Annotated in this window: 109 protein-coding genes (1 of these 109 running past the window's edge); 58 read left to right on the top strand and 51 right to left on the bottom strand. The window is 70.9% G+C overall.

Annotated features, from left to right (window positions below):
* The 4 genes from ACE3QY_RS18540 to ACE3QY_RS18525 all read left to right on the top strand — a co-directional run.
* Positions 1 to 294 carry the 3' portion of a Fur family transcriptional regulator gene (locus ACE3QY_RS18540; protein ID WP_374457534.1) on the top strand. 120 nt of this gene lie to the left of the window's left edge, so 294 of the gene's 414 nt are visible here — the last part of the coding sequence; the start codon falls outside the window, past its left edge; it ends in the stop codon at positions 292 to 294.
* 102 nt (positions 295 to 396) lie between these two features.
* Positions 397 to 951, top strand: a complete 555-nt coding sequence (locus tag ACE3QY_RS18535) for a helix-turn-helix domain-containing protein (RefSeq protein ID WP_374457533.1) — start codon at positions 397 to 399, stop codon at positions 949 to 951.
* Positions 948 to 2,216: an MFS transporter gene (locus ACE3QY_RS18530; protein WP_374457532.1), complete on the top strand. Its 1,269-nt coding sequence runs from the start codon at positions 948 to 950 to the stop codon at positions 2,214 to 2,216. Before ACE3QY_RS18535 ends, ACE3QY_RS18530 begins: the two co-directional genes overlap by 4 nt.
* Positions 2,217 to 2,226: 10 nt before the next feature.
* Positions 2,227 to 3,162, top strand: coding sequence for a folate-binding protein YgfZ (locus ACE3QY_RS18525; RefSeq protein WP_374457531.1), 936 nt, complete (start codon positions 2,227 to 2,229; stop codon positions 3,160 to 3,162).
* 88 nt (positions 3,163 to 3,250) lie between these two features.
* Here ACE3QY_RS18525 and mshD read toward each other — a convergent pair whose 3' ends face one another.
* The gene (gene mshD / locus ACE3QY_RS18520) at positions 3,251 to 4,069 is read right to left on the bottom strand and encodes a mycothiol synthase (protein WP_374457530.1); all 819 of its coding nucleotides are present in this window, start codon (positions 4,067 to 4,069) and stop codon (positions 3,251 to 3,253) included.
* A 10-nt stretch (positions 4,070 to 4,079) separates the two neighbouring features.
* Positions 4,080 to 4,811, bottom strand: a complete 732-nt coding sequence (locus ACE3QY_RS18515; protein ID WP_374457529.1) for a winged-helix domain-containing protein — start codon at positions 4,809 to 4,811, stop codon at positions 4,080 to 4,082.
* A gap of 44 nt (positions 4,812 to 4,855) precedes the next feature.
* Between ACE3QY_RS18515 and ACE3QY_RS18510 the strand changes: the two genes are divergently transcribed.
* Entirely contained in the window at positions 4,856 to 5,152 is a 297-nt protein-coding gene (locus tag ACE3QY_RS18510) for a MoaD/ThiS family protein (protein ID WP_374457528.1), read from the top strand.
* Between the two features lie 79 nt (positions 5,153 to 5,231).
* Here ACE3QY_RS18510 and ACE3QY_RS18505 read toward each other — a convergent pair whose 3' ends face one another.
* The gene (locus ACE3QY_RS18505) at positions 5,232 to 5,657 is read right to left on the bottom strand and encodes an Hsp20/alpha crystallin family protein (RefSeq protein WP_374457527.1); all 426 of its coding nucleotides are present in this window, start codon (positions 5,655 to 5,657) and stop codon (positions 5,232 to 5,234) included.
* Positions 5,658 to 5,796: 139 nt separating this feature from the next.
* Here ACE3QY_RS18505 and ACE3QY_RS18500 point away from each other — a divergent pair, with 139 nt between their 5' ends.
* From ACE3QY_RS18500 to ACE3QY_RS18475, 6 genes are all read left to right on the top strand, one after another.
* Positions 5,797 to 6,078 (top strand): MerR family transcriptional regulator, encoded by a 282-nt coding sequence (locus tag ACE3QY_RS18500; protein WP_374457526.1) that lies wholly within the window; start codon positions 5,797 to 5,799, stop codon positions 6,076 to 6,078.
* 49 nt (positions 6,079 to 6,127) lie between these two features.
* The gene (locus ACE3QY_RS18495) at positions 6,128 to 6,589 is read left to right on the top strand and encodes a TlpA family protein disulfide reductase (RefSeq protein WP_374457525.1); all 462 of its coding nucleotides are present in this window, start codon (positions 6,128 to 6,130) and stop codon (positions 6,587 to 6,589) included.
* A 281-nt stretch (positions 6,590 to 6,870) separates the two neighbouring features.
* Positions 6,871 to 7,362, top strand: coding sequence for a DUF4395 domain-containing protein (locus ACE3QY_RS18490; RefSeq protein WP_374457524.1), 492 nt, complete (start codon positions 6,871 to 6,873; stop codon positions 7,360 to 7,362).
* Between the two features lie 39 nt (positions 7,363 to 7,401).
* Positions 7,402 to 8,256 carry a sulfurtransferase gene (locus ACE3QY_RS18485; RefSeq protein ID WP_374457523.1) on the top strand — a complete coding sequence of 285 codons (855 nt, stop codon included), beginning with the start codon at positions 7,402 to 7,404 and terminating at the stop codon, positions 8,254 to 8,256.
* On the top strand, positions 8,256 to 8,558 hold the full coding sequence (locus tag ACE3QY_RS18480; protein WP_374457522.1) for a DUF1416 domain-containing protein: 303 nt from the start codon (positions 8,256 to 8,258) through the stop codon (positions 8,556 to 8,558). Before ACE3QY_RS18485 ends, ACE3QY_RS18480 begins: the two co-directional genes overlap by 1 nt.
* Before the next feature lie 147 nt (positions 8,559 to 8,705).
* Positions 8,706 to 10,187, top strand: a complete 1,482-nt coding sequence (locus tag ACE3QY_RS18475) for an ATP-binding protein (RefSeq protein WP_374457521.1) — start codon at positions 8,706 to 8,708, stop codon at positions 10,185 to 10,187.
* A 7-nt stretch (positions 10,188 to 10,194) separates the two neighbouring features.
* Here ACE3QY_RS18475 and ACE3QY_RS18470 read toward each other — a convergent pair whose 3' ends face one another.
* A complete protein-coding gene (locus ACE3QY_RS18470; RefSeq protein WP_374457520.1) occupies positions 10,195 to 11,595 on the bottom strand; it encodes a polysaccharide biosynthesis tyrosine autokinase in 1,401 nt (466 codons plus the stop codon).
* Positions 11,596 to 11,808: 213 nt separating this feature from the next.
* Between ACE3QY_RS18470 and ACE3QY_RS18465 the strand changes: the two genes are divergently transcribed.
* The 13 genes from ACE3QY_RS18465 to ACE3QY_RS18405 all read left to right on the top strand — a co-directional run bounded on the left by ACE3QY_RS18465 (position 11,809) and on the right by ACE3QY_RS18405 (position 26,100).
* The gene (locus ACE3QY_RS18465; protein ID WP_374457519.1) at positions 11,809 to 12,228 is read left to right on the top strand and encodes a hypothetical protein; all 420 of its coding nucleotides are present in this window, start codon (positions 11,809 to 11,811) and stop codon (positions 12,226 to 12,228) included.
* Positions 12,229 to 12,318: 90 nt separating this feature from the next.
* Positions 12,319 to 14,103, top strand: coding sequence for a DUF4012 domain-containing protein (locus tag ACE3QY_RS18460; protein WP_374457518.1), 1,785 nt, complete (start codon positions 12,319 to 12,321; stop codon positions 14,101 to 14,103).
* Positions 14,104 to 14,261: 158 nt separating this feature from the next.
* Positions 14,262 to 16,109, top strand: coding sequence for a polysaccharide biosynthesis protein (locus tag ACE3QY_RS18455; RefSeq protein ID WP_374457517.1), 1,848 nt, complete (start codon positions 14,262 to 14,264; stop codon positions 16,107 to 16,109).
* Positions 16,106 to 17,239 carry a DegT/DnrJ/EryC1/StrS family aminotransferase gene (locus tag ACE3QY_RS18450; RefSeq protein ID WP_374457516.1) on the top strand — a complete coding sequence of 378 codons (1,134 nt, stop codon included), beginning with the start codon at positions 16,106 to 16,108 and terminating at the stop codon, positions 17,237 to 17,239. The genes ACE3QY_RS18455 and ACE3QY_RS18450 overlap by 4 nt, the downstream gene beginning before the upstream one ends.
* Positions 17,236 to 17,847, top strand: a complete 612-nt coding sequence (locus tag ACE3QY_RS18445) for a sugar transferase (protein WP_374457515.1) — start codon at positions 17,236 to 17,238, stop codon at positions 17,845 to 17,847. The genes ACE3QY_RS18450 and ACE3QY_RS18445 overlap by 4 nt, the downstream gene beginning before the upstream one ends.
* Positions 17,819 to 18,496: an acetyltransferase gene (locus ACE3QY_RS18440; RefSeq protein ID WP_374457514.1), complete on the top strand. Its 678-nt coding sequence runs from the start codon at positions 17,819 to 17,821 to the stop codon at positions 18,494 to 18,496. Before ACE3QY_RS18445 ends, ACE3QY_RS18440 begins: the two co-directional genes overlap by 29 nt.
* Complete coding sequence (locus tag ACE3QY_RS18435) at positions 18,493 to 19,671, top strand: glycosyltransferase family 4 protein (RefSeq protein ID WP_374457513.1); 1,179 nt, start codon at positions 18,493 to 18,495, stop codon at positions 19,669 to 19,671. The genes ACE3QY_RS18440 and ACE3QY_RS18435 overlap by 4 nt, the downstream gene beginning before the upstream one ends.
* Positions 19,668 to 20,465 (top strand): glycosyltransferase, encoded by a 798-nt coding sequence (locus tag ACE3QY_RS18430; protein ID WP_374457512.1) that lies wholly within the window; start codon positions 19,668 to 19,670, stop codon positions 20,463 to 20,465. The genes ACE3QY_RS18435 and ACE3QY_RS18430 overlap by 4 nt, the downstream gene beginning before the upstream one ends.
* Before the next feature lie 59 nt (positions 20,466 to 20,524).
* The gene (locus ACE3QY_RS18425) at positions 20,525 to 21,310 is read left to right on the top strand and encodes a LicD family protein (RefSeq protein WP_374457511.1); all 786 of its coding nucleotides are present in this window, start codon (positions 20,525 to 20,527) and stop codon (positions 21,308 to 21,310) included.
* Positions 21,307 to 22,596 (top strand): oligosaccharide flippase family protein, encoded by a 1,290-nt coding sequence (locus ACE3QY_RS18420; protein WP_374457510.1) that lies wholly within the window; start codon positions 21,307 to 21,309, stop codon positions 22,594 to 22,596. Before ACE3QY_RS18425 ends, ACE3QY_RS18420 begins: the two co-directional genes overlap by 4 nt.
* Positions 22,593 to 23,591, top strand: a complete 999-nt coding sequence (locus ACE3QY_RS18415) for a glycosyltransferase family 4 protein (RefSeq protein WP_374457509.1) — start codon at positions 22,593 to 22,595, stop codon at positions 23,589 to 23,591. Before ACE3QY_RS18420 ends, ACE3QY_RS18415 begins: the two co-directional genes overlap by 4 nt.
* The gene (locus ACE3QY_RS18410; protein WP_374457508.1) at positions 23,588 to 24,724 is read left to right on the top strand and encodes a glycosyltransferase family 4 protein; all 1,137 of its coding nucleotides are present in this window, start codon (positions 23,588 to 23,590) and stop codon (positions 24,722 to 24,724) included. Before ACE3QY_RS18415 ends, ACE3QY_RS18410 begins: the two co-directional genes overlap by 4 nt.
* Positions 24,724 to 26,100 (top strand): hypothetical protein, encoded by a 1,377-nt coding sequence (locus ACE3QY_RS18405; protein WP_374457507.1) that lies wholly within the window; start codon positions 24,724 to 24,726, stop codon positions 26,098 to 26,100. The genes ACE3QY_RS18410 and ACE3QY_RS18405 overlap by 1 nt, the downstream gene beginning before the upstream one ends.
* On the opposite strand, the gene ACE3QY_RS18400 is transcribed toward ACE3QY_RS18405, so the two are convergent.
* The 4 genes from ACE3QY_RS18400 to cysD all read right to left on the bottom strand — a co-directional run bounded on the left by ACE3QY_RS18400 (position 26,081) and on the right by cysD (position 31,110).
* Positions 26,081 to 26,869, bottom strand: a complete 789-nt coding sequence (locus tag ACE3QY_RS18400; RefSeq protein WP_374457506.1) for an FkbM family methyltransferase — start codon at positions 26,867 to 26,869, stop codon at positions 26,081 to 26,083. The two genes, ACE3QY_RS18405 and ACE3QY_RS18400, sit on opposite strands and share 20 nt — an antisense overlap.
* Positions 26,870 to 27,025: 156 nt before the next feature.
* Positions 27,026 to 28,801 carry an NUDIX hydrolase gene (locus ACE3QY_RS18395; protein ID WP_374457505.1) on the bottom strand — a complete coding sequence of 592 codons (1,776 nt, stop codon included), beginning with the start codon at positions 28,799 to 28,801 and terminating at the stop codon, positions 27,026 to 27,028.
* A 123-nt stretch (positions 28,802 to 28,924) separates the two neighbouring features.
* Entirely contained in the window at positions 28,925 to 30,196 is a 1,272-nt protein-coding gene (locus ACE3QY_RS18390; protein ID WP_374457504.1) for a sulfate adenylyltransferase subunit 1, read from the bottom strand.
* Positions 30,196 to 31,110, bottom strand: coding sequence for a sulfate adenylyltransferase subunit CysD (gene cysD, locus ACE3QY_RS18385; protein WP_374457503.1), 915 nt, complete (start codon positions 31,108 to 31,110; stop codon positions 30,196 to 30,198). Before cysD ends, ACE3QY_RS18390 begins: the two co-directional genes overlap by 1 nt.
* 102 nt (positions 31,111 to 31,212) lie before the next feature.
* On the opposite strand from cysD, the gene ACE3QY_RS18380 reads away from it, so the two are divergent.
* Positions 31,213 to 32,388, top strand: a complete 1,176-nt coding sequence (locus ACE3QY_RS18380; protein WP_374457502.1) for a family 16 glycosylhydrolase — start codon at positions 31,213 to 31,215, stop codon at positions 32,386 to 32,388.
* 55 nt (positions 32,389 to 32,443) lie between these two features.
* Here the strand turns inward: ACE3QY_RS18380 and dtd are convergent, their stop codons facing one another.
* Complete coding sequence (gene dtd, locus ACE3QY_RS18375; RefSeq protein ID WP_374457501.1) at positions 32,444 to 32,887, bottom strand: D-aminoacyl-tRNA deacylase; 444 nt, start codon at positions 32,885 to 32,887, stop codon at positions 32,444 to 32,446.
* A 17-nt stretch (positions 32,888 to 32,904) separates the two neighbouring features.
* Here dtd and ACE3QY_RS18370 point away from each other — a divergent pair, with 17 nt between their 5' ends.
* Positions 32,905 to 33,729 carry a 3-keto-5-aminohexanoate cleavage protein gene (locus tag ACE3QY_RS18370; RefSeq protein ID WP_374457500.1) on the top strand — a complete coding sequence of 275 codons (825 nt, stop codon included), beginning with the start codon at positions 32,905 to 32,907 and terminating at the stop codon, positions 33,727 to 33,729.
* A 93-nt stretch (positions 33,730 to 33,822) separates the two neighbouring features.
* On the opposite strand, the gene ACE3QY_RS18365 is transcribed toward ACE3QY_RS18370, so the two are convergent.
* From ACE3QY_RS18365 to cysC, 4 genes are all read right to left on the bottom strand, one after another.
* Positions 33,823 to 34,662 (bottom strand): hypothetical protein, encoded by an 840-nt coding sequence (locus ACE3QY_RS18365; RefSeq protein WP_374457499.1) that lies wholly within the window; start codon positions 34,660 to 34,662, stop codon positions 33,823 to 33,825.
* A gap of 140 nt (positions 34,663 to 34,802) precedes the next feature.
* Complete coding sequence (locus ACE3QY_RS18360; RefSeq protein WP_374457498.1) at positions 34,803 to 35,810, bottom strand: sulfite exporter TauE/SafE family protein; 1,008 nt, start codon at positions 35,808 to 35,810, stop codon at positions 34,803 to 34,805.
* The gene (locus ACE3QY_RS18355; protein ID WP_374457497.1) at positions 35,810 to 36,355 is read right to left on the bottom strand and encodes a hypothetical protein; all 546 of its coding nucleotides are present in this window, start codon (positions 36,353 to 36,355) and stop codon (positions 35,810 to 35,812) included. The genes ACE3QY_RS18360 and ACE3QY_RS18355 overlap by 1 nt, the downstream gene beginning before the upstream one ends.
* Positions 36,352 to 37,530: an adenylyl-sulfate kinase gene (cysC, locus tag ACE3QY_RS18350; RefSeq protein ID WP_374457496.1), complete on the bottom strand. Its 1,179-nt coding sequence runs from the start codon at positions 37,528 to 37,530 to the stop codon at positions 36,352 to 36,354. Before cysC ends, ACE3QY_RS18355 begins: the two co-directional genes overlap by 4 nt.
* 40 nt (positions 37,531 to 37,570) lie before the next feature.
* Between cysC and ACE3QY_RS18345 the strand changes: the two genes are divergently transcribed.
* Entirely contained in the window at positions 37,571 to 38,536 is a 966-nt protein-coding gene (locus ACE3QY_RS18345; protein WP_374457495.1) for an asparaginase, read from the top strand.
* Here ACE3QY_RS18345 and ACE3QY_RS18340 read toward each other — a convergent pair.
* Entirely contained in the window at positions 38,533 to 38,976 is a 444-nt protein-coding gene (locus ACE3QY_RS18340) for a VanZ family protein (protein WP_374457494.1), read from the bottom strand. The genes ACE3QY_RS18345 and ACE3QY_RS18340 overlap by 4 nt on opposite strands.
* Positions 38,977 to 39,104: 128 nt before the next feature.
* Between ACE3QY_RS18340 and ACE3QY_RS18335 the strand changes: the two genes are divergently transcribed.
* From ACE3QY_RS18335 to ACE3QY_RS18325, 3 genes are all read left to right on the top strand, one after another.
* Positions 39,105 to 39,503: a helix-turn-helix domain-containing protein gene (locus ACE3QY_RS18335; RefSeq protein ID WP_374457493.1), complete on the top strand. Its 399-nt coding sequence runs from the start codon at positions 39,105 to 39,107 to the stop codon at positions 39,501 to 39,503.
* 39 nt (positions 39,504 to 39,542) lie between these two features.
* Positions 39,543 to 40,331 carry a hypothetical protein gene (locus tag ACE3QY_RS18330; RefSeq protein WP_374457492.1) on the top strand — a complete coding sequence of 263 codons (789 nt, stop codon included), beginning with the start codon at positions 39,543 to 39,545 and terminating at the stop codon, positions 40,329 to 40,331.
* Positions 40,332 to 40,531: 200 nt separating this feature from the next.
* Complete coding sequence (locus ACE3QY_RS18325) at positions 40,532 to 40,828, top strand: DUF2516 family protein (RefSeq protein ID WP_374457491.1); 297 nt, start codon at positions 40,532 to 40,534, stop codon at positions 40,826 to 40,828.
* Between the two features lie 134 nt (positions 40,829 to 40,962).
* Here the strand turns inward: ACE3QY_RS18325 and ACE3QY_RS18320 are convergent, their stop codons facing one another.
* From ACE3QY_RS18320 to ACE3QY_RS18310, 3 genes are read right to left on the bottom strand one after another with little or no spacing between them, the layout of a single operon-like run.
* Positions 40,963 to 42,381: a sugar nucleotide-binding protein gene (locus ACE3QY_RS18320; protein ID WP_374457490.1), complete on the bottom strand. Its 1,419-nt coding sequence runs from the start codon at positions 42,379 to 42,381 to the stop codon at positions 40,963 to 40,965.
* Positions 42,381 to 43,379, bottom strand: coding sequence for a dTDP-glucose 4,6-dehydratase (gene rfbB, locus ACE3QY_RS18315; protein WP_374457489.1), 999 nt, complete (start codon positions 43,377 to 43,379; stop codon positions 42,381 to 42,383). The genes ACE3QY_RS18320 and rfbB overlap by 1 nt, the downstream gene beginning before the upstream one ends.
* A gap of 26 nt (positions 43,380 to 43,405) precedes the next feature.
* Entirely contained in the window at positions 43,406 to 45,295 is a 1,890-nt protein-coding gene (locus ACE3QY_RS18310; protein WP_374457488.1) for a DUF4012 domain-containing protein, read from the bottom strand.
* A 64-nt stretch (positions 45,296 to 45,359) separates the two neighbouring features.
* On the opposite strand from ACE3QY_RS18310, the gene rfbA reads away from it, so the two are divergent.
* Positions 45,360 to 46,226: a glucose-1-phosphate thymidylyltransferase RfbA gene (gene rfbA / locus ACE3QY_RS18305; protein WP_374457487.1), complete on the top strand. Its 867-nt coding sequence runs from the start codon at positions 45,360 to 45,362 to the stop codon at positions 46,224 to 46,226.
* A gap of 176 nt (positions 46,227 to 46,402) precedes the next feature.
* Here rfbA and ACE3QY_RS18300 read toward each other — a convergent pair whose 3' ends face one another.
* Positions 46,403 to 47,338: a GDP-mannose 4,6-dehydratase gene (locus tag ACE3QY_RS18300; protein ID WP_374457486.1), complete on the bottom strand. Its 936-nt coding sequence runs from the start codon at positions 47,336 to 47,338 to the stop codon at positions 46,403 to 46,405.
* A complete protein-coding gene (gmd, locus tag ACE3QY_RS18295; RefSeq protein WP_374457485.1) occupies positions 47,335 to 48,315 on the bottom strand; it encodes a GDP-mannose 4,6-dehydratase in 981 nt (326 codons plus the stop codon). The genes ACE3QY_RS18300 and gmd overlap by 4 nt, the downstream gene beginning before the upstream one ends.
* Positions 48,316 to 48,357: 42 nt before the next feature.
* Here gmd and galE point away from each other — a divergent pair, with 42 nt between their 5' ends.
* From galE to ACE3QY_RS18280, 3 genes are all read left to right on the top strand, one after another.
* Positions 48,358 to 49,371, top strand: a complete 1,014-nt coding sequence (galE, locus tag ACE3QY_RS18290; RefSeq protein ID WP_374457484.1) for a UDP-glucose 4-epimerase GalE — start codon at positions 48,358 to 48,360, stop codon at positions 49,369 to 49,371.
* Positions 49,371 to 50,159, top strand: a complete 789-nt coding sequence (locus ACE3QY_RS18285; RefSeq protein ID WP_374457483.1) for an N-acetylmuramoyl-L-alanine amidase — start codon at positions 49,371 to 49,373, stop codon at positions 50,157 to 50,159. Before galE ends, ACE3QY_RS18285 begins: the two co-directional genes overlap by 1 nt.
* Before the next feature lie 167 nt (positions 50,160 to 50,326).
* On the top strand, positions 50,327 to 51,163 hold the full coding sequence (locus ACE3QY_RS18280) for a hypothetical protein (RefSeq protein WP_374457482.1): 837 nt from the start codon (positions 50,327 to 50,329) through the stop codon (positions 51,161 to 51,163).
* Positions 51,164 to 51,210: 47 nt separating this feature from the next.
* On the opposite strand, the gene ACE3QY_RS18275 is transcribed toward ACE3QY_RS18280, so the two are convergent.
* Positions 51,211 to 52,113: a dihydropteroate synthase gene (locus ACE3QY_RS18275; RefSeq protein WP_374457481.1), complete on the bottom strand. Its 903-nt coding sequence runs from the start codon at positions 52,111 to 52,113 to the stop codon at positions 51,211 to 51,213.
* A gap of 17 nt (positions 52,114 to 52,130) precedes the next feature.
* Between ACE3QY_RS18275 and ACE3QY_RS18270 the strand changes: the two genes are divergently transcribed.
* Entirely contained in the window at positions 52,131 to 52,838 is a 708-nt protein-coding gene (locus ACE3QY_RS18270) for a dihydrofolate reductase family protein (protein WP_374457480.1), read from the top strand.
* Here the strand turns inward: ACE3QY_RS18270 and ACE3QY_RS18265 are convergent.
* A complete protein-coding gene (locus ACE3QY_RS18265) occupies positions 52,823 to 54,754 on the bottom strand; it encodes a hypothetical protein (RefSeq protein ID WP_374457479.1) in 1,932 nt (643 codons plus the stop codon). The genes ACE3QY_RS18270 and ACE3QY_RS18265 overlap by 16 nt on opposite strands.
* Positions 54,755 to 55,122: 368 nt before the next feature.
* Positions 55,123 to 55,653 (bottom strand): type 1 glutamine amidotransferase domain-containing protein, encoded by a 531-nt coding sequence (locus ACE3QY_RS18260; protein WP_374457478.1) that lies wholly within the window; start codon positions 55,651 to 55,653, stop codon positions 55,123 to 55,125.
* Positions 55,654 to 55,746: 93 nt separating this feature from the next.
* On the opposite strand from ACE3QY_RS18260, the gene npdG reads away from it, so the two are divergent.
* Positions 55,747 to 56,412 carry an NADPH-dependent F420 reductase gene (gene npdG / locus ACE3QY_RS18255; protein WP_374457477.1) on the top strand — a complete coding sequence of 222 codons (666 nt, stop codon included), beginning with the start codon at positions 55,747 to 55,749 and terminating at the stop codon, positions 56,410 to 56,412.
* Positions 56,413 to 56,427: 15 nt separating this feature from the next.
* On the opposite strand, the gene ACE3QY_RS18250 is transcribed toward npdG, so the two are convergent.
* Positions 56,428 to 57,588, bottom strand: coding sequence for an acyl-CoA dehydrogenase family protein (locus ACE3QY_RS18250; RefSeq protein WP_374457476.1), 1,161 nt, complete (start codon positions 57,586 to 57,588; stop codon positions 56,428 to 56,430).
* Positions 57,589 to 57,689: 101 nt separating this feature from the next.
* Between ACE3QY_RS18250 and ACE3QY_RS18245 the strand changes: the two genes are divergently transcribed.
* Complete coding sequence (locus ACE3QY_RS18245) at positions 57,690 to 58,328, top strand: hypothetical protein (protein ID WP_374457475.1); 639 nt, start codon at positions 57,690 to 57,692, stop codon at positions 58,326 to 58,328.
* Positions 58,329 to 58,353: 25 nt separating this feature from the next.
* Here ACE3QY_RS18245 and ACE3QY_RS18240 read toward each other — a convergent pair whose 3' ends face one another.
* The gene (locus tag ACE3QY_RS18240) at positions 58,354 to 59,415 is read right to left on the bottom strand and encodes a hypothetical protein (RefSeq protein WP_374457474.1); all 1,062 of its coding nucleotides are present in this window, start codon (positions 59,413 to 59,415) and stop codon (positions 58,354 to 58,356) included.
* A gap of 23 nt (positions 59,416 to 59,438) precedes the next feature.
* Between ACE3QY_RS18240 and ACE3QY_RS18235 the strand changes: the two genes are divergently transcribed.
* The gene (locus ACE3QY_RS18235) at positions 59,439 to 59,858 is read left to right on the top strand and encodes a VanZ family protein (protein ID WP_374457473.1); all 420 of its coding nucleotides are present in this window, start codon (positions 59,439 to 59,441) and stop codon (positions 59,856 to 59,858) included.
* Here the strand turns inward: ACE3QY_RS18235 and ACE3QY_RS18230 are convergent.
* Together ACE3QY_RS18230 and ACE3QY_RS18225 are read right to left on the bottom strand one after the other, a co-directional pair.
* Positions 59,833 to 60,120 carry a PqqD family peptide modification chaperone gene (locus ACE3QY_RS18230; protein WP_374457472.1) on the bottom strand — a complete coding sequence of 96 codons (288 nt, stop codon included), beginning with the start codon at positions 60,118 to 60,120 and terminating at the stop codon, positions 59,833 to 59,835. The two genes, ACE3QY_RS18235 and ACE3QY_RS18230, sit on opposite strands and share 26 nt — an antisense overlap.
* Positions 60,117 to 60,974, bottom strand: a complete 858-nt coding sequence (locus ACE3QY_RS18225) for a nucleotidyltransferase family protein (protein WP_374457471.1) — start codon at positions 60,972 to 60,974, stop codon at positions 60,117 to 60,119. The genes ACE3QY_RS18230 and ACE3QY_RS18225 overlap by 4 nt, the downstream gene beginning before the upstream one ends.
* Before the next feature lie 80 nt (positions 60,975 to 61,054).
* On the opposite strand from ACE3QY_RS18225, the gene ACE3QY_RS18220 reads away from it, so the two are divergent.
* A complete protein-coding gene (locus ACE3QY_RS18220; RefSeq protein WP_374457470.1) occupies positions 61,055 to 62,509 on the top strand; it encodes a polysaccharide biosynthesis tyrosine autokinase in 1,455 nt (484 codons plus the stop codon).
* A 3-nt stretch (positions 62,510 to 62,512) separates the two neighbouring features.
* Here the strand turns inward: ACE3QY_RS18220 and ACE3QY_RS18215 are convergent, their stop codons facing one another.
* The 11 genes from ACE3QY_RS18215 to ACE3QY_RS18165 all read right to left on the bottom strand — a co-directional run bounded on the left by ACE3QY_RS18215 (position 62,513) and on the right by ACE3QY_RS18165 (position 76,024).
* Positions 62,513 to 63,928, bottom strand: a complete 1,416-nt coding sequence (locus tag ACE3QY_RS18215; RefSeq protein ID WP_374457469.1) for a sugar transferase — start codon at positions 63,926 to 63,928, stop codon at positions 62,513 to 62,515.
* Positions 63,929 to 65,038, bottom strand: coding sequence for a glycosyltransferase (locus tag ACE3QY_RS18210; protein ID WP_374457468.1), 1,110 nt, complete (start codon positions 65,036 to 65,038; stop codon positions 63,929 to 63,931).
* Positions 65,035 to 66,057 (bottom strand): glycosyltransferase family 4 protein, encoded by a 1,023-nt coding sequence (locus ACE3QY_RS18205; protein ID WP_374457467.1) that lies wholly within the window; start codon positions 66,055 to 66,057, stop codon positions 65,035 to 65,037. Before ACE3QY_RS18205 ends, ACE3QY_RS18210 begins: the two co-directional genes overlap by 4 nt.
* Positions 66,050 to 67,204, bottom strand: coding sequence for an O-antigen ligase family protein (locus tag ACE3QY_RS18200; RefSeq protein WP_374457466.1), 1,155 nt, complete (start codon positions 67,202 to 67,204; stop codon positions 66,050 to 66,052). Before ACE3QY_RS18200 ends, ACE3QY_RS18205 begins: the two co-directional genes overlap by 8 nt.
* Positions 67,201 to 68,259, bottom strand: a complete 1,059-nt coding sequence (locus ACE3QY_RS18195; RefSeq protein WP_374457465.1) for a glycosyltransferase — start codon at positions 68,257 to 68,259, stop codon at positions 67,201 to 67,203. Before ACE3QY_RS18195 ends, ACE3QY_RS18200 begins: the two co-directional genes overlap by 4 nt.
* Positions 68,250 to 70,523 carry an N-acetylneuraminate synthase family protein gene (locus tag ACE3QY_RS18190; protein WP_374457464.1) on the bottom strand — a complete coding sequence of 758 codons (2,274 nt, stop codon included), beginning with the start codon at positions 70,521 to 70,523 and terminating at the stop codon, positions 68,250 to 68,252. Before ACE3QY_RS18190 ends, ACE3QY_RS18195 begins: the two co-directional genes overlap by 10 nt.
* Positions 70,524 to 70,595: 72 nt before the next feature.
* The gene (locus ACE3QY_RS18185; RefSeq protein ID WP_374457463.1) at positions 70,596 to 71,267 is read right to left on the bottom strand and encodes an acylneuraminate cytidylyltransferase family protein; all 672 of its coding nucleotides are present in this window, start codon (positions 71,265 to 71,267) and stop codon (positions 70,596 to 70,598) included.
* A complete protein-coding gene (locus ACE3QY_RS18180) occupies positions 71,264 to 72,307 on the bottom strand; it encodes a prephenate dehydrogenase (RefSeq protein WP_374457462.1) in 1,044 nt (347 codons plus the stop codon). The genes ACE3QY_RS18185 and ACE3QY_RS18180 overlap by 4 nt, the downstream gene beginning before the upstream one ends.
* The gene (locus tag ACE3QY_RS18175; protein WP_374457461.1) at positions 72,292 to 73,296 is read right to left on the bottom strand and encodes a glycosyltransferase; all 1,005 of its coding nucleotides are present in this window, start codon (positions 73,294 to 73,296) and stop codon (positions 72,292 to 72,294) included. The genes ACE3QY_RS18180 and ACE3QY_RS18175 overlap by 16 nt, the downstream gene beginning before the upstream one ends.
* A 2-nt stretch (positions 73,297 to 73,298) precedes the next feature.
* Positions 73,299 to 74,210, bottom strand: a complete 912-nt coding sequence (locus ACE3QY_RS18170; RefSeq protein ID WP_374457460.1) for a glycosyltransferase family 2 protein — start codon at positions 74,208 to 74,210, stop codon at positions 73,299 to 73,301.
* Positions 74,211 to 74,245: 35 nt separating this feature from the next.
* A complete protein-coding gene (locus tag ACE3QY_RS18165; RefSeq protein WP_374457459.1) occupies positions 74,246 to 76,024 on the bottom strand; it encodes an ABC transporter ATP-binding protein in 1,779 nt (592 codons plus the stop codon).
* Positions 76,025 to 76,077: 53 nt separating this feature from the next.
* Here ACE3QY_RS18165 and ACE3QY_RS18160 point away from each other — a divergent pair, with 53 nt between their 5' ends.
* The gene (locus tag ACE3QY_RS18160) at positions 76,078 to 76,923 is read left to right on the top strand and encodes a hypothetical protein (RefSeq protein WP_374457458.1); all 846 of its coding nucleotides are present in this window, start codon (positions 76,078 to 76,080) and stop codon (positions 76,921 to 76,923) included.
* Here ACE3QY_RS18160 and ACE3QY_RS18155 read toward each other — a convergent pair.
* The 4 genes from ACE3QY_RS18155 to ACE3QY_RS18140 form a co-directional block, all read right to left on the bottom strand.
* Entirely contained in the window at positions 76,914 to 77,729 is an 816-nt protein-coding gene (locus ACE3QY_RS18155) for a glycosyltransferase family 2 protein (protein ID WP_374457457.1), read from the bottom strand. The genes ACE3QY_RS18160 and ACE3QY_RS18155 overlap by 10 nt on opposite strands.
* Complete coding sequence (locus ACE3QY_RS18150; RefSeq protein ID WP_374457456.1) at positions 77,726 to 78,547, bottom strand: glycosyltransferase family 2 protein; 822 nt, start codon at positions 78,545 to 78,547, stop codon at positions 77,726 to 77,728. The genes ACE3QY_RS18155 and ACE3QY_RS18150 overlap by 4 nt, the downstream gene beginning before the upstream one ends.
* Positions 78,548 to 78,611: 64 nt before the next feature.
* Entirely contained in the window at positions 78,612 to 79,481 is an 870-nt protein-coding gene (locus tag ACE3QY_RS18145) for a beta-1,6-N-acetylglucosaminyltransferase (RefSeq protein WP_374457455.1), read from the bottom strand.
* 8 nt (positions 79,482 to 79,489) lie between these two features.
* Entirely contained in the window at positions 79,490 to 80,365 is an 876-nt protein-coding gene (locus ACE3QY_RS18140; protein WP_374457454.1) for a hypothetical protein, read from the bottom strand.
* Between the two features lie 88 nt (positions 80,366 to 80,453).
* Between ACE3QY_RS18140 and ACE3QY_RS18135 the strand changes: the two genes are divergently transcribed.
* Positions 80,454 to 81,374 carry a glycosyltransferase family 2 protein gene (locus ACE3QY_RS18135; RefSeq protein WP_374457453.1) on the top strand — a complete coding sequence of 307 codons (921 nt, stop codon included), beginning with the start codon at positions 80,454 to 80,456 and terminating at the stop codon, positions 81,372 to 81,374.
* Here ACE3QY_RS18135 and ACE3QY_RS18130 read toward each other — a convergent pair.
* The gene (locus ACE3QY_RS18130; RefSeq protein WP_374457452.1) at positions 81,353 to 82,120 is read right to left on the bottom strand and encodes a class I SAM-dependent methyltransferase; all 768 of its coding nucleotides are present in this window, start codon (positions 82,118 to 82,120) and stop codon (positions 81,353 to 81,355) included. The genes ACE3QY_RS18135 and ACE3QY_RS18130 overlap by 22 nt on opposite strands.
* Positions 82,121 to 82,231: 111 nt before the next feature.
* Here ACE3QY_RS18130 and ACE3QY_RS18125 point away from each other — a divergent pair, with 111 nt between their 5' ends.
* A complete protein-coding gene (locus ACE3QY_RS18125) occupies positions 82,232 to 82,852 on the top strand; it encodes a PIG-L deacetylase family protein (protein WP_374457451.1) in 621 nt (206 codons plus the stop codon).
* The gene (locus ACE3QY_RS18120; RefSeq protein ID WP_374457450.1) at positions 82,849 to 83,490 is read left to right on the top strand and encodes a WbqC family protein; all 642 of its coding nucleotides are present in this window, start codon (positions 82,849 to 82,851) and stop codon (positions 83,488 to 83,490) included. The genes ACE3QY_RS18125 and ACE3QY_RS18120 overlap by 4 nt, the downstream gene beginning before the upstream one ends.
* On the opposite strand, the gene ACE3QY_RS18115 is transcribed toward ACE3QY_RS18120, so the two are convergent.
* On the bottom strand, positions 83,474 to 84,445 hold the full coding sequence (locus ACE3QY_RS18115) for a MauE/DoxX family redox-associated membrane protein (RefSeq protein ID WP_374457449.1): 972 nt from the start codon (positions 84,443 to 84,445) through the stop codon (positions 83,474 to 83,476). The genes ACE3QY_RS18120 and ACE3QY_RS18115 overlap by 17 nt on opposite strands.
* Positions 84,446 to 84,577: 132 nt before the next feature.
* On the opposite strand from ACE3QY_RS18115, the gene ACE3QY_RS18110 reads away from it, so the two are divergent.
* The 3 genes from ACE3QY_RS18110 (at position 84,578) to ACE3QY_RS18100 (ending at position 87,142) form a co-directional block, all read left to right on the top strand.
* Positions 84,578 to 85,432, top strand: coding sequence for a hypothetical protein (locus ACE3QY_RS18110; RefSeq protein WP_374457448.1), 855 nt, complete (start codon positions 84,578 to 84,580; stop codon positions 85,430 to 85,432).
* A 99-nt stretch (positions 85,433 to 85,531) separates the two neighbouring features.
* Positions 85,532 to 86,254, top strand: coding sequence for a hypothetical protein (locus ACE3QY_RS18105; protein WP_374457447.1), 723 nt, complete (start codon positions 85,532 to 85,534; stop codon positions 86,252 to 86,254).
* Positions 86,255 to 86,353: 99 nt separating this feature from the next.
* Positions 86,354 to 87,142, top strand: coding sequence for a hypothetical protein (locus tag ACE3QY_RS18100; protein WP_374457446.1), 789 nt, complete (start codon positions 86,354 to 86,356; stop codon positions 87,140 to 87,142).
* On the opposite strand, the gene ACE3QY_RS18095 is transcribed toward ACE3QY_RS18100, so the two are convergent.
* The gene (locus ACE3QY_RS18095) at positions 87,123 to 87,776 is read right to left on the bottom strand and encodes a hypothetical protein (RefSeq protein WP_374457445.1); all 654 of its coding nucleotides are present in this window, start codon (positions 87,774 to 87,776) and stop codon (positions 87,123 to 87,125) included. The genes ACE3QY_RS18100 and ACE3QY_RS18095 overlap by 20 nt on opposite strands.
* A 4-nt stretch (positions 87,777 to 87,780) precedes the next feature.
* Positions 87,781 to 89,670 carry a translational GTPase TypA gene (typA, locus tag ACE3QY_RS18090; protein ID WP_374457444.1) on the bottom strand — a complete coding sequence of 630 codons (1,890 nt, stop codon included), beginning with the start codon at positions 89,668 to 89,670 and terminating at the stop codon, positions 87,781 to 87,783.
* Positions 89,671 to 89,843: 173 nt separating this feature from the next.
* Between typA and ACE3QY_RS18085 the strand changes: the two genes are divergently transcribed.
* The 3 genes from ACE3QY_RS18085 to ACE3QY_RS18075 are packed head-to-tail and all read left to right on the top strand — an operon-like array spanning position 89,844 to position 92,715.
* Complete coding sequence (locus tag ACE3QY_RS18085) at positions 89,844 to 91,157, top strand: protealysin inhibitor emfourin (RefSeq protein ID WP_374457443.1); 1,314 nt, start codon at positions 89,844 to 89,846, stop codon at positions 91,155 to 91,157.
* 10 nt (positions 91,158 to 91,167) lie between these two features.
* On the top strand, positions 91,168 to 91,665 hold the full coding sequence (locus ACE3QY_RS18080; RefSeq protein WP_374457442.1) for an O-acetyl-ADP-ribose deacetylase: 498 nt from the start codon (positions 91,168 to 91,170) through the stop codon (positions 91,663 to 91,665).
* A 51-nt stretch (positions 91,666 to 91,716) separates the two neighbouring features.
* Positions 91,717 to 92,715, top strand: coding sequence for a DNA topoisomerase IB (locus ACE3QY_RS18075; RefSeq protein ID WP_374457441.1), 999 nt, complete (start codon positions 91,717 to 91,719; stop codon positions 92,713 to 92,715).
* Between the two features lie 12 nt (positions 92,716 to 92,727).
* On the opposite strand, the gene serC is transcribed toward ACE3QY_RS18075, so the two are convergent.
* Positions 92,728 to 93,849, bottom strand: a complete 1,122-nt coding sequence (gene serC / locus ACE3QY_RS18070) for a phosphoserine transaminase (RefSeq protein ID WP_374457440.1) — start codon at positions 93,847 to 93,849, stop codon at positions 92,728 to 92,730.
* 104 nt (positions 93,850 to 93,953) lie between these two features.
* On the opposite strand from serC, the gene ACE3QY_RS18065 reads away from it, so the two are divergent.
* Both ACE3QY_RS18065 and ACE3QY_RS18060 read left to right on the top strand, forming a co-directional pair.
* Positions 93,954 to 94,460, top strand: coding sequence for a GNAT family N-acetyltransferase (locus ACE3QY_RS18065; protein ID WP_374457439.1), 507 nt, complete (start codon positions 93,954 to 93,956; stop codon positions 94,458 to 94,460).
* 87 nt (positions 94,461 to 94,547) lie between these two features.
* The gene (locus ACE3QY_RS18060) at positions 94,548 to 95,168 is read left to right on the top strand and encodes a hypothetical protein (RefSeq protein ID WP_374457438.1); all 621 of its coding nucleotides are present in this window, start codon (positions 94,548 to 94,550) and stop codon (positions 95,166 to 95,168) included.
* A gap of 8 nt (positions 95,169 to 95,176) precedes the next feature.
* Here ACE3QY_RS18060 and ACE3QY_RS18055 read toward each other — a convergent pair whose 3' ends face one another.
* Positions 95,177 to 96,283, bottom strand: coding sequence for a citrate synthase 2 (locus tag ACE3QY_RS18055; protein ID WP_374457437.1), 1,107 nt, complete (start codon positions 96,281 to 96,283; stop codon positions 95,177 to 95,179).
* Between the two features lie 88 nt (positions 96,284 to 96,371).
* On the opposite strand from ACE3QY_RS18055, the gene pdxH reads away from it, so the two are divergent.
* Positions 96,372 to 97,010 (top strand): pyridoxamine 5'-phosphate oxidase, encoded by a 639-nt coding sequence (pdxH, locus tag ACE3QY_RS18050; protein ID WP_374457436.1) that lies wholly within the window; start codon positions 96,372 to 96,374, stop codon positions 97,008 to 97,010.
* 9 nt (positions 97,011 to 97,019) lie between these two features.
* Here the strand turns inward: pdxH and ACE3QY_RS18045 are convergent, their stop codons facing one another.
* Both ACE3QY_RS18045 and ACE3QY_RS18040 read right to left on the bottom strand, forming a co-directional pair.
* Entirely contained in the window at positions 97,020 to 97,457 is a 438-nt protein-coding gene (locus ACE3QY_RS18045) for an ANTAR domain-containing protein (RefSeq protein WP_374457435.1), read from the bottom strand.
* 7 nt (positions 97,458 to 97,464) lie between these two features.
* Complete coding sequence (locus ACE3QY_RS18040) at positions 97,465 to 100,404, bottom strand: hypothetical protein (RefSeq protein WP_374457434.1); 2,940 nt, start codon at positions 100,402 to 100,404, stop codon at positions 97,465 to 97,467.
* An 81-nt stretch (positions 100,405 to 100,485) separates the two neighbouring features.
* Here ACE3QY_RS18040 and ACE3QY_RS18035 point away from each other — a divergent pair, with 81 nt between their 5' ends.
* The 5 genes from ACE3QY_RS18035 to ACE3QY_RS18015 all read left to right on the top strand — a co-directional run bounded on the left by ACE3QY_RS18035 (position 100,486) and on the right by ACE3QY_RS18015 (position 107,386).
* Positions 100,486 to 101,061, top strand: coding sequence for a TetR/AcrR family transcriptional regulator (locus tag ACE3QY_RS18035; RefSeq protein ID WP_374457433.1), 576 nt, complete (start codon positions 100,486 to 100,488; stop codon positions 101,059 to 101,061).
* A gap of 10 nt (positions 101,062 to 101,071) precedes the next feature.
* Positions 101,072 to 102,805: an ABC transporter ATP-binding protein gene (locus ACE3QY_RS18030; protein ID WP_374457432.1), complete on the top strand. Its 1,734-nt coding sequence runs from the start codon at positions 101,072 to 101,074 to the stop codon at positions 102,803 to 102,805.
* Positions 102,802 to 104,793, top strand: coding sequence for an ABC transporter ATP-binding protein (locus ACE3QY_RS18025; protein WP_374457431.1), 1,992 nt, complete (start codon positions 102,802 to 102,804; stop codon positions 104,791 to 104,793). The genes ACE3QY_RS18030 and ACE3QY_RS18025 overlap by 4 nt, the downstream gene beginning before the upstream one ends.
* Positions 104,794 to 105,317: 524 nt before the next feature.
* A complete protein-coding gene (locus ACE3QY_RS18020; RefSeq protein ID WP_374457430.1) occupies positions 105,318 to 106,904 on the top strand; it encodes an MDR family MFS transporter in 1,587 nt (528 codons plus the stop codon).
* Complete coding sequence (locus ACE3QY_RS18015) at positions 106,901 to 107,386, top strand: MarR family winged helix-turn-helix transcriptional regulator (protein WP_374457429.1); 486 nt, start codon at positions 106,901 to 106,903, stop codon at positions 107,384 to 107,386. Before ACE3QY_RS18020 ends, ACE3QY_RS18015 begins: the two co-directional genes overlap by 4 nt.
* Before the next feature lie 100 nt (positions 107,387 to 107,486).
* Here ACE3QY_RS18015 and ACE3QY_RS18010 read toward each other — a convergent pair whose 3' ends face one another.
* A complete protein-coding gene (locus tag ACE3QY_RS18010; RefSeq protein ID WP_374457428.1) occupies positions 107,487 to 109,097 on the bottom strand; it encodes a glycoside hydrolase family 13 protein in 1,611 nt (536 codons plus the stop codon).
* Between the two features lie 34 nt (positions 109,098 to 109,131).
* Positions 109,132 to 109,917 (bottom strand): hypothetical protein, encoded by a 786-nt coding sequence (locus ACE3QY_RS18005; protein ID WP_374457427.1) that lies wholly within the window; start codon positions 109,915 to 109,917, stop codon positions 109,132 to 109,134.
* Between the two features lie 63 nt (positions 109,918 to 109,980).
* On the opposite strand from ACE3QY_RS18005, the gene ACE3QY_RS18000 reads away from it, so the two are divergent.
* On the top strand, positions 109,981 to 110,661 hold the full coding sequence (locus ACE3QY_RS18000; RefSeq protein ID WP_374457426.1) for a metal-dependent transcriptional regulator: 681 nt from the start codon (positions 109,981 to 109,983) through the stop codon (positions 110,659 to 110,661).
* The last annotated feature ends 65 nt before the right edge of the window (positions 110,662 to 110,726 follow it).

Genomic DNA, 110,726 nt, shown 5'->3' with positions numbered 1-110,726 from the left:
CACGTGCGCGGCCAGGTCAGCTCGGTCAACGCCTCCACCGTCTACCGCACGCTCGAGGTGCTCGAGGAGCTCGGGCTGGTACGCCACACGCACCTCAGCGACCGCGCGCCGACGTACCACTCCGTGCTCGAGCACGAGCACGTCCACGTGGTGTGCCGGCGCTGCCACCAGGTGTCGTCCTACGACCCCGGGCTCGTCGCGCCCGTCGTCGATGCCCTCGCGGCAGACGGGTTCGTCGTCGACGTGGGCCACCTCGCGATCTTCGGGACGTGCGCCGACTGCTCGGGTAGTTAGGGACGTTTCGGTAGGTCGGAGGGCGTTCGGACCTACGGAATCGTCCCTAACTACCCGGAGAAATCTATTGCAAGGACTCTTTCGAAAGAGTAGTTTCGATACATGTCCCGCGAGCTCCGCGACCCCCGCGCACTGACGGCCGTCGCCCACCCCGTCCGCCTCGGCATCCTCGAGCTGCTCACGCTGGAGGGCGCGATGACCGCGACCCAGCTGGCCGACCGGCTCGACGAGACCCCGGCCAACTGCTCGTGGCACCTGCGCAAGCTCGCCGAGCACGACCTCATCGAGGAGGCCGAGGGTGGTCGCGGCCGCCAGCGGCCGTGGCAGATGCGCAGGATCGGCCTGACCTGGGGAGCCGAGGACGCGGGTCCCGAGGAGCGCCGCGCGGGTGACGCCCTGAGCCGCGTGATGCTGCAGCGCTGGACCGACCGCTTCCTCGACGCCGCCGAGCGCGCTGAGGGTGAATGGCGCGAGGCGGCGACCGTCACCCAGACCATGGGCTACCTCACGGCCGCCGAGCTCGAGGAGGTCAACCGCCGGGTCCAGGAGGTCATCCGGGGCTTCGAGGAACGCATCGAGGATCCAGGTCGACGCCCGGAGGGGTCACGGCTGGTGGAGCTGGTCGCCTTCGCCGCCCCGATCGAGGTGGCTCCGTGAAGGCGGCGTTCGCCCAGCCGGGCTTCACGCGGCTGTTCGCCGGCCTGTCGACGTCGATGCTCGGCGACTCGATCATGCTGCTGGTCCTCAGCATCTGGGTGAAGACGCTGACCGGCTCGAGCGCGATGGCCGGCTTCACCTTCTTCTTCATGTGCATCCCGGCGATCTTCGCGCCGCTGGTCGGGGTCTGGATCGACCGGATCCGCCGCAAGCCGATGCTGGTGTGGGGCAACGTGCTGTCCGCGGTCGCGGTCCTGCCGCTCCTCCTCGTCCGCGACGCGGGCGACGTCTGGATCATCTGGACGGTCGCGGGGCTCTACGGCGTGAGCTTCGTGGTGCTGCCCGCCGGGCTCAACGGCCTGCTCAAGGAGCTGATGCCCGAGGAGCTGCTCGTCGACGCCAACTCGAGCATCCAGACCATCAAGGAGTCCTACCGGCTCTTCGGCCCGCTGCTGGGCGCCGCACTGTTCGCCTGGCTCGGCGGCTGGGCGGTCGCGCTCGTCGACGCCGCGTCGTTCCTCCTCGCCGCCGCGGTCATCGCGAGCATCCGGGTCGAGGAGGAGACGCCCGAGCACGAGGAGTCGGCGTACTGGAGCCAGCTCACCGAGGGGCTGCGGCACCTCGTCCACGACCGGGTGCTCGGCAACCTGCTGATCGGCTTCGGCCTGTCGATGCTGGTCCTCGGCTTCACCGAGTCGGCGATCTTCGCCCTCACCGACCACTTCGGGAAGGCGGCGACGTACGTCAGCGTGATCGTGTCCGTGCAGGGCATCGGCGCGGTCGCCGGCGGCGTCGCCTCCGCCCGGTGCGTACGCCGCTTCGGCGAGGTCGCCACGAGCACGCTCGGCCTGGTCCTCCTCGGGGCGAGCGCGATCGGCATCGCCGCATCGCCGGTGATGGCGGGGGTGCTGGTGAGCATCGTGCTCTTCGGCGCCTCGCTGCCACTGCTGGTCGTCGCCTACATGACGATCCTCCAGCGCCGCACTCCGCAGCGCCTGATGGGCCGCGTCTCGACCGCCGCCGAGGTGGTGATGACCGTGCCCAGCGCGATCTCGCTCGCCTTCGGCGCCGTGCTGGTGACGCTGCTCGACTGGCGCTGGATCTTCCTCGTCATCGGCCTCGCCACGCTGGCGGGCGCCGCGCACGTCGCCTTCTGGCTGCGCGACGAGCTGCGCGGGCGTACGTCCGAGCCCGAGCTGGTCGACGAGCCGCCGGCCGCGCTCGACCCCTCGTCCCCGCTGGGGCCGGGCGTGGGCGCGGCCTAGACTCGAACCCATGGCCAGCCCCCTCCTCGCCCTGCCCGGAGCCGTCGCCGGAGACGGCATCGACGCCCCGGTGGCCGCGCACTACGGCTCGTTCAACACCGAGCAGCGCAGCCTGGCCGGCGGGGACGGGTTCGTGGACCTGTCGCACCGCGACGTGCTGCGGATCTCCGGACCCGAGCGGCTGGGCTGGCTGCACAACCTCACCACGCAGTACTTCACCGGCCTCGAGCCCGGCGTCTGGACCCAGGCGCTCGTGCTGAGCCCGCAGGGCCACGTCGAGCACGCCTTCACCGGCGTCGACGACGGCGAGGCCTTCACCGCACACACCGAGCCCGGCGCCGGCGCGGCGCTGGTCGAGTGGCTCGAGCAGATGAAGTTCATGACGCGCGTCGAGGTCGCGCTCGTCGACGACCTCGCCGTGATGTGGCGCCCGGGCGAGGGGATCGGACGCTACGACCTCGTGCCCCGCGACCGCCTCGAGGCGTACGCCGACGCGGCGGGCCCCGCCGCCGGCCTCTGGGCCTTCGAGGCTTTGCGGATCGAGCGCGGCGAGCCCCGCTTCGGGATCGACACCGACCACCGCACCATCCCCAACGAGGTCGGCTGGATCGGTCCGGCCGTCCACCTCGACAAGGGCTGCTACCGCGGCCAGGAGACGGTCGCCCGCGTGCACACCCTCGGCCGGCCCCCGCGCCGCCTCGTGCTGCTGCACCTCGACGGCTCGGAGAACCGCCTCCCCGCCGCCGGATCCCCGGTGTCGTACGACGGTCGCGACGTCGGCTTCGTCGGCTCCAGCGCCCGCCACCACGAGCTCGGCCCGATCGCGCTCGCGCTGGTCAAGCGCAACGTCCCCGTGGACGCGGGGCTGACGGTCGACGACATGCCCGCCGCCCAGGAGGTCGTCGTCGACCCCGAGGTCGGGCTCCACGTGCGCCCCCTCCGCTGATCCTTGGGTAGTTAGGGACGTTCTCGTAGGAGATCGGGCCGATCGACCTACCAGAACGTCCCTAACTACCCCGGGGAGGTCAGAAAGGTCAGGGCGTACGCCGGCGGTACTGGACGTGCGTGTCGGCGTCGGCGTGCGCGAACCCGAGGCCGGAGTAGACGGCGACGGCCGGGGCGTTGTCCGACTCGACGTAGAGCAGCACCTCGTCGACGCCGAGCCCGGCGAGGTGGTGCAGCCCGGCGAGGGTGAGCAGCTTGCCGAGCCCGCGGCCCTGGGCGGCCGGTGCGATGCCGACGACGTACACCTCGCCGTGGCGGGCGTCGTGCTGCTTGGTCCAGTGGAAGCCCAGCAGGCCGGAAGCGTCCTCGGCGACGAGCAGCCCGGCGGGGTCGAACCACGGCTCGGCCATCCGTCGCGAGAGGTTGTCGAGGTCCATCGCACCCTGCTCGGGGTGGTGCGCGAAGGCGGCCGCGTTGACAGCGACCACGGAGGCGGCGTCGCTGTCGCGGTAGCCGCGGACCGTCACCTCGGACGGAACGGAAAGGGAAGGGAGGGGGAGCGAGGTCGGGCGCCGCATCACCCAGAGGTCGCGCACCCGGTCCCACCCGTGGCTCGCGGCGAGCCGCGCCGCGGCCGGGTGGTTGCCGTGCGACCACGCCGTGAGCGGACCGTCGTACGACGCCTCGGTGCGGGTCAGCAGCGCCGAGCCGATCCCGCGACCGCGCGACTCGGGGGCGACCGCGAGCGAGAGGTCGCCGTCGTGCACCAACGCGAAGCCGCCCGGCTCCGTGAGCACGGAGGCGGTGCCGTCGACCAGCGCCATCTGCGCGGCCTCGTCGAGCGGGGCGGCGCCGTCGGTCGCCTCGGCGGCCCGGGCGACCTCCTCGACCAGGTCGCGGGAGTCCATGCGGGCGAGACTAGCCAGTGACGGTGTCGCGGCTCGGGGAGTCCTGGGCCTCGGAGTCCTTGTCGCGCGTCGGGAGCACGAAGCGGTAGCCGACGTTGCGGACGGTGCCGATGTGGTGCTCGTGCTCGGTGCCGAGCTTGGCGCGCAGGCGCCGGACGTGGACGTCGACGGTGCGGGTGCCGCCGAAGTAGTCGTAGCCCCAGACCTCCTGCAGCAGCTGCTCGCGGCTGAAGACACGGCCGGGGTGCTGGGCGAGGTACTTCAGGAGCTCGAACTCCTTGTAGGTCAGGTCGAGCGGGCGGCCGCCGATGCGGGCGGTGTAGGTGGCGTCGTCGACCACGACCTCGCCGCGGTGGATCACGTGGGCCGCCGGGTCGTCGGGCGAGGCGGCGCCGGCGCGGCCGATGGCCAGCCGGATCCGGGCGTCGAGCTCGGCCGGGCCGCAGGTGTGCAGCACCACGTCGTCCATGCCCCAGTCGTGGGCGACGACGGCGAGGCCGCCCTCGGTGACGACCAGCAGGACCGGCGCGTCGGCCCCAGTGGTGCGGATGAGGCGGCACAGGTCGCGCGCGGCGGCGAGGTCCTGGCGACCGTCGACGAGGACGAGGTCGGACTCCGGCGCGTCGAGCAGCGCGCTGCCCTGGGCGGGCAGGATCTTCACCGTGTGCGAGAGGAGCGCGAGCCCGGGGAGCACCTCCGCGGAGGGCTGTAGCGCACCCGTGAGCAGCAGCAGGGCGCTCATGGGCGGACCCTCCTCTCAGCCGGGGATGAGGAAGGATATCCCGCATGAGTACGTCATCCGGGCGTGATCTCGGTCCTGAGACGGTGACCGTCCGCTACTGGGCCGGCGCCCGCGCGGCAGCCGGCACGGCCGAGGACACCTTCGCGGTGGCCGGCGTCCTGCCGCTCTCGGAGGTCGTCGCGCTCGTCCTCGAGCGCCACCCCGACGACCGGATGGCGCGCACGGTCGCGGTGTGCTCGGTGCTCCTCGGCGACCAGCCGGTGCGTTCGCAGGACCCGGCTTCCGTGCTGGTCGCACCGGGCACCGTGGTCGAGCTGCTGCCGCCGTTCGCCGGCGGCTGACACGGGCAGGCCCCGCGGAGCTGGTGCTCCGCGGGGCCCGTTTCCGCGTACGCGCGAGCCTTGTGTCCGACCGCTGGGGTCAGGCTTCGATCGCCGCGGGCTCGTCGGCGCCGGTGCGCACCTCGATCTTGCGCGGCTTGGCCTTCTCGGCCACCGGCACGACCAGGCGGAGCACGCCGTCGCGGTAGGCCGCCTCGATGCGTTCGAGGTCGAGGTTGTCGCCGAGCACGAGCTGGCGGCTGAAGGCGCCGCGCGGACGCTCGGACGCCAGCATCTGCCAGTCGCCGTTGCTGGCCACCCGCTCGGCGCGGATGGTGAGCACGTTGCGCTCGACGTCGAGGTCGACCGACTCCGGGCTCACCCCAGGCAGGTCGAACTCGAGGACGAAGCGGTCGCCCTCGCGCCAGGCGTCCATCGGCATGGCGACGGGACGGTTCGTGGTGCCCATGAGCTGCTGGGTGATGCGGTCGATCTCACGGAACGGGTCTGCGCTGCGGATCAGCATGGTGTCTTCCTCCTGGTTCTCCGGATCGGGCGAGGCCCTGCGTGAGTGCCTCTGAGATGTGTAACAGCGGATACAGGTTTCTTATAGTCCACGAGTCAGGCAGAATTCAAGTCCCGACGCGGAGGAGGTGGAGATCGCGATGGCTGGACGTGCGGTGGGGGTGTTCGCGATCTCGGTCGCGGCCGAGATGACCTCCCTGCAGATCCAGAACCTCCGCGTCTACGAGCGGCGCGGCCTCGTCGACCCCGACCGCACCGCCGGCGGCACCCGGCTCTACAGCGAGGACGACATCGACCGCCTGCACCGCATCCGCGAGCTGCTCACCGCCGGGCTCAACCTCGCCGGCATCGCCGCCGTGCTGGAGCTCGAGGTCGAGAACGCCCGCCTGCGCGAGCAGGTCGCCCGGCTGCGCGCACGGTGAGCCGCGCGGGGAGGGAACATCCCGGAGCCGCCCGCGCGTTGACCGCAGCGTGACCCCCGGAGCCTGGATCGCCGTCGCCGCCGTCGTACTCGCGCTCGGCGTCGGGTTGTGGCGCCTCGGCACGGACGGACGCTTCCGCGGCACCCACGTCGTACGCCAGGGGCGACCGCAGGCCGCGGCTGACCTGCCGCCCACGACCCGGCTGCCCGGCGCCGACCTGGTCGCCGCCGTCGGCGCGACGCTGGGGGAGCGGGCCACGCTCGTGCAGTTCTCCAGCGCGTTCTGTGCGCCGTGCCGTGCCACTCGTCGTGTGCTCGGCGAGGTCGCCGGACTGGTCGACGGCGTGACCCACGTCGAGATCGACGCCGAGCACCACCTCGACGCCACGCGCGACTTCGGCATCCTCCGCACGCCGACCACGGTGGTGCTCGACGCCTCCGGCGCAGAGGTCACCCGCGCGACGGGAGCGCCGACTCGCGACCAGGTGCTGAGCGCGCTGGCGACCCTGTGATCTCACGATATGGATGCATGGCCCACATCGTGAGACATCCCGGTCCTGACGTCGCGACACGGCCTACTGTCGTCCGCATGTCCTCGACCATGCTCACCCGACGCCGCGCAGTGGACCACTGCCGCGTGCGCTCGGCGCTGTGTCGAATGTCCTGACGAGTCCGCCAGATCTGACGTCTTAAGTCCATCACATTACTGGACTAATCTGGTCGGGACCCGTGCGCTGCGCACGTCCCCAGCGCGCCCGGACCGAGCCGGGCCACGACCATCCCCAGGAGCGACATGTCCACCACGCACACCGCCGGCGCCGACGCCGCCACACGTCGTACGTCGCCGGGCGTCCGCACGCCCGCCGACGGCGGCATCGACCCGCGCGGCCCGCAGCTCGCGGCCGGCCTGACCGCCGTCGTGCTGGTGGCCGTGCTGCTCGTGCCCGAGCCGTGGAGCATCGGCCTGCTCGCCGTGCAGGTCGCGCTGTTCGCCGTGGGGGCCGTGCGTGGCGTCCAGGCCACGCCCCACGCCTGGCTGTTCCGCACGCTCGTCCGGCCGCGCCTGGCGCCGCCGACCGAGTGGGAGCCGCCGGAGCCGCCGCGGTTCGCGCAGGCCGTGGGCCTGGCGTTCGCCCTCGTCGGGCTGGTCGCCCTCCTGGCGGGCGCGACGCTGCTCGGCCAGGTCGCGGTCGGCTTCGCCCTGGTCGCCGCCCTGCTCAACGCGGTCTTCGCCTTCTGCCTGGGCTGCGAGGTCTACCTCCTCGCGCGCCGCGCCCTCTCGTAGACACACAACTGTTCACCACCACCAAGGAGCACAACCACCATGAGCCGTGAGAACTCGCTCGTCACCGCCCAGTGGGTCGAGGACAACCTCGACACCGACGGCATCGTCCTCGTCGAGGTCGACGAGGACACGACCGCCTACGACAAGGGCCACATCCGGGGAGCCATCAAGCTCGACTGGACCACCGACCTCCAGGACCAGGTCCGTCGTGACTTCGTCAACAAGCAGCAGTTCGAGGCGCTGCTCTCCGAGCGCGGCGTCTCCAACGACGACACCGTGATCCTCTACGGCGGCAACAACAACTGGTTCGCGGCCTACGCCTACTGGTACTTCAAGCTCTACGGCCACCAGGACGTCAAGCTCCTCGACGGCGGCCGCAAGAAGTGGGAGCTGGACTCCCGCGAGCTGACCGACGAGCTGCCGACGCGGGAGAAGACGTCGTACACCGCGAGCGAGCAGGACACCTCGATCCGCGCCTTCCGCGACGAGGTCGTCGCTGCCATCGGCACCCAGAACCTCGTCGACGTGCGCAGCCCCGACGAGTACGCCGGCCGGCTGCTCGCCCCGGCCCACCTCCCGCAGGAGCAGGCCCAGCGCGCCGGTCACATCCCGACGTCGGTCAACGTCCCGTGGAGCAAGAACGCCAACGACGACGGCACCTTCAAGTCCGAGGACGAGCTCAACGCGCTCTACGACGAGGTCGGCTTCGACACCGACAAGGACACCATCGCCCTGTGCCGCATCGGCGAGCGCTCGTCGCTGACGTGGTTCGTGCTGACCGAGCTGCTGGGCCGCAAGAACGTGAAGAACTACGACGGCTCCTGGACCGAGTACGGCTCCCTCGTGGGCGTGCCCGTGGCCCTCGGCGACGAGCCCGGCAAGGCGGACGCCTGATGTGCGGCGCGACTGAGGGTGGCCTGTCCCTCGACGGCGTCAACGTCGCCAAGGAGGCCGTGATCCAGGGCCAGGTCCTGCGTGGCCAGGAGCCGGTGCCCAACGCGTACGTCCGGCTGCTCGACCGCAGCGGCGAGTTCACCGCCGAGGTGCCCACCTCCGCGACCGGGCACTTCCGGTTCTTCGCCGGCGACGGTGAGTGGACGCTGCGCACGCTCGCGCCGAAGTCCGAGCCGGTGGACACGCCCGTCGTGGCTGCCACCGGGTCCGTGGCCGAGGTCCAGGTGCTCGTCACCGCCTGAGCACCCCCGTTCCACCGAGGAACCGCCCCGCGTCACGACGCGGGGCGGTTTCCTCATTTTCCCCGCAGTTATGCCGAAGCCGCCCCACGCGCAGCGCTGGACCTCCTACCGTGGTCACCTCAGGCCCGGTGTGTGAAGGGGGGTCTAGTGATCCAGGAGACGCGTCTGCCCGAGACGGACGACCTGTGGCGGCTCACCGTGGAGCACTCACCGGTCGGGATGGCGCTCGTGTCGCCGGGCGGTGACTTCCTCACCGCCAACGTCGCGCTGTGCGAGATGCTGGGCTACGACGCCGCCACGATGGCCACCTTGTCGTTCCAGGACATCACCCACCCCGACGACCTCGCCAGCGACATGCGCCTGGTCAACCAGGCCCTCGCCGGCAAGATCAGCTCCTACCGCATCACCAAGCGCTACCTCAGGTCCGACGGGACGATCGTGATCGGCGACCTGTCGGTGGCCCTGCTGCGCGCGCCCGACGGCACGCCCATCCACTTCATCTCCCAGATCGCCGACCTCACCGAGCGGCACGCGTTCGTGGAGCGCCTCGACGCGGCCGAGGCCGCGGTGGAGTCCGAGCAACGCAAGGCCGAGGCCGTCTTCGACACGGTGGCGGTGGGCCTGCTGCTGCTCGACGCCGACGGCGCCTACCGGGGCCACAACTCGCGCCACCAGGACTTCATGGACCTCGCCTTCCCCGACGGGCACCGCGGCCGCGTGGGGCAGACGGGCTACCTCTACGACGCCGAGCACGGCCGGCCGCTCACCGCCGAGGAGATGCCGACGACCCGGGCGGTGGCGGGGGAGGAGTTCGACGACTTCCGCCTCTGGGTCGGCAAGGACCCCGACAACCGCCGCGCCCTGTCCGTCTCCGCCCGCTCGATCCGCGACCGCTACGGCACCCTCACCGGCGCCGCGCTGTCCTACCAGGACGTCACCGACCTGATGCGCGCCATCAAGGTCAAGGACGAGTTCGTCTCCTCGGTCTCCCACGAGCTGCGTACGCCACTCACCTCCGCGATGGCCTACCTCGAGCTGGTCGAGGACTCGACCGACATCGGGCCTGAGGTGCAGCAGCAGATCGCCGCCGCCCGCCGCAACATCCTGCGCCTCTCGCACCTGGTCGCCGACCTGTTGTTCTCCACGCGGGTGACGTCGGGCTCGACGATCATCGACCCCTATCGCGTCGACGTCGTCACCCTGCTGTCCGAGGCCCTCGACTCCGCCGCCGTCGACGCCGCCGCCGCCGATGTGACGCTCGAGTCCGACCTCCCCGACTCCCTCGTCGCGGTCGCCGACGGGATGCGGCTGCGCCAGGTCGTCGACAACCTGCTCGCCAACGCGATCACCTACACCCCCCGCGGCGGCAGGATCTCCGTGACGCTCGGCGCCACCAAGCGCCACGTCGAGATCACGGTCGCCGACGACGGCGAGGGCATGGACGAGGAGGACCTGCGCGACATCTTCGTCCGCTTCCACCGCGGCGAGAACGCCCGCCGCCGGCAGGTGCCCGGCACCGGCCTGGGCCTGACCATCGTGCGCCACATCGTCGAGGCGCACGGCGGCGAGATCACCGTGGACAGCACGCTCGACGTCGGCACGACCGTCAAGGTCGTGCTGCCCCGCTGAGCCGAGCTCAGGCCTTCTGCGACTCGGGCTCGGCGACCGGGACCTCGTCGGGCGCGTAGCCGTAGCCGTAGCCGTACCCGTAGCCGGAGCCGTAGTTGCCGCGACCCTTGCGCGGCACCATGTTGAACACCGCGCCGAGGGTGTTCGCACCGACGGCCGCGAGGCGCTCGCGGGCGCCGGCGAGCTGCTCGCGCGTGGTGCGCCCGTGGCGTACGACGAGGACGGCGCCGTCGACCTGCGAGGCGATCAGGGCCGCGTCGGTCACCGGGAGCAGCGGCGGGGCGTCGATCACGATCACGTCGTACGCCGCGCGCAGCTCCGCGAGGATGCCCGCCATCGCCTGCGACTGCAGGAGCTCGGCCGGGTTGGGCGGCACGGTGCCGGAGGCCAGGACGTGCAGGCCGGAGGCGTGGGTGAGGATCACGTCGCTGACGGTCACCTTGCCGACGAGGGCGGTGGTGAGACCGATGGACGGGTCGAGGTTGAGCAGCGCCGCGGCCTGCGGGCGCCGCAGGTCGCCGTCGATGAGGAGCGTCCGCTCACCGGCCGCGTGGAGCGCCAGCGCGATGTTGACCGACGTCGTCGACTTGCCCTCGCCGGGCAGCGAGCTGGTGATCACGATCGCCTTGGACTCGGCGTCGATGTCGACGAACGAGAGGTTCGTGCGCAGCACCCGATAGGCCTCGGCGCGCGGTTCGTGGGAGCTCAGGTCGGTGAGCAGCGGACGCTTGCCGACCTCGGGGTCGAAGGCGAAGGTGCCGAGGATCGGGGCCTCGAGCGTCGAGGTGACGTCGTCGGCCGACTTGGTGCTGGTGTCGAGCAGCTCGCGGACGACGGCGAGGCCGACGCCGAGCAGCAGGCCGAGGATCGTGGCCAGCGCGAGGTTGCGCAGCACGTTGGGGGAGACCGGGCCGCCGGGCAGCGACGCCGCGTCGACGATCGTGCCCTTGAGGACCGGCTTGTTCTGACCGGGCGGGGTCTCCAGCTCGGCGACCAGCGCGACCAGCTCGTCGCCGTAGGCCTGGGTCAGCTGCTGGGCGACCTCGGGGTCGGGGTCGGTCACGGAGATGGTCAGCAGCACGGTGTCGGGGGACGCCTGCGCGGTCACCTTGGCGGCGAGGTCGCCGGGAGAGAGCTCGCTGCCGGTGGTCGACACGACGCGGGTGGCCAGCTCGGTGCCGGTCGCCAGGTCGGCGTACGACGCGAGGCGCTGGCTGCTGAAGAGGTTGCCCTGGTAGGCCTCGGCGGACGACGAGGCGCTCGTGGAGATAAAGAGCTGGGTGCTCGACTGGTACTGCGGGGTGGTGCGCCACGTGATCAGTGCGGCTGCGACCACCACGAGGAGGACCGTGGTGACGATCAGGCGCCAGCGGCGTCGCAGGATCCGCAGGTAGTCGGCTAGTTCCACGATGTTCCGTTCCGAGGGCGACGATGCGGCGGCCAGTGTCAGCCACGTGCCCCGGCCGGGGCAAGTTGACCGGATGTTGCCCAGATTCAATGTCTTGTGGATTTGTGGGTTACGGTTCTCGCGATTGAAGCGTCAAGGACGTCTTGGCGGCTCGATCTGGGGTCGATCACAGGGGACGACCCCACAACTACAGACTTGGAAGGCTCTTCCCGGATGAAGAAGATGGCCGTCGCCACCGCGACCACCACCCTCGTTGCCCTCGGTTCGCTGGTCATGGCACCGGCTGCCCAGGCCGACCCGTACCCCCGCTCGATCGACACCTCGTGCGTCGCCGTCGCCGACGACACCCAGGTCGCCCCGGGTGAGGCGGTGAAGGTCAAGTTCAAGTGGACTGCCGAGGGCAACGTCACGCCCAAGGGCACCGTGAAGTGGACCGTCCGCAACACCAAGACGGGCACCGTCGAGACGGGCTCCTTCTGGAGCGGCGCGGCCAAGAAGGCCGTGACCAAGACCTTCACGTTCGCGAGCAAGGGCAACTACTACGTCGAGTTCGACACCAAGGCGCAGAAGACCTCGGTGTTCAAGAACTGCTCGACCAGCACCTCCAAGATCAAGGTGCGCAAGCGCTTCTGATCGAGGCTCCGCTTCACGATTCAAGACGATTGACCTGCTGCCCACCGGTCTCGCCGGTGGGCAGCAGGCATGTTTGGGGTGTTCTTCCACGTGTCTCTGACAGCACGTGACCGCCAGGAGCGCACGACCTGGCGTCGTTTCCGCTGGCCTGTCCTCGGTGTGGCCGGTGTGCTGGCCATCGCCGCCCTCTGGGCCGGCTGGACGGTCTGGCAGGTGCAGCGCGACCTGGGCGCGGCGCGGGAGTCCGCCGCCGCGTTGCCGGCGACGCTCGGCACGGATCCCGCCGAGACCGAGCTCCTGGTCGACGACTTGTCCGCGAGCGCGGAGTCGGCGGTCGACCGGACGTCCGGAGCCACGTGGCAGGTCCTGCAGGCCCTGCCCGCGGTGGGGGATGACTTCGACGCCGCCGCGCGGGCCTCGCGCGCCGTCGACATCCTGGCCCGCGAGGGCGCCGCGCCGCTCGTGGACGGCGACCTGAGCGCCGCGACCTTCGCGCCACGCGACGGAGCCCTCCCGGTCCGCGCGATCGCCGGCGCCGCCGCGCCGCTGGCCGAGGCGCGCGACGGCTTCGAGCAGGCCCAGGCCGAGCTCGCGCCGATCGACGTCGAAGGCCTGATGCGTGAGCTCCGCCCCGAGTTCACCGCGCTGATCGACCAGGTCGACGACGGCGTGTCCACGCTCGACGGCGCTTCGCGTGCGGCGGAGGTGCTCCCGGCGATGCTGGGCGCCAAGGGGCCGCGCGACTACCTGCTGGTCTTCCAGAACAACGCCGAGCCCCGCTCGCTGGGTGGCATGCCGGGGCTGATGGCGCCGCTGCACGCCGAGAAGGGCGAGGTCTCGCTCGGCGAGACCGTGGCCACGAGCTCCTTCGGGCAGCTGGACCGGCCGGTGCTGCCGATGACCCCCGACGAGCGGGCGATCTGGGACGAGCAGCCGGCCACCTGGTTCCAGGACGCCGTCTTCATCCCCGACTTCCCGCGCGCCGGCGAGCTGATGGCTGCGCGGTGGAAGGTCGAGACCGGCCGTGACGTCGACGGTGTGCTCTCGTTGGACCCGGTGGCAATGTCGTACCTGCTCGAGGCAACGGGTCCGATCACCGTGGACGGGCGCGAGCTCACGAGCGACAACTTCGTGGACGAGATCCTGCACCAGCCCTACCTGCGCTACCGCGACGACCCGGCCGCCGAGGACGCGTTCTTCGGCGGAGTGATGGACACGCTCTTCGACCAGCTGCTCGGCGCAGGCACCGATCCCTCTGCCCTCGTCTCCGGCCTCTCCCGGGGTGCGTCGGAAGGCCGGCTGCTGGTGCACTCGCTCGACCCGGTCGAGCAGGAGCGTCTGGCCGGGACCCGGCTGGCAGGCGAGTTCCCGAGCGGCAACGGCGGGCCGGCCCAGGCCGCGGTGTACGTCAACGACGCCACCGGCTCGAAGATGGGCTACTACCTCGACTACCAGGCGCGCATCGGCAGCGTCTCGTGTGCCGGCGGCGTCATCGGCTTCAGCGGCACCCTGCGGGTGCACTCGACGGCGCCGGCCGACGCGGCCAGCCTGCCCGAGGCGATCACCGGCTCCGGTGCGTACGGCGTGGCGCAGGGCGACCACCTCAACGTCTTCGACCTCGTCGCTCCTGCGGGCGGCAAGATCACGGACGTCGTGGTCAACGGCGTGAAGTCGCGCGGCACCAATCGCACCTTCGACGGCCGTGCCGTGGTCTCCGTGCCGATCCTGGTCAGCCCCGGCGACGTCGTGACCGTGACCTGGCGCGCAACCTCCGGGCCGGGCCACACGGGTGGAGTCGAGTTCGTCAGCACGCCGGGGGTCCACCACGGCGGCGAGAAGGAGCTCGTCCCGGCGCCCTGCGCGGAGGCGCAGTGATGCCGCATTTCACATCCCGGGCAGCTGGTCGTGGTTTCAACTGTCAACCCCTCCTTGACGTACGATCCTCTCTGGCTGCCCAGGGGAAACGGCAGCGTCTCGGAGTCGCGCTCGGCGTCGGGGCATCTCATGCATGTGGGGACATGTAGATGACTACGTTGGAGATCCAGTCCGCCGTGCGTGGACGTCGTACGGCCGTGCTGATGGCGTTCGACGCGCTGGCGCTCGTGCTGGCCTACGTCGTGAGCGTCCTGGTGCGCTACGACGAGCTCGGCGAGACGGTCTGGCGCGGTGCCGCGCTGGCGCTCGTCGCCGCCATCGCACTGCAGTGGAGCGTCGGCTTCGTGGGCCGGGTCTACCAGGGCCGCGTCGGCGTCGCCACCAACGAGGAGACCATCCTCCTCGGCGCTTCGACAGCCGCTGCTGGCTTCGTCGTGTTCGTGGTCAACGCCCTGATCGACCCGTTCTGGATCGCGCGCAGCGTGCCCGTGACGGGCACGTTCTTCGGCCTCTTCCTGATGCTCACCACCCGTGCCCTGTGGCGCCAGCTCACCATGCCGCTCACGCCACTGCACTCCGGCGAGGGGCAGCGCGCCCTGGTCGTCGGGGCCGGCGCGAGCGGTGCCCGGCTCGTCCACTCGATGCGGTCCCACCGCGAGTCGGGCCTGGTGCCCGTCGGATTCCTCGACGACGACCCGTGGAAGCGGCAGCGGCGGCACTTCGGTGTCCCCGTCCTCGGTGCCATCCCCGACCTGGAGCGTGCCGTGCTCAGCACCGGTGCCACCACCGTCGTGGTCGCGATCCCGAGTGCCGGCAAGGAGCTGATCAAGAGCGTCGTCGACCGCTGCACGGAGATCGGCATCACCGTCAAGGTGCTGCCTCCCTTCGCCGAGTCCTTCGCCACTCGCGCCGACGTGCGCGACGTGCGTGACGTCGACATGCGCGACATCCTCGGCCGTGCGGCCGTCGAGACCGACCTGGCGGCCATCGCCGGCTACGTCACCGGCAAGCGGGTGCTCGTCACCGGCGCCGGCGGCTCCATCGGCTCCGAGCTCTGCCGCCAGCTGCACCGCTACGGTCCGGAGGAGCTGATCATGCTCGACCGTGACGAGTCGGCGCTCCACGCGGTCCAGCTCTCGATCCACGGCCGGGCGCTGCTCGACAGCCCCGACGTGGTGCTCAACGACATCCGCGACGACGTCGCCCTCCGCGCGATCTTCGAGGACCGCCGGCCCGAGGTGGTCTTCCACGCCGCTGCCCTCAAGCACCTGCCGATGCTCGAGCAGTACCCCCACGAGGCGATGAAGACCAATGTGCTCGGCACCGCCAACGTGCTCGAGGCGTCCGCCGCGGTCGGCGTCGAGACCTTCGTCAACATCTCCACCGACAAGGCCGCCGAGCCGACGAGCGTGCTGGGCTACTCCAAGCGCGTCGCCGAGCGCCTCACCGCCGACATGGCTCGTCGCGCCGAGGGCGCCTACATCAGCGTGCGCTTCGGCAACGTGCTCGGCTCCCGCGGCTCGGTGCTGCACACCTTCACCGCGCAGATCGCGGCCGGCGGTCCCGTCACCGTCGTCCACCCCGAGGTCACCCGCTTCTTCATGACCGTCGAGGAGGCCGTGCAGCTCGTCATCCAGGCCGGCGCGCTCGGTGAGGACGGCGAGGTGATGATCCTCGACATGGGCGAGCCGGTGAAGATCGCCGACGTCGCGCAGCAGCTCATCGAGCTGTCCGGCAAGAGCATCGAGATCGTCTACACCGGCCTGCGCGAGGGGGAGAAGCTGCACGAGCAGCTCTTCGCCAGCGCCGAGGACGACGAGCGGTCGAAGCACCCGCTCGTCTCCCACGCCGACGTCGACCCACTGGCCATCGACGAGGTGCGCGCCCTCGACCCCGACGTCCAGCACCTCGGCCTGCTCCAGGCCTTCGAGGACTGGGTCCGCCTGCCGGACGGGCTCCTCCCGGTGGGGGCCGCCGACGAGCGATCGGGCAGGATCGCTGGATGACCGCTTCCCGCATCCTGCTGTCACCCCCCGACGTGGGTGAGGTCGAGCAGGAGTACGTCATGCGCGCCATGCGCTCGGGGTGGGTCGCGCCCGCCGGGCCGGACCTCAATGCCTTCGAGCGCGAGGTGGCCGACCGCGTCGGCGCGCCCCACGCAGTCGGGCTCGCCTCCGGCACGGCCGCGCTGCACCTGGCTCTCGTCTCCTGGGGCGTGGGCCCGGGCGACGTGGTCCCCGTTTCGACCTTCACCTTCGCCGCCACCGTCAACGCGATCCGCTACGTCGGCGCCGAGCCGTTCTTCATCGACAGCGACGCCGAGTCGGGCAACATGAGCGCCGCGCTGCTGGCGCAGGCGGTCGACCGCCTGCGCGCCGAGGGACGGCGAGTTCCGGCGGTGATCCCGGTCGACCTCTTCGGCAAGTGCGTGGACTACGACGCCATCGCCGAGGTGACGACGAACGCCGGCGCGCGGCTGCTGAGCGATGCCGCCGAGTCGCTCGGCGCGACATACGCCGGCCGGGCGGCCGGGTCCTTCGGTGACGCCTCCGTGGTGTCGTTCAACGGCAACAAGATCATGACGACCTCCGGTGGCGGCATGCTGCTCACGCGCGACCAGGCGCTGGCCGACCACGTCCGCAAGCTGTCGACCCAGGCGCGCGAGCCGGTGGCGCACTACGAGCACACGGAGATCGGCTACAACTACCGCCTCTCCAACATCCTCGCCGCTCTCGGGCGCGCCCAGCTCTCGCGTCTCGACGACATGCTCAAGCGGCGCCGCGAGTGGCGCGAGCGCTATCGCGCGCTCTTCGCGGACCAGCCCGGAGTGCGGATCCTCGGAGGTCAGGACGACTCCGGCGACAACTGCTGGCTCACGCCGATCGTGGTCGACCCGGAGCGCTCCGCCTGGACCGCGGGCGACCTCGCCGCTGCGATGGACAAGGCCGACGTGGAGACCCGACCCGTCTGGAAGCCTATGCACCTGCAGCCCGTCTCGCAGGGCCTCGACGGCCTCCTCGACGGGACGTCCGAGCAGATCTTCGCCCACGGCCTGACGCTGCCGGCCGGATCGGCGATGACCGACGACGAGTTCACTCGCATCGAGGACACCATCCGCGAGGTGGCGTCGCGATGAAGCAGTACGACGTCGTGAAGCGCGGGATCGACGTGCTCGTCGGTGGGCTCGCCCTCATCATCTCTGCGCCGGTCCAGGCAGCGATCGCGGTCCTGATCAGGCGCGAGCTGGGATCGCCTGTCCTCTTCCGCCAGCCCCGTCCGGGCAAGGACGGCGAGGTCTTCGAGCTCGCGAAGTTCCGCACGATGCACGCACCCGACCCCGACCGCGGTCTCGTGACCGACGAGCAGCGGATGACGCGTCTCGGGTCGCTCCTTCGGTCAACGAGCCTCGACGAGCTCCCCACCCTGTGGAGCGTCGTGAAGGGCGACATGAGCTTGGTAGGCCCCCGGCCCCTCCTCGTGCAGTATCTCGATCGCTACACGCCCGAGCAGGCGCGCCGGCACGAGGTGCGTCCCGGGGTCACGGGCCTTGCCCAGGTGTCAGGCCGCAACGCGATCTCGTGGTCGGAGAAGTTCGCCAAGGACGTGGAGTACGTCGACCGCCGCAGCCTTCGTCTGGACGTGTGGATCGCCTGGCGGACGATCTCCCAGGTGGTGCGCCGGGACGGGATCTCTGCCGACGGCGAAGCGACCATGCATGAGTTCATTGGAGAAGGTCGTGGCTAAGCCAATCGTTGTCGTCGGGATCGGCGGGTTCGGCCGCGAGGTGATCGACATCATCGACGCGGTGAACGCGGCGAGCCCGGAGCCGGTCTGGGATCTGGTCGGCGTCGTCGATGACGCGCCGAACGACCTGAACCTCGAACGACTGTCGCTGCGCGGCGTCGACTTCCTCGGGGACACTGGGGTCCCACTGAGCTGGCCCAACCCTGTGTCCTACGTTGTCGGCATTGGTAGCCCGCGCGTGCGTCGGCTGATGGCCGAGCGCTACGACGCAGAGAACTTCCGGGCCGCGACGCTCGTCCACCCCAGCGTCACCCACGGCTTCGGCGTGAGCATCGGGCCGGGCGCGGTTGTCTGCGCAGGAGCACGACTGACCACGAACATCACGGTCGGCCAGCACGTCCACATCAACCTCAATGTGACGGTCGGTCACGACAGCTCGATCGGTGACTTCGTGAGTGTGAACCCACTGGCCTCGATCTCGGGGGACTGCGTCATCGAGGATGGCGTGCTCATCGGCGTTGCTGGCGTCGTCCTGAACGGGCTCACCATCGGCGCTGGCGCCGTCCTTGGTGGATCCGCCTGCGCAGTTCGCGACCTCGCCCCAGGAGTAGTGGCGGTCGGCGTTCCGGCCAAGCCCATGGGCGCATGACCTCTCACGAACAAGCTGCCGGGCACGCGTCGGCGCAGGCACCCAGGTGCGCTGTCGCCACCGCCGCCCCCATCACGATCGACGCCTTCCTGGTGCCTCATGTCGACCAGCTGCTGGCGCGCGGTGCGACCGTGAGCCTCCTGGCCGGACCCGGTGAGTTCCCCGACCTCACCGGACGGGTTGGCGCCACTATTCGGGTGATTCGTCACCTTCGTCGCGAGCCCTCACCCGCGGCCGACTTGCGAGCGCTCGGCGCGACGTGGCGCGTCCTTCGTCGTGATCGCATCGACGCGATCCACATCGGTACCCCCAAGGCTGGACTCATCGTCGGGCTGGCGGCCCTCCTGGCGTCCGTGCGCCGTCGCGTCTACACGATCCACGGCCTGAGGTACGAGACGATGCGCGGAACAGGGCGGACGGTGTTCCGGCTCCTGGAGAAGCTGTCCTGCGCCGTGGCGACCGACGTCCTGGCCGTCAGCCAGTCCGTCGCCGACACCGCCGTCGGTGATGGGGTCGTCTCCCTGTCGAAGGTGCGCGTGCTGGGACGCGGCAGTATCTCCGGGGTCGATGCCGCGCGGTTCCAGTCCACCCCCGAGAAGCGCAGTGAGTCGCGCCGCCGTTGGGGTGTCTCGGATGCCGAAGTGGTGGTGCTGTTCGTGGGCAGGCTGAGCGTCGACAAGGGAGTCGACGACCTGCCGGCCATCTGGAGCGAGGTCCGAGCGCACGTGGATCGTGCGCGCCTCGTCGTCATCGGGGAAGTAGACGAGTCGCAGCCGCCGTCTCCGGCGACGCTCGAGGCGCTCGCGAGCGACTCCTCTGTCGCGATGGCGGGACACGTGGTGGATCCCTCGGCCGCCTACTCTGCGGCGGACCTCTTGCTCCTGCCGACGCGACGCGAGGGCTTCGGCTCGGTCGTCCTCGAGGCGGCGGCCGCGGGCGTCCCGACCGTGGGAAGCGACGTGACCGGCATGAGGGATGCGATCGAGGCGGGCGTGACGGGCGTGCTGGTCGCGCCGGAGAAGCCGCGAGAGTTCGCCCACGCAGTTGCGGGTCTGCTCAACGACCACGAAGCGCGGCAGCTGCTCGGTGAGAACGCTCGACGCCGTGTGTTGACGGACTTCGTCGAGGAGGACGTGGTTGCGCGCTACGTCGACGTGCTCATGGGTGAACGATGACCGCTGTATCTGTCCTGATGCCCGTCGCCGCACCGGCGCCACACCTGCGTGAGGCTCTTGAGAGTGTCCTCGCTCAGAGCCACGAGGATTGGACCTTGGTGCTCATCAACGACGGTGATGACCCTGTCGTCCGAGACCTAGCGACCGCGTTGATCCCCCGTGATCGACTCACCCTCGTTCCCATCATGGATCGGCGCGGGTTGTCGTACGCCCTCAACTGCGGCCTCGACGCCGCGCGCACGGAGCTGGTGGCTCGCCTAGATGCCGATGACATCGCCGATCCCGATCGCCTAGCCAACCAGTCGGACTTCATGGATCGCGCGCCCACGGTGGTGTTGACCGGAATGGCCGCGCGTTTGATCGACGAGTCGGGAGCGGTGATCGGTAGACGCGACGTCGTCGTCGAAGACGAAGCAGTGCAGCTGCTGGCACGCAACCAGTTCATCCATCCGGCCGTGATGTACCGGAGGTCCGCGGTGCGCGCTATCGGCGGTTACGACGTGTCGTGCAGCCTCCGTGAGGACTATGACCTCTGGTTGCGCCTGGCGGCGATGGGCGAGGTGCGCAACCTCGACACTGTCGGCATCGACTACAGGATCTCTTCGGCTCAAGTGAGTCGCCGGCCGGTCGAGTGGAAGTCGGTTCGAATCGTTGGCCGGTCCCAGGCAGCGTTGGGGCGCACCTTGGGGAGATCGCGGTTCGCCACGCTCGCCCAGCACCTGAAGTGGGCAGTCGCTCAGCACCCTGTCGTCCAGCGCCTGCGCAGGACCGCGACCAGCGGAGCGTCGTCATGAGCGAGGGAGGTCGTACCCACGGACACTGGCGCCTGGCTTCTGCGGACGATGTTCGGCGCGTGCTGGTGACGGGCTTGGAGGTGCTCGACAAGCATGCGAGAGACGTCGGCAGCTCGTACGTCCTGATTGCTGGATCAGCTCTAGGAGCTCGTCGTCATGGAGGTCCGATCCCGTGGGACGACGACATCGACGTGTGCATGGAACGCGAGGACTTCCTGCGCTTCTGTCGCGCGCCGTTGCCGGACCACCCGATCGACACTCGAATGACTGACCCGGTCATCGGTAGCGACGCCAAGTTCTACCTGCCTGCGACGCGCCTCGAGCGACCGTTCGGAGAAGCTCACAACTTCGTCCCGCCGTCCAACGGCGGAGCGTTCATCGACATCTTCTGCTTCTACCGTGCCTCCACCAACCGTTGGGTGCGGCAGCTCGAGCGGGCCCTGGGGTGGGTGGTCTACGTACGGCCGTGGGGTTGGGCCCTCGCGACGTCCCGCCAGCCTGTAGGCCTCGTTCGTCGTATTCGTCATCTCGCCGCTGCGACCGTTCCCCGCCGGGTTCTCGGGCGTGTCGAGCGACACCTGTGGGACCGCAGCACGCGGCGGACATCCAGCCTGCGCGGGATCGGCATCGGGGGTGTCAACGGTCGGGTCTTCTATCCGGTGGACCACATCTGGCCAGCGAAGAGCTCGGAGTTCCACGGCATGGCGGCGCGGGTGCCGAACAGGCTCAACGACTTCCTGGCCCTGACCTTCGGCCAGGACTTCATGACGCCGCCCGCCGACGTGTCGGACTCGGGTCACGGTGACTTCTTGGTCTGGGCCGACGAGTCGGGGGGTGCGCGATGACGAGCTCGTCCGGCACCCTCACCGCTCGCGTGCGCGGCATCAGCTCTGGCGTGGGTTCAGTGGCGCTGGGCTCGCTCGGGGCGCGGGCCGCCGGCCTGGTGAGCTCGCTCGCCGCGGCATCGTTGCTGGGGGCCACGGACTTCGGACGCTATGCACTCCTGCTCGCAGCGACGACCGTGATCGCCAGTCTGGGCGGGATGGGCTTCGCCGCGCCCCTGACGCGTAGCGTGGCCAAGGCCTCGGGTTCGGCAGATCCCGGGACAGTGCCGACCGGCGCCGTGCACGTCGCCGCAGCGACTCTGTCGACGTTGGGTGTGGCGACCGTTCTGCTGTGCTGGCCCGGCTGGGGACTCGTGGAGCTGCCGGGCGGTGGCGATCGTCTGTCCGTCCTCGCGGTCGGGATCTGGGTCGTCGGCATGGGGTGCAACCCCCTGTTCGTCGCCGTGCTCGTGGGGCTGCAGGAGTACCGAGGCTCTGCCCTGCTGACCTCAGCACGAGGTGTGCTGGTGGCGGTCGCCGTCACTCTTGCCTGCTTGACTGTCCCGACTGCCGAGGCCGCTGCCGCAGCCACCGCATCGGCAGAGGTGGTGTCCGCTGGGCTCGCCTACATCTGGTTGCGTCGACGGTCGGTCCTCGTGCCCTTCTCACGCAGGTCGTGGGCTGCTGGCGCCCGGTTGCTGAAGGTCGGCTTCGCGGCAGGTGCTGTCGGATTGGCGATCCAGACGAGCATGTGGATCGGGCAGGTCCTGCTCAGCCGGACCCCTGACGGGCTCGCGGCGGCGGGACTGTTCCTGCTGGCGACGCGACTGATGCTCGCGGTCACGTTCGTCCCCAACGCACTGGCGACGGTGGTGCTGCCTCGGCTCACCCGGATGCGGGGCTCTTCTCGCGAAGATCCTCGTGCCTTGTCGTTCTCCTACGTCGCGCTCACCGCGGGCATCGCGACGGTGGCCGCCCTTGCTGTCACGACCGCCAGCATCTGGTTCGCGCCCCGCCTCGACGAGGACTACGCGGGCAATGCCCTGGCACTTGCCCTCATGGGCGTGCTGGCGGTCCTCATCTCGCTCAACAACGTGTACGGCAGCGTGGTCATCGCCCGAGGGTTCATGGGTGTGTGGATCGGGAGTGACGTCATGCTCGCAATGGCCCTCGTCGTGTCCGCCGCGGCGCTGGTGGGTGGACTCGGTGTTGCTGGTCTCGCTCTTGCCCACGTCGTTGCGTATGCCCTGTCCATCGGAGTCCTGGTCATCGGAAGTCGGCCGAACACAGAAGGGGCACTGCGATGAAGGTCTTGATCGCGGGAGGGGTGTTCCGGCTGCCGCCGGACGTGCGGAAGATGCGTCAGCCGGCCCCGGAGATGGTGCTCGCGGACGGGCTACGGAAGCGGGGCGTGGAGGTGGCGACGGTGCCGCTGGAAGACCTTTCCGCCGTCGCGCGGTCGTCTGACAGCGACATCGTGCACGTCCACCACCTCTCCAAGGCTGCGGTGGCGTCCGCGCTGTCTCCTGTCTCGGCTCCGATGGTCTTCACCGCACACGCGACGGCGCGCCCGGTCCGACGGCTGGAGGTCCTCGGCGAGAAGGTCGTGATGAGCCGGATGCGTGCGGGCGTCTGCCTGAGCGAAGGTGAGCGTCTCCAACGCGTGCACGCCAGGCCCGAGCTCGACGGACGTCTCGTGGTGATTCCCAACGGCATCGACCTGCCTGACGCGGAGCCTCGCCTCCGAGAGCTGGCGCCTGATGACGTCCTGCGTGGCCTGTTCGTCGGGCAGCTCATCGCCGTCAAGCAGATCGACCGCATCATCGCTGCCATGCGCGACGAGCCGCGCCTGCACGTGGAGCTTGCGTACCACAACGACCACCTCCTGGCCGGCGTGCGAGATTCTGCCGCCCAGAGCGGGGTGCTGCACCGCATGACGTTCCTCGGGCAGCTGCGAGGACCAGAGCTGTTCGATGCCTATCGCCGGTCCCACGTCCTCCTCCTGCCCTCTCGTTCCGAAGCGCTGCCGAGCGTGGTGACCGAAGGATTGTCGACAGGTCTCCCCGTCATCGCGAGCAACGTCGGTGGCATCCCTTCCCAGGTCAAGGACGCCGGGATACTCGTGTCGCCAGACGGTCTCGACGAGGTGTCCCGGGTGATCCCACAGCTGATGGAGCAGTACTCCGACCTTGCGGCCCGAGCTTCGCGACGAGCGATCGAGGTGGCAGCCGAGTACTCCGTCTCGGCCATGATCGACCGGCACCTCGCCCTCTACCACCGCATCCTGGAAGGCACCCAGTGAAGATCCTGCACATCGGACCGTCCGAGGTCTCTGTCCTCTCCACCCGCGGAGGAGCAGTTCAACGGCGCATTGTCGGGCTGGCGCGGATCCAGGCCGACGAGGGGCATGACGTGACCGTCCTGTCGCCATCGGCACACGAGGAGCCAATGGCCGGGACTCACGACGACTGGAGGCGGGTCGACGTTCCGCTCCGGACCGAGCGCCCCCTGCGTGACTACGAGTTCCTCATGAAGTCACGCCGCGCCCTTGCTGAACAGAGCTTCGACGTCCTTCATGCCCATGGAGTGCCTGACGCACATCGCTGGCTGGGTGGGTTGGCGGCGACGTCGGTGCAGACAGTGGATTTCTACCGCTATCGCCTGACCAACAGACGTCTGGGTCACCGCTACTACACGAAGTCTCTGAACCGCTACGCCAGCATCATGCCCGTCTCCGATTTCTGCCGATCGGGTCTCAGCGCCTACTACCCGGAGCTCACGACCCGCCTGGACGTGGTGCCGAACGGTGTCGATCCCACGCAGTTCGTCAGCAATACGGCCGCCGCCGATGCCGCACGTGTCGCGCTGGGATTGCCAGGTGACCGACGTCTGGTGGTCTACCTGGGCCGTGTGTGTCACCAGAAGGGATCGGACCTCTTAGGACCGCTGGCAGAGAGGCTGGGCACCTCCCACCCCGACGTGACTGTCGTTGCGGCCGGCCCACCCGAACAGTTCAGCGCTCGAACGGGCGCTCGATCCACGCTCATGGACGACTTGGTCGCAGCAGGCGTCGTCGTCACCGGTGCCGTGCACGAGGATCACCTGTCTGGGCTGTTGGGCGCAGCGGACGTCGTCGTGCTGCCGACGCGGGCAGACGAGATGTTCGGCATGGCCGCACTCGAAGCACTGTCGTGCGGAACTCCGGTCGTCGCGAGCGACCTGGGTGGCATTCCGGAGGCAGTGGGGTCGGCCGGCGTGGTCTTCCCTGTCGGTGACGTGCACGCGTTCCACAGCTCGGTCGCTGAGGTCATGGACGGCCTGGCGTCGGGCGATGACTGGGCCGAGAAGGCCCGAGCGCACGCGCTGGGATTCACCTGGGCGGAGGTCACGAGAATGACGCACGCGGTGTACTCGGTTGCCCTCGGTTCATCATGATGTCCACGCACCCCGCGAGCGAAGTCGGCGCGAGCATCGGCACCGCCTCCCTTCTGGGCATTCGACGAGGGTTACGTGCCGTGCTCGTTGTGGTCGCAGCCGTGGTCCTGACGGCGAGCCTGCTCACGTCTCGCCAGGACGCTCCTCTTCTCGCTGTAGCGAGCGGCTTCATGCTCTTGATCGGTTTGGCGGTGGTGCCGCTTCGTAGTCGGGCACCCGGGATCAATGCCCTTGATCCGTTCTTGGCCGTTGGGCTGCTCTTCGGTGCCGTCATCCCCATCATGAACGTCATAGCCGGCCCGCCCCGGGTCGGCATCCGGTCTGCTGCGTCCGCACAGGCCGCCATCCAGGTTCAGACGATCGCTCTCGTCTTTTTCGCGGCCGTGCTGGTGGGATGGTCACTGTGGCGCTCATCCGAGAAGGAGCGTCAGTCCATCGCTTGGCCCAGGCGCCGCTACGCGCTCTTGCTGGTCTTGCTCGGAACTGCTGGCCTCCTGATTCGGGCTGTCGTGGGTGCTGAGCGCGTCGGCTCACTTGTCGGATTGACCAGCACCTTGGTCACCCCGCTGCTTGCCATCGGGACTTTCCTCGTGCTGGCTCAGACGCGCGTGGGCCCTCGACTGCTCCTTGCTGTCCTCCTCGTGCCCGCATCATTCATGGGTCTGGCCACCTACTCCCTGAATCGCGCGATCTTCGTCGTGCCCGTGGCCGCAATGGTGATTGTGCTGGTTCGCGCAGGACGGATCCGCCGCGTGGTTCGAGTCGGCGTGCTGCTATTGGGCGTGGCTGTCGCGTTCTTCGTGTTGATCGGGCTGGTACGCGTCGAGAACCTACGCGAGGAGTTCGGCGACAACGTGCAACGGCAGTCCGCGACGGAGTTGGCCTCCACCAGTCTCCAGGTCTACGGACAGTCCCCGTACATGACTGGAAGCAGTCTCGACAGTCCGTACGAAGCGTCCTTCGGTGGTGATTCGTTTGTGGCCTCGGCGCTGGCGCCCATCCCGGCCTTGGGGGACGGCTACCGGTCGTACACCGGAACCCGGCTGTTCAACCAGCAGCTCGGCCGAGGCGATGCGAGCGACCAGATCGTGCCCTTGTGGCTCGAGGCGTTCTTGTCTGGTGGACTGTGGCTGACTCTTGCAGTCGCACTGGTTGCCGGCGTCCTTCTCAAATGGTGCGACGAGGTGATGCGCACGAGCGGGCACGTCATGGCCGTCTACCTTGCGGCGTTCGTCTCGCTCTGGCTTGCACAGTCGATGATCGTCTCGCTCTTGGTGCTCGCGCAGGTGACCTACTACTTCGTGCTGCCGGTGTTGGCTGTGTCGCGGTTCGGTCGAGCCGGTGCACCGCCTGAGGTCAAGTGCGCTTCGGGGTGAACAGGAAGTTGTTGACGTAGCTCTGCTCGTGCCCTGCCAGGATCGCGGCGCCGTCGGCAGTCAGGTGGTTCGACTGGTTCGCGTCGACATTGAAGTCCTCCCACCGCATGGTCCCGAACCCGCTCAGCGGCGTGCACGTGTAGCCCAGGTCGATGAGATCCTCGACCGTCCGGACGACCGTCTCGGGTGAGGTGTGTCGAGCCTCGATCTCGACGACCAGCGCCGGGGCGTGCCGCTCGATCGTCTCGCGCGCGCCAGCCATCACGGCACGCTCGTGTCCCTCGACGTCGATCTTGATGAGCGACACCGGCCGGTGCTGCTCCACCAGGTGGTCCAGCGGGACGCAGCGGACGGCGTACGTCGCCGCCTCGCCGGTCAGGGGTTGCAGCGTCCCGAGCGGCGCATGGTGGTCCGCGCCTGAGGTGGGGACCGCCAGCGTGGCGACTCCTGCCTCCACTGATGCGGCGAGATTGAGCGCTACTACGTTCGTGCCCCAAGTGCTGCGCACAAGCTCGGCATACACCTCGGGGTTGGGCTCGAGCGCGAGCACCTGGCCCGTAGGCCCGACCCGTCGAGAGATCGCTGCCGCATAGTTGCCGACGCTGGCGCCCACGTCGATCGCGACCGAGCCCCTGGTGGCGTACTGCAAGCATGCCCTCAGGTCGGCGTTGGCTTCGATCTGGGGCAGCTTGCGTCCCCAGTACTCCGTAAGCAGCCGCGCCGTCGGTCGACGCGATCGCAGTCGGCGGCCGAGCCCACCGTTCGTCATGTTTCCCCGCTTCTACGAATTGTCCAGCCGCAGTGAGCTGCCGCTGTTGTCATGCTTCTGCCGACGGATGGTGCCAGCGCCTCCTCATTCAGGATGAGCGAAGCCCGGCTGCGGTTCTTAGAGTAGAGGTCGCACAGCAACGCCAACGGATGGCACTCAGACGGATACCCGGTTGGCGGCAAGATGGTCTGGGAGAGACGCCCAGATCGTGAGGCGCTCAGGTCGGTGACGTACCGATTGGGGGTCTCGGCACAGGCGGGGAAACCCTTCCTCGCCGGACCACGGGTCCAGCCACCACGGCTTCTTCTTGAACGCGTGGCTGAAAGCCTCCATCGTCTTGTCCGCTCCGTGCGCCCGCACTGAGGCGTAGAAGCACGACAGCAGTCCGTGTTGATCGAGCTCGCCACTCAGGCGCGCCACGGTGTCGGCGAACTCCCGACAGCCGACCTTGCCCGGGTACATCGCCACGCCGATCAGCTGGTCGACCTCGAACCCGCCAACGGCATGGTCGGCGCGAGCTCGTGCGGCTTGTAGCTCGGCCAGGCTCATGGGCACCGAGGCCAGGGACAGGACGACCGAGACGAGCTGGCCCTTCCTGCGCTTCGTCATGTCGGGTTCGGACGCGTCGCGGCCCTGGATGGTGCACGTGAAGATGCAGACCGGGTTCACGGAGCGTCGGTCGACCTCGAGGCCGATCTCCTCCCGGCACTCCCTGATCGCTGCGGCGACGGGATCCGGAGCACCGGAGGTGTTGACGTCCAGCGAACCGTCCGCCCCGAGTTCCACCAGACCACCGGCGGTCGCACTCAGGGTGCCCTGCCCATTCTCGGTCGCCATGCTCCGACGGCACAGGACCAGCACGTCGTGCGGGTCCTGGGAATCGGCCCGCCGCCCCACGACGCCCTCGGGGTCAGTCGACCCGCGGGCGATGAGGGAGACGTAGCTCGTCAGGATGCTGACTCGCTGGTTCGCTCCGAAGCCTCGTGAAGCCCAACCTGACACGTCCGGTACGAATCGCGGGGTCAGCGGGTCGTCGGCGGAGGAGGGCAGCTTCTTGCAGCCGAGATGGTCGGCCTTCTCCGATGCGCTGTAGCACGTCTCGGCCGTGTCGAGGACGAACGTGACCGCCCCGTCGATGAGGCTCTTCGCGACGCCGACGCCGCGGAGGTCGGGTAGCCGGCCGTCGTAGTCGCCGAGCTTCTCTCCGGCCCGGCGGCAGGTTCCGCCGCGAGGCGTGTGGCTGTCGGCGTACCGTCGCCAGGTGTCCTCCGCCGTCGGCGACGAGAGCGGGAGCGCATCCACGTCGCCGCCGTACCTGGTGCTGTGGCGCACCAGCACGTGACTGGCGAGACCCGATCGCGAACGCGCAGCGTCCGTGAGCACCGCGGCACCGGAGAGCTCACTCACGAAGGCCGCAGTCTGTCGGCTGGCATCGTCCTCGGAGACGAGCGACAGGCGCGCGAAGTCGTCGAGGTAGGCCACCACGGACGACACGAAGGTGCGCACCAGGGCGACCTGGTCGGGGGCGACCAGCCTGCCGAACAACGACTCGCGGCCGGGGCGGGACACGAACTCACACCAGGCGAGCAGCGAGAGGGTGCCGTCAGCCGACCACGGGTCCTTGGCCAGCATGTGCGGGACTGCGCGCTCCACTCCGTCCGCCGCGGTGACGGGCTCGCCGGACGCCACCAGCCTGGCGACCTGCCGGAACCTCCGCGCTGCGTCTCGCGGCAGGGCGCCGGAGGCGTCGCGACCCTCGCCGAAGCGCGCCTTCCGCAGGTGTCCGGTCACGAGCCGCGTGCGGACCCGTGGGGAGACCCGCAGGAGCCAGATGAGCGCCGCAAATGCCGTCCCGATGAGGGCGAGGATGCCGCTCACCAGCGAGCTCAGCTGGTCGAGGGACGACAGTGCAGAGCCCAGCGATGTCACCACGGCCGACATCCTTCCCTCTCCGCATGACTCAGTCAGGCGAGCTCAAGAATTCGACGCGCGCAAATGTCAGCGGCGGCCCCCGCAGAGCGAGGGCCGCCGCTGTCTGGGCGCAAGACGAGTCCGTCAGCTCCCGCTGTTGATCATGCCCGCGCCGACGGTGACGCCGGTGGCCTCGTCGATCAGGATGAACGAGCCCGTGGTGCGGTTCTTCGAGTACGGGTCGCAGAGCAGCGGCACGGTGGTGCGCAGCTGGACGCGGCCGATCTCGTTGAGCCCGAGCTCGCCGGCCTCCTGGTCGCGGTGCAGCGAGTTCACGTCGAGGCGGTACTGGATGTCCTTGACCATCGTGCGGCCCGTGCGGGTCGTGTGCTTGATGGCGAGCTTCTGGCGCGGGCGCAGCGGCTCGTTGGTCATCCAGCAGACCATCGCGTCGATGTCCTGGCTGGGCTTCGGGGCGTTCTTCACGCGGGCGATCATGTCGCCGCGCGAGACGTCGACGTCGTCCTCGAGGCGGACCGTGACCGACATCGGCGGGAACGCCTCGTCGACCTCGCGGTCGAAGAGGTCGATGGCCTCGATCTTGGAGGTCATGCCGCTGGGCAGCACGATGACCTCGTCGCCCTTCTTCAGCACGCCACCGGCGATCTGGCCGGCGTAGCCGCGGTAGTCGTGGTGCTCGTCCGACTTGGGACGTACGACGTACTGCACCGGGAAGCGCGTGTCGACGAGGTCGCGGTCGGAGGCGACGTGCACGTGCTCGAGGTGGTGCATGAGGGTCGGGCCGTGGTACCACGGCGTGTTCTCCGAGCGGTCCACGACGTTGTCGCCCTTGAGCGCCGAGATCGGGATGACCTCGAGGTCGGGGATGTTGAGCTTGGTCGCGAACTGGGTGAACTCCGCGTGGATCTTCTCGTAGGTCTCCTCGGACCAGTCGACGAGATCCATCTTGTTGATGCAGAGCACCAGGTGCGGGACGCGCAGCAGCGAGAGCAGCACCGCGTGGCGGCGCGACTGCTCGGTGAGGCCCTGGCGGGCGTCGACGAGCACCAGGCCGAGGTCGGCGGTCGAGGCGCCGGTGACCATGTTGCGGGTGTACTGCACGTGGCCCGGGGTGTCCGCGATGATGAACTTGCGGGTGGGCGTGGCGAAGTAGCGGTAGGCGACGTCGATCGTGATGCCCTGCTCGCGCTCGGAGCGCAGGCCGTCGGTCAGCAGCGAGAGGTCGACGTACTCGTGCCCCTTGTCGGTGGAGGTCTTCTCCACGGCCTCGAGCTGGTCGGCGAAGATCGACTTGCTGTCGTAGAGCAGGCGCCCGATCAGGGTCGACTTGCCGTCGTCGACGGAGCCTGCGGTCGCGAATCGGAGCAGGTCCATCTGGCCATCGGTGGCGCCCATCAGAAGTAGCCTTCCTTCTTGCGGTCTTCCATGGCCGCCTCGGAGAATCGGTCGTCACCTCGGGTCGCGCCGCGCTCGGTGACCCGGGCGGCCGCGACCTCGTCGATGATCTCGTCAATGGTGCTGGCGGTGGACTCCACGCACCCGGTCAGCGTGATGTCGCCACAGGTGCGGAAGCGCACGGTGCGCTCGCTGGCGGTCTCACCGTCGCGCATCGGGTTGAGCGGGGTCTCGGTCATCAGCATGCCGTCGCGCTCGAAGACGCGGCGCTGGTGGCTGAAGTAGATCGAGGGGATCTCGATGCCCTCGCGGCCGATGTAGTCCCAGATGTCGAGCTCGGTCCAGTTCGAGATCGGGAAGATGCGCATGTGCTCGCCGGCGTGCAGGCGGCCGTTGTAGAGGCTCCACAGCTCGGGGCGCTGCATCTTCGGGTCCCACTGGCCGAACTCGTCGCGGTGGGAGTAGACGCGCTCCTTGGCGCGGGCCTTCTCCTCGTCGCGGCGGCCGCCACCGAAGGCGGCGGTGAAGCCGTTCTCCTCGATCGCGTTGAGCAGCGTGGCGGTCTGCATGCGGTTGCGGCTGGTCTTGCCGTCGTCGACGAGCACGCCGTTGGCGATGGCCTCGTCGATCGAGGCGACGACCAGGCGCACGCCGAGCCGGCTGACCCAGCGGTCGCGGGTCTCCATGACCTCGGGGAAGTCCAGGCCCGTGTCGACCTGCATGATCGGGAACGGGATCTTCGCCGGGTAGAACGCCTTCTCCGCGAGGCGGAGCATCACGATCGAGTCCTTGCCACCGGAGAACATCAGGACCGGCTTCTCGAACTCTGCGGCGACCTCACGGAAGATGTGGATCGACTCCGCCTCGAGCTGGTCGAGCTGACTCAGCTGGTAGTCGACATGGGTGTTGGTCATGGCGTAGCAAGGACCTCTCTAGGGACAGCAGCCATCATCGTAGCGACGCGCGTCGCCTCGGTGAATTCGCGTCGCTGGGTGTGGTCGGCCAGACTCGGGCGAATGAGCCGCAACCTCCGACTCGCCACCCGCTCCGCACGGTCCCGCCGCGTGCTGTCCGGCCTGCTGGCCGTGGCCTTCGTCACGACGGCCTGCTCCTCCGGCGACGACGGCCCGCCGTCGTACTCCGCGAGCGACGACCTGGAGGTGCGGGTCCTGCCGCAGCTGGCCGCGACGGGCGAGGACACGGAGTCGGCCGACGACGCCGCCTGGGTCGTCGACGCCACGGTCGACGGCGTGGATGAAGGCACCACCGTCACCCTGTACGCCACGACCGACGATGGCGGCTGGGAGTCGGTCTCGGAGGACGAGACCGACGACGAGGGCCGGGTCGCGCTGACCACCCGCACCCCGGGCGACCTGCAGGTCGTGGTGGGCGACGACGACGACGCCATCGGGGCCAAGGTCTCCACCGACGACGCGCCCGAGGCGACCTTCACCGACGACTTCGACAAGGACTCCGTCGACGAGAAGAAGCACGGCCTCTGGACCACCCGCGCGGTGGGTGTCACCAGCGTCCGCACCTGCTCGCGCGCCGACGCGGACGGCGCCGCGGTCGACGACGGCGTGCTCGTGCTGAGCGTGCTGGAGGACCCGACGAAGGACGACGAGGAGTGCCGGCTCCCCGGCCGCCGCAAGCAGTTCCCCTACCGGATCAACGGCCACGTCGGCACCGAGGGCACCTACGGCTTCACCTACGGCTACGCCGCCGCGCGGATCAAGACGCAGTCGGCCCGCGGCCAGCACTCGGCCTTCTGGATGCAGCCGATCGGCGGCCAGACCAAGGGCGGCGCCAAGAAGGGCGGCGCGGAGATCGACATCATGGAGTACTTCGGCGACGACCACCCCGAGGGCGGCCTCACCAGCTTCACCTACTTCCTCGACAAGGCCGGCAAGAAGCAGACCGTCGGCGGCTGGGTGCCCGACCTCGACCAGTACGGCGAGGGCTGGGCCGACCAGTACCACGTCTTCTCCGTCGAGTGGACGCCCCAGGAGTACGTCTTCCGCATCGACGGCAAGGTCACCCACCGCCTCGAGGGCGAGACCTCGGGCAAGCCGGAGTTCCTGATCCTCAGCCTGCTGTCCTCGGACTACGAGCTGCCGCGCTTCAACGGCGAGCTGCCCGAGCACATGGAGGTCGACTGGGCGCGGGTCTGGGAGACCGGGCCGAAGTCGTAGGTCTCGATACGCTCGCTGCGCTCGCTACTCGACCACCTATGAGAAGCGGCGCTCGCTACTCGACCACCTGTGCGGGGGAGTCGAGGACGAGGGTGATCGGGCCGTCGTTCACGCTCTCCACGCGCATGTCCGCGCCGAAGCGGCCGCGCGCCACCTCGGCGCCCAGCCGCTCGAGCTCGTCGCAGACCGCCTCGTAGAGCGGCTCGCTGACCGCGCCCGGGGCGGCCGCCTGCCAGGTGGGGCGGCGGCCCTTGCGCGCGTCGCCGTACAGCGTGAACTGGCTGACCACCAGCACGGGCGCACCCACGTCGCTGGCGCTCTGCTCCTCGCGCAGCAGCCGCAGGTCCCACACCTTGCGGGCGGTCCACGCGACCTCGGCGGCGCCGTCGTCGTGCGTGACGCCGAGGTAGACCAGGAGGCCCGGGCGGGCGAGCTCGCCGACCACCTCGCCGTCGACCCGGACGCTGGCGGAGAGGACCCGCTGGATCACCGAACGCATGGTGCAAGGATGCCGCCATGCCTGACGCGTTGCTGATCACGGTCGCTCCCACCGGAGCCGAGACCGCAAAGGACGACTGCCCGCAGCTCCCCACCACCCCGGAGGAGATCGCCCGCACCGCGGCCGAGTGCGAGGCTGCCGGCGCCGCGATGATCCACATCCACGTCCGCGACGGCGAGCACGCCCCGACCCTCGAGCAGTCGCTGCTGCGCGAGTGGGTCGCGGCGGTGCGCGAGTCGTCCTCGCTCGTGGTGCAGCTCTCCACCGGCGGCTCGGTGCACGACCCGCTCGACAAGCGCCTCGAGGTGCTCGACGCCGAGCCCGACTCGTGCTCGCTGACCATGGGCACCACGAACTTCGGCGACGACGTCTTCCTCAACCCCTGGCCGTTCGTGAAGGACCTCTACCAGCTGGCTCTCGAGCGTGGGGTCGCGCCGGAGTTCGAGCTGTTCGACCTCGGCCAGGTGCACGCCCTGGGCCGGCTGATCCGGGAGTACGGCACCCCGGCCGGCGGCAAGGTCCACGTCGACTTCGTGATGGGCGTCCCAGGCGGCATGCCGGGCACGGCTCCCGCCCTCGTCGCCGGCGTCAACGCCCTCCCGCCCGAGGTGACCTCGTGGTCCGCGACGGGCATCGGCCGCTCGACGCTCTCCGTCGCGATGGCCTCGCTCTCGATGGGCGGTCACCTGCGCGTCGGGATGGAGGACGTGCTCACCATCAGCCGCGGCGTACCGGTCGGGTCCAACGCCCAGCTCGTCGCCCGGGCCGCCGACCTCGGCCGGATCGCGCAGCGCGAGCCGATGACGCCCGCCGGCTGCCGGGACCTGCTCGGCCTGGCCTGAGGGCCGCTTCTCGGCGTCGGCCTCGGCGACACGCCGTACGCCTTGTGCGACACGCTGCGGCTGCGGCCGTACGTCGCGGGGAAGCGGCCCCGGTCAGGCCGCGACGGGCAACGCCATCGCGGCCCGCACCGTCGCCACCACCACGTCGGGCGCGAACATCACCTGCTCCCACGTGAACCGCAGCACGGTCCAGCCGGCGACGACGAGCGCGTTGTAGCGCAGGCAGTCGGCGTCGTGCTCCGGCTTGCCCGCGTGGAAGGCCCAGGAGTTGGCCTCGATCGCGAGCGCGCGGAAAGGGTCGGCGAGGTCGGGGTGGTAGGTCACGCCGTCGACCGTGGTCGCCCACTGAGGCACGACGTCAATGCCCGCCTCGATGAGGACGGCGCGGAGCACGGACTCGAACGGGTTGGCCGCGAGCGGCGTGGCGTGCTCGAGGACGCGCCTGACGCGCGGGGGAGTGTCCGGTCGCAGGGTGCCCAGCAGGTCGTCGCGGGTCACGTCGCCGTGCCGGAGCGCGGAGTCGGCCACGGCGAGCGCCTCGCGGAAGGGAAGCTCGGCCGCGCAGTCGAGCACGGTGCGCAGCCGTGAGGTCGCCCAGCCGTCGAGGTCGGCACGGGGCAAGGTGTCGCAGACCAGCTCGCCGTCCACCGGGACCTCGGGCTTCTCCCGAGCGACGACCTGGGGGAAGCGTGCCGGCCACTGGGTCTCCCAGCCCCAGTGCGCGGCAGCCGAGAGCAGTCGCAGGTGGCCGCCCACCTGGACGGCCACGGCGCGTGCCTGGTCGGCCGTCGGAAGGGCGTACCGGCCGCGCGACACCCGCACGACCGCTCGCGCCTCGACGGCGCGACGCAGGCGCTTGCGGGTGGTCAGCCGCAGGATGTCGGCAGTCGACCCGATCCCGCCGAGGCGGGTCAGTGCGGCGACGGCGTCCATGGCCGGGAAGTCTGGTGCTCCGGCCCCACCCGCGCGAACGGCTCTCCACAGGGGCCGCTCCGCAGCGGCAACCCCAGCGACACGCCGTACGCCGTCTCCGACACGCCGGCGTCCCACACCCCGCCACTCCGGGAAGGGCCCTAGGAGTCGTCGACCTTCTTCATCCCGACGAGTCCTGGTCGATAGCTCGGATCCTCGAGCTGGGCGATCGTCGGGGAGCCGAACATCGGCAGCCCTTGGCCCTTGCGGAGGAAGCCCCACACGATCGGGAGGACGATCAGCACGAAGAGGCCGACGCCCGCGATGAGCATCGGGTGGGTCTCGTCCTCGCCGGCACCGAGCGGCGCCCAGCCGGCCTTGTCGAGCAGCGCGACGCCGCTCATGGTCAGCACCACGACGATGCCGCGGCGGATGAACGACTGCGGCACGCGGGGGGCGATCGCGGAGCCGATCAGGGTGCCCGGGACCGAGCCGAGCACCAGCGGGACCAGGATGCCCCAGTCGAGGCCGTGCAGGACGATGTTGGAGATCGCCGCGGCCAGCACCAGCGGCACGGCCTGGACGAGGTCGGTGCCGACCAGCTTCACCGCGGACAGGCCGGGGTAGAGCATCAGCAGCGCGATCATGATGACCGAGCCGGAGCCGACGCTGGTGATGCCGACCAGCAGGCCGCCGAGGGCGCCGACGAGCAGCGTCGGGACCGGCCGGATCGTGGGGTTGTCGTCGGGGTGGTCGCCACCGCGGACCCGCAGCAGGTTGAGGTAGAGGCGCAGGGCGTACGTCGCTGCCGCGAGGAGCAGCGCGAAGCCGATGCAGAGCTTGAGCGTGTCGTCGATGTCCTCGGGTGCGACGACCCACGAGACCAGGTGGGGCCCGAGCAGCGCCATGGGTATCGACCCGATCATCAGCCACTTGGCCAGCTGCATGTTGGGCGAGCCCTCGCGCTTGTGCACGATCGCGCCGCCGGTCTTGTAGACCGCGGCGGCGGTGAGGTCGGCGGTGACGACCGTGGCCGCCTCGCCGACGCCCAGGAAGATCAGGGCGGGCGTCATCAGCGCGCCGCCGCCCATGCCCGTCAGCCCGACCACGATGCCGACGAGGAAGCCGGCGGCGAGGATCGAGAAGAAGGTGGCGGTGATCCAGTCCATCAGCTCTCCTGCTCAGGTGCGGCCCGGTCGGCCAGCCGGGGCACGATCTCGCCCAGCATGGCAGTGATTGTGCCGGTCGCCTGCTCGGACGCGGCCGCTCCGCGCCGGTAGGGGTCGGCCACGTCGTCCTGCGGCCGCGGCGGGGTGCGCCGCGCGCCGGCCTCGGCGATGAGCTCGCGGCCGGTCAGGTCCGGGATCTGCGCGGCGGTCGCGGCGAACTGGCCGAGCGTGAACACCTTCCGGTGCAGCTGCGGCTGCTCCTCGAGGATGTGCGTGCGGTGGGTGTTCTCGGCCGTCAGGACCAGGTCGGCCTCGGCCAGGATCTCGCGGGTGAGCCGCCGGCTGCGGAAGTCGCTGCCGATGCCCGGGGTCAGCGTGACGGCCATGTCGTCGTTGAGGGGGTGGTCGTCGTAGCCGTGGGTGCCGGCGCTGGCGAACACCACGGTCGCGCCCTCACCGGCCATGTCGCGGGCGAGCAGCTCCATCACGGGCGAGCGGCAGATGTTGGCGGTGCACACGAAGAGCACCGAGATCGGCTCGCTCATGCGGTCGCACCCGTCAGGTGGAGGAAGCCGGCCTCGTCGAGCGCGACGAGCACGTCGTCGAGCGCGTCCTCGATGGAGCGGCCGGTCGTGTCGACGCGCACCGCGGGGTCGTCGGGCTCCTCGTAGGGGGAGGAGATGCCGGTGAACTCGGGGATCTCGCCGGCCCGCGCCTTGGCGTACAGGCCCTTGCGGTCGCGCCGCTCGCACTCCTCGAGCGGGGTGGCGACGTGCACGAGGAAGAACGCGCCGCCGGCGGCCTCGACCATCTGCTGCACCTGGTCGCGCGTCTCCGCGAACGGGGCGATCGGCGAGCACACCGCGACCCCGCCGTGGCGGGCGATCTCGGCGGCGACCCACCCGATGCGGCGGATGTTGGTCTCCCGGTCGGCCTTGGAGAAGGTGAGGCCCGCGGACAGGTGACGGCGTACGACGTCGCCGTCGAGGCTGGTGACCGTGCGACCGCCCTGCTCGAGGAGCAGGTCCATCAGTGCGCGGGCCAGGGTGGACTTGCCGCTGCCGGACAGGCCGGTGAAGAACAGCACGAGGCCCTGCTCCTCGGGCTCGGGCTGGTCCTCCTCGACGATGGCGGCGATGGCCTCGGGGTGGGGGGCGTCGGAGGCGGCCAGCGCGTGGACGGGGTCGGGGCCGGCGTAGGTGGCGACGACCTGGGCGCCGAGCTCGTGGTCGGTCTCCGCGTCGCCGTGCGACGGCAGGGGCACGGCGACGACCGCGGCGTCGTCGAGCAGGTCGGCCGCCGCGAGGGTCGCCCGCACGAGCGCGACCGGGGACAGGGAGGGGGTGCCGGTGCCCATCAGCGCGACGAGGACGATGCGGCCGAGGCCGCGGAGGTCGTCGAGGTCGGCCTCGGTGAGCGCGTCGACGACCGGAACGAAGGTCGCGCCGGCGTGCTGCTCGCGGGCCTGGGCCGGGGTGAGGTGCAGCCGTCGGAAGGGGCCGTACTGCGCGTGGGTGAGCGGCTCCAGCGAGCCGTCGGCGGAGACCCGCGCGAGGGGCAGGCCCTCGGGGTCGACCAGCTCGGCCTCGGAGGCACCGTCGGGGAGGGCCAGGGTCACCGGCGAACCGGGTTCGTTGAAGCGGGTGACGGGGGCGTAGGCGCCGGAGACCAGGAGCTCCAGGTCGTCGAGCTCGGTCGGCGTCGGGCAGTGCTGGATCACCCGCGCATCCTCTCAGACCTGCGGTCGGTAGCCTGCGCCCATGCCTGCCGCTGGTCTGCCCGTCGTCGCCGAGATCGTCCGCTCCGGATTCGTGGAGGGCCACCACTACGGCTCGGTCGTCGCGCTCGCCGCCGACGGGTCCATCGACTGGTCGGTGGGCGCGGTCGACGTGCCCGTGCTGCCCCGCTCCAGCAACAAGCCGGTCCAGGCGCTCGCCATGCTCGAGCTCGGCCTGGACCTGCCGCCGGAGCTGGTGGCGCTCGCCTGCGCGTCGCACTCCGGCGAGCCGTTCCACGTCGAGGGCGTACGCCGGATCCTGGCGTCGGCCGGCCTCGAGGAGTCCGCGCTCCAAACCCCGCCCGACTACCCGCTCGACGACGACGCCCGCGAGGCGGTCGTCCGTGAGGGCGGCACGCGCACCCCGATCCTGATGAACTGCTCGGGCAAGCACGCCGCGATGCTCGCCACCTGCGTCCTGCAGGGGTGGGACACCGCCACCTACCTCGCTCCCGACCACCCGCTGCAGGTGGCGATCGCGGAGACCTTCGCCCGGCTGACCGGGGAGCCGGTCACGACCGTCGCCGTCGACGGGTGCGGGGCGCCCCTGCTGTCGACGTCGCTGGTCGGGCTGGCGCGGGCGTTCGCGACGCTCGCCGCGGCCACGGACGGCCCCGAGCACCGGGTCGCGTCGGCGATCCGCCAGCACCCCGAGTACGTCAGCGGCACCACCCGCGACGAGCTGCGCCTGCACCGGGCGGTCCCGGGCCTCATCGGCAAGGCCGGGGCCGAGTCCTGCTACGCCGTCGCGCTGCCCGACGGCCGCGCCTGGACGCTCAAGACCGACGACGGCGCCGCCCGGGTGCGTCCGGTGCTGATGGCCGAGGCGCTGCGGCGCTCCGGCGTGCTGGACGAGGAGGGTGTCGACGCCGAGGCCGTCGCCGCGACGGGCCGGCTCGACCTGCTCGGCGGAGGCAGGCCGGTCGGGGAGATCCGCGCGGCCTTCTAGGGCTCGTCGCGCCCGCTGAGACGGCGTACGACGAACGCGCCCGCGAGCGCCCCGACCAGCGCACCGAGGGTGTTGGCGACCACGTCCGCGTGCGTGGCCGAGCGCTGGTCGAGCACCACGGCCTGGACCACCTCGACGAGGAACGACGCCACGAAGCCGCCGGCCGTCCAGTCGCGCCAGGTCAGCCGCTCCCACAGCAGGCTGCCGAGGAACGACGCCGGGACGAACGCCACCACGTTGAGCGCGAACTCGACCCGCGCCGGGGCTGCGAGCACCGCGGGCGCACCGAGGTCGTCCGCGACCCGGGCGACCGTCTCGACCAGCCAGGACGGGCCCGCCGCGGAGGGCGCGAGCAGCGTGACCGCGAGGATCGCCAGCCACCCCACCAGGAGACCGGTCACCACGCGTCGCGCACGGGCGGGGAGAGGTCGGGGCGGCACCTCTCGATCCTAGGGGTCACATGTTCACGAGCGCTGGTTAGCGCGAAAGTGCCGGTGGAACCGGCATTGTGAGAGGTTTCACCGTCCACGTGTTTGCAATCTGCTAACTGTGTTAGCAGACTGGAGACATGGGCAAGGACAAGGGTGACAAGGGCAGCAAGTCCGTCGTCAGCTCGCTGAACTCGCTGGGGGACTACCTCAAGGAGCAGCGCCTCGCGGCGCGGCTCTCGCTCCGCCAGCTCGCCGACCAGGTCGGCGTCAGCAACCCCTACCTGAGCCAGATCGAGCGCGGCCTGCGCAAGCCGTCGGCCGAGGTGCTCCAACAGCTCGCCAAGGCGCTGCGGGTCTCCGCCGAGCAGCTCTACGTTCGCGCCGGGATCGTCCACCCGGACACCGAGCAGGCCGGCTCCGTCGAGCTCGCCGTCCTCGCCGACACGGGACTGACCGAGCGGCAGAAGCAGTCGCTCCTCGACGTCTACGCGTCGTTCCTCGCGCTCAACGCCCACCACCCGGATTCGACCCAGTAGCCCCACCCACCCGGTTCCACCCCACAGAAGGAGAAGGACATGGCCACCGCCAAGTTCGACATCAAGACCGAAGCCCTCCGCCCCGTGCTCGCCGGTGTCGGCGTCACCGACCTCGCCGTCGAGGCCGTCCGCGACGCGGTCGCCGACGTGCAGAAGCGCTTCGCGGCCGTCCAGAAGGACGTCACCGCCCGCGTGGCCGACGTCCAGAAGACCGCGACCGCCCGGGTCGCCGACGTCCAGAAGACCGCCGCGGACCCGAAGGCGCTGCGCGTGCAGGCCGTCACCGTCGTCTCCGCCCGCGTCGACGCGCTCACCAAGGACGCGCAGGCCCGCCGCGCCGCGATCGAGGCCCGCGTGGCCGAGCTCCAGGCCGAGGCCAAGGCGTACCCCGCCAAGGTCACCACCCTCGTCGACGAGAACGTCGCCGCCGCCAACGCGACGTACGCCGACCTGGTCAAGCGCGGCGAGTCGCTCGTCGGCCGCATCCGGCGCCAGGAGTCCACCAAGGCCACCGTGACCTCCGCCAAGACGACGGTCACCAAGGCGAAGACCACCGCCACCCAGGCCAAGAAGGCCGCCGAGGCCCAGGTCGACGCGGCCGACAAGACCGCCGCCACCAAGGTCGCCCCGAAGCCGAAGCCGACCGCCAAGAAGGCCACCCGGAAGGCCGCCGCGAAGAAGGCGTCCGCCACGACCGCCCGCAAGACCGCGGCCAAGAAGTCCACCGCCGCCCAGAGCAGCGCCAAGGCCACCGCCACCGCTGCCAAGAAGACCGCCTCCAGCGCGGTCCAGGCCGTCACCGAGGCCGCCGAGAAGGTCGGCGACTGAAGGGACGACGAGCAGCTGATGCTGTTCTGAGCCGCCAGCTCTGAGCCGTGGGCCCCCGTCCGGTGCGGACGGGGGCCCACGTGCGTCCGGGCTCCCGGCCGATCCGTCATCCGGAGCCGAACCGATCAGGTCGGGATCGGATGACGGATCCCGCCGGCTGGTGGAGGCCGCCGCTTCCTGCGGGGCCTTACGCTGGTGCCGTGGACATCTACGCCTTCCAGAGCACGACCTGGCTCGTGGTGCTCGTGGTGCTGCTCGCGGTCAAGGGGTTCGCGTTCGTCAACGCCCTGACGTACTCCGCCGAGGCCTACAACGCGGCCGGCAAGCTGACCAAGTCGGCGTGGTGCGCGATCACCGGCCTGGGCTTCGCCGCCCAGCTGATCCTCATGGGTTCCTCACCGCTCGGGATCATCCACCTCGTCTTCACCATCGCGGCCCTCGTCTACATCGCCGACGTCCGCCCCGCCCTCCGGGAAGTCACCTCCTACCGCCGCTGATGCCGGGGCTCGCTCCGCTGGGGTAGTTAGGGACGTTCTGGTAGGTCGGCCGGGCTGTTCTCCTACGAGAACGTCCCTAACTACCCCCCTTGTCAGGGCGACAGGGGTTTCGAGGCTCGCTGCGCTCGCACGGCTCAGGCCAGGTAGCGGTCGAGGGCGGCGAGGGCGTCCTCGGGCTCGAAGCCGGTGGCGCGGATCTTGTCGAGGGACATGGCGGAGTTGAGCGGGCGGGGGGCGAAGGGGTTGCCCTGCGCCAGCACGCCCTCGGCGTACGCCGCGGTGGTGGTGCCGGAGACGTCGTCGGCGCTGCGGCCGGAGCGTTCGAACACGGCCTGGGCGATCTCGCGCCACGACATCGCCGGGCCGCCGTTGGAGAGGTTGTACGTGCCGTGCTCCGCGCCGGAGTCGAGCAGGTGGCGGATCGCGCGGACCAGCTCGCCGGTGAAGGTCAGCCGGCCGACCTGGTCGTCGACCACGCTGGGGGAGACGCCCTTCTCGGCGAGCGCCTGCATCGTGCGGACGAAGTTCTTGCCCTCGCCGATCACCCACGAGGTGCGCAGGAGGTAGTGGCGCGGGGCCAGGCCGACGGCCAGGTCGCCGGCGGCCTTGGACTGGGCGTAGACGCCGAGCGGGGACAGCGGCTCGTCCTCGGTGTGGCCGGGGTCGAGCGGCGCGGTGCCGTCGAAGACGTACTCCGAGGAGACGTGCACGAGCGTGAAGCCGTGCTCGCGCGCGAGGCCGGCGAGGGTGGCCGGGCCGGAGGCGTTGGCCGCCCAGGCGGTGACGCGGCCCTCGGTGGTCTCGGCGGCGTCGACGGCGGTGTACGCCGCTGCGTTGAGCACGACGGCGTACTCGTGCCACGGCCAGGCGGCGACCGCGGCAGCGTCGGTGAGGTCGAGCGAGGTCACGCCCTCGCCCTCGAAGAGGTCGACGCGGTCGGCGTCGGGGTAGGCCTCGTGCAGCGCCCGGCCGAGCTGGCCGAGGGCACCGACGATCAGCGTCTTCTTGGGCTGCATCGGGACCACGTCGGCCAGGCGCGGGTTGTTGTGGTCCTTCTCGGAGATCTCCGCCTCGTCGAGCGGGATCGGCCACGGGATGCCGGCGGACTCGTCGGCCAGGTGGAGGGCCGGGTAGCTCACGCCGGGACGCCAGTGATCGTTGACGAGGTAGGTGTAGGCGGTGCCGTCCTCGAGCGCCTGGTAGGAGTTGCCCACGCCGCGCGGCACGAAGACCGCGACCGACGGGTCGACCTCGATGGAGAAGGTCGTGCCGAAGCTCTCGCCCTCACGCATGTCGACCCACGCGCCGAAGATCCGGCCGGTCGCGAGCGAGATGTACTTGTCCCATGGCTCGGTGTGGATGCCGCGGGTGGCGCCGCGGGAGGCGTTGAAGGAGATGTTGTTCTGCACCGGGCCGAAGTCGGGCAGCCCGAGGGCGACCATCTTCTCCCGCTGCCAGTTCTCCTTGAACCAGCCGCGCGCGTCGCCGTGCAGGGGCATCCGCACGACCAGCAGCCCGGGGATCGGCGTGGTCTCGACGGTGAGGTCGGCCATCACTGGCCCTTCTGGGCGTACTTCGCCTCGGTCGCGTCCTTGTGGGGGCGCCACCAGTCCTCGTGCTCCTGGTACCACCGGATGGTGTTGGCCAGGCCGGACTCGAAGTCCTGGAAGCGCGGCTGCCAGCCGAGCTCCTGGCGCAGCTTGCCGGACTCGATGGCGTAGCGCAGGTCGTGGCCGGCGCGGTCGGTGACGTGGTCGAACTCGTCCTCGCCCTTGCCCATCAGCGTGAGGATCAGCCGGACGACCTCGAGGTTGTTCTTCTCCCCGTCGGCGCCGATCAGGTAGGTCTCGCCGATGCGGCCCTTCTCCAGGATGGTGAGGACCGCGGAGGAGTGGTCGTCGGCGTGGATCCAGTCGCGGACGTTCTCGCCGGAGCCGTAGAGCTTGGGGCGGATGCCGTCGATGACGTTGGTGATCTGGCGCGGGATGAACTTCTCGATGTGCTGCCAGGGGCCGTAGTTGTTGGAGCAGTTCGACACCGTCGCGCGGATGCCGAAGCTGCGCACCCAGGCGCGGACGAGGTGGTCGGAGCCGGCCTTCGACGCGGAGTAGGGGGAGGACGGGTTGTAGGGGGTGTCCTCCGTGAAGCGCTTCGGGTCGTCGAGCTCGAGGTCGCCGTAGACCTCGTCGGTCGAGACGTGGTGGAGGCGCTTGTCGTGCTTCCGCACGGCCTCGAGGATCGTGTACGTCCCGAGGATGTTGGTCTTGATGAACGGGCTCGGGTCGTTGAGCGAGTTGTCGTTGTGCGACTCCGCCGCGTAGTGGACGACCGCGTCGTGGGCCGCCACGAGGGGGTCGACGACGTCCTCGTCGGCGATGTCGCCGACCACCAGCTGCACCCGGTCCTCGGGGAGCCCCTCCAGCGCCTCCTTGCTGGCGGCGTAGGTGAGCTTGTCGAGCACCGTCACCTTGAGGTCGGTGTGCTCCATGAGGTGGTGCACGAAGTTCGACCCGATGAACCCCGCGCCCCCGGTCACAAGAAGGCGTTCCATGGCGGGGAGTCTAGGGGGACGCGCGCTCAGCCCGCCGAGCCGGTGATGCTGAAGCTCGGCTGCGTCACCAGGCCCGGGTCGTCGTACGTCGCCACGCCGGGGCCGGTGCGGGTCCAGCCGTCGGGCAGCTCGCCGACGTCGTACCCCTCGGGCCAGTGCACGGTGACCGACACCGCCTCCGGGATCACCATGCCCTGCGGCGTGGCGTCGAGGTGGTAGGTCAGCGTGCCGTCGTCGAGCGCGTCGGCTGCGGCAGGGACGACGTACTCCAGGACCGCGGTGCGGGTCTCGGTGGGCGGAAGGGTCATCCGCAGCAGCTTGTAGGGGCGGCCGAAGTAGTCGAACACGTCGGTGCCGACCGGCTGGTCGGCCACGGTGGCGCTGGTGACGTCGACGTCGAGGGGCAGGAAGACGCCGAGGGTCATGCCGTTCCAGCGGGTGCGGCTGCTGCCCCGCTGCGGGTCGCCGAACTCCTGGTTGGCGTAGGGCGGGGAGTCGTTGTGCACGGTGATCGTGAGCCGGACCTTCGCCGAGCCGTCGGGCCGGAGCCGCACGTCGCTGGTCAGGCTGCGCCGCTGCCAGTAGTCGGACTTGCTGGCGTTGGTGTTCTGGTTGAGGACGGCGAGGTAGTCGTGCTCGGTGTCGGAGAGCTCGCCGGCGAGGCCGATGTCGGTGACCGCGGCCTGGACGTCGGGGTCGCGCATCCACATCGCGAAGTGGCGGCCCCGGGCCGAGTCGCGCAGGGACTCGATCTTGTCGACGCCGTTGCCGGGGCCGAGGAGGCGGTCGGCGAAGAGGGGGACCAACGCCAGGTTGAGCGCGTGGCGGGCCTCGTTGTCAGGGAAGGCGTCGTAGTCGCCGATCATCTTCTGCGTGAAGTTGTCGGCGTCGATCCGGCCGTAGATCGGCACGTCGACCGGGCCGGTGATGCGCATCAGGTCGGCCAGGGCGACGACGTCGACGGCGATCAGGCCGTCGGTCTCCTCGCCGACGATGCGGGCCCAGCCGCGCAGCAGTTCCTCGCCCGACACCGACCAGTCGGGAGCGTAGGTGGCCGTCGAGAGCCGCAGCTTGCCGTTGTGGAACGAGTTGCCCTCCACCTTCTGCCAGCGGCCGACGCGGTAGAGCTCCTTGTCGGTGGTGTCGCGGGCCTCGCCCACGGTGAGCCGGCCGTCCGCGACCGTGAGCGGGGCGAGGGTCAGCGGCGCGCCGCCGGAGAAGCGCTGCTCGCTCGGGTTGAGGATCGCCAGCAGGTAGGTGCGGTCACCGGCGGCTCCGAAGAGGTCGGGCAGCGCGTCGGCGAGGGGCTTGGCGCGGCGGGCGCCCGCCGCCAGCGGCGTGACGATCGCGGTCGCCTCGTCGCGGGCCTCGGCCAGCCGGGTGCCGACGCCGAGGGCGGAGTCGTCGACCTCCTCGAGCTCGAGCTGCGCGGTGTCGAGGTGGGTGCTGGCGTCCGTGACCGCGGTGACGACGTCGCGCAGCGTGGCCACGTCGATCGACCGGTCGCCGAACAGCGTCGCGTCGTCGCCCGTCACCGCCGGCCACGTCGCGACGGCGATCTCCGCGGTGGACGTGAGGTGGTCGAGCGCGTTGCCGAGGTGGCGTACGTCGGACACGGGGCCGCCGACCACCGGGACCACGCTCCAGACGTCGCCGCCGATGCCCTGCATCGCGTCCTGCACCCGGTCGGCGTGCTCGCGGGCACTCGCGATGCTCGCCGCGGCCGCGTCGAGGTCACCGGAGTCCAGCGCGGTCTTGGCGGCCTCCAGGTCGGACCGGGCCGCCTCCGCCTCGTCGGGTGCGTCGAGGAACGGGAGGGCCAGCAGGCCGAGCACGACCAGCAGCAGGAACAGCCCACCGACCACCATCCACGGCCGGACCACCCGTCGCGTGGACGGGCGAGGGCGGGACGGCATGGGGGACATGGTGCCAAACCCGGTGGAACGCCGTGGCGGTTCCGCAGACCCCTAGGGTGGCGCCATGCGCGGAATCATCCTGGCCGGTGGCACCGGCTCTCGCCTGCACCCGATCACGCAGGGCATCAGCAAGCAGCTGGTCCCGGTCTACGACAAGCCGATGATCTACTACCCGCTGTCCACGCTCATGCTCGCGGGGATCCGGGACGTGCTCATCATCACCACGCCCCACGAGGCCGACGGCTTCCACCGGCTGCTGGGCGACGGGTCGCAGTTCGGCATCAACCTGACCTTCGCGGTGCAGCCGAGCCCCGACGGCCTCGCGCAGGCCTTCATCATCGGCGCCGACCACATCGGCGGTGAGCGCGCCGCCCTGGTGCTGGGCGACAACATCTTCTACGGATCCGGCCTCGGCCAGCAGCTGCTCCGCTTCAAGGACCTCGACGGCGCCGCCGTCTTCGGCTACCACGTCGCCGACCCCCGCGCGTACGGCGTCGTGGAGTTCGACGAGCAGGGCCGCGCCCTCTCGCTCGAGGAGAAGCCGGAGCACCCGAAGAGCGACTTCGCCGTCCCGGGCCTCTACTTCTACGACAACGACGTGGTGCAGTACGCCGCCGAGCTGGAGCCGTCGGCGCGCGGCGAGCTGGAGATCACCGACCTCAACCGGCGCTACCTCGAGGAGGGCCGCCTGCACGTCGAGGTCCTGCCCCGCGGCACCGCCTGGCTCGACACCGGCACCTTCGACTCGCTCAACGACGCCTCGAACTTCGTGCGCACCATCGAGGGCCGGCAGGGCTTCAAGGTCGGCGCCCCGGAGGAGGTCGCCTGGCGGATGGGCTTCCTCTCCGACGCCGAGCTCGCCGAGCGCGCCGAGCCGCTCCGCAAGAGCGGCTACGGGGAGTACCTCCTCAGCCTGCTGACCCACAGCTGACAACCCCGCTGGTTGAGGTGCGAGCGGCGTCGTCGTCCGGTGGTTGAGGTGCGAGCGGAGCGAGCCTCGAAACCACGCCTCCTCGAGGGGTTTCGAGGCTCGTCGCTGGCGCTCCTCGCACCTCAACCGGCGATGTGGGTCGCTGGCGCTCGCGGGCTACTCGACCACCTGTGGAATCAGGCGAGGTCGGCGGCCACCATGCGGGCCACGATCTCCTCGAAGGCCACGGTGGGCTCCCAGCCCAGCACCTCGCGCGCCTTGGTGGCGTCGCCGACCAGCTCGGTCGGGTCGGCCGGGCGGAAGAAGGCCGGGTCGCTGCGGACCAGCGGCTCCCAGTCGGTGATGCCGGCGGCGGTGAAGGCGGCGGCGACGAAGTCGCGCACGGAGTGGGCGCGGCCGGTCGCGACGACGTAGTCGGACGGCTCGTCGGCCCGCGCGGCGCGGACCATCGCGTCGACGTAGTCGGGCGCCCAGCCCCAGTCGCGGCGGGCGTCGAGGTTGCCGAGGACCAGCTCGTCGGCCTCGCCGCGGGCGATCGCGGCCGCGGTGGCGGTGATCTTGCGCGTCACGAACCGCTCGGCCCGGCGCGGCGACTCGTGGTTGTAGAGGATCACGCTCGACACGTGCAGGTCGCGCTGCCGCAGCACGTGGGCCGACAGGTGCGCGAACGCCTTGGCGGCGCCGTAGGGGTTCACCGGGCGGATCGCGGTGTCCTCGGTCTGCGGGGAGTCCGTCGGCTCGCCGAAGATCTCCGCGCTCGACGCCTGCACGACGCGTACGTCACCCAGCTGGCGCGCCGACTCCATCAGCGCGACCGCGGCCTGGCCGTTGACGTGGGCGGTGCGGTCGGGCTCGTCCCACGACTGGGCGACCGAGCTGATCGCCGCCAGGTTGTAGACCTCCTGGGGCGCGATCTCGTGGACCAGCCGCCGGGTCGCCTCGACGTCGCCGAGGTCGCCGGTGTGCAGCACCACCTCGTCGGGGCAGTGCTCGGGGTGCCCGTCGGAGGAGTAGACGAGGGCGTGGACCTCCACGCCCTCGCCGACGAGACGCTCTGCGAGGTAGGTGCCGTCCTGACCGCCGATGCCCGTGATGAAGGCCCGAGCGGTCACCAGCCCGCCTTGACCGCCGCGATGTCGCTGTCGACCATCATCGCCACGAGCTCGGGGAACGAGACCGTGGGCGTCCAGCCGAGCTTGTCCTTGGCCTTCGAGGCGTCGCCGATCAGCAGCTCGACCTCGGCGGGGCGCATGAAGCGCGGGTCCTGGGTGACGTGCTTGGACCAGTCGTCGACGCCGACGTGGGCGAAGGCGGCGTCGAGGAAGTCGCGGATCGACCAGGTCTCGCCGGTGGCGATGACGTAGTCGTCGGCCTCGTCCTGCTGCAGCATCCGCCACATCGCCTCGACGTAGTCGCCGGCGAAGCCCCAGTCGCGGCGGGCGTCGAGGTTGCCCAGCGCCATCGAGTCCTGCTGGCCGAGGTGGATGCGGGCCACGGCCTGGCTGATCTTGCGGGTCACGAACTCCGGCCCGCGGCGCGGGGACTCGTGGTTGAACAGGATGCCCGAGGAGGCGTGCATGCCGTAGGACTCGCGGTAGTTGATCGTCATGTAATGGCCGTAGACCTTGCTCACGCCGTAGGGGGAGCGCGGCCACAGCAGGGTGCTCTCCGACTGGGGCACCTCCTGCACCTTGCCGAACATCTCCGAGCTCGAGGCCTGGTAGAAGCGGATGGCCGACGGGTCGTCCCCGGCGTGGAGGCGTACGGCCTCGAGCATGTTGAGCACGCCCATGCCGGTCACGTCGCTGGTGACGAAGGCGTTCTCCCAGGAGTACGCCACGAAGGAGATGGCGCCGAGGTTGTAGACCTCGTCGGGGTCGGTGTCGCGCAGCGCCCGCATCAGGCTGGACAGGTCGGTGAGGTCACCGTTGTGCAGGGTGACGTCCGGGACGACCTTCTGGACGAGCTCACGGCGCGGGTTGTTCTGGCCGCGGATCAGGCCGTGGACGTCGTACCCCTTCTCGAGCAGCAGCTCGGCGAGGTAGAGGCCGTCCTGGCCCGTGATTCCCGTGATGAGTGCGGTAGGCATGCGCGCATTCTGTCAGGGAGACCGATCGTTAGGGTGAGGCGCATGAAGATCCTCGTCAGCGGAGGGGCCGGCTACATCGGCTCGCACACCGTCATCCAGCTCGTCGCGGCCGGCCACGACGTGGTCATCGTCGACAACTTCAGCAACTCCCACCCGGTCGTCCTCGGCCGGATGGAGGCGCTGACGGGGACCTCGCTGCCGCTGCACTCCTTCGACCTGTGCGACTACGACAAGACCGAGCACCTGTTCGCCGCCGAGGACTTCGACGCGGTGATCCACTTCGCCGGCTACAAGGCCGTCGGTGAGAGCGTGGAGAAGCCGCTCGACTACTACGAGAACAACCTGGTCTCGACGTTCTCGCTCGTGCGGGCGATGCAGAAGTACGACGTCGACAAGCTCGTCTTCTCCTCCAGCGCCACCGTCTACGGCACCAACCAGGCCGGGGCGACCGAGGACCAGCGCACCTTCGCGACCAACCCCTACGGCTGGACCAAGGTGATGCAGGAGCAGATCCTGCGCGACGTGGCCGCGGCCTCCCCGGAGATGCGGTTCGCGCTGCTGCGCTACTTCAACCCGGTCGGCGCCCACGAGTCCGGCACGATCGGCGAGGACCCGTCCGGCATCCCCAACAACCTCACCCCCTACATCGCCCAGGTCGCGGTGGGCAAGCGCGACAAGCTCCAGGTCTTCGGCGACGACTACGACACCGTCGACGGCACCGGCGTGCGCGACTACATCCACGTCGAGGACCTCGCCGCCGGTCACGTCGCCGCCCTCGAGGCGCTCACCCGGACCGACCAGCCCGTCCACGTGTGGAACCTCGGCTCGGGCCACGGCACGAGCGTGCTGGAGATGCTGCACGCCTTCGAGCGCGCGGTCGGCCGCGAGCTGCCCTACGAGGTCGTCCCCCGCCGGTCGGGCGACGTCGCCACCTCCTACGCCGACCCGTCCAAGGCCAACGCCGAGCTCGGCTGGAGCACGAAGAAGTCGGTCGACGAGATGGCCGCCGACGCGTGGCGCTGGCAGTCGCAGAACCCGCAGGGCTTCGCGGGCTGATGCTCCGGCGGCTGGCCGTCCTGCTGTTGGGTCTCGCGATGGGCCTGGGTCTCGACACGCTCGCTGCTGCGGCGCCGCCGGTTGAGCAGGGCGAGGGACGAGCCCGTGTCGAAACCAAGGCTCCGCTCGGCGGCCGCACCATCGTGATCGACCCGGGCCACCAGCTCGGCAACCACAACTTCCCCGCGCGGATCAACCGCCCGGTGCCGGCCGGTGGCTTCCGCAAGCCGTGCAACACCACCGGCACCGCGACCGACGGCGGCTATCCCGAGGCGACCTTCGCCTGGCAGGTCTCGCGGCTGGTGGCGCGGCGGCTGCGCGAGCTCGGAGCCACCGTCCGGCTGACCCGCCACAGCAACCGGCAGGACCGGTGGGGTCCGTGCGTCGACGCCCGCGGGCGGGCCGGCAACGCGATCGACGCCGACCTGAAGCTGTCGATCCACGCGGACGGGTCGTACGCCGCCGGCGCCCGCGGCTTCCACGTCATCGCGCCGCCCGACCGGGCGCCGTGGACCGACGACATCGCCCGCCCGTCACGCCGGCTGGCGGCGGCCGTCAAGTCCGGCCTGCAGGGCCGCGGCTTCGTGCCGGCGAACTACGTCGCCGGTGGTGACGGGCTCGACGTCCGCTCCGACCTCGGCACCCTCAACCTGTCCGACGTACCCACCGTGATGGTCGAGCTGGGCAACATGCGCAGCGCCGCCGACGCGCGGGTGATGACCTCCCCGCGAGGCCGCGCCCGCTACGCCCGCGGTCTCGTCGCCGGGGTGCGCGCCTTCCTCCGCTGACACCATGAAGGCAGTTGGACTGCCTCGCGACGTACCCGAGCCTGCTCGCGTCCATGTGTGACGCCAACTGCCTTCATGGTGCCTGTGGAGAGACGGAGCGAGCGCCCGCCGGGTGCTGTCAACCTCAGGGAGTGGACCCGGTCGATGCGCTGCGCGAGCTGGGCGGCGTGGCGCCGTTCGGCGAGCTCATCGCGCTGACGACCCGGGCGCAGGTCTCGGCAGCGATGGTGGAGGGACGGATCCACAAGCCTCGCCACAACCGGTACTGCCTGGCAGATGCCGAAGCCACCATGCGAGCAGTGGCGCGCACCGGGGGCACGGCCTCCCACCTCAGCGCTGCGCAGGAGTTCGGCTGGAAGCTGAAGCACGACCCGGTGAGACCGTGCATCACCCTCCCTCGGAGCGCGCGCAAACCCGCGGGCAGCTACGAGCTGCACTGGGCCGACCTGTCCGACCGTGAGCGCCGCCGCAACGTCACCTCCCGGACGCGCACTGTGATCGACTGCGCGAGGGCGTACGACTTCGACGTGGCTCTGTCTGTCGCCGACTCTGCCCTACGCGAAGGCATCGTCGACCGCGACGACCTGCTCGTCGCCGCCGCCCGCAGTCCTCGAACCGGCCGGGCCAAGTCAGTCCGGGTGGCACAGGCGGCGTCGCATCTGCGGGCGAACCCGTTCGAGTCCTGTCTCCACGCCATCGCGATGACCGTCCCCGGGCTGGCGGTCGTCCCGCAGGGAGAGGTGCCCGGCGTCGGACGGGTGGACCTCCTCGACCGCGTCCTCGGCATGGTGATCGAGGCCGAGTCCCTCGAGCACCACTGGACCAAGGCGGGGTTGCAGCGCGATGTCGACCGCTACACCAAGGCGGCTCGGCTCGGATTGGTCGTGCTGAGGTTCACCTGGGCAGACGTCATGTTCTCGCCCCGCGAGGTGGCCGCGGCCATCGAGGAGGTCGTCCACTGGCGCACCATGCAGGCAGTTGGCCGTCACGCGCTGGTCGCGTGAGCGTGCCGCTGACACAGGTCGCGGCGAACTGCCTTCATGGTGTTGCCTCAGCGGACCTCGAGCTCGGCGAGGCCGCGCAGGACGGCGCGGAGGTGGGCGACCTCGTGGGTCCGGACGAGGTGGGTGCCGCCGAGGGCGGCGAAGACGCCGTAGAAGCCCTCGGCCTTGCGGAACTCGTCGCCGAAGAGGTCGTAGGAGTGCGGCACCGCGTTGCAGACGGGTACGCCGAGGGGGCGGAGGCGGAAGCCCTGGGTCAGCACGCGCGCCTGGTGGCGGGCCCGGGTCGGCGGGTCGACGAGGTTGCCGTAGTAGAAGCCCATGCCCGGGTCGATCACCACCCGGTGCACGCCGAGCGAGCGGGCGTGGGCGATGCGCGGGGCGAAGTGGTCGAGCAGCACCGGGACCGGGTCGTCGTCGGGCGGCACGTCGGCGATCTCGCGGACGTTGGCGGTCTCGCCGAAGCACATCACCACCGCGGCGTCGTACTCGGCGGCGAGGCCGAGCATCTCGTCCTCGTGCTCGCGGCCGGTCATGTTGAGGATGCGGGCGCCGGCCTCGAGGCAGGCGCGCACGACCGTCGGCTCGTAGGTCTCGACGGACACGATCGACTCCTCGGCGAGCTCCCGGACCGCCGGCACGAGGGTGAGGGCCTGGTCCTCGGCGGACACGCGGGCCGCCCGGGCGTTGCTCGACTCGGCGCCGAGGTCGACGATCGCGGCGCCCTGCGCGCCCTGGATCCGGCCCATGCGGACGGCGTCCTCCGGGTTGATCGCCACGCTCTCGCGGTAGGTCGAGTCGCGGGAGAGGTTGACGCAGCCCATCAGGGTGACCGGCCCGTCGCCGATCCGCACCTGTCCGCGCGGTCCGTCGAGGACGACGGGCGCAACCGGGCTGTCCCACGCGTCGCCGTGCTCGTTCTGGAGGGCGGCCAGGTCGGCGAGGGTGATCACGGTGCAACAGTAGGGGCGTGAGCCCAGACGCCGACGCGCAGCACCTCGAGCTGCAGCACCTCGCCGACCTCTCCGACGACGACCTGGCCCGGGCCTACGCGCCCGCGCGCGAGCCGTGGCTGCGGGTGAACTTCGTCAGCACCGTCGACGGCGCGGCGACCGGCTCCGACGGGCTCAGCGGGACGATCAACAACGCCGCCGACAAGCGGGTCTTCGACGCGCTGCGCGAGCGGGCCGACTGCCTCGTGGTCGGGGCCGGCACGCTCCGCGCGGAGGAGTACGACGTCCCGCGGCTGCCGCTGGTCGTGGTGAGTCGCTCGGCCGACCTGCCGCCGACGCTGCGCGACGCCCCGCCCGGACGCGTCCTGATGGCGACCGTCGCGTCCTCCGACGGCCTCGACGCGGCGCGCGAGGCCCTCGGCGAGGACCACGTGCTCGTGCTGGGGGAGGACGAGATCGACCTCGTCGCGCTCAAGGAGGAGCTGGCGCGACGCAGATGGACCGAGCAGCTGTGCGAGGGCGGGCCGTCGCTGTTCGCGGACCTGCTGGCCGCGGGTGTCGTCGATGAGCTGTGCTGGACGGTGGTGCCGATGCTGACCGGTGGCGATGCCGTACGCATCGCGACCGGGGCAGAGGTGGACGTGGCCCTGCGCCCCGTCCTGCTGCTTGAGCAGGACGGGACGCTGCTGGGCCGCTGGTTGGTCGACGCTCAGGGCGCCGGGTAGTCGACCACGAAGCTCGGCTGGCCCGATCGTGTGCTGTCGACCCGGTCGCCGGTGTCGTTGACGACGTGCTCGATGCTGCCGGCGTCGAGGTTGACCGTCATGACGTGGTGCAGGCGTACGCCGGCCCGGTCCGGGACCTCGAATCCTCTCTCGGTGGTGATGGCCGGGTCGTTGCGGTTGAAGACGTAGACCCCGCCGCCGTAGAGCTGGTGGCGGCGCACCCGGTCGCCCACCTTGTAGCCGGGCCAGCCCAGCGTGCCGTCGGGCTGCGTCCAGTCCGCCTGGCTGGGCGGGTCGTAGGGCAGCTCGTTCTGGTAGAGCACGACGTGGCCGTCCTCGCCGTTCCAGATCGTGTTGTAGGTCTGGAAGTGCTCGACGAACAGGCCGGTCGCCCGCACCCGGTCGCCGTTGACGACCAGCCCGACCCGACCGGTGTTGGTGCGCCAGCGGTCGGTGTCACCGCTCGCGCCGGCGGTGAAGCCCTCGATGCCGTGGTCGGCGCGCCAGACCCAGATGTGGTCGATGAGCACGTCGTCGGCGTCGATGACCAGCGCGACCCGGGTGCGGCCGACGTGCGGGCCGCCGACGCGGAAGTAGACGTCGTTCAGCGTCGTGCTGGGCGTGCTCCCGGAGCCGTGCCGGCCGCGCCAGTGGTGGCCGTGCCCCTTCCGCTCCTCGAGGTGCATCAGCGACCGCGACAGGCCGGTGCCGGCGTCGATCGTGACGCCCGCGATGACGACGCCGCTCGCCTTGCCGTCGACCACGACGGGCGTCGAGCCGCCGACCGCGGTGAGCGTGGCCTGGCCCATGCCGAGCACCACGGTGTCGCTGCGCTTGATGACCAGGCTGCGGTCGACGTCGTACACACCCGGGGTGAGGAGCAGGTGCTTGCCGCGCGCGAGCGCGGTGGCGAGGACGCGGGCCGGCTGGCCGGGGCGGGCGACGTGGAACGCCGAGAGCGGCAGGTCCCGCCCGGGGTCGGCGCCGGTCGTCCAGTCGGGGCCGCGCGAGCCGGTGCGGACCGCGGGGACGTGCACCTTCCACGCGCCGGATCCGTCGATCCAGAGGTAGGGCTTCTCGCGGCTGACCGGGGTGGTGTCGAGCGTCGTGTAGGTCTCGGTCGGGAAGTTGGCCTCGGACGGCGCGCCGATGGTGCCGGCGAAGACCTGGTTCCAGACGCCGTTGGACCACGACGCGACCTCGCTGTTGCGGGTCAGCCACTGCTGCTGCGAGCCGTTGATGATGGTGCCCGCGCGGGAGTTCGCGAGGAAGCCGCCGCTGGCGTACTGCGGGCCGGCGGTGCAGTAGTCCATCAGTGACAGGTTGCCGTTGCGGATGTCGACCCGGCGCAGCGCGGAGGCCTGGGAGGCCGCCCAGAAGTTCGCCGAGGCGCGGCAGCCGTCCTGGCCGGTGCCGTTGACGTTGATCGTCAGGTTCGACATCGAGCGCCAGAAGTTGTTGAGCGCGACGCAGTAGGGCTGGGTCGGGCCGTCGGTCAGGCAGCGGTTGTAGACCTCGACCTTGCCGTTGATGACGGTGTCGGACGGGGAGGCGCCGAGGCCGGCGACCTCGGTGTAGTAGCCGACCTTGATCTGCAGCGGGTCGGCGTCGGTGCCGTAGGTGCCGGGCTTGAAGAGCAGGCTCCAGCGCTCGGACGACATCTCGGCGTCGACCTGCTGGGTCCAGATGGACTCGGCCCGCGCCTCGATGTCGGCGACGGGCATCGACGGGTCGAAGACGACCACCCGGTCGCCCAGGTCGGTCACGGTAGCCGGCGGGTGCTTCTTCGCGGCGGACTTGGTGGGGGCCTCGGCGAGCGCCGCGCCCCCGAGCTGCAGGGGCGCGAGGCCGACGACGACCAGGGCCAGGACGGAGACGGCCGTGCGCAGTGGCGTACGACGCGGGGGACGAGGCATGGGCAACCTTTCCGAGTGGGAGCGCTTCCACTCGGGAGTGTGCCGCAGAAGTGTGACCTGCGCCACACCCACTTCTCGGTACGCGGGCGGGCTCCGCTCGTCAGCGGTGGTCCACCCACATTCGCCGGGCGCGGAATGTGGGTGGACCACCGCTCGCCGGCGCGGCGTCGTACGACACGCGCGTGAGCGGTGACCCACCCACATTTGGCCGGCGCGGAATGTCGGTGGACCACCGCTCGAGGGCCGGCCCTCGGCCTTGAGTCTCTGGGCGACTCAAGGGCCAGTGGTCGCGGTAGTCCAGTGGCAGATGGCTGGCTCGAGGTCCGATCGACAGCCATCTGCCACTGGACTACCCCAGGGGAGGGGCGTCAGTCGTCGCCGAGGGCGTCGAGGAGGGCCTGGGAGAAGGCGGGGAGGTCGTCGGGGTTGCGGCTGGTGATGAGGTTGCCGTCGACGACGACCTGCTCGTCGACCCACTCGCCTCCGCTGTTGCGGATGTCGGTCTGCAGGCTGGGCCAGCTGGTGAGGCGCTTGCCGCGCACGCGGTCGGCCTCGACGAGGGACCAGGGCGCGTGGCAGATGGCGGCGACGGTCTTCCCGGAGTCGACGAAGTCGCGGACGAAGCCCACGGCCGTGTCGTCCATGCGCAGGGCGTCGGGGTTGGCGACGCCGCCGGGGAGGACCAGGGCGTCGTAGTCGTCGGGGGAGGCGTCGGCGACGAGTCGGTCGACCTTCTGGGTGCTCGACTTGTCGAGGTGCTGGAACAGCTGGACCTCGCCGTCCTCGAGCGACAGAAGCTCCACGGTGTGACCCGCGTCGGCGGCGGCCTGCCACGGCTGGGTCAGCTCGACCTCCTCGATGCCCTCGGTGGCGGTCAGGAATGCGATGCGCTTGGTCATGCCTCCACGCTTGCTCGCCCGTCGCCTCCGGACAACGCACCAACGGGTGGTCTGGCTCCCGGCGCCGTCCGGGGCTTCGCTAGCGTCGGCGGCATGAGTGCCCCCGACCTCTCGTCCCTGACCATCGCCGTCCTCGGTGGCACCGGACCCCAGGGGCGGGGGCTGGCCCGCCGGTTCGCGGCCGCCGGGCTCGACGTCGTGCTCGGGTCTCGCGATGCACAGCGCGCGCAGGACACGGCCGCGACCCTCGCCGACGTCGGCAGGGTCCGCGGCGCCTCGAACGCCGACGCGGCCACCGCGGCCGACATCGTCCTCGTCGTGGTCCCGTGGGACGGGCACGCCGAGCTGCTGGAGTCGCTGAAGGGCGAGCTCGAGGGCAAGGTGGTCGTCGACTGCGTGAACCCGCTCGGCTTCGACAAGCAGGGGCCGTACGCCCTGCGCGTCGAGGAGGGTTCGGCGACCCAGCAGGCCGCGGCGATCCTGACCGGCTCGCGGGTCGTGGGCGCGTTCCACAACGTCAGCGCCGTCCTGCTCGAGGACCCCGCCGTCGAGCGGATCGAGACCGACGTGCTCGTCCTCGGCGACGACCGCGAGGCCACCGACCTCGTGCAGGCGCTGGCCGACGTGGTGCCCGGGATGCGCGGGATGTACGGCGGCCGCCTCCGCAACGCCCACCAGGTCGAGGCCCTGACCGCCAACCTGATCGCCATCAACCGGCGCTACAAGGCCCACGCCGGCGTCCGGGTCACCGACGTCTGACCACCCAGCGAGGCGTCAGCCGATCGCGCCGTTGTTGTCCTTGGCGAGCGAGCGGGAGATGACCATCCGCTGGATCTGGTTGGTGCCCTCGAAGATCTGCATCACCTTCGCCTCGCGCATGTAGCGCTCGACGGGGAAGTCGCGGGTGTAGCCGTAGCCGCCGAGGACCTGCACGGCGTCGGTGGTGACCTTCATGGCGTTGTCGGTGGCCACGAGCTTGGCGATCGACGCCTCGCGGGAGAACGGCAGCCCGGCGTCGCGCAGGCGGGCGGCGTGGAGCAGCGTCGCGCGCGCGGAGACGACGGCGGCCTCCATGTCGGCCAGCACGAAGGCGAGCCCCTGGTGGTCGATGATCGCCTTGCCGAACGTCTCCCGCTCGCGGGCGTACGCCACGGCCGAGTCGAGCGCGCCCTGGGCGAGCCCGGTCGCGACGGCGGCGATGCCGAGGCGGCCGGAATCGAGGCCGGCGAGGGCGATCCGCAGCCCGTCGCCCTCGGCGCCGAGCCGGCGCTCGACGGGGACGCGGACGTTGTCGAAGCGCATCGTCGCCGTGGCCGAGCCGGTGAGGCCCATCTTGCGCTCCGGCGGGTCGGCGCTGAGGCCCTCCGCGGACGCCGGGACGAGGAAGCAGGAGATCCCGTTGCGGTCGTCGGAGGTGCGAGCCATCACCTTGTAGAAGTCGGCGTGACCGCCGTGCGTGGTCCACGCCTTCGCGCCGTTGATGACGTACGCGTCGCCGTCGAGGCGCGCGGTGGTCCGCATCGCGGCGGGGTCGGAGCCCGCGTGCGGCTCGGAGAGGCAGTACGCCCCGAGCAGGTCGCCGCCGAGCATGTCCGGCAGCCACTCGGCCTTCTGCTCCTCGGTGCCGAAGTACGCCAGCCCGAAGCACGACAGCGCGTGCACCGAGACCCCGACGCCGACCGACGACCAGACCGCGCCGATCTCCTCGAGCACCTGGAGGTAGACCTCGTAGGGCTGGTCGCCGCCGCCGAGCTCCTCGGGGTAGGGCAGGGACAGCAGGCCCGCCTGGCCGAGCATCCGGAAGACGTCGCGCGGGAAGGTCTCGGTGGCCTCCGCCTCCGCAGAGCGGGGCGCGAGCTCCTTCGTCGCGATCTCGCGGGTGAGCGCGAGGAGGTCGCGGGCCTCGTCGGTGGGCAGCTGGCGGCGAGCGGTCATGGAGCGCACGCTACCGGCGTAGTCCGGGAGGCATCGGCGGGGTAGTCCGTTGGGGCCACCGAGGATGGGGGAGGGCCCGCCGGGACCTAGCGTGGCGCCTCGTGGGTGCAGGGTGGCTGCCGTGGTCGGCGGCGTCGTTGGCGAGCGGGGCGGTGCTCCTCGTGCTCGGCGCCCTCTCCATGCCCCCGACGACCGAGGTCGGCCAGGTCATCGACGTGGTCACCCACCAGGACGGCGCCTGGCTGATGGCGTCGGCCTCCTTCTTCCTCGCCTCGGTCGGCCTCACCATGGGCCTGCCCGCGGTGCTGTGGCTGTTCCCGCGCCGGCACCAGACCGTCGGGCTCGTGGGGCTCTGGATCTGGGCCGTCGGCACGATCGGCACCGCCGGGGTGGCGGCCATCCTGATCCTCTTCCGCGCGGTGGTGCACACGGTCGAGATGACGCCGGCCCAGGTCGAGGCCCTCAGTGACGACCCGCTGCTGCGGCTCGGGCTCGGCGCGGTGTTCGGCGCCTTCTACCTCGGCGAGCTCGTCGTCGCGCTGGTGCTGCTGCGCGGTCGCGCGGCGCCGGTGTGGGTGCCGGGGCTGTTGCTGCTCCACATCGCGATCGCCCCGGTCAACCACCTGCTGCCCGTCCAGCTGCAGGGCGTGCAGACGATCGTGCTGGGCGTGGGACTGATGGGCGTCGCGGTGCGGGCGACCGAGGCGTGGGCCGGCTCGCGGCCGCTGGCCCGCCTCTGAGCCAGCCCGGGGAGCCAGCTCGGGGTCAGGCCGGCGCCCGGACCACGCCCTGCTCGGCGAGCACGGCGAGGGCGTCGACGACCAGCCTGGCGGCCTGCGGGTGCTCGCCCCACGCGGCGGTGACCTCGCCGACCAGCTCGGCCTCGGTCCGCGGCTGCGCCAGGCCCAGCCAGAGCACCACACCGAGCCCGCCCAGCACCTGGACGCGGTCGCCGACCATCACGACGAGCTCGTCGACGTACTCGACGGCGTCCTTCCACGCCGTCCGGCTCCAGCGACCCTCCACGGCGCCGTCGCCGCGCCCGTCGAAGGGGTGGTGGAGGCGGGCGGGCGGCTCCTGCGCCTCGCCGTCCAGCAGCCCGACCACGTCGTCGACCCACTCGGCGAACTCGCGGTAGTGCAGCCCCCACGCGCCGCCGCAGGCGTCGATCGTGTCGGCCAGGCGGCGGATGGGCTGGTCGAGGTGCACGAGCGACGAGCTCTGCTCGACGATCTCCACGATCGCGCGCGCCGCCGAGACCGGCACCAGTCCGTCGTCGTCGGTGCCGCGGTGCAGCAGCACGAGCCGGTGGAGGTACGACGACTCCGGCGGCCGCGCCAGTCCGAGGTCGTCGGGTGACAGCGAGCCCTTCGCGTACGGCTGGGCGGGGTCGGCCACGACCGACAGGGGCTTGGGGTGCGGGTGCAGCACGAGGCTCTCGTCGAGGGAGACGGTCTCGTCCGAGAGGTAGCCGAGCTGCTCAGCGAGCAGTGCGATCGCCGTTGTCTTGCCGGAGCCCGACGGCCCGACGAGGGCGACGGCACGCCCGTCGGTGTCGGCGACGGCGCCGGCGTGCAGGTTGACCCGCTGCCCGGCGGTGGCGTCCAGGGCGGCGAGGGTGACACGCGTCGTGACGGCGTAGTCGAACGCGGCCGGGTCCTCGAGGTCGTCGGTCGTGACGTCGACGGTGCGGGTCGCCGGACGGTCGGTGAGGGCGCGGCTCCACTGGCGGCGCAGGCGCTCGGCCGTCTCGCCGGTGACCGGGATCCCGACCGCGACGCCGAGGGCCTCGACCACCACCTCGGGTGTCGTCGCCTCGGTGCTCACGCCGCCAACTCTAGGGTGGGCGCGTGGGCTGGTGGCGGGATCGGCGGGTCGTGGCCGGGCTGGGTGCGGCGTACCTGCTCGTGCTCGCGCTCCTGGTGGCCGGGCCGTGGGGCTGGGCGCTGAACCGGCTGACCGTGCGGCTCTACGTGTTCTTCCGCGAGGACTGGCCGGTGGCGCCGGGCTGGGCGCTGCCCGAGCACTACGGCTACCTGCTCAACGTCGTGCTCTTCGTGCCGCTCGGCGCGTTCGTCGTGCTCGTGTGGCGGTGGCCGTGGTGGTGGGCCACCTGCGCCGGGGTGCTCGCGTCCGCGGCGATCGAGGGTGTGCAGTGGCTGTGGCTCGCCCGGGACGGCGACTGGCTCGACGTGGTCGCCAACGGCCTGGGCGCGCTGCTCGGCGCCGTGGCGGCCGCGGTGGTCAGTCCTCGCGGACGACGCCGATGACGACGAGCTGGTCGACGAGCTCGGCGACGTCGTGGCGGATGTCGTCGACGGAGGCGTCCGACATCGCCGCCGCGGCCGCTGTGACCTCCTCCAGCGTGCCGCCGTCGGCGAGCGCCAGCCACACCAGGCAGCCGGACCCTTCCAGCATGATCGGCATCCCCCGGGGGACGCGGGTGAGGTAGGCGGTGGGCTCGCCATCGGCGTCGAGGTCCTCCTGGCTGACCCACGCCACGTCGTCGGCGATACGGTAGGTGTGCGTCACGATCGCCTCGCCCGCCTGGCCAGCTCGTCGACCGCGCGCCTGAGGCGGAGGCGCTGCCGCTCGCGGACCTCCTCGCGCGTCGGTGGCCGGCCGAGCTCCATCCGGAGGTGGTCGCGGTTGACCCGCAGCGCCGCGGTGGCGAGCTGGACCTTGGCGCGCGGGCCGGAGGCGGCGGCCAGCCGGGCGCGCCACTCGTCGGCGCGGCTGCCGCCCTCGGCGAAGTACTTCCAGAGCCGGTACGTCGGGTGGTGCCGGTGCAGCTCGAGCTCGCCGATGCCGGCGGCGAGGGCGACCTCGGCGTCGAGGTCGGCGGCCAGCTTGCGGACGTCGTCCTGCTCGCCGGGTTCGGCGGCCAGCCAGGCGTGGTCGACGTCGCTGGTGCCACCGGAGCGTGCCGAGTGCAGGACCAGGATCAGCCGCTGTGCCGTACGGTCCGGGACCTGGCAGTCACGGTGCGCGATCTGCAGGGGCAGGCTGGTGCGGCTGAGGACGTCGAAGGCCTGCTCGGCGTCGACCATCACCCCGGGCCAGTGGACGTGCACGTCCACCCAGCCCCAGTCGTCGTGCCACCAGTTCGCGGCGTGCGCGAACACCGACCCGGTGGCGAAGTCGGTGCGCTTCTCCCAGCCCACCGACTCCAGCGCCGCGGCCAGCCGGGCGAGGTGGCTGGGCCGGACGAGCACGTCGACGTCGCTGGAGTGACGTCCCTCGGCGCGGAGGCCGGGCAGCACGGCCGGACCCTTGAGGTGGAGCACGTCGATGCCGGCGTCGTCGGCCAGCTTCTGGACGACCGCGTGCGCGAGGTGGACCCGCGCGGCGATGGGCGCCGCCCGGCCGTCCGGCTCCTCGGTCATGTCCTCATCGTGCCAGTGACCTCGTGGCGGTGTTGCCGATCCACCCGGACGGGCACGGCGTACGCCCTAGACTCGCGCGCATGACCTTCGGGGACTTCGTCAGGCTGACTCGCGCCTATGTCTGGGTGCTGATCGGCTGCACGGTCCTCGGCGCGCTGCTGATGATGGCGAAGACGACCCGCGACCCGGTGCTCTACTCGGCCACCGCGTCGGGCCTGGTCCGGGTCGGCAACGCGACCACCGCCGGCGAGGAGCAGGGCAACGCCGCGCTCGCCGAGGAGAAGGCGGGCCTCTACGCGTTCCTCGTGTCCAAGACGCCGGTGGCCGAGCGGGTCGTGGAGGACCTCGGTCTCGACGTGCCGCCGGCCGCCATCGCCGGCCGCTTCTCGGCCAACGTCGACGCCGACGTCAACGCCCTGACGGTCAGCGCCATCGGCAGCACGCCCCAGGAGGCGCGCGACCTGGCCAACGCCGTCGTCGACGCCGTCGTCGTCGTCGCGCAAGAGATCGAGACCGGTGAGAGCAACCCCAAGCAGGACGCGCTGACGCGCATCGTGCCGCTGGAGGAGGCGCAGCTCCCGGGCGCGCCGTTCACGCCCGACTACCGCAAGGCGGCGATGAAGGGCGCGGCCGGCGGGCTCGCCCTGGCGTACGCCGTCCTCATCGCGCGGCGGCTCATCGACCGCCGGATCCGCTCGGTCAAGCACGTCGAGGACGCGACCGGCGCCTCCGTGCTGGGCATCATCCCCAAGGAGGACGCCCTGGGTCGCAGCCACCGCGGCGTCCGTGGCGACCTGGGCAGGGCGGCCGAGTCGTTCCGCCAGCTCCGCACGAACCTGCGCTTCGTCGACGTCGACAACGAGCCGCGCAAGGTCGTGGTGACCTCCGCGCTCGCGGGCGAGGGCAAGTCCACCGTCTCCTCCAACATCGCCCGGCTGGTGGCCCAGGCGGGCACGCCCGTGCTGCTGGTCGACGCCGACCTGAGGCGCCCGCAGATCGCGACCACGTTCGAGATCGACGGAGCCGTGGGTCTCACCCAGGCGCTCGCGGGCGACGTGGAGATGCGCGACGTGATCGTGGACTCCGGGATGGCCAATCTCCGCCTGCTGCCGGCGGGCCGGATCCCGCCCAACCCCAGCGAGCTGCTGGGCTCCCTGCGGATGAAGCAGTTCATCGACGAGCTCTCCCAGGACTACCTCGTGATCCTCGACGCGCCGCCGCTGCTGCCGGTCACCGACGCCGGCCTGCTGTCCGCCTTCTCCGACGGCGCACTCCTCGTGCAGGCCGCCGGCAAGACGCAGATCGAGCAGAGCCAGCAGTGCCGCCGGATCCTCGACCAGGTCGGCAGCCGGCTGCTCGGCGTCGTGCTCAACAAGGCGCCGGTCAAGGGCGCCAGCGCGATCGCCTACGGCGGCGGCTACAGCGGCTACGGCGGGTACGCCGGCTACCGCGCCGAGGAGGCCACGCGCGAGGCGTACTCCAGTGCGGGCAAGAGCCGCCGCCGCAAGCTGCTCGCCAGGTCCGGCAAGGACTGAACCTCAGTAAGCCCCGCGGCTCGCCAGCACGGCGGTCACCGTGCGGGCGAGGATCAGCAGGTCCTGGACCATCGACCAGTTGTCGACGTAGTAGAGGTCGAGGCGGACGGTGTCCTCCCACGACAGGTCCGAGCGGCCGGAGACCTGCCACAGGCCCGTCATGCCGGGCAGCACGTTGAGGCGACGGAGCATGTCGTCCTCGTACTGCTCGACCTCGCTGGGTAGGGGCGGGCGCGGGCCGACGAGGCTCATCTCGCCGCGTACGACGTTCCACAGCTGGGGCAGCTCGTCGAGGGAGAAGCGGCGGATGAGCCGGCCCGGCCTGGTCACCCGCGGGTCGTCGGTGCTCTTGAAGAGGACGTGGCCGTCCCGCGCCTCCAGCTCGGCCAGCCGCGCCTCGGCGTCGACGTGCATCGAGCGGAGCTTGAGGCAGGTGAACTCCTCGCCGTCGCGGCCGACGCGCACCTGCCGGAAGAGCGCAGGCCCTCCGTCGTGGAGCCGGATCCACAGCATCAGCCCGAGCAGGAACGGCGAGACCAGCAGCAGGACGAGGGCGGCGCCGACGAAGTCGAAGGCACGCTTGGCGTCGTTGGTCGCGAGCTGCGACCGGGAGCGGCCGAGGTGCATCAGCGGCAGGCCTGCCACGGGCCGGATGCTCACGCGCTCGCTGGAGACGTCGGTGAGGTTGGGCGCGACGATGATCTGCACGTGCTGGTGGTCCTCGAGCTCCCAGGCGAGGCGGCGCAGCTGCGTGGACGACTTCACCGCGCCCGCGGTGAAGAACACGATGTCGGGCGACACCTCGTCGACGATCGAGCGGATGTCGTCGATGAGCCCGAGAACCGGGATGCCCGGGGCGATGGTCTCCGGCCCGGCGTGGACGGGCGGCACGAGGCAACCCATCACCCGGTAGCCGAGCCAGGACTCGCGGGCCAGCACCTTGTGGATCTCGGCGATGTAGATCGGGCTGCCGACCAGCAGCACCTTCTCGTTGAAGTGCCCGGCCGCGCGGAGTCGCTGGATCACCCGGCGCGACCCCAGGCGCCCGACCACGAGCAGCAGCACGCCGATGGTGAAGAAGAGGACGAAGAAGCCGCGGGACAGCGGGTACTGCATGAGGAACGCCATCGTCGCCACGAGCGCGCCGGTGAAGAGCGAGGCGTTGACGACGAGCTTGAACTCCTCGGTGCCGGCGCCGAAGACGGTCCGCTCGTAGGCGCCGTAGATCGCCAGCATGACCAGCCAGGTCGCCACGAAGAAGATGCTGGCGACCGCGGTGTTCTGCAGGACGTCGGTCGCGGTGTCGAAGATCGACAGGGTCAGGCGGAAGCGGATCGCCAGCACCGCGGCCACGCTGATCGTCAGGAAGTCGACCGCACCGACCAGCCAGGGGAGCAGGCGGATGCCCTTGGGTCGCACCTAGCCCACCCTTCCCTCCGCGTCGACGATCGCGCGGATCCGCTCGATGAAGCGAGCCTCGCCGAACTCCTCGGCGCGGGCCCGCAGGACCTCAGGATTCCACGGGTGCAGATCGGCTCGGTCGAGAACCGCGGTGATCGCGTCGGGCTCGGGGTGGTCGAAGAACAGCCCGGTCTCGTGCTCGACGATGGTGTCGAGGTAGCCGCCGCCGCGCAGCGCGATGGTCGGCACGCCGAAAGCTGCCGCCTCGAGGGGAGTGAGCCCGAAGTCCTCGTGGCTCGGCGCGACCAGCACCCGCGCGCGGGCGTACGCCCATCGCATCTGGGCGTCGGTCAGGCCGCTGAACATGCGGACGTTGTCCGGGATCAGGGCGCGCAGGCGCGCCTCCTCGGGCCCGCGCCCGATGATGACGAGGCGGTGCCCGGAGTGGCGCGCCGACTCGATCGCGGCGTCGACGTTCTTGTACGGCAGCAGCCGGGAGACGACGAGCGCGTAGCCGCCCTGCCAGTCCTCCAGCTCCGGGATCGGCTCCTGCGCGGCGCTCGCGTCCATGCTGTGCGGGGCGGGCACGATCTCGGGCTCGATGCCGTACGTCGCCCGGATCCGCTCGCGGACCACCCGCGAGATGGCGAGGTAGCGGTCGGCGGCGCGTGCCGCCTTCTTGTCCCATCGGATCAGCGGCGTCTGCATGGCCATCAGGCCGAGGCCCATCAGCGACTTGTGGGTCGGGCCGCCGAGGTAGCGCTCGCTGTCGTAGAGCCACCGCGCCGGCGAGTAGCAGTAGACGACCGAGCGGCCTCCGATGTCGAAGCCGTGGGCCCAGCCGCTGCTGGACACGATCGTCACGTCGGCGTCGACCTTGATCCGCGACGCGGCAGGTGCCAGCAGTGGGAGGGCGCGCCGGTGGTCGCGCCGCAGCAGCAGGACGCGGTTCAGCGGCGAGGTGACGATGTCGGCGTCGGCGAACTCCGGGTAGGTCCCGTCGGGGTCGTAGAGAGTCGTGTAGACCTTCGCCTCCGGGAACGCCTTCATCAGCGTCAGAACCACGCGCTCCGCGCCTCCGCGCTGCGTGAGGTAGTCGTGGGCGATGGCCACCGTCGGCCGACTCATGGTGCGAGCTCCTCGAGAAGTCGTCGGACCCGCAGCCGACCGGCCTGCGGGGAGTACTCGGCCTCCCAACGCCGTCGCGCCCGATCCGTCACGGCGCGTACGACGTCGTCGGGGGCGGTCAGGGCAAGGTCGATCACCCGAGCGAGGTCGTCGGCATCGCCGGCCCGCGCGACCCACGGGTGGTCAGGCCCCGCGACCTCGGGCAGTGCACCCGCGTCGGAGATGACGAAGGGGACGCCGCTGGCCATCGCCTCGACGACCACGAGGCCGAAGGACTCGGCGACCCGGCTGGGGAAGACGGCCAGGTCGACGCCTGCGAAGAGCTCGGCGGGAGGGATCCGACCGACGAGGTCGGCACGCGAGCCCAGGAGGCGGAGCGCCTGGGAGACGACGACGCGTTGGTCGTCCGGCACCCAGCGGTCGTCCCCGGCGGCCACCAAGCGCGAGGCGGGGTCGACGCGGCGCGACGCCAGTGCGTCGGCCAGCAGGTCGAGGCCCTTGTCGGTGCTGAGCCGGCCGAGGAAGCCGACGCGTAGGTCGCGGACGGGACGGTCCTGCCGCGCGACGTCGTCGGTCCAGTTCGCGAACGCCTGCGCCCCAGGGACGAGGGCGGCCAGGAACTCCGAGGGCACGAGGAGCCGGGTGCTGCCTGCCCGGGCGACCCGCAGCGCCGCCCACTGAGCCCGGGAGCGTGGGAGCTGGTGGAGGTGCACGACCCGGTGTCGGTGGGCCGTCGTTGCGAGCGCGGGCACGAGGCCGTGGCACCACAGCAGCCCGCGACGTTCGTGACGATCCCACGCGCGCAGGCGGTTCACGTGGTCGCGGCGCCCGTCGGCCCGGATGGCGACCACGTCGGCGCCCACGCTGCTCGCCGCGTCGAGGACGTCGGCGGGCACGTCTGGCGCGACGACCGTGACGTCACGGCCCAGCGAGACGAGGACGGCCGCGGTGCGCACGACCATCTCCTCGCCACCGCCGAGGTCGGGGTTGTTGGCCGCGAGGTAGATGCGCTCAGCCATCGGCCATCGCCGCCGGATCTTCGCGGAGGGTGCACCCCAGCGCCACCGCGACGGCGACGGCCATCGGCGTGTCGAGAAGCACCTCGCCGAGCGTGACGGCCATGACAGCCGTCCCGATGAGGGCGGCCTGGGCGCCGGCCGCGGCCAGGTCGCCGCGCCGTGCCTGCTTGGTGAGCCGCAGGAACGCATACACGATCAGGGCGAGGACGAGGATCAGCGCTGGCCAGCCTCCCTCCTGCCGCGTCGCGAGGTAGCTGTTGTGGAAGAAGAACTCCAGGTCGCCGATGCTGACGCGCGCGGTGCCCGGACCGTGCCCGAACCACGGCGCGTCGGCGAGCTGGACCCGCTCCTGCGCGATGATCCGGTCGCGGAGCGCGTCGCTGCCCGACCGATTGGAGAAGGGGCCGTAGAGAACGAGGTCGTCGGGGATGTTGTCGACCACCCAGACCAGGCCGGCTGCCAGCGCGGCACCGCCGAACGCACCGAGCCGTCGGCCGAGGAGGATCCAGACCACGGCGAAGGCGGCCGCGAGCAGGCCGGTGCGCGAGTAGGTGAGCACCAGGCCACCGAGGATCTGGACGGCGACCGCGAGCCGCACCTGCCACCGGTCGTCGACGAAGAAGATGGCGAGCACACCCAGCACGGCGAGGAAGTACGCCCCGGCGTTGGGGTCGGCGAGGAAGCCGGTCAGGCGGCCCGTGTAGCCGCCGTCCGCGCCCACGCCTGCGAGCCCCAGCGCGACCACGGCCGTCAGGCCCGCGGCGAGTCCCGCCCCGACCGAGCGGAGCGAGAGCCGGCCGGTGGCGCCGGCCCAGATGAGGCCGCACATGATCGCGACGTGGCCGACCCGGCGGGTCCAGTCGATGTGGTTGGCCATGCCGGAGTAGACGAGCAGGGCCATCAGGGCGGCGAGCAGCAGGATGCCGACCTCGGGCAGCTTCGCCCCGCCGCGCGCGGGACGCAGCAGGCACAGGCCCACCAGCGCGGCCATGGCGAATTCGTTGACCGGGAAGCCGGCGACCTCCAGCGACCGGAAGGGCAGCACGGACATCAGCGCGAAGTCGGTGATCCGGATCTCGCGGTCGGCGGTGTCGGCCCGCTCGATGGTGCGGTCGGGGAGGTTCCACGGCGAGTCGATGCGGCTCATCGCGCGCCTCCGAGGCCGTCGTACACCTCGGCGATGCGGGCGCACATCCCGGCCACCGTCGGCCAGTCCTCGAGGCCCGGTCGCGCCGCGGGGTCGAGGCCCTGGGTGGCCAGCGCCGCCGCGACCGCGTCCGGGTCGTCGGCGTCGACCAGGCAGCGCGGAGGCAGCTGCTCGGGGTTGCCGCCGACGTCGCTCGCGACGACGCCCAGGCCGCGGGCCGCGGCGTCGAGCAGGGCGTAGGAGCAGTTCTCCCAGATCGACAGCATGGCGAGGACGTCGTGCTCGGCCATGGCCGCCTCGGGGTCGACGAAACCGGGCAGGCGGACGACGTCGCCGAGCCCCAGCCGGTCGACGTGTGCCCGGACGGTGGGCTCCTCCTCGCCGGTGCCGGCGATCGTCAGGCGCGCCTCGGGGTGCTCGCGGTGCAGCACGGCGAAGCCGTCGAGCAGCATGGGCAGCCGCTTCTCCGGGGCGAGCCGCGCCAGGGACAGCACCCGGAGACCGGTGCCCGCCGTGCTCGGGGGGACCGGGTCGACGCCGTTGGGGATCACCACGACCTCGCGGCGTGGGCGCCACTTGTCGGCCATCGCGTCGGCGGTCGCCCTGCTGACGGCGATGACGGCGTCGAAGCGCCGCAGGCGGGCGGTGTGCACGCCCGCCATGACCCGGGCCTTGGCGGCGGACCGGTGGTAGACGAGGTCGTCGCGGGCGATGCCGTGCTCGGTCGTCACCAGCCGTGTGCCGCGCCCGACGGCCAGGGCGGCGACGATGTCGGCGTGCGAGAGGTGGCTGTGCACCACTGCGGGCCGGAGCGTGCGTACGGCATGTCGCAGGGAGGCCACGGACGCGCGGGTGCCGTGGTCGGGGCCGAACGGCTCCACCAGGACGGCCGCGCCGAGGTCGCGCAGGGCGTCGGGCAGGGCGCCGGGCGGGGTCAGGAACACCAGCCGCCAGCCCGGCACACCGGCACGCGCCACGTCGAGGACGTGGCGCGCCACCCCGGCCAGGTTGTTGACCGGCACCACCCACAGGGCGGTGGGTGGGCTCAGAACCATTGCTCCAACCGCTCGAGGGCGACCCAGAAGCCCTCGCCGTCGTTGACGTGTCCCTGCCAGATCTCGGGGATGAAGCTCACCCCGGGCGACATCGCGTCGAGCTGCTGGGCGAGCACCGCCCAGTCGATCTCGCCGTCGCCGACCTGCACGCCCTCGCCGTCGACGCCTGTCGCGTCGACGAGGTGGAGGTGCTCGGTGTGCGGCGCGAGCAGGTCGGTGGCTTCGGCGAACGACATGCCGAGGTAGTTGGCCGACAGCTTCGAGTGCGAGACGTCGAAGCACAGTCGGCGGTCGTAGCGGGCCGCGAACTCGGCGGTGTCGCGCGGGTCGACGAAGAGGTTGCAGTAGAGCTGGCCGCCCATGTACCAGGGGTAGGGCGGCAGGGTCTGCGCGCACAGCCGGACGCCGGAGTCGTCGACGCGGGCCAGGCCCTCGGCGACGCGGGCGTACATCCGCTCCCGATCGGCCTTCGGCACGAACGCGTCGGTGGTGAAGCCGCCGAGGCTGGCCACGATGACCGGCCCCTCGGACGCACCCTTGGCGTCGGCGTGCTGCGTGAAGTGCTGCTGCATCTCGCGCGTCGTGTCGACGACCCGCTGGAGCTCGCGGATGGACCGCTCCCAGTGGGCGTCGTCCTCGGAGGCCAGGTTGAGCAGGAAGTCGCCGGCGAAGAGGTCGGGGGAGTGGGTGGTGAAACCCATCGGCAGGCCGCCGTCGTACGGCGCGAAGACGTCGGCGACGGGCAGGTCGAGGTCCTTGTAGGAGAAGTGGAACTCGAGGAAGTCGGGGGTCGTGTCCTTCGTCATCGCGTCGATGTCGTGGTAGCGGACGGCCAGGCCCCACGGGCGGCGGAAGTCGTAGGCGCGGCCCTTCGGCGCCGCGTCGCCGAGGTCGGTGGCGTAGAAGAAGTCACCGGCGTCCAGTGCGCGGGTCGTGGTGCGCCCGACGAGCTTGTCGTACGCGTTGGGCTGGAGGCCGCGGCCGGGGCTCTTGATGTCGATGTCGGCGTCGGTCAGCACCTCGCCGGCCTCGATGCGCCGGGCCGCGACGAGCGACTTGGCGAGGTTGACGCGGTTCATCATCTCGCCGGTGGAGACGGCGCGGGGTGCGGCGGTGCCGAGGGCCTCCTCGACCTCGCGGACCCGCTGGACCATCTCCTTGAACTCGCCCGGGAGCAGGCTGACCTTGTGGTCGTTGCCCTCGAGGTCGCGGTCGACGGTGAAGTGCTTCTCGATGATGCGGGCGCCGAGGGCGACCGCGGCCACCGGCACGTGGAAGCCGCGCTCGTGGCCGGAGTAGCCGACGGGTGCCTGGGTGAGCTCGGCCAGGCGGGTGAGGTAGGCGAGGTTCACGTCCTTGAAGGGCGCGGGATAGGTCGACTGGCAGTGCAGGAACGCGTGGGCGACGCCGGTGCTGCGGACCAGCTCGACGGTCTCGCGGATCTCTCCCTCGGTCGACATGCCCGTCGAGATGACCATCGGCGTGCCGCTCGCGGCCATGTGGCGCAGCAGCGCGTGGTTTGTCATGTCGGCCGAGGCGACCTTGAGCGACGGGACGCCGTAGTCGACGAGCCGGTCCACGGAGACCGGGTCCCAGGCGGTGCACATGACGTCGATGCCGACGTCGCGGCAGTGGTCGAAGACCTCGAAGAGCTGGTCGGCCTCGAGGTTGTACTTGGCGAGCAGGTCGAGGGTGTACTGCGGCCCGAGGTCCTCGCCGCCCGAGCCCGACGAGCCCTGGCGGTAGAGCGAGTCCATGTCGCGCAGCTGGAACTTCACGATGTCGGCGCCCGACTCGACCGAGAGGTCGACCAGCTGCTTGGCCAGGGACACGTCACCCTGGTGGTTGATGCCGATCTCGGAGATCAGCAGCGTGGGCGCGTCGGCGGCGACGACGTGGCGGCCGATCCGCAGCTCGTCGGCGCGGTTGATCGCGACGGCGACGAGGTGGCCGCGGTCGTCGACGAGCGCGACGTGGTCGATGCCCGAGCCGAAGGCGTGCGAGATCTCGGCCGGGCTGCTGCCGATCGGCAGGCTGCGCGGCGAGGTGTTGGCGGCCTCGATCGCGGGCACGTCGACGGTCAGGCTGGCGGCGCTGCTGACCCAGCGGCGGAAGTCGCCGTCGGACAGGACGCCGTCGAGGTGTCCGTGCGCGTCGACCAAGAAGATCACGCGGGCCTTGTTGGCGGTGATCTTCTCCAGGGCGCGGAGCACCGGGTCGCCCGAGTAGACGACGTACGGCGTGAGGTCACGCTCGATGATCAAGGCGGACGCCTTCCGTGGGTGTACGTACGGCAAAACACTAGCCAGCCGACGCGCGCCGTGGGCGGAGTCCGCTCAACGCACGGTCATCAGGCGCACAGCGAGGGCGACGTCGAGCTCCGTGTCGATGTCGATGCCTTCGTCCTCGTGCATCACGAACAGCCCGATCCTGCCGCCGAGGCGGTTGTCGTGCTGCTCGTAGATTTCGGTGCGGGTGACGTAGAGGGAACCCGTTTCCCGGTAGCGGCGGGTCTCCTCGGTGAGGTCCTGGCGCCGCGGCCGCGCGTCGACGTCGTACGCCGCTGTGGGTGGGTCGCCGGCCTGCCAGATGAACGGCGGCTGCTCGACGACGCCGACCATCGAGTCGACGCCGGTGGCGGTGAACTCGGCCAGGGCGCGGCCGAGGGTGTCGTCGTGCCGCACGGGGGACGTGGCCTGGAGCAGCATCACCGCGTCGGGACGGCCGCGCTCGGCGGTGACCTGCTCGATCGCGTGACGGACGACGGGCTCGGTCGGTGTGGTGTCCTGCGCGAGCTCGGCAGGTCGCAACCAGGGCACGCGTGCACCCGCCGCGCGGGCGACTTCGGCGATCTCCTCGTCGTCGGTGGAGACCAGCACGTCGAGGTCCGGCACCGCCAGCGCCTGCTCGATGGTCCAGACGATGAGCGGCTTGCCGCCGACGTCGAGGAGGTTCTTGCGCGGCACGCCCTTCGAGCCGCCGCGGGCCGGGATCACGCAGAGAGTCATGACGCCGCCGCCAGGACGATCTCCGCGATCCTGCGAGCGGGTTCGATGTCCGGCAGGGCGGGCGCGGGCGTGGGGTCGGAGCCGAGACGGTGCATGCCGTAACGCTCCCAGAACTCGCCGAGCCACGCCGGAGGTCGGGGGAAGTCGACCCACGCATGACGTCCGCGTGCGGCTGCCTCGAGCACACCAGTGGAGAACACGCTGACCACCGGCGCCTCGAGCTCGACGAGCGGGACGCCGGCTCGGTCGACGGTGATCCCCGCGCGCTCGTAGGCTGCGAGCACCGCACGCGACGTGACGTCCCGCTCGCTGGGGTGCGGTCGGTAGACGGCCCCGTGCTCGCGGCACGTCGTCAGGGCTGCGTGGGCGAGGCGGGCGCGCGAGATCTCTGCGGCGTGGCCCTGTCCGAGGTAGGTGAGCGGGCCATCTGCTCCATCGGTCGAGGAGGGCGCCCCGCTCGCCGCTCCCCACATCAGCTGGCTCCCGGTGACCTGCACGTCCACGTCCCGTCGCCCAGACGTCCAGAACGTGCCGTCAGCCTGGCTCCACGCCAGCAGCCGGGCCGCGCGCGGGAGCGGAGGGGCGAACGGGGTCAGCGCTCCGTGCTGGGAGACGAGGAACGGGAGCTCGCGCTCGTCGGCCAGCGCGAAGGCCGCCGCGCCGATCTCCGTGTAGTGGCCCGCAGCGAGGACGACCGACGGGCGGACGAGCTCGGCGAGGCGGTCGAGCGTGACGGTGCTGCGCTGGTGGTCGGCGTACGCGGCCGGCGGCTGCCAGCCGACGGGAGCCACGATCGCCGTGCGGTCCGCGGGCAGGTGGGCGAGCGGGGCCACCACAGCTGCCGCGAAGCTGGCGTGGGCGGCCTCGACGGCCACGAGGACGTCAGCGCCTCCCGCGGGGAGGAACAGGTCCCCCTCGGACGGGGGGCCGGGGCGGAGTCGGGCGCGGGTGGTGCGCACCGCGTGTCGGACGGGGTGCTGCGACTCGTGCCAACGCCGCCAGGCGACGAGGTCGGCGGGGTGCTTCAGGCCGTGTCCCATGCGTCCTCCAACACTGCCGCCCGGTGGTCGAAGGTGTGCTCGGCCAGCGTGCGGGCCCGTGCAGCAGAGCGGATGCCGTCGGCCCAGGCAGCGTCCGTCAGTGCTCGTCGACACAGGTCGACGAGCTCGTCGGTGCCCGACCACGTCAGCACCTCGGTGCCCGGTTCGTAGAGTCCGGCGACGTCCGTGCGATCGATCAGCTGGACGCCCCCGACGCCGGCTGCCTCGAACGTCCGCATCGTGAAGCCGTCCTGGTCGCCGTGCAGGTTGAGGGTCCCGACTGACGCCGCCATGACGTCGTACGCCGCCGCGCGCGACACGTCACGCTCGGCCGGTATGCCTGGGGTGCCGACCCGCCAGGTGCGCAGCCGGTCGACGGGATGGCTGGACCAGTCGCGGCCGTAGGCACGGATCGGCAGGTCGTGGTCGTGGAGCGTGGCCAGCACCGCCTCGCGCGAGGGGTAGCGGGCACCGACGAAGCTGATCTGCGCACTGCGCGACGAGGTGGGCGTCTCGACCAAGTGGTGGTCGTAGGCCAGCGGGAGGTAGCGGGCCGGAAGGCCGTCGGCGACGAAGGTCGCGGCGTCGTCGGGCGAGTACGTGGCGACGGGCCCGATGGAGGCGAGCCGCTCGGTGTCGTAGCGCGTGCGCCGCACCTCGTCGTAGAGCCACGTCACGCGGGGGAGACCGATGATCGACCCCCAGAAGGCTTCACCCAGGGAGTCCCCCTTGACGACCACCACGGCCTGGGGGGATGACCGCTCGACCGCGGACACGGCTTGCGCGGTCTCCTCGCGGCCGAGCCCGCGGAGAGATCCGGCGCCCAGCTTGTGGGGCAGCTGGTGGCGGAGCTGGTGCCAGCCCTTGGCGGCGACGGTGGGGTGGTCGTCGTAGACGTGCGTGCTCACGACGTGACCTCGCGCGGCGAGGGCTCGGGAGATCGCGGAGTGGTAGCCGTGGAAGACCGGGCTGACCAGCAGGACCCGCACGGTCAGCGGCCCGAGCGTCGACGACCGGCGCGCGCCGACGCCTGGAGTGACAGGGCGACCATCTTGTGGGCCACGTAGTGGGGCAGCCGGTCGAGGACGCGATCGAGACCACGACCCGTTGCGTTGACCGTCCGAGCCGTCGCCGCCCGCGAGGCTGCTGACACGAGCAAGTTCCACGCCGAGCGGTCCGTGGTGCTGTCGGGCCACACGTCGCCGTGCTTCTCGACGAACTTGGCGAACGCCGCGCCGGACGCGTACGCCCGGTCCAGCCGTTCGACCGTGCTGGTGACCGGCCCGTGGTGGAGCGTGGTGAACCCCGGCGCGATCAGGATCTCCCGCCCGAGCAGGTGCAGGCGGTAGCCCCACTCGATGTCCTCCCAGCCATAGGCACGGAAGTCCTCGTCGTACCCGCCGACGCGGTGGAAGTCCTCGGCCGTGGTGGAGACGTTGCCCGACCACCACTGCCAGGTGCGCTCCGGCGCAGTGGCGAAGGCGGCCGAGCGGATCGCCTCGTCCGCCTCGATCCCGTACGCGCGGGCGTACGGCGTGCCGGGGAAGACGTCCTGGCACATCGCGATGACTCCGCGCGGTGCCTCGTCATGAAGTCGCGCGTGGTGCTCGACGAAGTCCGGCTCGAGCTCGAGGTCGTCATCGGCGCGGATCAGCACATCGCCCTTGGCGTCGAAGAACCCGGCGTTGAGGGCGGCCGCGCGGCCACGGTTCTCGGGGAACACGATCGGACGCACCGGCAGCTCGTCGGCGTACTTGCGGACGACGGACTCGCTGTCGTCGACGTCGCCGTCGAGGACCACGATCATCTCGACGTCCGACTCCGTCTGCGCGCGCAACGACTCGAAGAGCAAGGGCAGGCGGGACGCTCCACCGCGGGAAGGGACGACGATCGAGGCGCGCATCGTCGACGATCCTAGCCGCGGGTGCCGGAGGTCACCTACAAAGTACCGAGCTCCACGAGGCGGGCGAACTCCTCGTTGCTCTCGCGGAGCTCATCGAAGGTCCCGACCGCGGCCACGCGGCCAGCGGACAGCAGCGCGATCTGGTCGCAGTGACGAACCGTCGACAGCCTGTGCGCGACGATCACAAGGGTGACGTCGCCGTGCAGACCCCGCACGGTCTCGCTGATGCGGTGCTCGGTCTCGTTGTCGAGAGCGGAGGTCGCCTCGTCCAGCACGAGCATCTGCGGGTCCCGGTAGAGGGCGCGCGCGATCCCGACACGTTGCCGCTGACCGCCGGAGAGGCGGGTCCCGCGCTCGCCGACGTGGGTGTCCATGCCGTCGGGGAGTTCGGCGACCAGGTCGGCCAGCTGCGCGTGTGCCACCACCCGTTGCAGCCGGTCCTCGTCGGTCTCGGCCCCGTGCGGGGAGAACGAGATGTTGTCACGCAGTGACCCGTCGAGGAGGAACACGTCCTGCGGCACGACGGCCAGTCCGGCCTGCCACTCGGCGCGTCGCGCGACGATGTCCTGCCCGTCGGCGGTGATGCGGCCGGAGGTCGGCGTCTGGAGGCCGAGGATGAGGTCGACCATCGTGGACTTCCCGGCGCCGCTGCTCCCGACGAGCGCAAGTGACGACCCGGCCCGCACACGCAGGCTGCAGTCGGACAGGACGTCCGCGGTGGCGTCCTCGTAGCGGAAGCTGACCGACGTGAGGCGGAGCTCCTCGTGCAACGGCATGGGCTCGCTGACCTCGAGCCGCGGCGGAGGCGCCGCCCGCATGGCCCTGAGGTCGTCCTCGATGAGGTCGAGCGAAGGACCTCCGGTCCGGATGGTGCCGATCGACGCGACCATGCGCACGGAGCCCGGCATCACCCGGAAGCCGGCGACGGCGAACAGCGCCAGGACGGCCAAAGCCTGGCCCGAGGACTTCTGGGCGAACAGCACCGCCGTCATGGCGCCGATGCCGATCACGAACAGGGTCTCGGTGGCGTACTTCGGGAAGTCCGAGAGGAACGTGATGATCCGACCCTGCATCGCCGAGGCCATCTTGGCCTCGGCATAGCCCTCGACGAAGACGTCCTGCTCGTTGCGCAGCTTGATTTCTTTGATACCGCCGAAGCTCTGGAGCGCGTAGCGCATCGCGATGAGGTTGGCGTCGGTGATCGCCCAGCTCGCGTGCATCATGGTGCGTTTGGTGTAGCGCTGCATCAGGTAGCCGCCCACGCCGAAGATGAGGGCCGCCAGCACGGTGGGTATCGGGGCGGTGAGGAGGAGGGCGATGGTCATCCCCGCCACCGTGACCGCGTCCGTGACGATCGCGACGGCCGGGACGAGGATCAGGCCGAACACGTTGTTGATCGAGTCGTTGACCCGACGCAGCAGGTCGGCGGATCCGCGCTGCACGTGCAGGCTGTAGGGCGCGTGGAGGTAGTAGCGCATCAGCTCGGCCGAGGAGTCGACCATGCGGCGGCTGACGAAGCCGATGGTCCACCAGCGGATCGCCAGGGAGACGACGCTGCGGAAGATGAAGCCGAGTCCGACCGCGGTCGCCAGCACCACGGCCAGGGTGTCGTCACCAGGGTCCCCGAGCAGGTCCCGGATCCGGTCGAGGATCCCGGACGGGACGCCGGTGATCAGCTGCATCAGTGGCACGACAAGGAGCGTCGCGAACACCTCGGCGAGGGAGATCACGATGGATCCTGCCAGCGCAAGGGAGAACCGGCGGGTGGTCCGCCGGTCGAAGAGCCGGAGGGCCCGTCGCACGAGAGTGAGCACGTGATTACCTTCGCGGGTGGCCGTCAGTGACGGCAGTCTAGGAGGATGGTGCCGTGAACTCGGACCGTGTGGTGTCCCGGCTGCGGTCCGCCAAGCATGCCGCGTGGGTCGCCCGGAGGCGCGCGTGGGCGGTGATCGAGCCCGGCGTGGCACCCGCCGTCGACGCCGGCCTCAAGACCTACTCGAGGCTTCGACCCCCGACATCAGAGCATGCCTTGGACGTCCTGCTCGCGCCTGCCCCACGGCGCATCTTCTGCCTGTGGACAGGCGACAACCCGCTGTCCGCCAACCGGACGCGAGCGATGGCGGAGATACGCCGGTGCAACGAGCCCGAGGTCGAGGTCGTCCTCGTCACTCCAGACTCGATCGACGACTGGGTCGTCGCCGGCCACCCGCTGCACCCGGCCTACCAGGACCTTGCCCTGATCCATCGGTCGGACTACCTCCGCACCTACCTGATGCACCACCACGGGGGCGGCTACTCCGACGTCAAGGCGGCTCGCACCTCGTGGGCTCCAGCGTTCGACGCCCTCAACGGGGACCCGCGCGCCTGGCTGATCGGCTATCCGGAGGTGAGCTACCGCGTGGTCGCCCCGGCCCCCACGCCTCTCCACCGCCGACTGCGCGTCCACTACACCCGGTTGATCGGCAACGGCGCCTACATCGTGAAGCCGTCGAGCCCAATGACGGCGGCCTGGTTGGCCGAGGCGGAACGCCGGCTCGACCTCTGGCGTGACGACCTGAGCCGCTTCCCGGGTGACGTGCACTCCGGACCGGACGGCTATCCAGTGCCGTTCTACGGGCTGCTGGGGGAGATCTTCCACCCGCTCTGCCTGCGGTTCCACGATCACGTCCTGCAGGACGCCGCCATCACGCCGCAGCTGCGCGACTACAAGTGAGGTCGGCCGGAGCGCCGGCGCCAGGTGTGCAGAGCGGCTGACCGCAGTCTCTCGCTGCGTCGCTCCTTCACTGCCTGGAGCTGGTTGAGCTGGCTGGCGATGATGCTCGTGGAGTCCTCCGGAAAGCGGGTGACGATGGGGATCCCGGCTTGGAGGATCCGCGCGCGAGTCGCCTCCTGGACGTCCCACGGCACGTGGGTCGTCACCTGTCCGGGCCTGCGGCGGTAGTACAGACCGATCTCCGGAAGGACCCGCACCTCACGGCCGAGGGCGACGACCTTGACCCAGAAGTGCCAGTCCTCGCCCCACCTCAGGTCCTGTGCGTAGCCGCCGGCCTCAGTCCAGTCCGCACGGCGGAACATCGCAGATACGGGCAGCTGGTTGGCGACCAGCCACGCCTCGGGCCGTGGCACGTCCGGATGGATGACACCTGCGTCCGAGCCGAAGAACTCCGTGCCCGCTCCGACGATCCCCACAGCTGGATCGGCGTCCAGCAGACGGCTGGCCTCTCCGGCGTACGCCGGCGCCAACCGGTCGTCGGCATCCAGCGGGAGCACGTGGTCACCGCTCGCGGCGGCGATCGCGGAGTTCCGCGTCGAGGAGACCCCGGCGTGGTCGAGGCAAAGGACCCTCACGCCGAGCTCGTCCAGGGTGTCGAGCTCGCGAAGGGTCGCCGCGTCCGTCGAGCCGTCGTCGGCGACCAGAACCTCGCAGTCGTCGTGGTCCTGGGCGAGGGCGCTCTCGACGGCCTCGCGGAGGTGGGCGCCGTCGTTGAAGCACGGGATGACGATGCTGACCCGCGTCATGCCTGGCGCCCCAGCAGCGGTCGGATGCGAGCCAGGGCGTCGTTCAACCGACCGTAGCGTCGGCGGAATCCGTCGAGGGTCTGCATCTTCAGCTCGAGGTAGTCGGTCACCTCCGCCATGTGGGCGGCGTACAGCTCGGGCTGGTCCCGCATCGCCTGGATCACCGCGTTGCTGGCGGTCCGGCTGTCCATGGAGCGTGTCATCTGGCCCTCGCGCTGTCGGTAGAACCAGACGGTCTCGTCGAGCAGGTGCACTTCGCGGCCGAGCCCGAGGATGCGGAGCCAGTAGATCCAGTCCTCGGCGAACCTGGCCTGCTCCGGGTATCCGCCCACTGCCTCCCAGTCGGCACGCCTGGTGAGCGAGCAGGTGTAGAGGTGGTTCTCGAACAGCATCCCGGCGACCCCGTCGTAGGTCGGTCGGCGACGGCTCTCCTGGATGCCGAAGAGCTCGATCCCGCCACCGACGATGCCGACCTCGGGCCGTTCGTCCAGGACGGCCGTCGCGAGTTCTACGTAGTCCGGACTGATCCGGTCGTCGGAGTCGAGCGGGAGGATGTAGTCGCCCCGGGTGCGGGCGATCCCTGCGTTGCGGGCTGCAGGAAGTCCCCGGTTGGGCTGCCGGTGCACGGCCACGCCGCCCGGCAGCCGTTCCAAGGCTTCCAGGGTTCCCGGGTCGGTCGAACCGTCGTCCACGACGATGACGTCGGCCGCGGGCGTGGTCTGGTTGAGTGCGCTCTGGACGGCCTCGCCGACGAAAGCGCCGTCGTTGAAGCACGGGATGACGATCGAGACACGACCAGATGCTGCGGGCGGCGGCATGGACGCAACACTAGAGGCGTACGACGCGGCGTCGCAGCACGTTGCGACGCCACCGGCCGCAGACTCAGGAGAGGTGGGCCACGAGCCGGTCGACCACGTCCCGGTCGACCTCCGACATGAACTTCCGCGCGAACATGCGGTCCGAGGTCACCAGCTCGTCGAAGTCGGCATCGGTGAAGGTGTACGGGCCGCCACGCTCCCAGTCGATGAGACGCGCGCATCCGACGTACTCGTCGTCGACGTCGAACAGCGCCTCCCGGAATGGCGAGTTCCAGGCCAGGGTCTGCATGTAGACCTCCGAGGGGGCGTGCGCGAAGCGAAAGAGCCTGCGCACGGTCTGCTGGTGGCCGAGCAGGTGCTCGGCCATTCCGTGCGTGACCGAGAACCAGTCCGCACCCTTCCTCAGCTCGAGGCCGAAGCGTCGGGAGTGGTCGTAGCCCCATCGGCGCTGGAGCTTGACCAGGTTCTCGGTCCCGCGGTTCCGGATGGCGCGCTGCACCCGGTTCGTTGGTCGCATGTAGCGGTTGAAGAAGTGCAGCTCCGTGACCCAGCGAGGGTCGAAGTCCTTGGCGTAGCCGATGAACTCACGGCCTTGGTGGTCGTCGAAGAACGCGTGGATCTCGTCCTGCCGCTTGAGGGGGAGGTCGGCGCCGGAGACCAGGTGGTAGTAGTCGAAGGTGTCAGGCACCGCGGCACGGAACAGTCGCATGGCCGCGTCGATCTGGGAGTAGTCACCCCAGAAGACGTTGCGTCTCGGCACGAGCTCGACGCGCGAGTGGGTGCACGCCGTGGCGATGTGCTCCGGCGAGAGCTCGGTCGACCGCCTGTCGACGTGGACGAAGACGGCGTTGCGTTCGTCGTCCACCAGTCGCAGGAGGCGGTCGAGCACGTAGGGGTCGTTGTGGGCCAGGACGAGATAGGCGTGTCGGGACACGGAACCACCTAGCGGTAGTCGGTCAAGGACGGACGAAGTCGCTCGTCGACCATGACGCGTTCGATGTACTTCAGGCATGCCGGCTGGAAGGTCGCGCCCTGCATGGCGCCCCAGGGGACCGGGTAGCCCGGGTTGTCGCCCAGCACGTTCCCGGGCGCCTGCGTCAGTCGGGGTGCGAAAGTGTCGAGGCGGCGCGACACCTCGGCGAACCACTCGGCGGTGAGGGGGGTCGACCGACGCGAGATGAACGCGCCGTTGGCGGGCAGGCGGCGGTGGTGGACCTGCAGGCTGCGGTAGATGCTCCCGGGCTCGTCGGACACGTCCTGCGCACTCCGCTCCGGGTAGCCGAGCAGCCACTGGTCAGGTCGACCTGCGAGCCGGTCGAAGCACGGCGCGAGGTCGCCGTAGTCGCGCTTGATGTCCGCGTACCCGCCACCGTGGTGGTGCATCAGGTAGGACCGCAGGAAGTCGGACCGGTGCACGAAGGACAGGCTCCAGTACGCGTCGGGAAGCGGCGCGTCGGGGGCGATCCAGTCGGCGAGGTTGTCCGGCGTGACCAGCACGACCTCCAGCGACGGGCTCTCCTCCCGCAGTTGTTCGAGGGCCTCGGCGCGGTTGGGGGTCAGTGCGTTGTCCCCGGTCCACAGGCAGAAGACCCGTCGCGGCAGCGGCTCCTCTGCGACCTCGGACGTGACCTTTGGGCTGCGGTCGACAAAGGAGTCCGGGTAGTCACCCTCGGCGTAGGTCGGCGGAGCGAGACGGGTCTGGACCGCGAACACCTGGTCCCGCACCGATCCGGCTACCCGGTCCGCCGCCTCCAGCACGCGCTTCCTGCCCAGCCAGGCGGCGTGTTTGAGCTCCTTCGCCCGAGCAGCCACAGCCATGCGGCCATGATAGGGAGCGCCCTCGCCCATGAGGGACGAACGACGATTGATGGCCACTGGTGGACAAGACACGTGCGGAGTGATGTGAGTGAGTGACCCGGTCGCGCTGTCGGTGGTCATCCCGCACTACGGCGATGCCGCACCCACCCAGGCGCTCGTGCGACAACTGCTGCCGCAGCTGCAGGCTGCGTCTGCGGAGATCGTGGTCGTGGACGATTGCTCACCGCACCCCATGCCCCAGGTCGACGGTGCCACCGTCATCCGTCGTGACCGCAACGGTGGGTTCGGCGCGACGGTCAACGTCGGTGTCGAGCAGGCTCGAGGAGGGCTTGTCGCCATCCTCAACAGCGACCTCGTCGTCGGGCCCGACTTCCTCCGGGCGTTCGTCGAGGCCGCACGTCCCTGGCTCCCGGCGGTGGTGGCGCCGCGCGTCGTGACACACGGCCACGACGGAGCCACGAGCTTTCGCTTCCCGAACGCCCGCACCGTGCTGGCCCAACGCATCGGTGTGCTGGCCGGCCGCCGGGACCGCGGCTGGGTCTCGGACCTCATCGGCGAGGACAAGCCGAGAGGGCCAGAGGACGAGCACGTGGTCGACTGGGTGTCCGGTGCGGCCCTCCTCGTCCCGACGGCGGACCTGAGAGCGGTCGGCGGCTTCGACGACCGCTTCCACATGTACCTCGAGGAGGTCGACCTGCAGCGGCGCCTCCGTGCGCGAGGGCTGCCCTCGGTCTACATCGGCCACGTCGTCATCGAGCACGCGGGCTTCGGCTCGTCCGACCCCGCCAAGCGCGAGCTCTGGCAGGCCGAGTCGTGGGTGGCGTACGCCGACAAGTGGGGCTGGCGTCGCCGCCTGTGGCTCGCGATGGAGGCATCGGCTGCGACCAACCTGGTCGTCGACTCGGCACGGAGGGCGCTGGGCAGGGACACGACCCCGCTCGCGGACTGGCGACAGCGTCGAGCGCTGGCGCGTGCGGCGTGGAGCGGTCAGGCGCGACGGCAGTCGTAGTAGAGCCAGATGGACTTCGGGGACTTGCCGTCGATCTCGGTGCCCCACTGGTCATAGACGCGCACGTCGGTGAAACCAGCGTCCTCGAGCTGGCGGGTCTGCGTCTCGGGAGTGACGTAGTAGTGCAGCAGGGAGTAGTTGTGTGCCTCGTCGTTGACCAGCGCGTAGACAGGCGTCTCGACCTGCTCCTTGCGCAGCTTGCGCCAGCTCTTGCGCGCGGCAATCGCCTCGGCGCTCTTCTTGAGCATCACCCGGCCCGGCTTGAACGGAGGTTGCCACGGGAGGAGCCCACGGCGGTAGTAGTCACGGTTGTGGCTGGAGAACATCCAATGACCACCCGGCTTGAGGACGCGACGCACCTCTGCCAGCACCTGGAGCCGACCCTCGTGGTCGAGTGAGTCGAGCCCGTTGAAGCTGAAGTTCACGAAGTCGAAGCTCGCGTCCTCGAAGACGGACATGTCCCGCGCGTCGCACCAGAGGATCTCGGCCTCGGGATACAGCTTCTGCGCTGCGGCGACGAGCCCGTGGGAGTAGTCGAAGCCGACGTAGTGTCCGACCTTGGGAGCGAGGTACGCGGTCGTGCGCCCGGCTCCGATGCCGATGTCCAGCAGCCGGCCCGCCCTCAGCTCCTCGCTGATCGGCTCGAACATGTTGAGCTCGGCCTGTTGCGGCCGGCCAGCCTCGCGATAGACGTCGATGACGCCGGCGTCCTCGTAGATCTGCTGGTTGTCGTCGCTGGGGGCCACAACGACGAGGGTAGTTGCTCTGCACGTCCTCGGTCGCAGCTCGACGCATTCCGCCGGACGGCGACGCCCTCGATGGTTAGAGTTCCCACGACCGACCGCGATAGGAGCTCCATGCGTCGATTGGTGATCGCCCCTCACATGGACGACGAGTCCTTGGGGTGTGGGGGCCTCCTGGCCAAGCACGCAGGGGAGTCGACGGTGGTCGTCGTCACCCAGAGCGGTGACGAGCGACGCGCGGAGCACGCCCGCGCCATGGAGCTGCTCGGCGTCACCGACTTCCGCTGCCTGGACTACGAGGACGGCACCACCCAGCACGTGATGGCCGAGCTCGTCGGGCGGCTCGACGAGGTGATGGCTGACGTCCAACCGGACGAGCTCTACCTGCCGTTCCCCTCGCTGCACCAGGACCACATCGGCGTCTACGAGGCGGGCATGCGGTCGGCGCGGCTGTCGATGTCGCCCGGCCACTGGGTGCCCAACAGCGTGCTGGTCTACGACATCGCGGTCTACGACGTGAACCTCTACCCCTCGGACCTCAGGTGGAACGTCTTCGAGGCGCTCACCGAGGAGCAGGCCGACCTCAAGGCCGCGGCGTGCGCGGCGTACGCCTCCGAGAATCCCGGAGGCGCGCACCCGATGAACAGCATCAAGGAGATCGCCGCGACCGTCGGCCACATGCGCAAGGTCGACTACGCCGAGCAGTACGCGCTGGTCCGGCAGGTGCGCCGGTGAAGGTCACGATCCACCAGCCCGACCTGCTGCCGTACTCAGGCTTCTGGTTCAAGATGGCTACCTGCGACACCTTCATCCTGTCGGTGCACGACCAGTTCCAGAAGCACGGCTACCAGCGCCGCGTGAAGATGCGCGACGCGTGGTGCTCCCACCAGCTGGTCGGCAAGCCGGCCCTCGTGCCGATCAACACGATCGAGGTCGCCGAGGGGTGGCAGCAGCGCATCGCCGACGTGATCCGTGGTCGCTACACCGGCTCGAAGTACTTCACGACCCGCGGCACGGACCTGGTCGACGGCATCCTCGCGTGCCAGGGCCGGATGCTCGACGAGGTGAACATCTCGATGATCGAGGTCGTCCGCGACATGCTCGGCATCGAGACCCCGCTCGTGGTGACGGGGCCACCGACCAAGGCGGCGACCGAGCGGCTCATCGAGCAGGTTCAGATGGTCGGCGGCACGGCGTACCTCGCCGGACAGGGTGGCAAGGCCTACATGGGCGACGACCCCGAGGGGCGCTTCGCCGAGGAGGGCCTCGAGCTCCTGTGGTCCGACCACCAGCACACGACCGGCGACTCGATCGTCTCGGTCCTGATGGACGAGGACGACCCGATGGAGGTCGTGCTCAGGACGGTCGGCTGACGTCGAGCTCGTCGAGGATCTCCTCGACGAACCGCTCCACGTCGCCTGCACCTGCGACGGGACCACCGGCCATCAGGCCGTCGGCGCCCAGCAGCACCGCTCCCGGTGCGCCGACGGAGAAGATCCGGCGCACGTTGTGCTCCGGCTCGACCGTCGCGAGGACCTTCTGGTGGGGCAGGGCCAGCCCCGTCTCTGGATGGACGGCGACGATGCCGACCGTCGGCTCCAGCTGCTCCGCCCAGCCGTCGAGCTTCTCGGCCGTGCGCACGCACGCTCCGCAGTGTGCGTTGAGGACGACGAGGAGGCGGGCCTGGGTCGAGGCGAGCTCGGCGAGGGTGGTCGAGGTGCCGTCGGGCAGGGTGAGCACGCCGTACGGGATGGGTTGGCGCTCGTAGTCGAGCTCGGGTGCCCCGACGTGCTCCCCATCGTCAGATCTGCCGACGATGGTCACCGCGATCACCACCGCTGCGGCGGCCGCCGCAAGGGTCCACCAGTCACCGTGGTCGAGGTCGGCGATGGCCTCCGGGGCGGAACCGCCCCCGGCGGCGATCCAGACTGCCACGACCGAAAGCGCGAGCAGCAGCACGTTGCGGGCGAGGGTCACGCGGCCGACGGTGTGGCCGCCCAGCGCGCCGAAGCAGGCGCAGTCGACGGGCGTGTCGAAGGTGAACGCGCGAGCGATCAGCCAGGTGTAGGCCGTCATGGTCACGGCGACGAGGCCGGCCACACCGATGAGCGGACCGCTCGGGGCGACGAGCAGGAGCACGGCCAGGACGCCTTCGAACCAGGGCAGGGCGCGCCGCGCGGCGCGCTTCGGGACGACCGGCGGCACACGGAGCGACACGAAGGCGTCCTCGAACGCGACGGGGTCGCGCAGCTTGGCCACGGCGCTGACCGCCAGCACGCCCGCCAGGACCAGCAGCACCAGCAACGAAGCCGTGGGAGCGCTGGACATGTCCCAGATCGTAGGAGCAAGCGGTGCGGGGTCCGCCGATCGCCGGGGTGAGCCAGATCACGCGACTGGTTGAAAGTCGCACCGTGCTGAGTCCAGTTGTTACCGAATCGTGCCCCGCACCGACCTACCGTTGTGATCAACCAGGCGGCCGTGGGGGTTCGCCGGAACCAGTGGGGGCTACACAGCATGGCCATCGACACGAGCGTGCTCGACACCGTACGTCCTTCTCGGCGATCCGTCGTCCGCGGCGCCGCATGGAGCGTTCCGGTCGTCTCGATGGCAGCGACTGCGCCGGCCTTCGCCGCGTCGTGCGGGTCCACCGATGTGAACTACGCCCTCGACTGGAACAACACAGCCCGCACCACCTATGCGCCCCCCAGCACGCCGACCGGTGCCGGCACCAGGACGGGCACCGCAACGGCGCTCGCCCCCGCTGGCAGTGGTGGGTCGAGCCTTAACGTCACCTTCGCCAGCACGACGGTAGGCACCGTCAACCGCACAGCCAACAACCTGATCGTCGGCGGGACGAACGTCGGTGGCCTCGGCGGCCCCGGCCTGCAGCTCACGCACGACAACATCCAGACAGGTCGCGGCAACCGCCAAGAGGTGGTCATCACCTTCTCCCGTCCCGTGACCGGCCTGTCGTTCGGAATCGTCGACATCGACTCGTCGACCGGCAACTGGTACGACCAGGTCGAGCTCACGGGTACGACCGGGGTGGGGACCAACGCGGCGGCCTACACCCAGTCGCCGGTGGCGACCACGACAGACAACTCGGTCGTCGTGTGGGGCGACGGCTCCCAGGGCCAGCCCTGGCGACCCCGGGCGGGCAACCTGAACGTCGGGTCGGGTCAGAGCGCCGGCAACAAGGTCGTCACCTTCACCACTGCTGTGAAGACGTTGACGCTCGTCTACTGGAACTCGGCAGGTGGCGGGAACCAGATCATCGCGTTGAGCGACTTCAACTTCACCGCCAAGGGCTGCTGACGCACATCACACCGCCGATCTCGGCAAAACCCTGCGAGGCCGTGGGGGCGTACCTAAGGTAAAGCGACTCTTGACGCTTCCGACAGGTACAGGTGACCGATGACCGAGCTGGCCCCCAGCCGCCGCACGCTCGTGCGCGGGGCTGCCTGGAGCGTGCCCGTGGTCGCCGTCGCCGCCACCGCGCCGGCGTACGCCGCCTCGCCCTGCGGGACCACCTACACGTGGAAGCTCGACTGGGGCACCACGGCGTACACCAAGAACAGCACGACCAACGTCGGCACCGCGACGATCGGCAACGCCTCGGGCACCGCGCCGATCACCGTGACCTTCACCAGCACGGTGACCAGCGGCATCACCCGGCACCCCACCAACCTTAACCTGGAGAACGGGATCTCCAACGTCGGCAACCTGGGTGCGGGTGAGCAGGGCCTGGAGCTGTGGCACTCCGCCACCACCAACTCCGACGACAGCTACCAGACCGTCCGGATCGGCTTCAGCCGTCAGGTCTCCGAGCTGGCGTTCACGATCACCGACATCGACTTCGACTCAGGCAAGTTCTCCGACCGGGTGGCGCTGAGCGGCGACCGGACCGGGACGCCGACGACCCAGTACGTCACGGGCTCGGGCACGTACGGCGACCCGTGGCGACCGCGCTGGTTCGAGCCGATCACCACCAACGACACCGGCGACAACCGCGGCAACGTCTCGGTCCGCTACAACAGCCCCGTGGACGCCATCGAGATCCGCTACTGGAACCGCGGCGGCTCCGGTCAGCAGGCCGTCTGGATCGCCGACATGACCTGGAAGGCCATCGGCTGCTGATCCCCCCTTTCCGGTGGGACCGGCTTGGACGCAGGCGTCGCGCTCCCTAAGGTAAAGATCGACCCGTGAAGGTACTCGGACCTACGCAGGAGATCTTCGATGCCAGACCCCAGGACTCCGTCCCGGCGCAGCGTGGTGCGTGGGGTGGCGTGGAGCGCGCCCGTCGTGGCCGTCGCGGCGACGGCGCCGGCGTACGCCGCCTCGCCCTGCCAGACGCGTTACTCCTACCGGCTCGACTGGGGTACGACGTCCTACACCCGGAGCGGCGCCCGCAACGCGTCGGCCAGCGTCACGACGACGGGCGGGACCCCGGTCTCGGTGACCTTCGCCAGCACCTCGTCCACGACGTCCAACGTGCCTGACGCGACGCGGAACCTCTCCGTCCCCGCCAACACCGGCATCGGCACCACGGCAGACCCGGTGGTCACCAGCCTCGGCGGTCGGGCGGGCGAGCGCGGGGTCATGCTCTATCACGCGTCGAGCACGGCTGGGCGCGCCAACCGGCAGGAGGTCACGATCACCTTCGGGCGAGCGGTGCGTGGCCTGCAGTTCTGGATCACCGACATCGACACGATCGCCAGCCCTGCCTACTCCGACCGGGTCGAGCTGATCGGCTACAACTCAGTGGGAGCCGTGGTCCCGTTCGCTTCGACCAACGACGGCGTCTCCGGGGCCGGCTCTGAAGGCAGCCCGTGGCTGCGGAGCGCCGAAGCCAACGTGAGCGAGAACGCGGCGGGCGCGCAGACGTCCGTGAACTTCACGGCCGCCACGCCGAGCGCGACGACCGACGTGAAGTCGATGAAGCTGACCTACTGGAACGCGACCGGCGGCACCCAGTTCCACCGGATCTTCCTCGGGGATCTCAGCTTCACCGCGATGGGCTGCTGACGTCCGTCGTCGAGCGGGCACGCTCGGCCAGCGCGACCGCGGCGCGCTGCACGACGGGCAGCTCCTCGGGGTCGCGCGCGGCCTCGTGCGGCACCTCGCCACCGAGGAGCCCGGCGGGGGTGGTGAGCCAGATCCACACGCGCCACGGGTCGATCCCGGCTGCCATCAGCGTCTCGAGCACGGCGAGCAGCTCGGCGCGGACCTCCCCGGTGTCGTCGAGCTGGAACGACGGCACGAGCGTCGCCCCGTCCCGCTGGACGAGCAGCACGGCACTCCGGGACGCGGCCTTGTGCAGCGCGAAGCGAGCCGCGTCCACCGACACGCCGCGCAGCGCCGCGACGCCGGCGTAGTCGAGCCAGCCGTCGACCAGCAGCGCTGCCCGCTCGCGGGCCTCACGACGCAGCCGCACGAGCGCGACGGGGACGGCGTACGCCGGGTCGTCGCCCTGGGCGCGCAGCTGCCGGTCGAGGTCGGCCAGGCGTTCTTCGCTCAGCGGCTCCACGGTGCCCGGCTCGCGCCAGCGCACCACGCCGTCCGCGCGGTCGTACGTCGGCAGCCCGGCGGCGGCCAGCTGGTCGGCGAGGCCCAGGTCCTCGAGCCAGTCGGCCAGCCGCTCGCCGGTCTCCTCGGTCATGCGACTACTTGTTGGCCTTGCGCGCCCGCGAGGCGGTCTTGGCCCGCGCGTTGGCGTCGAGCACGACCTTGCGGATGCGCACCATCTCCGGGGTGACCTCGACGCACTCGTCCTCGCGGCAGAACTCCAGGCACTGCTCGAGCGAGAGCCGCTTCGGCGGGATCAGCTTCTCGAAGTTGTCGGAGGTGGCGGACCGGATGTTGGTCTGCTGCTTCTCCTTGGTGATGTTGACGTCCATGTCGTCGGCGCGGGAGTTCTCCCCGACGATCATGCCCTCGTAGACCTCGGTGGTCGGCTCGACGAAGAGCACGCCGCGCTCCTGCAGCGACGTCATGGCGTACGCCGTCGCCGCGCCGGCGCGGTCGGCCACCAGAGAGCCGTTGTTGCGCGAGCGGATCTCGCCGGCCCAGGGGAAGTAGCCCTCGGAGATGTGGTGCGCGATGCCGGTGCCGCGGGTCTCGGTGAGGAAGTCGGTGCGGAAACCGATCAGGCCGCGGGCGGGGACGATGAACTCCATCCGGACCCAGCCGGTGCCGTGGTTGGTCATGCCCTCCATGCGGCCCTTGCGGACGGCGAGGAGTTCGGTGATCGTGCCGAGGTACTCCTCGGGCGCGTCGATGGTGAGGCGCTCGAACGGCTCGTGCAGCTTGCCGTCGACCTCCTTGGTGACCACCTGTGGCTTGCCGACGGTGAGCTCGAAGCCCTCGCGGCGCATCTGCTCGACGAGGATCGCCAGCGCGAGCTCGCCTCGGCCCTGGACCTCCCAGGCGTCGGGGCGCTCGGTCGGCAGGATGCGCAGCGACACGTTGCCGATGAGCTCGGAGTCGAGGCGGTCCTTGACCAGGCGGGCGGTGACCTTGGCGCCCTTGACCTTGCCGACCAGCGGCGACGTGTTGGTGCCGATGGTCATCGAGATGGCGGGCTCGTCGACGTGGATGAGCGGCAGCGCGACCGGGTTCTCCGCGTCGGCCAGGGTCTCGCCGATGGTGATGTCGGGGATGCCGGCGATGGCGACGATGTCGCCGGGGCCGGCGGACTCGCCCGGCTTGCGCTCGAGGCCCTCGGTGACGAGGAGCTCGGTGATGCGGACGTTCTTCACCTCGCCGTTGCGCTGCATCCACGCCACGGTCTGGCCCTTCTTCAGGGTGCCCTGGTGGATGCGCAGCAGCGCGAGGCGGCCGAGGAACGGCGAGGAGTCAAGGTTGGTGACGTGGGCCTGCAGCGGCGCCTCGTCGTCGTACTGCGGGGCGGGGATCGTCTCGAGGATCGTCTTGAAGAGCGGCTCGAGGTCGGTGCCCTCCGGCATGGTGCCGTTCTCGGGCTGCTCCAGGGAGGCGATGCCGGCCTTGCCCGAGGCGTAGACGACCGGGAAGTCCAGCGCGTCCTGGCTGTGGGAGTCGTCGAGCAGGTCCATGAAGAGCTCGTAGGACTCGTCGACGACCTCGGAGATGCGGGCGTCGCCACGGTCGGTCTTGTTGACCACGAGGATCACCGGCATGTCGGCGTTGAGCGCCTTGCGCAGCACGAAGCGGGTCTGGGGGAGCGGGCCCTCGGAGGCGTCGACGAGGAGCACGATGCCGTCGACCATCGACAGGCCGCGCTCGACCTCGCCGCCGAAGTCGGCGTGGCCGGGGGTGTCGATGATGTTGATCGTCATGCCGTCGGGCGCCGACGGGCCGGTGTAGTGGACCGCGGTGTTCTTCGCGAGGATCGTGATGCCCTTCTCGCGCTCGAGGTCGCCGGAGTCCATGACGCGGTCGGCGACGCTCTCGGCCTGGTGCGCGGTGAAGGCACCGGCCTGGCGGAGCATCGCGTCGACCAGCGTGGTCTTGCCGTGGTCGACGTGCGCGACGATCGCGACGTTGCGCAGGTCGGAGCGGGACTGGGTGGGCATGCAAGGGCCTTCCGGGCGGAGACGAGGCGGAACGATCGGCGGTCGGGCCGGGCGCGGCCGTCACGGCCGCAGCCCGACAAGTCTAGTGCGCACGCCGCCAGATCGAGATTCGCGACGGCGGCGACCGCCGCAGAGGTCTACCGGCTGTCGGACCGGCGCGGTAGACCTGTGGCATGGCGAACACTCGGGCGACCCGCTGCACCTTCATCCCACCCTGGCTCACCGAGCGCGTCGGCGGACCGGGACAGGTCCTCCTCGACGAGGCGCTCCGCGCCGGGCGTGGCCTCGGCGCCGGTCCCGAGCCCAGGCCGGCCGCCGTCACGGAGGGCGCCGCCTGGACCGTGCACGACGCCGGGTCCACCACCGACCTGCCGGGCGAGCCCGCCCGCTCCGCCGGTGAGCCGGCCACCGGCGACGTCGCCGTCGACGAGGCCGCCACCGGCATCGAGGCCACCCTCGCGATGTGGGCCGAGGAGCTCGAGCGCAGCTCCTACGACGGCGCCGGGGCGCACGTCAGCCTGACCGTCCACTACGGCACCCGCTACGACAACGCCTTCTGGGACGGCACGCAGCTGGTCTTCGGCGACGGCGACGGTGAGGTCTTCGAGCGGTTCACCAAGCCGGTCGACGTGCTCGCCCACGAGTTCGGCCACGGCGTCGTCGAGCACACCTGTGACCTCGTCTACCGCGACCAGTCCGGCGCCCTCAACGAGTCGGTCGCCGACGCGTTCGCCGCCTGCCTCAAGCAGCGGGTCCTCGGCCAGGAGGCCGCTGACGGCGACTGGCTCATCGGCGAGGGGATCTTCACGCCGTCCGTCCAGGCGCGGGCCCTGCGCGACATGGCCGCGCCCGGCACGGCCTACGACGACCCGCGGCTCGGCAAGGACCCGCAGGTCGGCCACATGGACGACTTCGTGGTCACCACCGAGGACAACGGCGGCGTCCACCTCAACTCCGGCATCCCCAACCGGGCCTTCCAGCTCGCCGCCGTCGCCATCGGCGGCACGGCGATCGCCGGTGCCGGCCGGATCTGGTACGCCGCCATCACCGGCGGCGACGTGCCCCGGGACTCCGACTTCGCCACCTTCGCCACCGCCACCATCGCAGCGGCCGGGCCGCACGCCGCGGTCGTGCGCGACGCCTGGGCGCACGTGGGGGTCGAGGCGGCCGGTGCCGTCGGGGCCCCGGTGCCGGACCCGCCGGGGCAGGTCGCAGGCGTCCTGCGCGTCCAGCGCTCCGGCGGCTTCGCGGGCCGCACGGAGACGGCCGAGGTCGACCTCGACGACACCGACGAGCCGGGCTTGCGCGACCTCGTCGCCGACGCCGGGATCGGGTCGGACGACGTCGGCGGCGACCAGACGACCAAGCCCGACATGTTCCTCTACTCCTTCACCCTCGGCGACCACACCGTCCGGGTGCCCGAGCACCGGTTGACCGCGAGCCAGGCCGAGCTGGCGCGCCGCGTCCTCCGCCGCAACGAGATGTGAGGTGACGACGATGCGGATCACGGTCGTGGAGGGCGACATCACCACGCAGGAGGTCGACGCGGTGGTGAACGCCGCCAACCGGGCGATGCGTGGCGGGGGAGGCGTCGACGGTGCGATCCACCGCGCGGGTGGGCCTGAGGTGCTGGAGGACTGCGTCCGGCGCTTCCCTCGCGGCCTCGCGACCGGCGCCGCCGGCTGGACCACCGCCGGCCGGATGCCGGCGCGGTGGGTGATCCACGTCGTCGGCCCCAACCACGGCGCCGGTGAGCGCGACCGCTCGCTCCTCACCTCCTGCTACTCCAACGCCCTCGCGGTCGCCGACGAGCTCGGTGCGAGGTCGGTCGCGTTCCCGCTCGTCAGCGCCGGGATCTACGCGTGGCCGCGCGACGAAGCGATCCGCGCCGCGATCGACACGCTGCGCGACACGCCCACCGAGGTCGAGGAGGCCCGGCTGGTCGCCTTCGGCCGGTCGGCGTACGACGAGATCGCGGCCGCACTGGCCGACTGACCCCCCTTCCGGGTGTCGGCGCGCGCTCGCGGCCGGCAGTAGGTTCGCCGCATGCCGCGACTGAGGCGCACCTTCCCCGACCAGCCGGGCTGGACCCGACGCAGGTCCGGCAAGGGCTTCACCTACCTCGACGAGCACGGCGAGCGCCTCGGGCCCGAGGAGGTGCAGCGCTGCAAGGACCTCGTCATCCCGCCCGCCTGGCAGGACGTGTGGATCACGCCGCACCCCAACGGCCACCTCCAGGCCGTCGGCACCGACGACGCCGGGAGGAAGCAGTACCTCTACCACCCGCAGTGGCGCGCCAGCCGCGACGCCGCGAAGTTCGACCGGATCCTCGTGTTCGGCAAGGCCCTGTCGAAGGCGCGCGAGCGGGTGCTCGCCGACATCGGCTCCGAGGGCATGTCGCTCGAGCGCGCGTGCGCGGTCGCCGCTCGCCTCCTGGACCTCGGCTACTTCCGGATCGGCAACGACGTCTACACCGACACCAACGGCTCCTTCGGCCTGACCACGCTGCTCAAGGAGCACGTCTCACGGACCAAGGAAGGGCTGCGGTTCACCTTCGTCGGCAAGTCGGGGATCGAGCACGACATCACCATCGACGACCCGTCCGCGATCCAGGCCCTCGACGTGATGCGCCGCCGCCGCGGCGGAGGCGACCGGCTGCTCGCCTGGAAGGACGGCCGCCACTGGAAGGACCTCGGTGCCGCGGAGGTCAACGACTACATCCGCACCTGCTTCGGCATCGAGGCCACCGCCAAGGACTTCCGCACCTGGCACGCCACGGTGATCGCCGCCGACGCGCTCGCCCGGACCGACGAGCCGGGGGAGACCAAGGCGTCGCGCAAGCGCGCGGTCTCCGCGGCGATGAAGGAGGTCTCGGAGTTCCTCGGCAACACGCCCACCCTGGCCCGGACGTCGTACGTCGACCCGCGGGTCGTGGAGGCCTACGAGCGCGGCCGGACGGTCAAGGTCCGTGGGAGGTACGACACGGACGACGCCCGGCAGGCCGCGCTCGAGCGGGCGGTGCTCAAGCTGCTCAACGCCGGCTGAGGGCCAACGAGATCAGCTGTTCTCGACCACGAAGTCGATCGCGGCGGTGAGCTTCTCGACGTCGGCGGGGTCGATCGCGGGGTACATCGCGATGCGCAGCTGGTTGCGGCCGAGCTTGCGGTAGGGCTCGGTGTCGACAACGCCGTTGGCGCGCAGCGTCGCGGCGATGGCGGCGGCGTCGATCGAGTCGTCGAAGTCGACGGTGCCGATGACGAGCGACCGGTTCGCCGGGTCGGAGACGTAGGGCGTCGTGTACGCCGTCCGCTCGGCCCAGCCGTAGAGCGCGTCGGAGGACGCGGTGGTCCGCTCGACCATCCCCTTGAGCCCGCCCTGGGCGTTCATCCAGTCCAGCTGCTCGGCCATCAGGAAGAGCGTCGCGACGGACGGGGTGTTGTAGGTCTGGTTCTTCGAGGAGTTGTCGATCGCGGTCGGCAGGTCGAAGAACGGCGGGACGTAGCGGTCGGTCGCCGCGATCTCCTCGGCGCGCGCCAGTGCCCGCGGCGACATGAGCGCGATCCAGAGGCCGCCGTCGGAGGCGAAGCACTTCTGGGGCGCGAAGTAGTAGGCGTCGACCTCGGTGAGGTCGACCGGCAGGCCGCCGGCACCGGAGGTGGCGTCGACGAGCACGAGCGCGTCGTCGGCCACGCCCGACGGACGGTGCACCGGCGCCATCACCGCGGTCGAGGTCTCGTTGTGCGCCCATGCGTAGGCGTCCACGCCCTCCTCGGCCACCGCGTCGGGGCGCGAGCCCGGGTCGCTGGCGATGACCGTCGGGTCGGCCAGCCACGGCGCCTTCTTCGCCGACGTGGCGAACTTCGAGGAGAACTCGCCGAAGGACAGGTGCTGGCTCTTCTCGCGGATCAGGCCGAAGCAGGCGATGTCCCAGAACGCGGTGGCGCCGCCGTTGCCCAGCACGACCTCGTAGCCCTCGGGCAGGTCGAACAGGGCGGCCAGGCCCTCGCGCACGCGGCCGACGGTCTTCTTCACCGGGGCCTGCCGGTGCGAGGTGCCCATCAGCTCGGAGCCGGTGGCGGCGAGCGCGTCGAGGTGGCTGGTCTGGATCTTGGAGGGGCCCGCGCCGAAGCGGCCATCGGCAGGCAGGAGCTCGGCGGGGATCTGCAGGGCGTCGGTCATGAAGGGAACCTCGGGTCGTTGCGGGATGCGGCGGGTCCTGACGACGCTGTCAGCGGCTCTATTGTGGCACCCGCCGACGCAGATCTCACGACGGGGGACACAGCATGAACACCGAGCAGCGGCCCGGACTGCTGCACGTGGAGCGCCTGCCGATCACCCACCCCGACGCCCAGCTGCTGGTCGAGGCCGTCCAGGAGGAGTACGTCGTGCGCTACGGCGGCCGCGACGAGTCGCCCATCGACCCGCGGGACTTCGAGGACCCGCTCGGCCGGTTCTTCGTGGGATACCTCGACGGCCTCCCGGTCGCGACCGGCGCGTGGCGCCGCAGCTCCGTGCGCGCCCTCGGGGTCGAGGTCACCGCCGAGATCAAGCGGATGTACGTCGTCCCCGCCGCGCAGCGCCGCGGGCTGGCCCGGCAGGTGCTGGCCCACCTCGAGGCGACGGCGGCGGACGCCGGGATCGAGGCCCTGGTGCTCGAGACCGGCATCGCCCAGCCGGAGGCCATCGCCCTCTACGAGTCCTCGGGCTACGTGCCCATCCCCGGCTTCGGCCACTACCGCGACTCCGACCTGAGCCGCTGCTTCGGACGGGTCCTCGAACTACAGGGTTGATGTTCGCCCGAACCCCTGACACCGCCCTCGCGAGCCACCTACCGTCGCTGCGCCGGGAGTGATCACAGGGAAAGGTGGGACGTCGCCATGCGAGCGTTCGTGCGTGTCGTCGCGCTGTTCTCGGGGACCGTCGCACTCGTGCTGGGACTGCTCTCGGGAGATGCCGCCTCCGCCGAGGAGTCGCGCGGCACGGTCACGTCGTCCGCGCCCTACCTGATGCCGCTCGAGCCGTACGCCGGCTACCAGCCGCAGACGACCTGCAAGCGTCGGCCCAAGCCCGGCGTCCTGATGCTGGCCGACTGGCTCGTCGCCCGCGGCGGCGGCTACGGCCCGATCAGCCGGTCGTGCGGCGGCTCGAGCACCAGCGAGCACAAGGAGTCGCGCGCCTTCGACTGGCTCCTCGACGCGGACAACCCGACCGACCAGGCCCTCGCCGCGGCCCTGCTCGACGAGGTCTTCGCCCCCGACGACACCGGCCAGCCGCACGCGCTCGCCCGCCGGATGGGGATCATGTACGTCATCTGGGACGACACGATGTACGCGTCCTACGACGGCTTCCAGCCCAAGCGCTACCTGAGCTCGGGCTGCCGCAGCCGCCGGAAGTGCTCGCCGACGCTCCGGCACCGCGACCACATGCACATCTCCCTGACCCGCCAGGGCGCCAAGGGCCTGACGTCCTGGTACCTCGCTCAGGAACCCTCGGTCTGACGAGCCGGTCAGGCGGTCCAGTCCGGGTCCCAGCCCTCGACCTCGTCGGCCGGGCGTGAGCTCGGGCCGGCGTAGACCGCGGACGGGCGGATCAGGCGGCCGGTGGTCTTCTGCTCGAGGATGTGCGCCGACCAGCCGCCGGTGCGCGCGCAGGTGAACATCGACGTGAACATGTGCGCGGGCACCTCGGCGAAGTCCAGGACGATGGCCGCCCAGAACTCGACGTTGGTCTCGAGCACGCGGTCGGGACGGCGCTCGCGAAGCTCTGCGAGGGCGGCCTTCTCCAGCGCCTCGGCCACCTCGTAGCGCGGGGCGTCGAGCTCCTTCGCGGTGCGGCGCAGGACGCGGGCGCGGGGGTCCTCGGCGCGGTAGACGCGGTGCCCGAAGCCCATCAGGCGCTCGCCGTTGTCGAGCAGCTCCTTGACGTACGACGACGCGTCGCCGTCGCGCTTCTCGACCTCCTCGATCATGCCGAGCACCCGCGAGGGCGCGCCGCCGTGCAGGGGCCCGGACATCGCGCCGATGGCGCCGGAGAAGGCGGCGGCCACGTCGGCGCCCGTGGAGGTGATCACGCGGGCGGTGAAGGTGGAGGCGTTCATGCCGTGCTCGGCCGCGGAGGACCAGTAGGCGTCGATCGCGTGGGCGTGCTTGGGGTCGGCCTCGCCGCGCCAGCGGATGAGGAACCGCTCGGCGAGGGTGCGGCCCTGGTCGACCTCGGCCTGCGTGACGATGGGCTTGCCGAGGCCGCGCGCGGACTGGGCGGCGTACGACAGCACCATGACGGCGACGCGGGACAGGTCGAGGCGCGCCTGCTCGTCGGAGATGTCGTAGGTCTGGCCCATGCCGAGCATCGGCGCGAGCATCGCGACGGCCGCCTGGACGTCGGCCCGCACGTCGCCGGTGTGGATCGAGATGTTGTAGGGCTCGGCGGGCGGGAGGCCCGGGTCGTACGCGCCGTCGACCAGGAGGCCCCAGACGTTCTCGAAGGGCACGCGGCCGACGAGGTCCTCGATGTCGACGCCGCGGTAGCGCAGCGCGGACCCCTCCTTGTCGGGCTCGGCGATCTGCGTCTCGAACGCGACGACACCTTCGAGGCCGTGGTGGATCTCGGTCATGGGGCCACTCCTTCGTGGACGGGGTGTCCCGGAAGGGCTGCACGGGACGGCTCATTGTGCACCCTCGCCCCGGCGCTACCCTCGCCGGATGGACCTCTCGACGCTCCGCGAGGAGTACGCCCGTGGTGGCCTCGACGTTCCCGACCTGGCCGCCGACCCGGCGACGATGTTCGAGCGGTGGCTCCACGACGCGGTGGCGGCCGGGCTCCACGAGCCCAACGCGATGGTGGTCGCGACGGCGGGTGCCGACGCGCGTCCGTCGAGCCGGATGGTGCTGCTGAAGGGGTTCGACGCCGAGGGCTACGTGTTCTTCACCAACCAGGCCTCGCGCAAGGGTGAGGAGCTCGCCGCGAACCCGCGGTGCGCGTTGCTCTTCCCCTGGCACCCGCTCGAGCGGCAGGTCCGCGTCGACGGCGTCGCCGAGGTGCTGGACCAGGCGCGGGTCGAGACCTACTTCCGCTCACGCCCTCGCGGTGCCCGGATCGGGGCGTGGGCCTCGCACCAGTCGCGACCCGTCGCGTCGCGCGCCGAGCTCGCGGCGGCGTACGCCAGGGTGCAGGAGCGCTTCGGCGACGACGACGAGGTGCCGGTCCCGCCGGAGTGGGGCGGCTACCGGGTCGTCCCCGAGGCCGTCGAGTTCTGGCAGGGCCGACCCGGGCGCATGCACGACCGGCTGGTCTACCGGCGCGAGGGTGACGGCTGGGCCGTCGAGCGGCTGGCGCCCTAGCGATCACATCTAGCCGGCAGAGGTCTGCGGGCCGGCCACGATGACCTCCGCGAGCCGGCGCATCGGGGTGTTGGCCCGCGAGCTGGCCTCCCGGAGCACCCGGAGCGCCTCGTCCTGGTCGACGTTGCGACTGGCCATCAGGACCCCGACGGCAGCGCCGATGGTGCGCGAGGTGGCCAGCGCCTGCTGCAGCTGGTCGGTGTGCTCGCGGCTCACGAGGCCGTCGGCCTGCAGCTCGGCGATCAGCTCCCGGTCGATGGCAGCCTCGGACTGGAGGGTGTCGATGTCGGCCCGGTTCAGGGAGACCTGGGCCTCGGTCGCGTCGGCGCGCACGTCCGCGTCGTTCGCGCGCGTGATCAGCTCGTCTATGTCGGTGCGGCCCTTCGTCACGAGTGCGACGAGATCGTCGATCTGCTGCTGAAGGTCCGTCCCCTGTGGGATCTCCATGCGGCAATTATGGGGAGGGCGCCGTGCCTCCGCCAGATCCAATTTCGCGCCGCCCGACGACCAGCGCGAGCAGCACCAGGCCGCCGCCGGATCCCAGCACCCACCACGGCAGCCGGGTGGGGATGCCGAGGAAGGTGGTGATGCCGAGGATGCGCGCCATGCCCCACGGGAGCAGGGCCAGCTGGTCGTTCCAGACGGTGAGTGCGTCCTCGAGCCCGACCGCGGCGAGCAGGCCGCCGAGTGCGACCAGGACGGCGCCGACCGTCCCCAGGGCGACCGCGCCCGCCCGGCGTCGACCGACGTGGGCGGCGAGCGACCAGACGAGCGCCGCCAGGACCCAGCCGGCCAGCACCACCGCGACGGCGACGTACGCCGACCGCACGCCGGGCTCGGTCCAGAACGCGAACCAGTAGCCGCCCGGCCCGCGGAAGGCCAGCACCGCGAGCAGCAGCACCGAGCGCACCACGACGGCTCCACCGACCGCAGTGGCGACGTGCCACGACCTCGTGCGTGCGGTCGCGGCGCCGACGACGACGGCGAGGACGGCCCAGCCGAGCCCGACCGCGAGCAGGTGGCTCGGCGCGAGGAACCACGTCAGCACCGAGCGACTCCACGCGACCGCCACCACGGGCAGCCCCACGACCAGCCAGGGCGAGACCCGGCCCGGGTCGCGCCACGGCGTCGCCGCGGTCCGCACCAGAGCACGGCCGGTGCGGGTCAGGCCGAGCCCGAGCAGCAGGGCCAGCAGGCCGCCGCGAGCGAGCCACGCCATCGGCAGGTCCCGCTCGGCTCGCTGCTCGCCGATCCGCGCCGCGGTGAGGTTGTACGCCGGCAGCTCGACGTCGGTGCCGTACCTCCGGGTGTGCTGCGCGGCCGCGGCGTCGAAGCGAGCCTTCGCGGTCTCCCACACGTGGTGGCCCTCGCCGGTGTCGAGCCACAGCGCGTGCCGGAGCGTCATCTCGCGGTAGGCGCCGAGCAGCTCGTGGAGGTCGACCTGGTAGTCCAGCGAGGCGAGCAGCTCGTCGTGCAGCACGGGGTCGGTGTAGGTCGCCGGGTCGGTCTGCGCGACGAGGTCGCGCATGGTCGTCGCGACGTCGATGGCGTGCTGGCCGTCGTCGATCGCGGCCGTCACGCCGTCCGGCCCGGAGCCGCGGGCGATGGAGTAGAGGACGTCGAGGACGGCGCTGTCGCCGGTGAGGATGTCCCACTCGAAGAGCAGCATCTGGGGTGGTGGCTCCAGCCCGAGGGCGAAGGCCCGCACCTGCGCGAACTGCGGGACGTACTGCCCGCGCGTGACCGCCTCGCGTGAGTACGACAGTGCCCGGGTGACCTTGGCGACGGTGTCGGGGTCGGTCGAGAGCCACCGCCGCACCCAGTCGGCGGTCAGCTCGGCGGGGTCGCTGTCGGGGTCGCGGGCCAGCCGGGCGGCGACGTCCGTGTTGAGGTCGTAGAGCTGCCAGAAGCCGCTGGTGAGCAGCAGCGACATCGGTCCGGCGCGCCACGGGCCGCCGTCCTGCGTCCACGTCCAGATGCCCTCGACGTGCGGGTTGGCTGCGAGGAACCGCTGCAGCGCCAGCTGGTGCAGCACGCCGAGGTCGTTCGGCACGGCGCCGAACGACTCGAACTCGCGGCGGCTCTGCAGCTCGACGATCCGCCGCTGGTCGCCCTGCTCCAGGGTCGTGTTGAGCGGCAGCCAGGAGTAGTAGTCGCCGAGGCTGTACTTCGTCGACACCACCAGACGCGGCGAGTCGATGCCGGCGAGCACCTCGTCGTACGACGCGGGGTTGGTGTGCATGTCGCCGACGGCGCCGACCCCGACGCTCCACGTGCGGAAGACGACGTCCTTGTCGGCACGCTCGGCCTGCTCGGTGAAGGCGCCGAGCATCGCCTGCACGGCCGGGGCCGTGGTCACCGAGATCTCGGAGTAGTAGTCGATGCCGGGGGAGTTGTAGATGCTGCCGCCCTCGCCGATGCGCAGCACGACGCCGGACAGCTGCGGCAGCTCGTCGTAGATCTCGTCGAGCGCGGCCTCGTAGACCTTCCAGAGCCCCGGGTCGGTGGTGTCGAGGTCGAAGCGGACGTCGAGGTAGCGCTCCAGCGGACCGCTCAGGATGAGCATGTCGGTGCGGAGGTAGACGTCGAGCCCGAGCTCGTCGAGCTCGGCCCAGATCGGGCCGAACGCCTCACGCATCGCCTCGGCGCGGGCGACGTGCTCGGGGTCGTCGGCGTAGACCTCCGGGATCCCGGCGAAGGTGACGTACTCCAGGAAGCCGGGCACGGCGACCGCGTTGTAGCCCTGGGCGAGGACGTGGTGGGCGAAGTCGAGCACGCTGCGCCGCGCCTCGGCGAGCGCGTCCTGGTCGACGTACGGCGCCTCCGGCAGCAGGACGTCCTCGAAGGCGCGTGAGTAGTGGGAGTAGTCGCTTCCGCCGCGCCACAGCTCGGGGTCGGGGTCGACCCCGGCCGCGCCGAGGTCGACCATCCGGAACGGCAGCTCCGAGGTGACCGTCCGGCCGAGGTCCTCGGCGAGGTCGCGCCGAGCCCATGCCTGCTGCGCCAGGTCGTAGACGCCTCGGACCGCGCCGGTCTCGCTCGGGGCCGTGATCCGCAGCCGGTCGCGCGTGCCGGAGAGGCGGTAGGAGTCGTCGTCGCGGTCGCCGTCGCCAGGGCGTACGACGAGGGTGGTGCGGCCCGCGGTGTCGCCCGAGGTGGCCTCTGCGAGCTCGTCCAGCGCGGCCGTCATCCGCACGCTGCCGGGCGCGTCGATCCGCGTGAAGCGCGGTGGCGCGACTGCCTCGCGCGCTGGCGCAGCGTGCAGCTCCTCGACCGGGACGTCCTTGGGCTCCACCCGGATGCCCAGCGCGCTGGAGATGCCGACGGCGACGAGTCCGCCCAGCAGGGCGAGGGCGAGCAGCACGCCACCGACCTGGAGCCCCCGCTTCGCCACGAGCGCACTCTAGTGAGCGTCGGAGGTGCAAGCGCGGAAAAGCGCTTGTGAGTGAGTGCTCACTCACTTACGGTGGAGGGCGTGCCACCTCGCGCCAAGCCACTCTCTCCCGACGACCGTCGCGCCGCCCTCGTCGACGCCACCGTCCCGCTGCTCCTCGAGCACGGGCGCACCGTGACGACCCGGCAGATCGCCGACGCCGCCGGCATCGCGGAGGGCACGATCTTCCGGGTCTTCGACTCCAAGGACGACCTGGTGACGGCGGCCCTCGAGCACGCCCTCGACCTCGACCCGTTCATCGCCCAGCTCGAGCAGGTCGAGCCCGACCAGGAGCTCGGCCCGATGCTGCTCGAGGTCGTCGAGCTGTTCCAGCTCCGCTTCTCCCGGGTCTTCCAGCTGATGACCCGGATGGGCATGGTCGGACCCCCGAAGGCGCACCGGCACATGGAGGCCGAGCGCGAGCGGGTGGCGGTGATCCTCACCGGGCTCGCCGAGCGGCACCGCGACTCCCTGCGCGTGCCGCCGAGCCAGCTGATGCACATGGTCCGGCTGCTGACCTTCTCCGGCACCCATCCCCACATCTCCGACGGCCACCCGCTGAGCGCGGAGGAGATCGTCGACACCGTGCTCAACGGCGTACTGAAGCCACAGAAGTGAGGACTCCTGAATGCTGCTGCGACTCGTCCGCACCTACCTCAAGCCGTACGCCGCCCCGCTCGCCGCGGTCGTGGCCCTCCAGTTCGTCGGCACGATGGCCGCGCTCTACCTGCCGAGCCTCAACGCCGACATCATCGACAAGGGCGTGGTCACCGGCGACACCGGCTACATCCTGCGCCACGGCGGCCTGATGCTCGCGGTCTCGCTCGTGCAGATCCTCTGCTCGGTCGCGGCGGTGTGGTTCTCCGCGCGCAACGCGATGGGCTTCGGCCGCGACCTGCGGGCCGCGATCTTCCACCGCGTCGGCTCGTTCTCGACCCGCGAGGTGCAGCACTTCGGTGCGCCGTCGCTGATCACCCGCGAGACCAACGACGTCCAGCAGGTGCAGATGCTGGTGCTGATGGGCGGGACGCTGATGGTGGCCGCGCCGATCATGATGGTCGGCGGCATCATCATGGCCGCGCGCGAGGACGTCGGCCTGTCGTGGCTCGTCCTGTCGGTGGTGCCCGTCCTCGGCGTCACGATCGGGCTGATCGTGCGCAAGATGGTGCCGAGCTTCCGGCTCATGCAGGAGCGCATCGACGAGGTCAACCGGCTCCTGCGCGAGCAGATCACCGGTGTCCGCGTGGTGCGGGCGTTCGTGCGCGAGGAGCACGAGACCGCGCGGTTCGGCGACGCCAACCAGCAGCTCACGGACGTGGCGATCCGCGCCGGCCGCTGGCAGTCCGCGATGTTCCCGACCGTCATGATCGTGGCCAACGTCGCGACCGTCGGCGTGCTCTGGTTCGGCGGCCACCGGGTGGAGAACGGCCACATGGAGGTCGGCGCGCTGACCGCCTACATCTCGTACCTGATGCAGATCGTGATGTCGGTGATGATGGCGATGTTCATGCTGATGATGGTGCCGCGCGCCGCCGTGTGCGCCGACCGCATCACCGAGGTCCTCGACACCGAGTCCTCCGTCGTGCCGCCGAGCGACCCGGTCACCGCGCTGCCCGAGCGGCTGACGCTCCGTCTCGACGATGTCACCTTCGCCTACCCCGGCGCCGACGAGCCGGTGCTGCGCGAGGTCGCCCTGTCGGCGGCCCCGGGCGAGACCGTCGCGATCGTCGGCTCGACCGGCGCGGGCAAGTCCACGCTGGTCAACCTGGTGCCGCGGCTCTTCGACGTCACCGGCGGGGCGGTCAGGGTCGGTGACGTCGACGTGCGCGACCTCGCCCCCGAGACCCTGTGGTCGCGGATCGGGCTGGTGCCGCAGAAGGCCTTCCTGTTCCGGGGGACCGTCGCCGACAACCTGCGCTACGGCAAGCCCGACGCGACCGAGGAGGAGATGTGGGAGGCCCTCGAGATCGCCCAGGCCAGGGAGTTCGTCGAGGCCATGCCGGACGGGCTCCAGGCCGAGATCGCCCAGGGCGGCTCGAGCCTCAGCGGGGGCCAGCGGCAGCGGATGGCGATCGCCCGTGCGGTCGTCCGCCGTCCCGCGCTCTACCTGTTCGACGACTCGTTCTCTGCGCTCGACCTGACCACCGACGCCCGGCTGCGGGCGGCGCTGCGGCCGGTGACCCGCGACGCGACGGTGGTGATCGTCGCCCAGCGCGTGGCGACCATCCGGCACGCCGACCGGATCGTGGTGATGGAGGACGGGGCCGTCGTCGGTACGGGCACCCATGACGAGCTGCTCGAGACCTGCGCGACCTACCGCGAGATCGTCGAGTCCCAGCTGACCGCCGAGGAAGTGGCATGAGCGCGCAAGCACCCGCCAAGGGCGGGCAGATGAAGGAGACCGAGCGGGTCCAGTCGGGCCCCGGCCCGGGTCGCGGCCCGATGGGCGGCGGGATGATCGGCCAGAAGGCCGACACGTTCTGGCCCTCCCTCAAGCGGCTGCTCGCCCGGCTGCGCCCCGAGCGCACCAAGGCGTACGCCGTCGTCGCGCTCACCGCGCTCAGCGTGGTGGCAATGGCCGTCGGCCCGAAGATCCTCGGCCGGGCGACCGACCTGATCTTCGCCGGCCTGCTCGGCCGCGACGTGTTCAGCAGCGGCGCGACCCAGGAGCAGGCCATCGAGGCACTGCGGGCCCGCGGCGAGGACAACCAGGCCGACATGCTCGCGTCGATGGACCTGACCGACGGGGTCGACTTCTCCGCCGTGGCCGACGTCCTGCTCCTCGTGCTCGCGGTGTACGTCGCCGGCTCGCTGCTCGCGTGGCTCGCCGGCTACCTCCTCAACGACGTCGTGCAGGGCACCGTGCTGCGGATGCGCTCGGAGGTCGAGGACAAGGTGCACCGGCTGCCGCTGGGCTACTTCGACAAGCAGCCGCGCGGCGAGCTGCTGAGCCGCGTCACCAACGACATCGACAACGTCAGCCAGACCCTCCAGCAGACGATGAGCCAGCTGCTCAACTCCCTGCTCACGGTGGTCGCCGTGTTGGTGATGATGTTCTACATCTCGCCCCTGCTCGCCCTGGTGGCGCTCGTCTCGGTGCCGATCTCGATGGTCGTCACCGGCGCGGTGATGAAGCGCTCGCAGGGCATGTTCATCCAGCAGTGGCGCCGCACGGGCACGCTGAACGCCCACATCGAGGAGACCTTCTCCGGCCACTCGATCGTCAAGGTCTTCGGCCGCCAGGCCGAGGCCGAGCGGGTCTTCGCCGAGCAGAACGACGAGCTCTACCAGGCGTCGTACGGCGCCCAGTTCGTCAGCGGCCTGATCATGCCGATCATGATGTTCGTCGGGAACCTCAACTACGTCGTCATCGCGGTCCTCGGCGGCCTCCGGGTCGCCAGCGGCACGATGTCGCTCGGCGACGTGCAGGCCTTCATCCAGTACACCCGGCAGTTCACCCAGCCGCTGACCCAGGTGGCCTCGATGCTCAACCTGCTGCAGTCGGGCGTCGCCTCGGCCGAGCGGGTCTTCGAGCTGCTCGACGCCCCCGAGGAGCCGGCCGACGAGCAGGGACGCCCCGCCTCGGCGGAGGACGCCCACGGCGAGGTGCGCTTCGAGGACGTGTCGTTCTCCTACGACCCCGAGCGCCCGCTGATCCAGCACCTCGACCTCGTCGCCCGGCCCGGCAGCACCGTCGCGATCGTCGGCCCGACCGGGGCCGGCAAGACCACGATGGTCAACCTCGTCATGCGGTTCTACGACCCGCAGTCCGGCCGGATCCTCATCGACGGCGTCGACGTGGCGACCATCCCGCGCGGGGTGCTGCGCAGCCGGATCGGCATGGTCCTGCAGGACACCTGGCTCTTCGCCGGCACCATCCGCGACAACATCGCCTACGGCCGTCCCGACGCCACCGAGGAGCAGATCCTGGAGGCCGCCCGGGCGACCTTCGTGGACCGCTTCGTCCACTCGCTGCCCGACGGCTACGACACCCTCATCGACGAGGACGGCTCCAACCTGTCGGCCGGCGAGCGCCAGCTGGTGACGATCGCCCGCGCCTTCCTCTCCGACCCGGCGCTGCTGATCCTCGACGAGGCCACCTCCTCGGTCGACACCCGCACCGAGCTGCTGCTCCAGCAGGCCATGGCGGCCCTGCGCTCGGACCGTACGTCGTTCGTGATCGCGCACCGGCTCTCCACGATCCGCGACGCCGACCTGATCCTGGTGATGGAGGACGGCTCGATCGTCGAGCAGGGCTCGCACGAGGAGCTGCTCGAGACCGGCGGCGCCTACGCCCGGCTCTACCAGTCGCAGTTCGAGGCGCCGGTCGAGGAGGCGGTCGCCGGCTGATCCGTCGGTTAATCCCGTTGTCCGCCTCCCCGGGGCGACGTACGTTTGTCGCACACGGAAAGGAGGTGATCCGAAGCATGAAGTCTTTTCGGATGAGTGAGGTGGCTGCCCGCTAGGCAGCCCGGCTACGCCGACAGCTGCCGGCGAAACCACAGCAGTCACCCGACCCGCAGGCCCCCGGAGTCATCCCCCGGGGCCCCTCTCCGAGGGGCAGCAGGCCTGCGGGTCGCTGCACTTCCGGACCGCCCCCACCCCGTCGCCTCCCCGGCCCTGGGCGTTGAGTCTCTGGGCGACTCAACGCCCACCCGCCGAGGTACTCCAGTGGTGGATGGCTGCCCGCCCCGGGTAGTCCAGTGGCAGATGGCTGTCCGAAGGGCCGCCGGACGACCGTCTGCCACTGGAGTACGCCGGCGGCGGGGGATGTGTCCCAGGTCTCGTGAGCACGGGGTTGGAGATCCGACCTCGCGGGCATATGGTTGTCCTATACAACTATTGTGGTGCGCAACCAAGATCGAAGGAACGCAGTGACCCAGGCTCCCACCGTCTCCGCCGAGCAGAGCGGCCAGATGACCCACCGCGAGGTGCTCGAGGCCCTCAGCGGACTGCTGCTCGCGATGTTCGTCGCGATGCTGTCCAGCACGATCGTCAGCAACGCGCTGCCGACCATCGTCGACGACCTCGAGGGCAGCCAGACCGGCTACACCTGGGTCGTCGTCGCCACCATGCTCGCGATGACCGCGACCACGCCGATCTGGGGCAAGTTCGCCGACCTCTTCGACAAGAAGCTGCTGGTGCAGTCGGCCCTCGTCATCTTCTCGGTCGGCTCACTGATCGCCGGCTTCGCCCCGTCGATGGAGGTGCTGATCGGCGCCCGCGTCGTCCAGGGCCTCGGCGTCGGCGGCCTGACCGCCCTCGTCCAGGTCGTCATCGCGACGATGGTCTCCCCGCGCGAGCGCGGCCGCTACAGCGGCTACATCGGCGCGGTCTTCGCCCTCGCGACCGTCAGCGGACCGCTGGTCGGTGGCGTGCTGGTGGACACCGTCGGCTGGCGCTGGTGCTTCTTCGCCGGTCTCCCGGTCGCCGCGCTCGCCTTCGTCGTCCTGCAGAAGACACTGCGCCTTCCCGTCGTCAAGCGCGACGTCTCGATCGACTACCTCGGCGCGTTCCTGCTCGTGGGCGGCGTCTCGATCCTGCTCATCTGGGTCTCGCTCGGCGGCCAGAACTTCGCGTGGGTCTCCGGGACCAGCCTCGCGCTCGTGGTCGGCGCCGTCGCCGTCATCGGTGCGTCCATCCACGTCGAGGCCAACGTCGCCACCGACCCGGTCATCCCGCTGCGCCTCTTCAAGGACCGCACGCTCACCCTCGCCACCATCGCCTCGGTGCTCATCGGCGTCGCGATGTTCGGCTCGACGGTCTACCTGAGCCTCTACTTCCAGCGCGCCAAGGACATGAGCCCGACCGAGGCCGGCCTGATGTCGATCTGCATGGTCGGCGGCCTGCTCGTCTCGAGCATCGTCAGCGGCCGGATCATCTCCGCCACCGGCGTCTGGAAGCGCTGGCTCGTCGGGGGCATGGTCGCCGTGATCGCCGGCATCGGCCTGCTCTCCACCATCGACGCCGACACCCCGCTGTGGCGCACCGGCCTCTTCATGGCCGTCCTCGGCCTCGGCCTCGGCGCCACGATGCAGAACCTCGTGCTCGCCGTGCAGAACACCATCGCCCTGTCCGACATGGGTGCCGGCTCGTCGGTCGTCGCCTTCTTCCGGTCCCTCGGCGGCTCGGTCGGCATCGCCGCGCTGGGTGCGGTCCTGGCCCACCAGGTTGCCGACGCCGTGAAGTCCGGCCTGACCGCGCTCGTCACCGCGCACCCCGAGCTGGCGTCCGAGGTCGGGCACCAGACCGGCGGCATCCCCGACGTGTCCGGGATGCCCGCCCCGATCCGCGCGATCTTCGAGAGCGCCTTCGGTGACGCGACCGGTCACATCTTCCTGGTCGCCCTGCCGTTCGCGGTCGGCGCGCTCGTCGCGGTCCTCTTCATCAAGGAAGTCCCCCTGCGGACGTCGGTGAAGCGCGAGGATGAGCTCATGGCGGAAGTGGCCCCCCAGTCATGAGCACGAGCACGGACACCGGTGTGGACGCGGGCACGAGTGCGCGCACCAGGTACGACGACCTCCGCAGCATCGAGACCGAGGTCGGCACCCTGATCCGCCGGGTTAAGCGGGTGATGGGTGAGCGGGCCCGCGAGGTCCACCCGGACCTGCACCCGATCACGTACTTCATCCTCACCCACCTGGCTGTCCACGGACCGCTGCGCGGCGCCGACCTGTCCGACGCGTTCGGCATGGACAAGGGCGGGGTCAGCCGGCAGGTGCAGACGCTGGTCGACCTCGGCCTGGTCGAGCGGCAGCCCGACCCCGAGGACCGGCGCGCGATCCTGCTCGACGCGACCGAGCACGGCCGCGAGCGCCTGCGGACCGTCGCCCGCAGCCGCAGCGACCGCTTCGACCTGCGGCTCGGGCACTGGAGCGACGACGAGCTGTCGACGTTCGCCCGCCAGCTGGCGTCGTACAACGCCGCGCTCTCCGACGACTGACGCCGAGATGACGTCCGCCTCCGGCGGGTCCGTCATCCCGACCCGCACCCATGGGTGCCGGTCCGGATGACGGATCGCCGGAGGCGGAGTCGTCTGTGGCCTACGCGCGCAGCCAGGCGGCGGTGTCGGCCGGCAGGGTGCCGTCGATCGGGCCGCTGGCCAGCAGCACCTCGCCCTCGGGCAGCTCGACCGGGGTCGTGCCGCAGTTGAGCACGACGGTCAGCGGGCCGCGGCGGAAGGCCAGCACGTCCTGGCCGAGGTCGAGGACGTCCACCTTGTCGCCCGCGGTCCACGCGAAGTCGCGGCGGATCCGGAGCGCGTCGCGGTAGAACGCGAGCGTCGACGTCGGGTCGGCAGCCTGTGCCTCGACCGTGAGCGCCGCCCAGTCGTCGGGCTGCGGGATCCACGGCTGCGCCGAGCCGGGACCGAAGTCGTACGGCGCCTGCGTGCCGCCCCACGGGATCGGCACCCGGCAGCCGTCGCGGCCGACCTCGCCGGTGCGGAGGTAGGACGGGTCCTGGCGGTCCTCGGGAGCGACGTCGACCTGCTCGAGGCCGAGCTCCTCGCCCTGGTAGAGGTAGCTGGAGCCGGGGAGCGCCAGCATGGCGAGCGTCGCCGCGCGGGCGCGGGCGAGGCCCTGCTCGCCGCCGCCGTAGCGGGTCACGTGGCGGGTCACGTCGTGGTTGCTGAGGACCCACGTCGGCGAGGCGTCGACCGACTCGACCGAGGCGAGGGTGTCGGTGATGACCTCGGCGAAGCTCTCCGCCGACCACTCGGCGAGCAACCAGGCGAAGTTGAACGTCTGGTCGAGCTCGTCGGGCCGGATGTACGCCGCCATGGACTCGACGGTCGAGGTCCATGCCTCGGCGACGGCCATCCGGTCCGGGCCGGCCTCGTCGAGGATCCTGTGCCAGGAGCGGTAGACCTCGTGGACCTCGGGCTGGTCCCACATCGGCTCGTCGCGGGCGTCGCGCTCGACCATCTCCTTGGGCTCGCGGGAGTCCGCGTCGGTGCGGCCGTGCGACGACCCGGCCGGCTCGTCCTCGCGCAGCACCTGGTCGCGCAGCGAGGCCTCCTTGAACAGGCCGTGGGCGACGTCGATGCGGAAGCCGTCGACGCCGCGGTCGAGCCAGAAGCGCAGCACGCCCTCGAACATCTCGGGGACATCGGGGTTGCGCCAGTCGAGGTCGGGCTGGGTGGAGTCGAAGAGGTGTAGGTACCACTGGCCGTCGTCGACCTGGGTCCACGCCGGACCGCCGAAGACGGACTCCCAGTTGTTCGGCGGGTTGCCGTCCTCGCTGTCGCGGAAGAGGTAGCGGGCACGCTCGGGGCTGCCCGGCTCGGCGGCCAGCGCGGCCCGGAACCACTCGTGCTCGTCGGAGGAGTGGTTGGGCACGACGTCGACGATCACGCGCAGGCCGAGCTCGTGGGCCCTGGCGATCAGGTCGTCGGCGTCGTCGAGCTTGCCGAAGAGCGGGTCGACGTCCTTGTAGTCGGCGACGTCGTAGCCGTGGTCGTGCTGGGGCGAGGTGTAGAACGGCGTCAGCCAGAGTGCGTCGACGCCCAGGTCGGCGAGGTGGGGCAGCCGCGCGGTGATGCCCGGCAGGTCACCGATGCCGTCGCCGTCGCTGTCGGCGAAGCTGCGGACGTAGACCTGGTAGACGACGGCGTGGCGCCACCAGTCCGTGGTTGGATCGTTCAAATCGGCCATGAGCACCATCCTCTCAACACCCCCGCCCCCCGGGTCAAGACGGCAACCGACCTCCGAAGAGCGAGGGGTCGACCGCGATCCACACGTGCTCGGCCGTGGCGACCACCCGGCCGTCGGCGTCGTACAGCGTCGACGCGGTGAAGGTCTTGCGCCCGTCCTGCCCGCGACCCTCGCCGACGACCACGTGCTGCTCGCCGATGACTGGCAGGTCGTCGACCCGGGCGGTCATCCGGCCCAGCACCATGAGGCGCTCGGTGAGGTCGCCGGCCCAGCCGCCGATGCAGTCCAGGGCGGCCCAGGTCGAGGCCAGCGAGGCCCGCGTGTGCTCGTCGACGTAGGTGTGCCAGTCCTCGTGCAGGCTCGGGTGCGGCGTCCATGCCGCGGCGACCAGGTCGCCGTCGGGCCCGTCGCCGACCTTGCCCGGGAAGATCCGCAGGCCGTCGCCCTCCTCACGGCCGGTGCCGCAGGCGAAGCAGGTGGGGAACGGGTGAAAGTTGTGACCGGGGTACGACGACTCCGCGGCGGCCGCGGTGGCCGGGTCGACCGGCTCCACCTCGCGCAGCTCGTGGTCGGCCCGGCGGGCCGAGGCGACCGCCTCGCCGTCGAGGCTCGCGGTGAGCAGCCCGTCCTCCCCGGCCACCTGCATCACCGTGTCGAGCGGCGGCGGCTGGCGGAGGGACACCTCGATCGTCGGCCAGCTGTCGCACCGGTTGTCGGGTGAGTCCGCGTCGTCCAGGGCGGCCAGCGCGCCGGCCGTCCAGCCGCCGTTGCCCGAGTCCGGTGGGCCGCAGAAGCGCCGCGGCACGATGAGTTCGCTCACCCGCGTCACTGTGCCACGGGACGAGGGGCTGCCGCAGTTGGCGGATGGGACACAATGTCCTGCGTGAGCGACCTGATCGACACCACCGAGATGTACCTCCGCACGATCTACGAGCTCGTGGAGGAGGGCATCGTCCCGCTGCGTGCGCGGATCGCCGAGCGCCTGCACCAGTCGGGCCCGACCGTCTCCCAGACGGTCGCGCGGATGGAGCGCGACGGCCTGCTGACCGTCGAGGGCGACCGCCACCTCGAGCTGACCGAGGAGGGCCAGGTGCTCGCCACCCGCGTGATGCGCAAGCACCGCCTCGCCGAGCGGCTGCTCACCGACGTCATCGGCCTGGACTGGGAGCTCGTCCACGCCGAGGCCTGCCGCTGGGAGCACGTGATGTCGGAGACCGTCGAGCGGCGGCTGCTCGAGCTGCTCGACCACCCCACCGAGTCGCCGTACGGCAACCCGATCCCGGGCCTCGACGAGCTCGGCGACCGGCGATCGGAGGACTTCATGGACAACGTCGAACCGCTGTCGGCGGCCGCGTCGTCCGAGGACGCCCGCGTCCACGTCAAGCGGATCTCCGAGGAGATGCAGAAGGACGAGGACCTGATGGGCCTGCTCCGCCGCGTCGGGGCCCTCCCCGGCAAGACGGTGACCATCGCCCGCACCGACGAGGGCATCCTGATCGGCTCCGGCGGCGAGACCGCCGAGCTCGTCGTCGAGGCGGCCGAGCACATCTTCGTCCGCCGCTGAGTGCGGCTGGAGTCACCGGATATCCGGCTCTTGTGACGTATGTGTGGGTGATGAGCGTGCCCTTG

The organism is Nocardioides sp. (genome assembly GCF_041913365.1).
In the GTDB taxonomy this organism is placed as follows: domain Bacteria; phylum Actinomycetota; class Actinomycetes; order Propionibacteriales; family Nocardioidaceae; genus Nocardioides.
Note: the sequence above shows the minus strand (reverse complement) of the source record. Positions and strands in the feature narration are given on the sequence as shown.

Coding starts and splice junctions, on each gene's coding strand:
- ACE3QY_RS18535 (WP_374457533.1), top strand. CDS start 397: ATGTCCCGCGAGCTCCGCGACCCCCGCGCACTGACGGCCGTCGCCCAC.
- ACE3QY_RS18525 (WP_374457531.1), top strand. CDS start 2,227: ATGGCCAGCCCCCTCCTCGCCCTGCCCGGAGCCGTCGCCGGAGACGGC.
- mshD (WP_374457530.1), bottom strand. CDS start 4,069: ATGGACTCCCGCGACCTGGTCGAGGAGGTCGCCCGGGCCGCCGAGGCG.
- ACE3QY_RS18515 (WP_374457529.1), bottom strand. CDS start 4,811: ATGAGCGCCCTGCTGCTGCTCACGGGTGCGCTACAGCCCTCCGCGGAG.
- ACE3QY_RS18510 (WP_374457528.1), top strand. CDS start 4,856: ATGAGTACGTCATCCGGGCGTGATCTCGGTCCTGAGACGGTGACCGTC.
- ACE3QY_RS18505 (WP_374457527.1), bottom strand. CDS start 5,657: ATGCTGATCCGCAGCGCAGACCCGTTCCGTGAGATCGACCGCATCACC.
- ACE3QY_RS18500 (WP_374457526.1), top strand. CDS start 5,797: ATGGCTGGACGTGCGGTGGGGGTGTTCGCGATCTCGGTCGCGGCCGAG.
- ACE3QY_RS18490 (WP_374457524.1), top strand. CDS start 6,871: ATGTCCACCACGCACACCGCCGGCGCCGACGCCGCCACACGTCGTACG.
- ACE3QY_RS18485 (WP_374457523.1), top strand. CDS start 7,402: ATGAGCCGTGAGAACTCGCTCGTCACCGCCCAGTGGGTCGAGGACAAC.
- ACE3QY_RS18480 (WP_374457522.1), top strand. CDS start 8,256: ATGTGCGGCGCGACTGAGGGTGGCCTGTCCCTCGACGGCGTCAACGTC.
- ACE3QY_RS18465 (WP_374457519.1), top strand. CDS start 11,809: ATGAAGAAGATGGCCGTCGCCACCGCGACCACCACCCTCGTTGCCCTC.
- ACE3QY_RS18450 (WP_374457516.1), top strand. CDS start 16,106: ATGACCGCTTCCCGCATCCTGCTGTCACCCCCCGACGTGGGTGAGGTC.
- ACE3QY_RS18445 (WP_374457515.1), top strand. CDS start 17,236: ATGAAGCAGTACGACGTCGTGAAGCGCGGGATCGACGTGCTCGTCGGT.
- ACE3QY_RS18440 (WP_374457514.1), top strand. CDS start 17,819: ATGAGTTCATTGGAGAAGGTCGTGGCTAAGCCAATCGTTGTCGTCGGG.
- ACE3QY_RS18435 (WP_374457513.1), top strand. CDS start 18,493: ATGACCTCTCACGAACAAGCTGCCGGGCACGCGTCGGCGCAGGCACCC.
- ACE3QY_RS18430 (WP_374457512.1), top strand. CDS start 19,668: ATGACCGCTGTATCTGTCCTGATGCCCGTCGCCGCACCGGCGCCACAC.
- ACE3QY_RS18420 (WP_374457510.1), top strand. CDS start 21,307: ATGACGAGCTCGTCCGGCACCCTCACCGCTCGCGTGCGCGGCATCAGC.
- ACE3QY_RS18415 (WP_374457509.1), top strand. CDS start 22,593: ATGAAGGTCTTGATCGCGGGAGGGGTGTTCCGGCTGCCGCCGGACGTG.
- ACE3QY_RS18405 (WP_374457507.1), top strand. CDS start 24,724: ATGTCCACGCACCCCGCGAGCGAAGTCGGCGCGAGCATCGGCACCGCC.
- ACE3QY_RS18400 (WP_374457506.1), bottom strand. CDS start 26,869: ATGACGAACGGTGGGCTCGGCCGCCGACTGCGATCGCGTCGACCGACG.
- ACE3QY_RS18390 (WP_374457504.1), bottom strand. CDS start 30,196: ATGGGCGCCACCGATGGCCAGATGGACCTGCTCCGATTCGCGACCGCA.
- cysD (WP_374457503.1), bottom strand. CDS start 31,110: ATGACCAACACCCATGTCGACTACCAGCTGAGTCAGCTCGACCAGCTC.
- ACE3QY_RS18380 (WP_374457502.1), top strand. CDS start 31,213: ATGAGCCGCAACCTCCGACTCGCCACCCGCTCCGCACGGTCCCGCCGC.
- dtd (WP_374457501.1), bottom strand. CDS start 32,887: ATGCGTTCGGTGATCCAGCGGGTCCTCTCCGCCAGCGTCCGGGTCGAC.
- ACE3QY_RS18370 (WP_374457500.1), top strand. CDS start 32,905: ATGCCTGACGCGTTGCTGATCACGGTCGCTCCCACCGGAGCCGAGACC.
- ACE3QY_RS18365 (WP_374457499.1), bottom strand. CDS start 34,662: ATGGACGCCGTCGCCGCACTGACCCGCCTCGGCGGGATCGGGTCGACT.
- ACE3QY_RS18360 (WP_374457498.1), bottom strand. CDS start 35,810: ATGGACTGGATCACCGCCACCTTCTTCTCGATCCTCGCCGCCGGCTTC.
- ACE3QY_RS18355 (WP_374457497.1), bottom strand. CDS start 36,355: ATGAGCGAGCCGATCTCGGTGCTCTTCGTGTGCACCGCCAACATCTGC.
- ACE3QY_RS18345 (WP_374457495.1), top strand. CDS start 37,571: ATGCCTGCCGCTGGTCTGCCCGTCGTCGCCGAGATCGTCCGCTCCGGA.
- ACE3QY_RS18335 (WP_374457493.1), top strand. CDS start 39,105: ATGGGCAAGGACAAGGGTGACAAGGGCAGCAAGTCCGTCGTCAGCTCG.
- ACE3QY_RS18330 (WP_374457492.1), top strand. CDS start 39,543: ATGGCCACCGCCAAGTTCGACATCAAGACCGAAGCCCTCCGCCCCGTG.
- ACE3QY_RS18320 (WP_374457490.1), bottom strand. CDS start 42,381: ATGGCCGACCTCACCGTCGAGACCACGCCGATCCCCGGGCTGCTGGTC.
- rfbB (WP_374457489.1), bottom strand. CDS start 43,379: ATGGAACGCCTTCTTGTGACCGGGGGCGCGGGGTTCATCGGGTCGAAC.
- ACE3QY_RS18310 (WP_374457488.1), bottom strand. CDS start 45,295: ATGCCGTCCCGCCCTCGCCCGTCCACGCGACGGGTGGTCCGGCCGTGG.
- rfbA (WP_374457487.1), top strand. CDS start 45,360: ATGCGCGGAATCATCCTGGCCGGTGGCACCGGCTCTCGCCTGCACCCG.
- gmd (WP_374457485.1), bottom strand. CDS start 48,315: ATGCCTACCGCACTCATCACGGGAATCACGGGCCAGGACGGCCTCTAC.
- galE (WP_374457484.1), top strand. CDS start 48,358: ATGAAGATCCTCGTCAGCGGAGGGGCCGGCTACATCGGCTCGCACACC.
- ACE3QY_RS18285 (WP_374457483.1), top strand. CDS start 49,371: ATGCTCCGGCGGCTGGCCGTCCTGCTGTTGGGTCTCGCGATGGGCCTG.
- ACE3QY_RS18265 (WP_374457479.1), bottom strand. CDS start 54,754: ATGCCTCGTCCCCCGCGTCGTACGCCACTGCGCACGGCCGTCTCCGTC.
- ACE3QY_RS18260 (WP_374457478.1), bottom strand. CDS start 55,653: ATGACCAAGCGCATCGCATTCCTGACCGCCACCGAGGGCATCGAGGAG.
- npdG (WP_374457477.1), top strand. CDS start 55,747: ATGAGTGCCCCCGACCTCTCGTCCCTGACCATCGCCGTCCTCGGTGGC.
- ACE3QY_RS18250 (WP_374457476.1), bottom strand. CDS start 57,588: ATGACCGCTCGCCGCCAGCTGCCCACCGACGAGGCCCGCGACCTCCTC.
- ACE3QY_RS18225 (WP_374457471.1), bottom strand. CDS start 60,974: ATGACCGAGGAGCCGGACGGCCGGGCGGCGCCCATCGCCGCGCGGGTC.
- ACE3QY_RS18220 (WP_374457470.1), top strand. CDS start 61,055: ATGACCTTCGGGGACTTCGTCAGGCTGACTCGCGCCTATGTCTGGGTG.
- ACE3QY_RS18210 (WP_374457468.1), bottom strand. CDS start 65,038: ATGAGTCGGCCGACGGTGGCCATCGCCCACGACTACCTCACGCAGCGC.
- ACE3QY_RS18205 (WP_374457467.1), bottom strand. CDS start 66,057: ATGGCTGAGCGCATCTACCTCGCGGCCAACAACCCCGACCTCGGCGGT.
- ACE3QY_RS18200 (WP_374457466.1), bottom strand. CDS start 67,204: ATGAGCCGCATCGACTCGCCGTGGAACCTCCCCGACCGCACCATCGAG.
- ACE3QY_RS18195 (WP_374457465.1), bottom strand. CDS start 68,259: ATGGTTCTGAGCCCACCCACCGCCCTGTGGGTGGTGCCGGTCAACAAC.
- ACE3QY_RS18185 (WP_374457463.1), bottom strand. CDS start 71,267: ATGACTCTCTGCGTGATCCCGGCCCGCGGCGGCTCGAAGGGCGTGCCG.
- ACE3QY_RS18180 (WP_374457462.1), bottom strand. CDS start 72,307: ATGGGACACGGCCTGAAGCACCCCGCCGACCTCGTCGCCTGGCGGCGT.
- ACE3QY_RS18170 (WP_374457460.1), bottom strand. CDS start 74,210: ATGCGCGCCTCGATCGTCGTCCCTTCCCGCGGTGGAGCGTCCCGCCTG.
- ACE3QY_RS18155 (WP_374457457.1), bottom strand. CDS start 77,729: ATGACGCGGGTCAGCATCGTCATCCCGTGCTTCAACGACGGCGCCCAC.
- ACE3QY_RS18150 (WP_374457456.1), bottom strand. CDS start 78,547: ATGCCGCCGCCCGCAGCATCTGGTCGTGTCTCGATCGTCATCCCGTGC.
- ACE3QY_RS18140 (WP_374457454.1), bottom strand. CDS start 80,365: ATGGCTGTGGCTGCTCGGGCGAAGGAGCTCAAACACGCCGCCTGGCTG.
- ACE3QY_RS18125 (WP_374457451.1), top strand. CDS start 82,232: ATGCGTCGATTGGTGATCGCCCCTCACATGGACGACGAGTCCTTGGGG.
- ACE3QY_RS18115 (WP_374457449.1), bottom strand. CDS start 84,445: ATGTCCAGCGCTCCCACGGCTTCGTTGCTGGTGCTGCTGGTCCTGGCG.
- ACE3QY_RS18105 (WP_374457447.1), top strand. CDS start 85,532: ATGACCGAGCTGGCCCCCAGCCGCCGCACGCTCGTGCGCGGGGCTGCC.
- ACE3QY_RS18100 (WP_374457446.1), top strand. CDS start 86,354: ATGCCAGACCCCAGGACTCCGTCCCGGCGCAGCGTGGTGCGTGGGGTG.
- ACE3QY_RS18095 (WP_374457445.1), bottom strand. CDS start 87,776: ATGACCGAGGAGACCGGCGAGCGGCTGGCCGACTGGCTCGAGGACCTG.
- typA (WP_374457444.1), bottom strand. CDS start 89,670: ATGCCCACCCAGTCCCGCTCCGACCTGCGCAACGTCGCGATCGTCGCG.
- ACE3QY_RS18085 (WP_374457443.1), top strand. CDS start 89,844: ATGGCGAACACTCGGGCGACCCGCTGCACCTTCATCCCACCCTGGCTC.
- ACE3QY_RS18080 (WP_374457442.1), top strand. CDS start 91,168: ATGCGGATCACGGTCGTGGAGGGCGACATCACCACGCAGGAGGTCGAC.
- ACE3QY_RS18075 (WP_374457441.1), top strand. CDS start 91,717: ATGCCGCGACTGAGGCGCACCTTCCCCGACCAGCCGGGCTGGACCCGA.
- serC (WP_374457440.1), bottom strand. CDS start 93,849: ATGACCGACGCCCTGCAGATCCCCGCCGAGCTCCTGCCTGCCGATGGC.
- ACE3QY_RS18065 (WP_374457439.1), top strand. CDS start 93,954: ATGAACACCGAGCAGCGGCCCGGACTGCTGCACGTGGAGCGCCTGCCG.
- ACE3QY_RS18060 (WP_374457438.1), top strand. CDS start 94,548: ATGCGAGCGTTCGTGCGTGTCGTCGCGCTGTTCTCGGGGACCGTCGCA.
- ACE3QY_RS18055 (WP_374457437.1), bottom strand. CDS start 96,283: ATGACCGAGATCCACCACGGCCTCGAAGGTGTCGTCGCGTTCGAGACG.
- pdxH (WP_374457436.1), top strand. CDS start 96,372: ATGGACCTCTCGACGCTCCGCGAGGAGTACGCCCGTGGTGGCCTCGAC.
- ACE3QY_RS18045 (WP_374457435.1), bottom strand. CDS start 97,457: ATGGAGATCCCACAGGGGACGGACCTTCAGCAGCAGATCGACGATCTC.
- ACE3QY_RS18030 (WP_374457432.1), top strand. CDS start 101,072: ATGCTGCTGCGACTCGTCCGCACCTACCTCAAGCCGTACGCCGCCCCG.
- ACE3QY_RS18025 (WP_374457431.1), top strand. CDS start 102,802: ATGAGCGCGCAAGCACCCGCCAAGGGCGGGCAGATGAAGGAGACCGAG.
- ACE3QY_RS18015 (WP_374457429.1), top strand. CDS start 106,901: ATGAGCACGAGCACGGACACCGGTGTGGACGCGGGCACGAGTGCGCGC.
- ACE3QY_RS18010 (WP_374457428.1), bottom strand. CDS start 109,097: ATGGCCGATTTGAACGATCCAACCACGGACTGGTGGCGCCACGCCGTC.